Here is a 115,343-nt window from a genome sequence, read left to right as displayed (position 1 = left end):
GATCGAGGCCCAGGCCCTGCTCGCCACCTACGGCCGGGACCGGCCCGCTGACCGGCCGCTGTACCTCGGCGGCGTCAAGTCGAACATCGGGCACGCCCAGGCGGCGGCCGGTGTCGCGGGCGTGATCAAGACGGTCATGGCGCTGCGCGCGGGCGTCCTGCCGCGCACCCTGCACGTGGACGCGCCCTCGTCGCACGTGGACTGGTCGGAGGGGGCGGTCGAGCTGCTGGCCGAGTCCCGGGACTGGCCGGAGACGGGACGGCCGCGCCGGGCGGGGGTCTCGGCGTTCGGGATCAGCGGCACCAACGCCCACGTGGTGCTGGAACAGGCCGAGGAGACGGCCGAGGAGGCGGGGCCGGTGGCGGGGTCGGTGGCGCCGACCGTGCTGCCCTGGGTGCTCGGCGCCCGGACCGGGGAGGCGCTGCGCGCCCAGGCCGCCCGGCTGCTGGACGGCGCGGCCGGGCTGCCCGCCGGGGACCTGGCGTGGTCGTTGGCGACCAGCCGGTCACCGCTCAACCACCGTGCCGTGGTGCTGGGTTCGGACCAGGAGGCGCTGCTGCGCGGGCTCGCGGCGGTCGCCGCGGGCGACGGTGGCGGCGACGGCGGCGCTGCGGCCGGGTTGGTCGAAGGCGCGGTCCGGGGCGGGGGGACGGTGTTCCTGTTCTCCGGGCAGGGGTCGCAACGGCTGGGCATGGGGCGGGAGTTGTACGACCGCTTCCCGGTGTTCGCGGCGGCGTTCGACGCGGTGTGCGAGCAGTTCGAGCTGCCGGTGCGGGAGGTGGTGTGGGGTGACGATCAGGAACTGCTGAACCGGACGGACTACGCCCAGGCGGGGTTGTTCGCCGTCGAGGTGGCGCTGTTCCGGCTGCTCGCATCACTCGGTGTGGAACCGGAGTTCGTGGCGGGGCACTCGATCGGTGAGGTGGCTGCCGCGCATGTGGCGGGGGTGTTCTCGCTGGCGGACGCCTGCACGCTGGTGGCGGCGCGCGGTCGGCTGATGCAGGTGTTGCCCGCCGGTGGGGCGATGCTCGCCGTCCAGGCGAGCGAGGAGGAAGTGCGGCCGCTGCTGGGCGAGTTCGTCGCGCTCGCGGCGGTCAACGGCCCGACGGCGGTGGTCGTGTCGGGCGTCGAGGCGGCCGTGGCGGCGATCGAGGCGTACTTCGCCGACCGGAGGACCAGCCGGCTGCGGGTGTCCCACGCCTTCCACTCACCGCTGATGGACCCGATGCTGGACGCGTTCCGGGAGGTCCTCGACGGCCTGTCGTTCCGGACGCCGTCGATCCCGGTGGTCTCCAACCTGACCGGTGGCCTGGGAGCGGACCTGGCGTCCCCCGGGTACTGGGTGCGCCACGTCCGCGAGGCCGTCCGCTTCGCCGACGGCGTCCGCACGCTGGAGGCAGCCGGGGCCACCCGGTTCCTGGAACTCGGCCCGGACGGCGTCCTCACCGCACTGGCGGCGGGCTCCCTCGACGGTGACGCCGTGGCCGCCGCGCTGCTCCGCAAGGACCAGGGCGAGGAGTCCGCGCTGCTCGCCGCGCTCGCCCGGCTGTACGTCACCGGCGCGCCCGTCGACTGGGCCGCCCTGTTCGGCGGCAGCGCCGTCCGTACGGTGGACCTGCCCACTTACGCCTTCCAGCACCGCCGCTACTGGCCCACCGCCGCCCCGGCCACCACCGGCGACCTCGGCGCCGCCGGCCTCGCCGCCGTCGCCCACCCGCTGCTCGCCACCGCCCTCGAACTCTCCGACGACGGCGGCCTGGTGTTCACCTCCCGGCTCTCCCGGCAGTCCCACCCCTGGCTCGCCGACCACGTCGTCCGGGGCGACGTCCTGCTGCCCGGCACGGCCTTCCTCGAACTGGCCGTCCGGGCGGGCGACGAGGCCGGCTGTGACCGCGTCCAGGAACTGACCCTGGCCGCGCCGCTGGTCCTGCCCGAGCAGGGCGGCGTCCGACTGCAACTGCGGGTCGGCGCGGCCGACGACGACGGCCGGCGCACCTTCGTGGTCGCCTCCCGCCCCGAGGGGGCCGACGGCCCCGCCTGGGACCAGCACGCGACCGGCGTGCTGGCGGTGGGCGACGCCCGTACGGCCTTCGACACCTCGACCTGGCCGCCGATGGGCGCCGAGGCGGTCGACCTGACCGGCCTGTACGAGGGCATGGCGGACGGCGGGTACGCCTACGGCCCGGCGTTCCGGGGCCTGCGGGCCGCCTGGCGGCGCGGCGACGAGGTGTTCGCCGAGGTCGCGCTGCCGGAGGGCGTGGAGGCCGCCGGCTTCGGTCTGCACCCGGCGCTGCTGGACGCGGCCCTGCACGTCACGGCCGTGAACGGCCTGCCGCACGGCCTGGTGCCGTTCGCCTGGGAGGACGTGTCGCTGCACGCCTCCGGCGCCTCGGCGGTGCGGGTACGGGTCACCCGGACCGGCGAGGAGTCCGTCGCGGTGGCACTCGCCGACACCGAGGGCCTGCCGGTGGCCTCGGTCGGAGCGCTGGCGCTGCGCGCGGCGGCCCCGGCCGGTGCGGTGTCGGTTGTCGGCCGGGACGCGTTGTTCCGGGTGGACTGGGTGCCGGTGGGGGCGGTGTCGGCGGAGTTCGTGGAGGTCGGGTCGCTGGCGGAGGTGCCGGTGGTGGTGCCGCCGGTGGTGGTGGTCCGGTCGGCGGCCGGGGACGTGCACGAGCGGTCGGCGTGGGCGCTGGGGCTGGTGCGGGGGTGGTTGGCGGAGGAGCGGTTCGCCGGGTCCCGGCTGGCGTTCGTGACGTCGGGTGTGGTGGACGGGGACGATCTGGCGGGTGCGGCGCTGTGGGGTCTGGTGCGGTCGGCGCAGTCGGAGGAGCCGGGCCGGTTCGGTCTGGTGGACCTCGCCGGGGAGGGCGAGCCGTCCGCCGCCCTGGGCGTGGACGAGCCGCAACTGCTGGTCCGGGACGGTCGGGTGCTGGCCGCCCGGCTGGCGCGTGCCGCCCGAGTGGCGGACGAGCCCGTGGCCTGGGCCGGTGACGGTACCGTCCTGATCACCGGTGGGACGGGTGGTCTGGGTCGGGTCGTGGCCCGGCACCTGGTGGTGGAGCACGGGGTGCGCAGTCTGCTGCTGGTGAGCCGTCGGGGGGCGGCGGCCGAGGGTGTCGGCGACCTGGTCGACGAGCTGGCCGAGTCGGGTGCTTCGGTGGTGGTGAAGGCGTGCGACGTGGCCGAGGAGGCCGCCGTCGCGGAGCTGTTCGCCCGGCACGAGATCCGTGCGGTGGTCCACACGGCGGGTGTGCTGGACGACGGGGTGGTCGGCTCACTGACCCCCGAGCGGCTGTCGGCCGTCCTCCGCCCGAAGGCGGACGCCGCGTGGAACCTCCACCAGGCCACCAGGGATCGGGAGTTGGCGGCCTTCGTGCTGTTCTCCTCGGTCTCCGGCGTGTTCGGCGGCCCGGGCCAGGCGGCGTACGCGGCGGGCAACGCCTACCTGGACGCCCTGGCGGTGCACCGCCGTTCGCTCGGCCTGCCCGCCGTCTCCCAGGCCTGGGGCCCGTGGACCCGCGACGGCGGCATGACCGCCACCCTCGCCGAGGTCGACCTGCACCGGATCGCCCGCTCCGGCCTGCCGGAGCTGACCCCCGCCGAGGGCGCGGCCCTGTTCGACGCCTCGCTCGCGGCCGGCGAGCCCGTGATCCTGCCCGTGCGGCTGGACCTCGCCGTGCTGCGGGACCGGCAGCCGGTCCCCGCGCTGCTGCGCACCCTGGTGCGCGGCCGGGTCCGGCGGGCCGTGGCGGCGGCGCCGGCCGGGTCGGCGGCGCTGGTGCAGCGGCTCGCGGGCCTGGGCGGTGACGGTCGGCGGGCGGCGGTGCTGGAGCTGGTGCGCGAGCAGGTCGCCGTGGTGCTGGGGCACGAGGGCGGTGCGGCGGTGGATCCGTCGCGGGCGTTCCAGGACCTCGGGTTCGACTCGCTGACGGCGGTCGAGCTGCGCAACCGGCTGCGGTCGGCGACCGGCCTGCGGCTGCCGACGACGCTGGTGTTCGACTACCCGACGGCCGGTGCGCTGGCGGGCTTCCTGCTGGAGGGCCTGTTCGGTGCCGAGCGCGCCGTGGAGGCCCCCGGGCTGGTGCCGGTGCTGTCGGACGATCCGATCGTGATCGTCGGCATGGCCTGCCGGTACCCGGGCGGGGTGGCCTCGCCCGAGGAGCTGTGGCGCCTGGTGGCGGACGGGGTGGACGCGGCGTCGGAGTTCCCGACGAACCGCGGCTGGGACCTCGACGCGCTGCACGGCGAGGACCGGTCGGCACCGGGCACCTCGTCCACCCGGATGGGCTCGTTCCTGCACGATGCGGGGGAGTTCGACCACGAGTTCTTCGGGATGAGTCCGCGGGAGGCGCTGGCGACGGACGCGCAGCAGCGGTTGCTGCTGGAGACGTCCTGGGAGGCGTTCGAGCGGGCCGGTATCGACCCGGTGGCGTTGCGCGGCAGTCGGACCGGTGTGTTCGCCGGTGTGATGTACACGGACTACCGCTCGCTGTTGGACGGCGAGGAGTTCGAGGGTTTCCGGGGCAACGGGAGCGCGCCCAGCGTGGCCTCCGGGCGGGTGTCCTACACCTTCGGGTTCGAGGGTCCGGCGGTGACGGTGGACACCGCGTGCTCGTCCTCGCTGGTGGCGATGCACCTGGCGGCGCAAGCCCTGCGGAGCGGTGAGTGCTCGCTGGCGCTGGCCGGCGGGGTGACGGTGATGTCGACACCGGGCACCTTCGTGGAGTTCTCGCGGCAGGGCGGCCTGTCGGCGGACGGGCGGTGCCGGTCGTTCGCGCAGGCGGCGGACGGGGTCGGATGGGGGGAGGGCGTCGGCCTGGTGGTGCTGGAGCGGCTCTCGGACGCCCGGCGGAACGGGCACCGGGTGCTGGCGGTGCTGCGCGGGTCGGCGGTGAACCAGGACGGTGCGTCGAACGGGCTCACTGCGCCGAACGGTCCGTCGCAGCAGCGGGTGATCCGGCAGGCGTTGGCGAGTGCGGGGCTGTCGGCGGTGGATGTGGATGCCGTCGAGGCGCACGGGACGGGGACGACGCTGGGTGACCCGATCGAGGCACAAGCCCTGCTCGCGACGTACGGGCAGGAGCGTGAACGGCCGCTGCTGCTGGGCTCGGTCAAGTCCAACATCGGGCACGCCCAGGCGGCTGCGGGGGTGGCGGGCGTGATCAAGATGGTGCTGGCGATGCAGCACGGAACGCTTCCCCGCACGCTGCACGTGGATGCGCCGTCCGCACACGTGGACTGGACGGCGGGCGCGGTCGAGCTGCTGACCGATGCCACCGCCTGGCCGGCCACCGACCGCCCGCGCCGGGCGGGGGTGTCCTCCTTCGGGATCAGCGGCACCAACGCCCATGTGATCCTGGAGCAGCCCGACCCCGAGGTCGTACCCCACGGTTCGGCCGTTCCGGCGCCGATGCCCTGGGTGGTATCGGCGAAGTCGGCGGAGGCGCTGGACGCACAGCTCGAACGGCTGGCGGAGCCTCGTGAACTCTCCGCCGGTGATGTGGCGTTCACGCTGGCGGGTCGGTCGTCCTTCCCGTGCCGCGCGGTGCTGGTGGATGGCGTGGAGGTGGCGCGGGGAACGGCCGGAGAGGGCCGGACCGCGTTCCTGCTCTCCGGGCAGGGATCACAAAGGCTGGGCATGGGCCGGGAGTTGTACGACCGCTTCCCGGTGTTCGCGGCGGCCTTCGACGCGGTGTGCGAGCAGTTCGAGCTGCCGCTGCGCGAGGTGGTATGGGGCGCGGACGAGGAACTGCTGAATCGGACGGACTACGCCCAGGCGGGGCTGTTCGCGGTCGAGGTGGCGCTGTTCCGGCTGGTGGAATCACTGGGTGTGCGGCCGGAGTTCGTGGCCGGGCATTCGATCGGCGAGATTGCTGCCGCGCACATCGCCGGGGTGTTCTCGCTGGCGGACGCCTGCGCACTGGTCTCGGCCCGTGGGCGGCTGATGGCGGCGCTGCCGGCGGGTGGGGCGATGCTGGCGGTGCAGGCTTCGGAGGAGGAAGTCGAGCCGCTGCTCGGCGAGTTCATATCTGTTGCCGCTGTGAACGGTCCGACCTCCGTGGTCGTCTCCGGTGCGGAGGAGGCGGTGGCGGCGATCGAGGCGCACTTCGCCGACCGGAAGACCACCCGCTTGCGGGTGTCGCACGCCTTCCACTCGCCGCTGATGGACCCGATGCTCGACGACTTCCGGGATGTCCTCAACGGCCTGACCTACCAAGCCCCTTCGCTCCCGGTGATCTCCAACCTCACCGGCACGCTCGGCGCGAACCTCTGCTCGCCCGAGTACTGGGTGCGCCACGTCCGCGAGGCCGTCCGTTTCGCCGACGGCGTCCGCGCACTGGAGGCGGCGGGCGTCACCCGGTTCCTGGAACTCGGCCCGGACGGCGTCCTCACCGCGACGGCCGCCGCCTCGCTCGACGGTGACGCCGTGCTGGCCGCGGCACTCCGCAAGGGCCGGCCCGAGGACACGACCGTGCTGACAGCCCTGGCCCAGCTGTACGTCTCCGGTGCGGACGTCGACTGGTCCGCGCTGTTCACCGGCACCGGCGCCCGGCACGTCGACCTCCCGACGTACGCCTTCCGGCACCGTCCGTACTGGCCGGCGGCGACGCCGGGCCGTGGCGGCGACGTCCGGCTGGCCGGCCTGGTCGCCGCCGGGCACCCGCTGCTCGGGGCCGCCGTCGAGCTGGTCCACACCGACGGCCACCTGTTCACCGGCCGTCTGTCGGTCGGGACGCACGGCTGGCTGGCGGACCATGTGGTGCAGGGGTCGGTGCTGGTGCCGGGCACGGCGCTGGTGGAGCTGGCCGTGCGGGCCGGGGACGAGGTCGGCTGCGACCGGGTGGAGGAACTGACCCTGGCCGCGCCGCTGGTCCTGCCCGAGCGGGGCGGGGCCCGGGTGCAGGTGGGGGTCGGTGAGCCGGACGCGTCCGGGCGGCGCACTGTCACCGTGCACGCCCGCCCGGAGGGCGAGGAGGGCGCCGACTGGACCCTGCACGCGAGCGGTGTGCTGGGGGCGGGTGCGGTGCCGCCGGTGTTCGACGCCTCCGTGTGGCCGCCGGTCGGTGCCGAGGCGGTTGACCTGACGGGTCTGTACGAGGGTCTGGCCGAGGCCGGGTTCGGGTACGGTCCGGCGTTCCGGGGTCTGCGGGCGGCCTGGCGGCGGGGTGACGAGGTGTTCACGGAGGTCGTGCTGCCGGAGGGTGTCGGGGCGGACGGGTTCGGTCTGCACCCGGCGCTGTTCGACGCCTGTCTGCACGGCTTCGCGCTGGCCGGGCCGGGTGGGAGCGGCGGCGGGGGCGTGCCGTTCGCCTGGGAGGACGTGGCGCTCCACGCCTCGGGGGCCACGGCCGTCCGGGTGCGGCTGATGCCGGCGGTGGGTGGTGGGACGGCGGTGGCCGTCGCCGACACCGAGGGACGCCCGGTGGCGTCGGTCGGGTCACTGGTCGTCCGGCCGGTGTCGGCCGGTGCGGTGTCGGTTGTCGGCCGGGACGCGTTGTTCCGGGTGGACTGGGTGCCGGTGGGGGCGGTGTCGGCGGAGTTCGTGGAGGTCGGGTCGCTGGCGGAGGTGCCGGTGGTGGTGCCGCCGGTGGTGGTGGTCCGGTCGGCGGTCGGCGAGGTCCATGAGCGGTCGGCGTGGGCGCTGGGGCTGGTGCGGGGGTGGTTGGCGGAGGAGCGGTTCGCCGGGTCCCGGTTGGTGTTCGTGACGTCCGGCGTGGTGGACGGCGGGGACTTGGCGGGTGCGGCGCTGTGGGGTCTGGTGCGGTCGGCGCAGTCGGAGGAGCCGGGCCGGTTCGGTCTGGTGGACCTCGCCGGGGAGGGGGAGCTGTCCGCCGCCCTGGGTGTGGATGAGCCGCAACTCCTGCTCCGCGAGGACGACTTGTACGCCGCCCGGCTGGTCCGCACGGCGCCGGCAGCGGAACCGGTGGTGTGGCCCGGCGAGGGCACGGTCCTGATCACCGGTGGGACGGGTGGTCTGGGTCGGGTCGTGGCCCGACACCTGGTGGTGGAGCACGGGGTGCGCAGTCTGCTGTTGGTGAGCCGTCGGGGGGCGGCTGCGGAGGGCGTCGGCGAACTGATCGGTGAGCTGGCGGAGTTGGGTGCTTCGGTGGTGGTGGAGGCGTGCGATGTGGCCGAGGAGGCCGCTGTCGTGGAGCTGTTCGCCCGGTACGAGATCCGTGCGGTGGTCCATGCGGCGGGTGTGCTGGACGACGGGGTGGTCGGTTCGCTGACCTCCGAGCGGTTGTCGTCGGTGCTGCGTCCGAAGGCGGACGCGGCGTGGAACCTGCACCGGGCGGCCGGTGACCTGGACGCCTTCGTGCTGTTCTCCTCGATGGCCGGGACGTTCGGCAGTGCGGGTCAGGCGGCCTATGCGGCGGGCAACGCGTACCTGGATGCCCTGGCGGTGCACCGTCGTTCGCTCGGCTTGCCGGCGGTGTCGCTGGCTTGGGGCCCGTGGTCCGGCGTCGCCGGGATGACCGGCACCCTCACCGGCGCCGAGGCCGAACGCATCGCCCGGCTCGGCCTGCCGGCGATCTCCCCGGACCAGGGCGTCGCGCTCCTCGACGCCGCACTCACCACCGGCCACCCGGCCGTGCTGCCCGTCCGCCTCGACCCGGTGGCGATGGCCGCGCACGGCGACGTGCCCGCGCTGCTGCGGGGCCTGGTCCGGGGACGGGTGCGGCGCGCGGCGGTGGCCGGTTCGGCCGTGGCGGCGGGCCTGGCACAGCGGCTCGCGGGCCTGGGCGGCGACGAGCGGCATGCGGCGGTACTGGAGCTGGTGCGTGACCGGATCGCCGCGGTGCTGGGGCACGAGGACGGTGCGGCGGTGGATCCGTCGCGGGCGTTCCAGGACCTCGGGTTCGACTCGCTGACGGCGGTGGAGCTGCGCAACCGGCTGCGGTCGGCGACGGGCCTGCGGCTGCCGGCGACCGTCGTCTTCGACTACCCGACCGCCCACGCGCTCGCGGGCTTCCTGCTGGAGGGCCTGTTCGGCGCCGAGCGCGCCGTCGAGGTCCCCGGGGTGGCGCCCGTGCTGTCGGACGACCCGGTCGTGATCGTCGGGATGGCCTGTCGCTACCCCGGCGGCGTCGCCTCGCCCGAGGAGCTATGGCGGTTGGTGGCGGACGGGGTGGACGCGGTGTCGGAGTTCCCGACCGACCGCGGCTGGGACGTCGAGACGCTGTACGATCCGGACCCGGACCACGCCGGCACCTCGTACACCCGCACCGGCGGATTCCTGCACGATGCGGGGGAGTTCGACCACGAGTTCTTCGGGATGAGTCCGCGGGAGGCGCTGGCGACGGACGCGCAGCAGCGGTTGCTGCTGGAGACGTCCTGGGAGGCGTTCGAGCGGGCCGGTATCGATCCGGTGACGCTGCGCGGCAGCCGGACCGGCGTCTTCGCGGGCGTGATGTACGCGGACTACGCGAGCCTGCTCGGTGGCGGCGAGTTCGAGGGGTACCAGGGCAGCGGCAGCGCCGGGAGTGTGGCCTCGGGCCGGGTGTCGTACACGTTGGGACTGGAGGGTCCGGCGGTGACGGTGGACACCGCGTGCTCGTCCTCGCTGGTGGCGATGCACCTGGCGGCGCAAGCCCTGCGGAGCGGTGAGTGCTCGTTGGCGCTGGCCGGCGGGGTGACGGTGATGTCGACGCCGAACACCTTCGTGGAGTTCTCGCGGCAGGGCGGTCTGTCGGCGGATGGGCGGTGCCGGTCGTTCGCGCAGGCGGCGGACGGGGTGGGCTGGGGCGAGGGCGTCGGGGTGGTGGTGTTGGAGCGGCTCTCGGACGCCCGGCGGAACGGGCACCGGGTGCTGGCGGTGCTGCGCGGGTCGGCGGTGAACCAGGACGGTGCGTCGAACGGGCTGACGGCGCCGAACGGGCCGTCGCAGCAGCGGGTGATCCGGCAGGCGTTGGCGAGTGCGGGGCTGTCGGCGGCGGATGTGGATGCCGTCGAGGCGCACGGGACGGGGACGACGCTGGGTGACCCGATCGAGGCACAAGCCCTGCTCGCGACCTACGGGCAGGAGCGTGAACTGCCGCTGCTGCTGGGCTCGGTCAAGTCCAACATCGGGCACGCCCAGGCGGCGGCCGGTGTGGCGGGCGTAATCAAGATGGTGCTGGCGATGCAGCACGGAACGCTTCCCCGCACGCTGCACGTGGATGCGCCGTCCGCACACGTGGACTGGACGGCGGGCGCGGTCGAGCTGCTGACCGACGCCACCGCCTGGCCGGCCACCGACCACCCGCGCCGGGCCGGGGTGTCCTCCTTCGGGATCAGCGGCACCAACGCCCACGTGATCCTGGAGCAGCCCGACCCCGAACCCGAGGCCGAGGCCGTACCCCACGGTTCGGCCGTTCCGGGGTCGATGCCCTGGGTGGTATCGGCCAAGTCCGGAGCGGCGCTCGACGCCCAGGCCGCACAACTCGTCCAGCTCGAAGGGCTGTCGGCACTCGATGTGGCACTGACGCTCACCGGCCGGTCGCGTTTCGCGCACCGTGCGGTGCTGGTGGACGGCGTGGAGGTGGCGCGGGGAACGGCCGGCGAGGGCCGTACGGCGTTCCTGTTCTCCGGGCAGGGATCGCAACGGCTCGGCATGGGAGGCGAGTTGTATGACCGCTTCCCGGTGTTCGCAGCAGCGTTCGATGCGGTGTGCGAGCAGTTCGAGCTGCCGCTGCGGGAGGTGGTGTGGGGTGCGGACGAGGAGCTGCTGAACCGGACGGACTACGCCCAGGCGGGGTTGTTCGCGGTCGAGGTGGCGCTGTTCCGGCTGGTCGAGTCGCTGGGTGTGCGGCCGGAGTTCGTGGCCGGGCACTCGATCGGCGAGATCGCGGCCGCGCACGTCGCCGGGGTGTTCTCGCTGGCCGACGCCTGCACGCTGGTGGCGGCGCGAGGTCGGCTGATGCAGGCGTTGCCGTCCGGTGGGGCGATGCTCGCCGTCCAGGCGAGCGAGGAGGAAGTCAGGCCGTTGCTCGGCGAGTTCACGGCGCTTGCCGCCGTGAACGGCCCGACCTCCGTGGTCGTCTCCGGCGCCGAGGCCGCAGTCGCCACGGTCGAGGCCCACTTCGCCGACCGCAGGACCACCCGCCTGCGGGTCTCCCACGCCTTCCACTCCCCGCTGATGGACCCGATGCTCGACGACTTCCACGCCGTCCTCAACAGCCTGACTTTCCAGGCCCCTTCGCTCCCCGTCGTCTCCAACCTCACCGGCACGCTCGGCGCGAACCTCTGCTCGCCCGACTACTGGGTGCGGCACGTCCGTGAGACGGTCCGCTTCGCCGACGGCATCCACGCGCTGGCAGCGGCGGGCGTCACCCGGTTCCTGGAACTCGGCCCCGACGCCGTCCTCACCGCCCTCGCCGCGAACGCACTCCCCGAGACCGACGACACCCTCGCGATCCCGGCCCTGCGCCGCAACCGTGCCGAGGAGCGCACCTTCATCGAAGCCCTCGCCGCCCTCCACGTCCACGGCGCGTCGGTCGACTGGGCCGCCCTGTTCGCCGGGACCGGCGCCCGGCACGTCGACCTGCCGACCTACGCCTTCCAGCGTCGCCGCTTCTGGCCGTCCCCGCGTCCCCTGCAGAGCGGCGACGTCCGCTCCGTCGGCCTCGCCGCGACCACCCACCCGCTGCTCGGTGCGGCCGTCGACCTGGCCGACGAGGACGGACTGGTCCTGACCGGCCGCCTGTCGACGGCCGCCTTCCCGTGGCTGGCCGACCACGTGGTGCGGGGCCGGGCGCTGCTGCCCGGTGCCGGGCTGCTCGAACTGGCCCTGCGGGCCGCCGCCGAGGCGGGCTGTGAGCTGGTGGAGGAGCTGACGCTCGCCGCGCCGCTGCTGCTGCCCGAGCAGGGCGCCGTGCAGCTCCAACTCCGGGTGGGCTCACCCGACGCCGCGGGCCGTCGGGAGCTGGGGATCCACTCCCGGCCGGACGGTGATCCGGAGGCGGTCTGGGTGCGGCACGTGACGGGTTCGCTGGCCGAAGGCGCCGTCGGGGCTGCGGAGTTCGATGCTTCGCCCTGGCCGCCGGTGGGTGCGGAGCCGCTGCCGGTGGAGGGTGCGTACGAGCGGATGGCGGAGGCCGGGTTCGGCTACGGTCCCGCCTTCCAGGGGCTCCGGGCGGCCTGGCGGCGTGGGAACGAGCTGTTCGCGGACGTCGCACTCCCCGAGGGCATCTCCTCGGACGGCTACGGCGTGCACCCCGCCCTGCTGGACGCGGCCCTGCACGTCGCCATCGTGGACGCGGCGAGCGACGACACCGTGGTCCCGTTCGCCTGGACGGGGGCGGCGCTCCGCGCCGTCGGTGCCTCGGCGGTGCGGGTGCGGATCGTCCGGCTCGACGACGGCGGGCTGCGGCTGGACCTCGCCGACCCGACGGGCGCTCCCGTGCTGACGGTGGAGGCCGTGCGGGGGCGGGCGGTGTCGGCGGACCAGCTGGGCTCGGCCGACCCGCTCTACGCGGTCGACTGGTCGGAGCTGCCGGCCGTCCCGGACCCGGGTCAAGCGTGGACCGCCTGGGATGACCTGCCCGCCGAGGGACCGGCGCCCGACACCGTCGTCCTGGACTGCTCGACCCTGCCGGCCCCGGCCGATGACGTCCCGGCCGCCGTCCGTGTGGTGCTGCACCGCGTGCTGAGCGCGGTGCAGGACTGGTTGGTGGAGGAGCGGTTCGCGGGGTCGCGGTTGGTGGTGGTGACGCGTGGTGCGGTGGCGGTGCGCGGGGGTGAGTCGGTGGAGGTGGTGCAGGCTCCGGTGTGGGGTCTGCTGCGGTCCGCGGAGGCGGAGAACCCGGGTCGTTTCGCGTTGCTGGACGCGGATGCGGATGGGGAGGTGGTCGTCACCGGTGAGCCGGAGTCGGCTGTTCGTGGCGGGACGGTCCTGGTGCCGCGGCTGGCCCAACTGCCGGTGTCGGAGGGTTCGTTGCCGGTGGGTGCGGGCGACACGGTGCTGATCACGGGTGGCACGGGCGGGTTGGGGGCGGTGGTGGCCCGTCACCTGGTGGCCGACTGCGGTGTGCGGAGCCTGGTGCTGACCAGTCGTCGCGGTCCGGAGGCGCCGGGCGCGGCCGACTTGGTGGCGGAGCTGGAGACGTCGGGTGCGTCCGTCGAGGTCCGGGCCTGCGACCTGTCCGACCGTGACGCCGTCGCGGCGCTGGTGGCGGCGGTTCCGGCGCTGTCGGCCGTCGTACACGCGGCCGGGGTCGGGGACAACGGTCTGGTGGGTGCGTTGACGCCCGAGCGGATGGATGCCGTCCTGGCGCCGAAGGCCGATGGTGCGTGGTTCCTGCACGAGCTGACCCGGGGGCGGGGCCTGACGGCCTTCGTCCTGTTCTCCTCCGTCGGCGGTCTCGTCCTGACCGCAGGTCAGGGCAACTACGCGGCCGCGAACGTCTTCCTCGACGCTCTCGCCGCCCACCGCCACGCGCTCGGTCTGCCCGCCACCTCCCTGGCCTACGGCCTCTGGGACGTCGGCGCCGGACTCGGCCGCGACCTCGCCGAGGTCGACCGTCAGCGGATGGCCCGCCAGGGCGTCCCCGTCCTCGACCACGCGACCGGCCTCACCCTGTTCGCGGCCGCGCTGCGCAGCGGGCGCGCCATCGTCGTCCCGATCCGGGTCGACCGGGCCGCCCTGCGCACCCGCACCGACGACGTCCCCGCCCTGCTGCGCGCCCTCGCCGCCCCGCGCCGGCGCTCCGCGCTCCCCGCGAGCGGCCGCGCCACCGGCACCGGCCTCGCGCAGCGCCTCGCCGGGCTGGGGGAGTCCGAGCGGCGCCGGCTGGTGCTGGAGCTGGTGCGGATGGAGGTCGCCGCCGTGCTCGGCCACGCCTCCGCCGAGGAGATCACGCCCGAACGGGCCTTCCAGGAGCTGGGTTTCGACTCCCTCGCCGCGACCGACCTGCGCAACCGCCTCCACCAGCGCACCGGCCTGCGGCTGCCCGCGACCCTCGCCTTCGACCACCCCAACGCGCGGGCCGTGGCGGCGCACCTCCTCGACCTGGCCGGGTCGGGCGGGGCCGTGGCGCCGGACGGTGCCCGGCCGCCCCGCCCGGACACCGACGGCGAGCCGATCGCCATCGTCGGCATGGCCTGCCGCTACCCCGGCGGCGCGGCCTCGCCCGAGGAGCTGTGGCAGCTGCTGGTGGACGGCGTCGACACGGTGACGGAGTTGCCGACCGACCGCGGCTGGGACCTCGGGAACCTCTACGACCCCGAGCCCGGGAAGGAGGGCCGCAGCTACACCCGGCACGGGAGCTTCCTGCACGACGCCGGCGACTTCGACCCCGGCCTGTTCGGGATCTCCCCGCGCGAGGCGCTCTACATGGACCCGCAGCAGCGACTGCTGCTGGAGACCTCCTGGGAGGCGCTGGAGCGGGCGGGCATCGACCCGCTGTCCCTGCGCGGCAGCCGGACCGGCGTCTACGCCGGCGTGATGTACCACGACTACGCGCTCCACACGAACCCGTCGGGCACCAGCGGCGGCAGCGTGGTCTCGGGCCGGGTGTCCTACACGCTGGGCCTGGAGGGGCCGGCCGTGACGGTGGACACCGCCTGCTCCTCCTCGCTGGTCGCCCTGCACCTGGCCGTCCAGGCGCTGCGCAGCGGCGAGTGCGCGCTGGCCCTCGCGGGCGGCGCCACCGTGATGGCGACGCCGGGCATGTTCATCGAGTTCTCCCGGCAGCGCGGGCTGTCGGCGGACGGCCGGTGCAAGGCGTTCGCGGGCGCGGCGGACGGCGTCGGCTGGTCCGAGGGCGTCGGGGTGCTGCTGGTGGAGCGGCTCTCCGACGCCCGGCGGAACGGGCACCGGGTGCTGGCGGTGATCCGGGGCACGGCCGTGAACCAGGACGGCGCGAGCAACGGCTTCTCGGCGCCGAACGGTCCGTCGCAGCAGCGGGTGATCCGTCAGGCGTTGGCGAGTGCGGGGCTGTCGGCGGCGGACGTCGACGCGGTCGAGGCGCACGGGACGGGGACGACGCTGGGTGACCCGATCGAGGCGCAGGCGCTCCTCGCCACGTACGGGCAGGACCGTGAACTGCCGCTGCTGCTGGGCTCGGTCAAGTCCAACATCGGGCACGCCCAGGCGGCGGCCGGTGTGGCGGGCGTCATCAAGATGGTGCTGGCGATGCAGCACGGCGTCCTGCCGAAGTCCCTGCACATCGACCGGCCCTCGCCGCACGTGGAGTGGTCCGAGGGGGCGGTCGAGCTGCTCGCCGAGGCCCGGGACTGGCCGGAGACCGGCCGTCCCCGGCGGGCGGGGGTGTCCGCCTTCGGGATCAGCGGGACCAACGCCCACGTGATCGTCGAGCAGGGGCCCGAGGCGGTGTCCGAGCAGGGGCCCGAGCCGACGTCCGGGCCCGTCCCCGATGTGACGGCCGACCGACCGGGGTCGGGCACCCTGCCGTGGCTGCTCGCCGCGGCGACCCCGGACGCCCTGCGGGCGCAGGCCGGGCGGCTCGCGGCCTTCCTCGGCGCGCGCCCGGACCTCGACGTCCACGATGTCGCCCACTCCCTGGCGACCACGCGGCCCGCGCTGGAGCACCGCGCGGTGCTGCTCGGTACCGACCGGGAGGAGCTGTTGGCCGGGCTGGACGCGCTGAGCCGTGGTGACCTGCTCCCCGGCACGGCCGTCTCGTCGGCCCGGGCGGGCGGGGCGACGGCGTTCCTGTTCTCCGGGCAGGGCTCGCAACGGCTGGGCATGGGGCGGGAGTTGTACGCCCGCTTCCCGGTGTTCGCTGAGGCCTTCGACGAGGTGTGCGCCGCGCTGGACGGTCCGGTGCGCGAGGTGGTCTGGGGTGCGGACGAGGAGCAGCTGAACCGGACGGAGTTCGCCCAGGCCGGGTTGTTCGCGGTCGAGGTGGCGCTGTTCCGGCTGGTGGAATCGCTGGGTGTGCGGCCGGAGTTCGTGGCCGGGCACTCGATTGGCGAGATCGCTGCCGCCCATGTCGCCGGGGTGTTCTCGCTGGCCGACGCCTGCACGCTGGTGGCGGCGCGCGGCCGTCTGATGCAGGCGTTGCCGTCCGGCGGGGCGATGCTCGCCGTCCAGGCCACGGAGGAGGAAGTCCGTTCGCTGCTGGGCGAGTTCGGATCGGTTGCCGCTGTGAACGGTCCGACCTCCGTGGTCGTCTCCGGTGCGGAGGAGGCGGTGGCGGCGATCGAGGCGCACTTCGCGGATCGTCGGACGACGCGCCTGCGGGTGTCGCACGCCTTCCACTCGCCGCTGATGGACCCGATGCTCGACGACTTCCGGGATGTCCTCAACAGCCTGACCTACCAGGCCCCTTCGCTCCCGCTCGTCTCCAACCTCACCGGCACGCTGGGCGCGGAGTTCACGTCGCCCGAGTACTGGGTGCGCCACGTCCGCGAGACCGTCCGCTTCGCCGACGGCCTTCGCACCCTCCACCACCACGGCGTCCGCCGGTACCTCGAAGTCGGCCCCGACGCCGTCCTCACCCACCTGGCGCAGGGCGTCCTCGACGACCCGACCGCCGCCGGCACCTGCGTCGTCGCCGCCCTGCGCGGCGCGGACCGGGACGAGCCGGCCGGCCTGGTCGGCGCGCTCGGCCGACTGCACATGGCCGGGGCGGAGGTGGACTGGTCGGCCTTCTTCGCGGGCCGCGGTGCCCGGGTGGTCGAGCTGCCCACCTATGCGTTCCGGCACCGCCGTTACTGGCTCGACGCGACGACCCCGCGCGGCGACCTGGGCGCGGCGGGCGTCGGTGCCGTCGCCCACCCGCTGCTCGGCGCGTCCGTCGACCTGTCGCACACGGACGGCTTCCTGCTCACCGGTCGGCTGTCGACGGACTCGCACCCGTGGCTGGCGGACCACCGGGTGCTGGACACCGTCCTCGTACCGGGCGCGGCGCTGGTCGAGCTCGCGCTGCACGCCGCCGCCGAGGCGGGGTGCGAACTGCTGGAGGAACTGACGCTCGCCGCGCCGCTCGTGCTGCCCGAACGGGGAGCCGTCCAGCTCCATGTGAGGGTCGGCGGACCGGATGCCGCGGGCCGCCGTGAGCTGGGGATCCACTCCCGGCCGGACGGCGATCCGGACGCGGCCTGGGTGCGGCACGCGACGGGTTCGCTGGCCGAAGGCGCCGTCGGGGCTGCGGAGTTCGACGCTTCGCCCTGGCCGCCGGTGGGTGCGGAGCCGCTGCCCGTGGAGGGTGCGTACGAGCGGATGGCGGAGGCCGGGTTCGGCTACGGTCCCGCCTTCCAGGGGCTCCGCGCGGTCTGGCGCCGGGGCGACGAACTGTTCGCCGAGGTCGCGCTGCCGGAGGGCGTCGAGGCCGACGGCTTCGGGGTCCACCCGGCGCTGCTCGACGCGGCGATGCACGCGGCGATCCTGGTCGGCGGTGAGCGGGAGACCGTGATCCCGTTCGCCTGGACCGGGGTGTCGCGGTCCGCCGTCGGTGCCTCGGCGGTGCGGGTGCGGATCGTCCGGCTCGACGACGGCGGGCTGCGGCTGGACCTCGCCGACCCGACGGGCGGCCCGGTGCTGACGGTGGCCTCGATGGTGGGCCGGGCGGTGTCGGCGGACCAACTGGGCTCGGCCGACCCGCTGTACGGCGTCGACTGGTCGGAGCTGCCGAACCCGCCTGCCGTGGCCGACTCCTGGGCGCGCTGGGCGGACGTCTCCGGCTCCTCGGAGCCCGTGCCCGCCGTGGTCGTCCTCGACTGCGGCGACCTCCCGGTGCCCGAGGACGTGCCGACCGCCGTCCGTGCGTACGTCCACACCGTGCTGGGGGTCGTCCAGCGCTGGTTGGTGGAGGAGCGGTTCGCGGGGTCGCGGTTGGTGGTGGTGACGCGTGGTGCGGTGGCGGTGCGTGGGGGTGAGTCGGTGGAGGTGGTGCAGGCTCCGGTGTGGGGTCTGCTGCGGTCCGCGGAGGCGGAGAACCCGGGTCGTTTCGCGTTGCTGGACGTGGATGCGGATGGGGAGGTGGTCGTCACCGGTGAGCCGGAGTCGGCTGTTCGTGGCGGGACGGTCCTGGTGCCGCGGCTGGCCCAACTGCCGGTGTCGGATGGTTCGTTGCCGGTGGGTGCGGGCGACACGGTGCTGATCACGGGTGGCACGGGCGGGTTGGGGGCGGTGGTGGCCCGTCACCTGGTGGCCGACTGCGGTGTGCGGAGCCTGGTGCTGACCAGTCGTCGCGGTCCGGAGGCGCCGGGCGCGGCCGACTTGGTGGCGGAGCTGGAGACGTCGGGTGCGTCCGTCGAGGTCCGGGCCTGCGACCTGTCCGACCGTGACGCCGTCGCGGCGCTGGTGGCGGCGGTTCCGGCGCTGTCGGCGGTCGTGCACGCGGCCGGGGTCGGGGACAACGGTCTGGTGGGTGCGTTGACGTCCGAGCGGATGGATGCCGTCCTGGCGCCGAAGGCCGACGGCGCGTGGTTCCTGCATGAGCTGACCCGGGGGCGGGATCTGACGGCCTTCGTCCTGTTCTCCTCTGCCGGTGGTCTGGTCCTGACCGCGGGCCAGGGCAACTACGCGGCCGCGAACGTCTTCCTCGACGCCCTCGCCGCCCACCGCCACGCCCTCGGCCTGCCCGCCACCTCCCTGGCCTACGGCCTCTGGGACGTCGGCGCCGGACTCGGCGAGCACCTGCGGGAGCTCAACCGCCACCGGATGGCCGCCCAGGGCGTCCCGCCGCTCGCCCGCGAAGCCGGCCTGGCCCTGTTCGCGGCCGCGCTGCGCAGCGGGCGTGCCGCCGTCGTCCCGATCCGGGTCGACCGGGCCGCCCTGCGCACCCGCACCGACGACGTCCCCGCCCTGCTGCGCGCCCTCGTCCCGGCCGCCCGCCGCACGGCGGCCCACGCCCCGGTGCCGTCGGCGCCGGTCGGCGGCCCCGCCGCCCGGCTCGCCGGGCTGCCGGAGGCCGAGCGGCGGCGAAGCGTCCTGGAACTCGTCCGGGCCCGGGTGGCGGCCCTGCTCGGGCACGAGTCCGGCGATGCGATCGAACCGGACCGCGCGTTCCAGGAGTTGGGTTTCGACTCGCTCGCCGCGACCGACCTGCGCAACCAGCTCAACACCCTCACCGGCCTGCGGCTGCCCGCGACCCTCGCCTTCGACCACCCCAACGCCGAGGCGGTGACCGACTGCATCCTCGGCGAGCTGGGGGCGGTCACCGGAGCCGCGAACGGCGACGGAACGGGCGCCGAGGCCGCACTGCGCGCCGCATTGCAGTCGATCCCGACCCGCCGGCTGCGCGACGCGGGCCTGGTCGACGCCCTGCTCGACCTCGCCGAGGACCGGCCCCGCCCCGCCGCCGACGCCCTGCCGGCCACGGCGGACGCCGGGGCCCCGACCACCGTCCGCCACGAGCCGGTCGCGATCGTCGGCATGGCCTGCCGCTACCCGGGCGGGGTGACCACGCCGGAGGAACTCTGGCAGCTGGTGACCTCCGGCGCGGACGCGATCTCACCGTTCCCCGCCGACCGCGGCTGGGACCTGTCCGCCGTCGGCGACGCCCTCGCGGGCGGATTCCTGGACGGCGCCGCGGCGTTCGACCCCGACTTCTTCGGGATCTCCCCGCGCGAGGCCCTGGCGATGGACCCGCAGCAACGGCTCACCCTGGAGCTGTCCTGGGAGGCCCTGGAACGGGCGGGCATCGACCCGACCGGCCTGCGCGGCAGCCGCACCGGCGTCTTCGCCGGCGTGATGTACCACGACTACCCGGGCAGCGACGGCAACGGCAGCGTGGTGGCCGGCCGGGTCTCGTACAAGCTCGGTCTGGAGGGCCCGGCCGTCGCGGTGGACACCGCCTGCTCCTCCTCGCTGGTCGCCCTGCACCTGGCCGCCCGGGCGCTGCGGCAGGGCGACTGCTCGCTCGCGATCGCCGGCGGCGTGACCGTGATGGCCACGCCCGGGGTGTTCGCCGAGTTCGGCCGTCAGGGCGCGCTCGCCCCCGACGGGCGCTGCAAGTCCTTCGCCTCCGCCGCCGACGGCACCGGCTTCGCCGAGGGCGCCGGATTCCTGGTCGTCGAACGGCTCTCCGACGCCCTGCGGCTCGGGCACCCGGTGCTGGCGCTGGTGCGCGGGAGCGCCGTCAACCAGGACGGTGCCTCGAACGGGCTGACCGCGCCGAACGGGCCGTCCCAGCAGCGGGTGATCCGGCAGGCGCTGGCCGACGCGCGGCTCGGGGCCGACCAGGTCGACGCGGTGGAGGCGCACGGCACCGGGACGAGGCTGGGCGACCCGATCGAGGCGCAGGCCCTGCTCGCCGCCTACGGCCAGGACCGCGAACGGCCGCTGCTGCTGGGCTCGGTCAAGTCCAACATCGGCCACACCCAGGCCGCGGCCGGGGTGGCCGGCGTGATCAAGACGGTGCTCGCGCTGCGGCACGGCGAACTGCCCGCGACGCTCCACGTCGACGAGCCGAGCGCGCAGGTGGACTGGACGGCCGGCGCCGTCCGGCTGCTGACCGAGCGCCGGGCCTGGGCTCCGGGCGACCGTCCCCGTCGTGCGGGCGTCTCCTCCTTCGGCATCAGCGGCACCAACGCCCATGTGATCATCGAGGAGGCCCCGGCCGTCCTGCCGGCGGCCGACGCCGTCCCGGCGGCCCCGGTCGAGCCCGGGGCCGTCCCGTGGCTGCTGTCGGCCGCGACCCCGGAGGCCCTGTGCGTGCAGGCCGCACGGCTGCTCCCGGCGGTCGGCGACGCCCGTCCGGTGGACGTCGCGTACTCCCTGGCGACGACCCGGGCCGTGCTCGAACACCGGGCGGCGGTGGTGGGCGCGGATGTGGAGGAACTCCGGTCCGGTCTGCGCGCGATCGCGGACGGACGGGTGCCGGCCGGCACCCCGACGGCCGGGCGCACGGCGTTCCTGTTCTCCGGCCAGGGCTCGCAACGGCTCGGCACAGGGCGGGAGTTGTACGACCGCTTCCCGGTGTTCGCGGCGACCTTCGACGCGGTGTGCGAGCGGTTCGAGCTGCCGGTGCGCGACGTGCTGTGGGGCGCGGACGAGGAACTGCTGAACCGGACGGACTGCGCCCAGGCCGCGCTGTTCGCGGTCGAGGTCGCATTGTTCCGGTTGCTGGAGTCGCTGGGTGTGCGGCCGGAGTTCGTGGCGGGGCACTCGATCGGTGAGATCGCTGCGGCGCACGTCGCCGGGGTGTTCTCACTGGCGGACGCCTGCACGCTGGTCGCGGCGCGCGGTCGGCTGATGGGGGCGCTGCCGTCCGGCGGGGCGATGCTCGCCGTCCGGGCCACGGAGGACGAAGTCCGGCCGCTGCTCGGCGACCTGGTCTCGATCGCGGCCGTGAACGGCCCGGCCTCGGTGGTCGTCTCGGGAACGGAGGAGGCCGTCGAAGCGCTGGGCCGGCAGTTCGCCGGGCGGAGGACGACCCGGCTGGCCGTCTCGCACGCCTTCCACTCGCCGCTGATGGACCCGATGCTGGACGACTTCCGCGCCGTCCTCAACGGCCTGACGTATAACGCCCCTTCGCTCCCGGTGGTCTCCAACCTGACCGGCGGACTGGGCGCGGACCTCTGCTCGCCCGAGTACTGGGTGCGGCACGTCCGCGAGACGGTCCGCTTCGCCGACGGCCTGCGCACCCTCCGGGCCGCCGGAGCGACCCGCTACCTGGAACTCGGCCCCGACGCCGTCCTCACCGCGCTCACCGCGAACGCGCTGCCGGACGGCGAGGGCGAGGCGGTCGCGACGCTGCGCCGCGGACACGGCGAGGAACGGACCGTCGTCGAGTCCCTGGCGCGCCTCCACGTGCTCGGCGTACCGGTGGACTGGTCCGCCCTCCACGCCGGGACGGGCGCGCGCCGGATCGAGCTGCCGACGTACGCCTTCCAGCACCGCCGGTACTGGACGGACGCCCCGGCCCTCCCGGGCTCCACGGCCGAGTCCGCCGGGCTCAGGAACGCCGGACACCCGCTGCTCACCGGTTCGCTCGAACTGGCCGACGCCACCGGCCTGGTGTTCACCGGCCGGCTGTCGGCCCGCTCCCAGGGGTGGCTGACGGACCACGCCGTGCTGGGCTCGGTCCTGGTGCCGGGCACGGCGCTGGTGGAGCTGGCCGTGCGGGCCGGGGACGAGGTCGGCTGCGACCGGGTCGAGGAACTCACCCTGGGCGCACCGCTGGTGCTGCCGGCGGACGGACCGGTCCGCCTCCAGGTGCGGGTGGCCGGGCCGGACGCGTCCGGTCGTCGTGCCGTGGGCATCCACTCCACGGCGGACACCGGCCCGGAACCGGTCTGGGCCCTGCACGCGAGCGGTGTGCTGGGGGCGGGTGCGGTGCCGCCGGTGTTCGACGCCTCCGTGTGGCCGCCGGTCGGTGCCGAGGCGGTCGATCTGACGGGTCTGTACGAGGGTCTGGCGGAGGCCGGGTTCGGGTACGGTCCGGCGTTCCGGGGTCTGCGGGCGGCCTGGCGGCGGGGCGAGGAGCTCTACGCCGATGTCGCGCTGCCCGAGAACGTCGAGGCCGACGGGTTCGGTCTGCACCCGGCGCTGTTCGACGCCTGCCTGCACGGCTTCGCGCTGGCCGGGCCGGGTGGGAGCGGGGGCGGGGGCGTGCCGTTCGCCTGGGAGGACGTGGCGCTGCACGCCTCGGGGGCCACGGCCGTCCGGGTGCGGCTGACCCGCTCGGCCACCGGGGCGCTGGCGGTGGCCGTCGCCGACGCCGAGGGACGCCCGGTGGCGTCGGTCGGCGCCCTGACGGTGCGGCCGATCGCCGCCGACCAGCTCGCGGCCGGGCCGCGGGTGGGCCGGGACGACCTGTTCCGGGTGGACTGGGTACCGGTGGATCCGGTGCCCGCGCCATTCGTGGAGGTCGGTTCGCTGGCGGAGGTGCCGGCCGAGGTACCGCCGGTGGTGGTGGTCCGGTCGGCGGTCGGCGAGGTCCATGAGCGGTCGGCGTGGGCGCTGGAGCTGGTGCGGGGCTGGCTGGCCGAGGATCGGTTCGGCGCCTCCCGGTTGGTCTTCGTGACCGACGGCGCGGTGGACGGGCGCGACCTGTCCGGTGCCGCCGTACGGGGGTTGGTGCGGTCGGCGCAGTCCGAGGAGCCGGGCCGGTTCGGCCTGGTGGACCTGCCGGGCGGCGACCTGTCGCCCGCCCTCGGTGTGGACGAGCCGCAGCTGCTCGTCCGCGACGGCGAGGTCCTCGCCGCCCGGCTCACCCGCACCTCGCCGACGCCCGAGCGGCCCGAGCGGCCCGTGTGGCCGGGCGAGGGCACGGTCCTGATCACCGGCGGCACCGGCGGCCTGGGCCGGCTGGTGGCGCGCCACCTCGCGCGTGAGCACGGGGTGCGCAGTCTGCTGCTGGTGAGTCGTCGGGGTGTGGCCGCCGAGGGGGTCGGCGAACTGATCGGTGAGCTGGCGGAGTTGGGTGCTTCGGTGGTGGTGGAGGCGTGTGATGTGGCCGAGGAGGCCGCTGTCGTGGAGCTGTTCGCCCGGCACGAGATCCGTGCGGTGGTCCATGCGGCGGGTGTGCTGGACGACGGGGTGGTCGGTTCGCTGACGCCCGAGCGGTTGTCGGCGGTGCTGCGTCCGAAGGCGGACGCGGCGTGGAACCTGCACCGGGCCGCCGAGGATCTCGACGCGTTCGTGCTGTTCTCCTCGATGGCCGGGACGTTCGGCAGTGCGGGCCAGGCGGCCTATGCGGCGGGCAACGCGTACCTGGACGCTCTGGCGGTGCACCGTCGTTCGCTCGGTCTGCCGGCGGTGTCGCTGGCCTGGGGCCCGTGGTCCGGGGTGGCCGGGATGACCGGCACCCTCGGCGAGGCCGAGCGCGGGCGGCTGACCCGCGCGGGGGTGCCGCCCCTCGAACCGGCCCACGGGCTGGCGCTGTTCGACGCGGCGGTCGGTGCCGCCGAGCCGGTCGTGCTGCCCGTCCGGCTCGACCTGCCCGCCGTCCGGGCGCGGGGCGAGGTTCCCGCGCTGCTGAGCGGCCTGGTCCGGACGCCGGTCCGCCGGGCGGCCTCGGCCCCCGCCGCGGTCGACCTGACCCGGCGGCTCTCCGGTCTGGGCACGGAGCAACGGCACGACGCCGTCCTCGACCTGGTGCGGGACCAGATCGCCCTGGTCCTGGACCACGAGAGCCGCTCGACGGTGGATCCGTCGCGGGCGTTCCAGGACCTCGGGTTCGACTCGCTGACGGCGGTGGAGCTGCGCAACCGGCTGCGGTCGGCGACCGGCCTCCCGCTGCCGGCCACGGTGGTGTTCGACTACCCGACCGCCCATGCGCTCGCGGGCCACCTGCTGGACGGCCTGCTCGGCACCGGGAGCGCGGTCGACGTCCCGGAGCCCCTGCCGTTCCGGTCGGACGACCCGGTCGTGATCGTCGGGATGGCCTGCCGGTACCCGGGCGGGGTGGCCTCGCCCGAGGAGCTGTGGCGGTTGGTGGCGGACGGGGTGGACGCGGTGTCGGAGTTCCCGACCGACCGTGGCTGGGATGTCGAGACGCTGTACGATCCGGACCCGGAGCACGTCGGCACCTCGTACACCCGCACCGGCGGGTTCCTGCGCGAGGCGGCCGCGTTCGACGCGGGCTTCTTCGGGATGAGTCCGCGGGAGGCGCTGGCGACGGACGCGCAGCAGCGGTTGCTGCTGGAGACGTCCTGGGAGGCGTTCGAGCGGGCCGGGATCGATCCGGTGGCGTTGCGCGGCAGCCGGACCGGCGTCTTCGCGGGCGTGATGTACGCGGACTACGCGAGCCTGCTCGGCGGCGGCGAGTTCGAGGGGTACCAGGGCAGCGGCAGCGCCGGGAGCGTGGCTTCGGGCCGGGTGTCGTACACGTTGGGCCTGGAGGGTCCGGCGGTGACGGTGGACACCGCGTGTTCCTCCTCGCTGGTGGCGATGCACCTGGCGGCCCAGGCCCTGCGGAGCGGCGAGTGCTCGCTGGCGCTGGCCGGCGGGGTGACGGTGATGTCCACCCCGGCCACGTTCGTCGAGTTCTCCCGGCAGCGCGGCCTGGCCGCCGACGGCCGCAGCAAGGCCTTCGCGGAGGCGGCGGACGGGGTCGGCTGGGGCGAGGGCGTCGGTCTGGTAGTGCTGGAGCGGCTCTCCGACGCCCGCCGCAACGGGCACGGAGTCCTCGCCGTCCTGCGTGGCAGCGCCGTCAACCAGGACGGTGCGTCGAACGGCCTCACTGCGCCGAACGGGCCCTCGCAACAGCGGGTGATCCGGCAGGCCTTGGCCAGTGCGGGACTGTCGACCGCCGAGGTCGACGCGGTCGAGGCGCACGGGACCGGGACGACGCTGGGTGACCCGATCGAGGCACAAGCCCTGCTCGCGACCTACGGGCAGGACCGTGAACGGCCGCTGCTGCTGGGCTCGGTCAAGTCCAACATCGGGCACGCCCAGGCGGCTGCGGGGGTGGCAGGCGTGATCAAGATGGTGCTGGCGATGCAGCACGGCGTCCTGCCGAAGTCCCTGCACATCGACCGGCCGTCCCCGCACGTGGACTGGACGGCGGGCGCGGTCGAGCTGCTGACCGATGCCACCGCCTGGCCGGCCACCGACCACCCGCGCCGGGCGGGGGTGTCCTCCTTCGGGATCAGCGGCACCAACGCCCATGTGATCCTGGAGCAGGCCGCGCCCGAACCCGAGGCCGTAGCGCACGGCTCGGTTGTTCCGGGTCCGCTGCCCTGGGTGGTGTCCGCCAAGTCCCCGGCGGCGTTGGACCTCCAGCTGATCCGGCTCGCAGCAGCCGTCGAACTCCCCGCCGTCGATGTGGCGTTCACGCTGGCGGGGCGCTCGTCCTTCCCGTGCCGTGCGGTGCTGGTGGACGGCGTGGAGGTGGCGCGGGGAACGGCCGGCGAGGGCCGTACGGCGTTCCTGTTCTCCGGGCAGGGATCGCAAAGGCTCGGCATGGGCCGGGAGTTGTACGACCGCTTCCCGGTGTTCGCCGGAGCCTTCGATGCGGTGTGCGAGCAGTTCGAGCTGCCGCTGCGGGAGGTGGTGTGGGGCGCGGACGAGGAGCTGCTGAACCGGACGGACTACGCCCAGGCGGGGCTGTTCGCCGTCGAGGTGGCGCTCTTCCGGCTGGTCGAGTCGCTGGGTGTGCGACCGGAGTTCGTGGCCGGGCACTCGATCGGCGAGATCGCGGCCGCACACGTCGCCGGAGTGTTCTCGCTGGCCGACGCCTGCACGCTGGTGGCCGCGCGCGGCCGGCTGATGCAGGCATTGCCCGCCGGCGGCGCGATGCTCGCCGTCCAGGCCACGGAGGACGAAGTCAGGATGCTGATCGGCGAGTTCACGGCGCTTGCCGCTGTCAACGGCCCGACCTCCGTGGTCGTCTCCGGCGCCGAGGCCGCAGTCGCCACGATCGAGGCCCACTTCGCCGACCGCAGGACCACCCGCCTGCGGGTCTCCCACGCCTTCCACTCCCCGCTGATGGACCCGATGCTCGACGACTTCCGCGCCGTCCTCAACGGCCTGACCTACCAAGCCCCTTCGCTCCCCGTCGTCTCCAACCTCACCGGCACGCTCGGCGCAGACCTCTGCTCGCCGGACTACTGGGTGCGGCACGTCCGCGAGACGGTCCGCTTCGCCGACGGCCTCCGCGCACTGGCAGCGGCGGGTGTCACCCGCTTCCTGGAACTCGGCCCCGACGCCGTCCTCACCGCCCTCGCCGCGAACGCACTCCCCGAGGCGGCCGACGACACCGTCACCGCCCCCGCACTGCGCCGCAACCGCCCCGAGGAATCCACCCTCGTCGAAGCCCTCGCCGCCCTCCACGTCCACGGCGCCCCGGTCGACTGGCGTGCCCTGCTCGCCGGGCGGGGCCGGCACCTCGCCGCTCTCCCGACCTACGCCTTCGCGCACCGGGAGTACTGGCCGGCCGGCCTGCCCGCCGGCCGGGGCGCCGAGTCGGCGGGTCTTCGGAACGCCGGACATCCGCTGCTCACGGGTTCGCTGGAGCTGGCCGACAGCGACGGCCTCCTGTTCACCGGTCGGCTGTCGACCCGCTCCCACCCCTGGGCAGGGGACCACGTGGTCCTGGGCTCCGTCCTGGTGCCCGGCACGGCCCTGGTCGAGCTGGCCGTCAGGGCGGGCGACGAGGTCGGCTGCGACCTCGTCGAGGAACTGACCCTCGCGGCGCCGCTGGTCCTGCCCGGGACGGGCGCCGTACAGCTCCAACTCGCCGTCGGGGTCCCGGACGACACGGGCCGACGGTCCGTGACCGTGCACTCCCGCCCGGGCTCGGGCGGTTCGCACCCGTGGACCCTGCACGCGAGCGGCGTCCTCGGGACGGGCGCGGCACCGGCGGCGTTCGACACCTCGGTCTGGCCGCCGGCTGAGGCCGAGGCGCTCGACCTGACCGGCCTGTACGAGGGCCTGGCCGAGGCCGGGTTCGGTTACGGCCCGGCCTTCCGGGGACTACGCGCCGCCTGGCGGCACGGCGAGGAGCTGTACGCCGAGGTGGCCCTGCCGGAGGGCGTCGAGGGCGGCGCCTACGGCCTGCACCCGGCGCTGTTCGACGCCTGTCTGCACACCCTCGCCGCCGGTGCCGACCACGGCGGCGGGGCCGCCGGGGTGCCGTTCGCCTGGACGGACGTCGCGCTGCACGCCTCCGGCGCGTCCGCGCTCCGGGTCCGGCTGGCGCCGTCCGGAGCCGGGGGACTGGCGCTGGCCGCGGTGGACACCGACGGGCGGCCGGTAGCCTCGGTGGGCTCACTGGCGGTCCGGCCGGTCACCGCTGACCAGTTGGGCGCGGCCGCCCGACCGACGGGCCACGACGCGCTGTTCCGCGTCGACTGGGTGCCCGTGCGTCCGTCGGACGACGCGGACCCCGTCTTCGCCTCCGTCGAGCCGAACGCGCAGGCGCTCGCCGAACTGGCCCTTCGAGCCGAAGGAGCCGACCTCCCCGCCGTCGTGGTCGCCGAACTGCCCCTCGGTGGTGCCGAGTCGGTGCACGAGCGAACGGCCACCGTCCTGGACATGGTGCAGACCTGGCTCGCCCACGACGCGTTCGGTGCCTCCCGGCTGGTCTTCGTCACCCGGGGCGCGGTGTCCGGCGACGACCTTGCCGGGGCCGCCGCCTGGGGCCTGGTGCGATCGGCGGCCTCGGAGGAGCCGGGCCGGTTCGGCCTGCTGGACCTGGCTCCCGGCGAGCCCGGGTTCCGGCCCGCCGTCCTCGGTGTCGACGAGCCGCAACTCCTGCTCCTTGACGGCGAATTGTTCGCCGCTCGGCTGGTCCGGGAGAAGCTCGCGAGCACGGCCCCGAGCTGGCCCGCCGAGGGCACGGTGCTGGTGACCGGCGGCACCGGCGGCCTCGGCCGGCTGGTCGCCCGGCACCTCGCCGCCGAGCACGGCGTGCGCGGGCTGCTCCTGGTGAGTCGACGCGGCGCCGCCGCCGAGGGCGTGGCCGAGCTGGTCGCCGAGCTGGCCGAACTCGGCGCCGAGGCCGTGGTGGAAGCCTGTGACGTGGCCGAGGAGGCCGCTGTCGGCGGCCTGTTCGCCCGCCACGACATCCGCGCCGTGGTGCACACCGCGGGCGTCCTGGACGACGCGACGATCGGCTCCCTCACCCCGGGACGGATCTCCGGGGTGCTGCGGCCGAAGGCGGACGCGGCGTGGCACCTGCACCGCGCCACCGAGGGACTGGACCTCACCGCCTTCGTCCTGTTCTCCTCGGCGGCCGGGACGCTCGGCAACCCGGGGCAGGCCAACTACGCCGCCGCCAACGCGTTCCTGGACGCGCTCGCCCGGCACCGGCGCTCCCGAGGGCTGCCCGCCGTCTCCCTGGCCTGGGGCCCCTGGACCGGCGCCGCCGGCATGACCGGCACGCCCGGCGGGGCCGAGGCCGAGCGGGCGGCCCGGGCCGGCCTGCCGCCGCTCACCCCGGACCTGGGGCTGGCGCTGTTCGACGCCACCACGGCCGGCCCGGAGCCCGCCGTCCTGCCCCTGCGGCTGGACCCGGTCGTGCTGCGGCAGCGCGGCGAACTCCCGCCCCTGCTGCGCGGACTGGTCCGGCTGCCGGTGCGGCGCGGTGCGGCCGCGGGCGCGGACGGCGTGCCGGGCGGCGGTGCCGGGTTCGTCCGGCAGCTGGCCGCACTGCCCGGCGCCGAACGGGGCGAAGCCCTGCTGACGGCGGTCCGCCGGCAGGTGGCAGCCGTCCTCGGGCACGCCGAACCGTCCGAGGTGGATCCGCGGCGGGCCTTCCAGGACCTCGGTCTGGACTCCCTGACGGCGGTCGAACTGCGCAACCGGCTGGGCGCGTTGGTGGATCTGCGACTGCCTGCGACCCTGGTCTTCGACCACCCGACGGTCGGGGAGCTCGCCGACCACCTCGCCGACCGGCTCGGCCTGGCGCCCGAGCCGACCTCCGGGCCGGCCGCGCTCCTTGCCGAACTCGACAGACTGGAAAGGGTGTTCGGCGCGAGCGAGGCCGCCGGGCCGGACCAGGAGCTGTTCGAGCGGGTCGCCGCCCGCCTGGAGGTGCTGCGCGCGAAGTGGCTCACCGCCGGGAGCGCCGGCACCGACGGGCCCGCCGGCGGGGAGGCGGCCTTCGACTTCGACACCGCCTCGGACGACGAGATGTTCGACCTCCTGGACAACGAACTGGGCCTGTCCGACTGACCGTTCCGCGCCCGCCGGGCCGCGGGCCCGGCGAAAGACGGGCCCGCACCGTCGGCCGGTCCCCGTCGGCCGGCCCCCGTCGGCGCCGTCACGCGAGGACGACGGTGACTCCGTGGTCCCGCAGGGTGCTCACGGTCCGGTCGAAGTAGGAGCCCTGAGGATCGGGAACGCGCGCCAGACCGGCGCGGGTGAGGTCGGCGTGGTGCCAGACGAGGGTGAACGGTGCGAAGACGGAGGGTCCGCCGCCCAGGTGGTCGTGGACCGAGTCCAGGCCCGCGCCGTAGCTGCCGCCGGGGCCGATCAGGGCTTCGCCGAGGGCCAGGAGTATTCCGTACCGGTCGGTGGCGTGCCGTCCGTCGAGGTGGTACGTGCCGCCGGAACGGCCGACGCCCGGCCCGTAGGGGCCTACCGAGGAGAGAGCGAGCCACTCCTTCCGGCCGTTCCCGTCGAACCGGGCCCACTGGTCGGGCCGGGTGGGAACGCCCTCGTACCAGACCTCCCAGACGCTCCGGGCCGCCAGGGCGGGGCGGGCGGCCGTCCAGCCGAGGGCCCGGTCCCCGTCGGGGTCGTGGACGGTGATGTCGACCAGGGCTCCGCCGAGGACGGACGGGCGGACGTCACCGAGCCGGGGATGGAGGTCGTACGAGGTCATCCGGCGGCCGTTGCGGTCCAGCGCCCACAGCGCGAGGAGGTGGTCGTCCGTCAGCCGCGGTGAGCGGAGTTCGGCCAGCAGGGGTCCGGCGGGTTCGCAGCCGACCAGGTGCAGGGGATGGGTCTTCCGCGGTGGCCGCGGGCCGGACAGGCCGTCGATCGAACGGCAACTGCCCACCAGGTCGGTGGCCAGGAGGGATTCGACCGAGAGGTCGATCCGCGAGGCCGGTTCGAGCCGCGGCCCCCAATCGTCCTCGACCCCGGCACCCACGGTGATGTCCACCCGATCGGGATCACCGGACGTGGGCCGGTGGGCGAGCACGGCGACGTTCTCCAGGTCCCAGAAGCGGGGGCATCCGTCCAGGGGCTCCTCGGGGTGGATCATCAGACCCATGTCGCCCAGCAGCCGCACCGGACCGGCCGGCCTCGTGACCGCCCGGGCCAGCACGCTGTCGCGCGGGCAACCGCGCAGCGTCAGGACCTCCCGCGGCAGCGGGGGCGGGTCCATGAACAGACCTTCGACCTCCGCACAGCGCGCCCAGGGCTCCGCCGCCGGCTCGTCGTCATCGTCGTCGTACTCCCGCACCAGGAGGTAACGGACCGGGAAGTCCCGCCCCCACGCCGCGTAGTCCTCGGACCGCACACTTCTCCTCTGCTTGCGGACGATCTTCGCCGGTGCACGATACAAGCCACCACGGCGGCCCTGCCGGGAATATCGCGCGCCCGGCACGACGCCCCGCCCGGGGACGGCATCGGCACCGTGCCCGGACGGGTCGGCGCGGTGATCGTGCTGCCGGCCCCGGGCGACGAGGGGGGCGGGCACCGGACACCCACCCGTCCGGACGCCAGATCTGGCAGCTCACCTAGCCTCCCCGCCCGCACAGTGGGCGGCATGGTGCGGCGGAGGGCGCCGTTCCACTCGACGGGGAGGCGGAGGATGGGACCGACAGTGCTGGGGGACCTGCTGGACGAGGCGGTGCCGGCCCTGCGGGCCGTGGCGCGGGCGCAGGCGCGGCGTGAGGCGGCGGAGCTGGCCGCGCGGGTGCTCGGCGCGGAGCCGGACGGGCTGGATCCGGCGCGGCCGGTGGACGGCCGCCCCGCCCGGCGGCTGCGCGAGCTGGTGCGCCGCCGGGCCGAGGGCGTCCCGCTCGGCCACCTGACCGGGCGGGTCGTCTTCGCGGGTCTCGAACTGACCGTCGGGCCGGGGGTGTTCGTGCCCCGGCCGCACAGCGAACGGGTCGTGGCGGCCGGCCGGAAGGCCGTCGAGGGCGTCGCCGGGCCGACGGTGGTGGACCTGTGCGCCGGCTCGGGCGCGATCGGGCTGGCCCTCGCGCACGCGCGGCCGGACGCCCGGGTGCACGCGGTCGAGTTCGACCCCGTCGCGGTGGACTTCACCCGCCGCAACGCCGCCCGCCGCGCCGCACTGGGGGACAGCGCGGTCACCGTCCACGAGGGCGAGGTGACCCGGGCGGTCGCCCTGACCGGTCTGACGGCCGGGGTGGACCTGGTGCTCGCCAACCCGCCGTTCATGCCGGACGCGGCCGAGGTGCCCGACGAGTTCGGCCGCTACCAGCCCCGCCAGGCGGTGTTCGGCGGCGCCGACGGCCTGCGGGTGGTCCGGCAGGTGGTGGACGCGGCGGCCGCGCTGCTGCGCCCGGGCGGGGTACTGGTGGTCGAGCACGGACACCTGCACGGCGCGACGGTGCCGGCGCTGCTCCGGGAGTCCGGCCGCTTCACCGACGTGTCCGGCCACCCGGACCACGACGGGTGGCCGCTGTTCTCGACCGCCGTCCGGACGGACCCCTGACCCCTGACCCGGGGTCGGGTCACCCCGCGTGGGCGGCGCCGTCCAGGTCGGCCCGGGTCCGCAGGAAGGCCAGGTACCGGGGGTCGTCCTCGTCGAAGAGCTCGGGCCCGCCGCCCATGTGCGCCCTGATCAGCTCGTCGGCCGCCCGGTCGTGGTCGCCCAGCTCGAAGGCGGTCTGGCCGAGCCGGAGGTGGACGTACGGGTTGCCGAGCCCGCCGGGGCACTGCACGGCGTTCTGGAAGCACCTGGACGCCCGGTCGTGGACACCGAGGCGGAAGTGCACGTCCCCGATCGCGACGTAGATCCAGGTCGAGGCCGCCCATCCGCGGGGATCGCCCGGCAGCAGCCGCAGGGCCTCGACGTAGCGCTGCTTGGCTTCGGTGAGGTCCCCCAGTTCGGCGAGGGCGTCGCCCTCCTGGCACAGCTCCGTGATCTCGGCGTGGACCTCGTCCGGCAGTTGCCTGCTCGTTCCCGTCATCCGCGTCATTCCCGTCGTCCTTGCCGTCCCTGTCGCCGCCCGTCGCCCGGTGCCCGGCGGGGCGGGCTCCCGCGCGTCCCGGGAGCCGTCCGGCCCGCTCACAGCCGCCGGAGGCCGGCGGCGGTCGGCCGGAAGCCGCACCGGGCGTAGAAGCCCTCCAGGTGCGGCTCGTAGTCGACGTGCAGCCACTCGGCCCCGCACGCCCGCGCCGCGTCGGCGGCCGCCCGGACCAGGCGCGCCCCGAGCCCCCGGCGGCGCTCGTCCGGGTGGACGGTGGTGTCCAGGATGAAGGCGTGGGCGCCGCCGTCCCCGGCGACGTTGACGAACCCCACCAGGCGGTCGCCCCGTCGCGCCGCGACCCAGGTCGAACTGCGGGCCAGCACCGGGGCGAAGGAGACCGACCGGTGCCCCGGCCACGACGCGCCGAACAGCGCGTCGAGCTCGGCATCCGTCAGCTCGGGACGCACCGTCAACACCACCTCGCCGCCCCGCGACGGCTCACTGCTCACCATGCCGTGCAGCCTGCCACACGCCCAAGGCCACGTTCACCCCGGCGCCGGCCCGGTGCACGCTGCGCGCAGGAAGTCGGCCCGCCCGACTTCCTGCGCACGGCGGCCAGGGTGGCATCCCGGCCGGATAGTTCGAACAGGTTGGCCCCCGAGGCTGGTCGCTGACCTCTCCGCACGATGACGGCCGTTGCGGCGTGCCGGTCGTCCCGGCTCGGGGCACGCCCCACCGCCCGGACGGGAACCGCGGCTGCGCCCCGCCGGGAGGCCGAGCGCGGCCGGGCCGGCCCCGGGCGGCAGGGTGGGCGCGGTGCTACACGCAGGAAGTCGGCCCGCCCGACTTCCTGCGCACGCGCCGTCAGCGGGGGGTGAGGGGCCGTCGGAAGCCGAGGGTGGCGAGCCAGGCGCCGACGGCGGCGACGGTGGCGCCCAGGAGGAGGGCCGGGCCGGCGGAGACGGTACCGGGGAGGCCGAGGGCCAGCGCGCGGGTGGTGTCGATCGCGTAGGTGAGCGGGTTGACGTGGGCGACCGCGGCGAGCCAGCCGGGGAGGTCGGCGGTGGGGACGTAGGCGCTGGAGGCGAACATCAGCGGGAGCACGGCGATGATCGCCAGGTTCTGGATCGGCTCGGCCCGGCGCAGCCAGGCCGCGGCCGCGATGAAGAGCCAGCCGAGCGCCCAGCTCATGAACAGGGTCAGCCCGATCGAGGCGACGACCGCGCCCACCCCGCCGCGCGGGTGGTAGCCGAGCAGCAGGGTGCCCAGCAGCAGGATGATCACGGCCTGCACGGCGGCCCGCACCAGGGTGGTGAGGCTGCGGGCGAGCAGCAGCGAGCCGGGGGCGACGGGCAGGCAGCGCAGCCGGGCGACGATGCCGTTCTGGAGGTCCTCGACCAGCCCGACCCCGGACTGCACCGCGGACTGCACCGCGTTGTCGACCAGGACGGCGGGCAGCACGAAGTCCAGGTACGTGACGCCGGGCGGGAAGTGCGGGGGCAGTCCCATCCGGCTGAACACCTGGGAGAGCACCACGAGGGTGATGACGGGCTGCAGCAGGCCGAACAGCAGCACGGCCGGGTCCGTCACGAGCGCGCGCAGCGACCGCCCGGTGAGGATGCGGACCTGGGTGAGCCGTGAACTGCCGTGCCAGGCCGGAGCGGTGGACCGCGGTGCGGGTGTGCGGGGCGGTCGGTCGCGGTCGAGGGCGGTGGTCGGGACGGTCACCGGGCGGGTCCTTCCGGGCGGTCGGGGGCCTCCGCGTGGTCGGAGTCCGCCGGGTTCTTCGGGCGGGCGGGGCGGTGGGCCAGGGCGAGGTAGACGTCCTCCAGGCCGGGTTCGCCGAAGGTCAGTTCGGCGGCCTCGATCCCCACCCCGTCCAGGGCCCGGACCACCGCCGCGACCTCCCGGGTGGCCTCGATGGGGACGACCAGCGCGGCGCCCTCCCGGCCGGTGACCGGCGCGAAGCCGGCCGCACGCAGGGCGCCGGTGGCGCGGTCCGGATCGTCGGAGGGTTCGAGGACGAGGGTGACGGTGCGCCGCCCGACCCGGGCCTTGAGCTCGGCGGGGGTGCCGTCGGCGACGACGGTGCCGCCGGAGAGCACGGTGATGGAGTGGGCGAGCCGGTCGGCCTCGTCCAGGTACTGGGTGGTCAGCAGGACGGTGGTGCCCTCGGCGACCAGGCCTTCGACGATCTCCCACAGCCCGAGCCGGCTGACCGGGTCCAGGCCGGTGGTGGGCTCGTCGAGGAACACCACCTCGGGCCGCCCGACCAGGCTCGCGGCCAGGTCGAGACGGCGGCGCAGCCCGCCCGAGTAGCCGCGGGCGGGCCGGTCGGCGACCTGCCCGAGATCGAACAGCCCGAGCAGTTCGTCGGCCCGGGCGCGGGCGGCGCGGCGGCCGGCCCCGAGCAGCCCGGCGAGCAGCAGCAGGTTGTCGCGGCCGCTGAGCCGGCCGTCGACGGTGGCGTACTGGCCGGTGAGACCGATCCGGCGGCGGACCTCGGCCGGCCGCTCGCGGACGTCGTACCCGGCGACGCTGGCCCGGCCGGTGGTCGGGGCGAGCGCGGTGGTGAGGACGTTCACCAGGGTGGTCTTGCCCGCGCCGTTGTGGCCGAGCAGCGCCAGCACGCTGCCCCGGGGGACGGCGAGGCTGACCGAGTCGAGGGCGCGGACGTCGCCGAAGGTCATGCCGACGTCGACCGCCTCGATCACGGGGTCGTCGGTGCCGGGGGGCGTGGGGCTCATGGCCGGTTCTCCGTAGCGCGGTGGTGGGTCGGGTCGGGGCGAGGCGGGCGGGTGCCCGGCGGCGGCGCGTCAGTCCAGGGCGTCCATCAGGCGGAACAGTTCCTCGTCGGTGGCGGCGCCGAGGTCGGCACCGGCACCGGCGCTCACTCCCGCGCCGGAGCGGGAGTCGCCGGGCGGGGCGCAGCGGCGGGCGAGGGCGCGCAGCCGGGCGGCGTCGGCCGGGTCGAGGGGCGCGCCGGTGGTGATCAACTCGTCGAGCAGGTCGAGCAGTTCGGCCGCCGTGCGACCTCGTCCGGTGCCCCGGTCGCGGCGGCCGCCGAGGACGCGGACCACGGCGTCCGGGGACGGGTGGTCGAAGACCAGGGTGGCCGGGAGTGCGGTGCCGGTGGCGGCGGCGATCCGCTCGCGCAGTTCGATCGCCTTGACGGAGGTGACGCCGAGGGCGGCGAACGGCCGGGCGGGGTCCAACTCGGCGGGGGCGCGGCCGAGCACCTCCGCGGTCTCGGCCAGGACGAGCCGGCGCAGCGCGGCCTCCCGCTCCGCCGGCTCCGGCGGCGGCACCGGCTCCAATTCCGGTACCGACACCGGAGCGGCGGGCGGTGGCGTGGCGGCCGCGAGCCAGTACGTCTGCCGCTGGAACGGGTACGTCGGCAGGGGCGCCGGCCGGGCGCCGGGCAGCACGGCGTCCCAGTCCACCGGCACGCCGTGCAGGTGGAGGCGTCCGACGGCGGCGAGCAGCGCCCGGGTCTCGTCGGCCTGCGCCGCGGCACCGGCCGTCAGGACGGCGGCGGCCGCGGCCCCCGGGCCCGGGCCCGCACCAGGGGCGGCCAGGCACTCGGTGACCATCGGCGCGAGGGCGGCGGCCGGTCCGAGTTCGAGGTAGGCGTCGACGCGTTCCGCGCGCAGCCGCTGGACGGCGTCCTGGAACCGGACCGGTTCGCGGGCCTGCCGGACCCAGTGGTCGGGGTCGCGGGCCTGGTCGGGGGTCAGCGGGCGGCCGGTGACCCCGGAGACCAGGGGCAGGGCGGGCGCGGCGAGGGCGAGGCCCGCGACCACGTCGCGGAACTCGGCCAGCACCGGTTCCAGCAGCGGGGAGTGGAAGGCGTGCGAGACCCGGAGCCGGGTGGTCCGCCGGTCCGCGAAGTGCGCCTCGACCGCCGCGACGGCGGCCGCGGCGCCCGAGACGACCACGGACGACGGCCCGTTCACCGCCGCGAGTGCCACGAACTCGCCGAGCAGCGGCCGGACTTCGTCCTCGGTGGCGCGGACGGCGAGCATCGCGCCCCCGGCCGGGAGGGACTGCATCAGCCGCCCCCGGGCGGCGACCAGCGCGCAGGCGTCCGGCAGCGTCAGCACCCCGGCCGCGTGCGCGGCGGCGATCTCGCCGACCGAGTGCCCGGCCAGCAGGTCGGGCCGGACGCCCCAGGACTCCAACAGCCGGTACAGGGCGACCTCGTGGGCGAACAGTGCGGGCTGGGCGAACTCCGTCCGGTCGAGCGCCTCCGGACCGTCCCACAGCACCGGCCGCAGCGGCCGGGGGAGCAGCGGGTCGAGCACGGCGCACACCTCGTCCAGCACGGCGGCGAACCGGGGGAAGGCGGCGGAGAGCTCCCGGCCCATGCCGGGCCGCTGGCTGCCCTGCCCGGCGAACAGGAGGGCGAGCCGGCCGCCGCCGTCCCGCCGGCCCGTCGCCGGGATCACCGGGCCGGTCTCCCCGGCGGCGAACCGCCCTAGCGCGTCGACGAGTTCGGCCCGGTCGGCGCCGACCAGCAGGGCCCGGTCCCGGTGGACGGTACGGGTGGTGGCCAGCGCGTGGGCGACGTCCGGCAGGGTGTGCCCGGGGTGCGCGGCGAGGTGGGCGGCCAGCCGCCCGGCCTGCTCCCGCAGGGCCGGCTCGCCCCGGGCGGAGAGCACCAGCGGCACCGGGCCGCCGCCGCCCTGCCCGCCGCTGCTCTGCCCGCCCCTGCTCTGCCCGGCGCCATCCTGCCCGCCGCCGCCCTGCCCGGCGAGGTGCGGTCCGGCGCGGTGCGGCCGGGCGCGGAGCGGTTCGCCGTCCCCGCATTCGGACGGCGCCTCCTCCAGCACGACGTGGGCGTTGGTCCCGCTGATCCCGAACGAGGACACCCCGGCCCGCCGCACCCGGTCGGCCGCCCGGGGCCACGGCCGGTCCCCGGTCAGCAGCCGGACCGCGCCGGAGGACCAGTCCACCCGGGTGGTCGGCTCGGTGACGTGCAGCGTCCTCGGCAGGACGCCGTGCCGTAGCGCCTGCACCGTCTTGATCACCCCGGCCACCCCGGCCGCCGCCTGGGCGTGCCCGAGGTTGGACTTCACGGACCCCAGCCACAGCGGCCGCCCCGCCGGGCGCGCGCCGTCGTGGACGGCGAGCAGCGCCTGGGCCTCGATCGGGTCGCCCAGCGCCGTCCCGGTGCCGTGCGCCTCGACGGCGTCCAGGTCGCCGGGGGCGAGCCCGGCGTCGGCCAGCGCGTGCCGGAGCACCCGCTGCTGGGCGGGGCCGTTGGGCGCGGTGATGCCGTTCGAGGCGCCGTCCTGGTTCACCGCGGAGCCGCGCACCAGGGCGAGCACCGGGTGCCCGTGGCGCCGGGCGTCGCCGAGGCGTTCCAGCACCAGCAGGCCGACGCCCTCCGCCCAGGCGGCGCCGTCGGCGTCGTCCGAGAAGGACTTGCAGCGGCCGTCGGGGGAGAGCCCGCGCAGCCGGGAGAACTCGGTGAACGGGGCCGGGGTGGCCATCACCGCGACGCCGCCGGCCAGCGCGAGCGCGGACTCGCCCGAGCGCAGCGAGCGGCAGGCGAGGTGCAGCGCGACGAGCGAGGAGGAGCACGCGGTGTCGACCGTCAGCGCCGGGCCCTCCAGCCCGAGGGCGTACGAGATCCGCCCGGCCAGCGCGCTGCCCGCGGTGCCGATCCCGAGCAGCCCCTCCAACTCCGCCGGGGCGCCCGTGCCGTAGTCGTGGTACATCGCGCCGGTGAACACCCCGGTCCGGCTGCCGCGCAGCCCGGTCGGGTCGATGCCGGCCCGCTCCAGTGCCTCCCAGGCCGTCTCCAGCAGCAGCCGCTGCTGCGGGTCGGCGGCCAGCGCCTCGCGCGGCGAGAAGCCGAAGAAGGCGGCGTCGAACCGCCCGGCGCCGTCCAGGAAGCCGCCGCGGCGGACGTAGCTCGTGCCGGGGTGGTCCGGGTCGTCGTGGAACAGGGTGTCGAGGTCCCAGCCGCGGTCGCCGGGGAAGGCCGAGTCGGTGTGGGCGCCCCGGGCGAGCAGCGCCCACAGCTCGTCGGGGGAGCCGATGCCGCCGGGCAGCCGGCAGGCCATGCCGACGATCGCCACCGGCTCGTCGGAGGCCGCGCCCGGCGGCTCCGCCGCCCGCTCGGGGGCCGTGCCCGACAGCAGCAGGGCGACGGCGGCGGGGGTGGGGTGGTCGAAGCCCAGGCTGACCGGCAGCAGCCGGCCGGTGGCCTCCACCAGCAGGTTGCGCAGCCGGATGGTGCGCACCGAGTCCAGCCCGTACGCGCGGAACGCGGTGCCGGGGTCGATCGGTTCGTCGGCCGGGCCGCGGCCCGTCACCTCGGCCGCGCAGCTGCGGACGAGGTCGAGCGCCTCGCCGTAGCCCAGCTCCACCGCTGCGCCGGGACCGGTGTCCGGCCGCGCGTCCCCGGCCCCCTTCCGCGGCATCGACGGCGGCACCGGTGTCGCCACCAGCCGCGCCACCGACTCCTCCAACGCCCGCCGGTGGAGCTTCCCGGCCGGGGTGCGCGGCAGCTCGTCGACGGTGACCAGCTCCAGCGGGATCTTGTAGTCGGCGACCCCGCACCCGTGCAGGAAGCCGGTCACCGCCCGCAGGCCGATCCCCGGGGCGGCCCGGCGGGTGAGCACCAGGCACGGGATCTCGCCGAGCCGCTCGTCCGGCAGGGCGACCACGGCCAGCGGCCCGATGCCCGGCAGGGCGGCCAGCAGCTCCTGGACCTCGGTGGCGTCGAACTTCCGCCCGCCCACGTTGATCAGCTCCGCCGACCGGCCGTGGAAGGAGAGCCGTCCGTCCGGGGACAGGCTCGCCCGGTCGCCGGTGCGCAGCCAGCCGTCCGCGGTGACCGCCGCGCGGGTCAGCTCGGGCTCCCGGTGGTAGCCGCGGAACATGCTCGGGCTGCGGTACTGGAGTTCGCCGGTCCGGCCGGCCGGCAGTTCCCGGCCGTCCGGGCCGACGATCCGGACCCGTGCGCCGGGGGTGGGCCGCCCGACGTCGCGCGGCGCGACCGGGTCGGCCGGCCGGGTCCGGGTGCCGGTGCCGAGCTCGGACATGCCCCAGACGATCACCAGGTCACCGCCGAGCGCCGCCCGGACGTCGGCGGCCAGCGCGGCCGGGACCGCCGCCCCGGCGGTGCGCACCTGCTGCGGCCGGAAGCCGGCCGGCCGGCCGCTGCGGGCCAGCGCGGCCAGGACGTCGTGCAGCTGCGCCGGGACGGCGAAGACCGCGCTCGGCGCGGTGCGCCGGGCCAGGGCGAGGAACCGCTCCGGGTCCCAACTGCGCAGCAGGACCTGTCGACAGGCCCGGAACAGCGCGGTGTGCAGCGACTGCAGGCCGAACAGGTGGGTGAGCGGGCAGGCGGTCAGGATCGCCCCGGCGAAGGCCGCCCCGCCCTCCTCGGCGACGGGGGCGGTGTTGGAGAGCAGCCCGTCGTGGCTGTGCAGGCAGATCTTGGGCCGGGCCGAGGTGGTGCCGGAGGAGGGGACCAGGACCAACGGGTGGTCCGGCGTGACCTCGACCGGGTGCGGTTCCCGCCCGGCCTGCTCGGCCATCGCCCGGGCCAGGGAGCGGACGGGCGCCTGTCCCGGTGAGCGGACCGGCGCCCGTTCCGGCGAAAGGTCCCCGGTCGGCGGCAGTTCGTCCGGGTCCCCCGCGATCAGCACGGCCCGCAGCGAGGGCACGGCCGCCGCCAGCGCCGCGGCGGTGTCCGCGGCCTCCGGCGCGAGCAGGACGGCGGACGGGTCCACCCGTTCCAGCAACGCCCGGACGTCGGCGGCCCCGTATCCGGCGTGCACCGGCAGCAGCACCGCGCCGATCACGGCCACGGCCAGGTGCGCGGTCTGGTACTCCCAGCAGTTGGGCAGCTGGACCGCGACCACGTCGCCCGGGCCGGTGCCCAGCTCCTGGAGCGCCCGGGCCAGCGCGGACACCTCGGCCCGCCACTGGCGCCAGGTCAGTTCGCGTTCGCCGTCCACCAGGGCGACGGCGTCCGGCGCGCGGCGCACGGCCGCGGCGAACACCCCGGGCAGGGTGTGCCCGCCCAGCGCCCCGGGAGCCCCGGCGGCCGGATCGATCGCGTAGTCATCGCTGTGGACGGACACCTTCACTCCCGGGGTCGGTGGCGGCTGCGGCTGTCATCCTCGGCCGGACGCCGCCGGGAAAGCCCTAGAGCTGCCGCCGGAACCGGAGTCGGCCCCGGCCGTGGTGGCGGCGGGTCCGGCCTCGGGCGCGGTCCCGGCCCCGGCCGCGACCGCAGAGCCCCCGGAGCCCCCGGAGCCGCGGCGCGCCCGCGGCCGGCCGGACGGCTGCTGCCCGGGGAACGCGACGCCCAGCAGCGCCAGCAGCGGCCGGGCCTTCACCACGGTCTCCTCGAACTCGGCCTCGGCGTCGGACAGGGCGATGATCGCGCCGCCGACCCCGTACCGCAGCCGCCCCCCGCTGAGCACGGCGGTGCGGATCACGATGCTCAGGTCGGCGGCGCCGGTCAGCGAGAAGTAGCCGATCGCACCGGAGTAGATCCCGCGCGGGCCGTTCTCCAGCCGGTCGATGATCCGCATGGTGCGGATCTTGGGCGTGCCCGTCATCGAGCCGCCGGGGAAGGCCGCGCGGACGCCGTCGACCGCGCTGCGCCCGGGCCGCAGCCGGGCCCGGACGGTGCTGACGAGCTGGTGGACGGTGGCGTAGGTCTCGACGTCGAACAGCGGCTCGGCGACCACGGATCCGGTCTCGGCGCAGCTGCCGAGGTCGTGCCGGACGAGGTCGACGACCATCAGGTTCTCGGCGCGGTCCTTCTCGCTGGCCGCCAGGTCGGCGAGCAGCAGGGTGTCCTCGACCGGGGTGGCGCCGCGCGGCCGGGTGCCCTTGATCGGCTTGGACTCCATCAGCCCGTCGGCGCCGATCCGCAGGAAGCGTTCGGGGGAGGAGCTGAGCACGGACAGCCCGTCGAAGTCGAGGAAGGCGGCGAAGGGGGCCGGGCTGATCCGGCGCAGCCTCCGGTAGGCCTGCCAGGGGTCGAGGACGGCGGGGCCGTCGATCATGTTGGTGAGGCAGACCTCGTAGGTCTCGCCCGCGGCGATCTCGTCCTGGCAGGCGTCGATGAGCTTGAGGTAGGACCGGCGGCGGTGGCGCAGCCGCAGCGGGACGGGGTCGCCGGGGCGGACCGGGGCGGGGTCGGCGAGGGCGGGGGCCGGGCCGGCCAGGACGGCGGCGGTCCGGTCCAGCCAGCTGACGGCCGGTTCGCTCCGGCCGTCCTCGGCCAGGGCGAGCAGATGGACGGTGCCGGTGCCGTGGTCGAGGACCACCGCCCGGTCGGCGAACACCATGACCGCGTCCGGGTCGGGCGAGCGGTGGGCGGGCTCGCCGCCGCACTCGGCCTTCAGCTCGTAGCCCAGGCAGCCGACCCAGCCCAGCGCGAAGTCGAAGGGCAGCTCGGGTGTCTCGGTGCGCAGCGTGCGCAGGTCCGCGTCGAGCCAGTCCAGGAAGGCGCCGTGCACCGTCTCGACGGTGTCGCCGGAGCGCACCGTCACGGTGCCCCGGGTGACGTCGGCGGTGGCGACCCGGGCGAGCGGGCCGGAGGCGTCGCCCAGGACGGAGGTCCGGCCGTGCGGTCCGCCGGGGAGGCTGCTGTCCAGCCAGAACGGGTGGTCGCCGGTGCGGAAGAGCCGGTCGAAGACGGCCTCGGCGTCCCACCGGGTGTCGTCGACCGTCCGGCTGAGCACGGTCAGCTGCCGTACGGCGGGTGCGGGCGGAGTGCCGGGACCGCCCGGAGTGCGGGCGGGGCCGGGGGTCCGCCGGGGGCCGGGCCGGGGGCCGGGCCGGTGCGTCCGGTTGAAGTCCTCGGCGAGGTCGCGGAAGTTCGCGAGCAGGTGGTGGCCGGCCTCGGTCCCGATCGACTCGGGGTGGAACTGAACTCCCCACAGGGGGAGTTCATGGTGCTGGAGGGCCATCACCACGCCGTCGTCGGTGGCCCAGGCGACCGGGTCCAGCCCGGGGGCGAGCGCGGTGACGGCCAGCGAGTGGTAGCGGACGACCTCCAGCGGATTGGGCAGCCGGCGGAACAGCCCGGTGCCGGTGTGCCGGACGGCCGAGGTGCGGCCGTGCCGGGGGGCGGGCGCCCGGCCGACGGCGGCGCCGTGGACCAGGGCCAGGCCCTGGTGGCCGAGGCAGACGCCGAGCACGGGCAGGCACCCGTCGCGGGCGATCGCGGCGCAGTGGCCGACGTCGGCGGGGTTGTGCGGGGTGCCGGGCCCGGGGGAGAGGACGACGGCGTCGAAGCCGTCGAGCAGTTCGGGCCGCCAGGACGGGTCGTCGTTGCGGATCACCTCCGGCTCCCGGCCGGTGACTTCGGCGAGGTAGTGGAAGAGGTTGTAGGTGAAGGAGTCGTAGTTGTCGACCAGGAGAGTGCGCATCAGGGGTCCTTGTCCTGCCGGTGCCGCCCGCGGGGGCGCGGTCCGGCGGGCGGTTGGTCAGCGGAGCCCGGCGAGCTCGGTGGTGATCTCCCGCAGGACCGCTGCCTGCTGCTCGGCCAGGAAGAAGTGGCCTCCGGGGAGGACCTCGAGTCGGAAGCCGCCGGTGGTGTGGTCCTGCCAGGCCTCGGCCTCGGCGAGGGTGGTGCGCGGGTCGGCGTCGCCGGTGAGCGCGGTGATCGGGCACCGCAGCACCCGGCCCGGCTCGCAGGTGTAGCGCTCGACGGCGCGGTAGTCGGCGCGGATCGCGGGCATCGCCATCCGCAGGATCTCCTCGTCGGCCAGGGCCCGGGCGTCGCTGCCGTCGAGCAGCCGCAGTTCGGCCAGCACGCCCTCGTCGTCCCGTTGGTGGACGGTCTCGGCGCGGCTGGTGGAGGGCGCCCGGCGGCCGGAGGCGACGATGCCGCGCGGGGCCTGGCCGCTGCCCTTGTGCTCCAGCCGCCAGGCGGTCTCGAAGGCGAGGACGGCCCCCATGCTGTGGCCGAAGTAGAGGGTCGGCCGGTCGTCCAGGGTGAGCAGTTCGTCGGTGATCCGGTCGGCCAGGACGGCGATGGAGTCGACGCAGGGTTCGGTGCGGCGGTCCTGGCGGCCCGGGTACTGCAGCGCGATCACCTCGGTGTCGGCGGCCAGGGCGGCGGAGACCGGGTGGTAGTAGCTGGCGGATCCGCCGGCGTGCGGGAAGCAGACGAGGCGCACCGCCCGGCCGTCCGCCGGATGGAAGCGGCGCAGCCACCGGGTGCTGGAACTGGTCATGGGGTGGGTCCTCTCGCAGGCGGGGTCGGGGGCAGGGTCGGTGACGGTGTCGGGGTCGGTGACGGTGTCGGGGTCGGTGACGGAAGGGGTCGGTGACGGAAGCGGGGGAGCGGTCGGTCCGGACGGTTCAGTCCCGGTGCACGGTGATCGCGGCGGACGGGCAGAGCGTGGCGGCCAGGGCGACGCCCTCCGGGTCGGCCGCGGCGGCGGCCGGGTCGTGGACCAGGACCACGCCGTCGTGGTCCTGGTCGAACACCTCGGGGGCGTTCAGCACGCACTGGCCGGCGCCCACGCAGCGGCCGGTGTCGACGGTGAGGCGCATGGTCGGTTCTCCTGGGGAGGGTTCGTCGGGGGTCGCCGCCGGACGGGTCACCGCGCGGTGGCGGCCGCGGTGGCGGCCGTGGTGGCGGCCGTGGTGGTCACCAGCGGACCGGCAGCGCGTGCAGGCCGCACAGCACGCCGTCGTACTTGTACGGGAGTTCCTCGGCCGGCACCGCCAGCCGCAGGCCGGGGAGGCGTTCGAAGAGCCGGCGGTAGGCGATCTCCATCTCGACCCGGACCAGGTTCTGGCCCAGGCACTGGTGGACGCCGTAGCCGAAGGCCACGTGGTGGCGCTCGGTCCGGGCCGGGTCGAAGGCGTGCGGGCAGGCGAAGGCCCGGTCGTCGTGGTTGGCGGCGGCCACCAGGGCCACGATCCCCTCCCCGGCCCGGACCGGCTGGCCGGCGATCTCGACGTCCTCGACGGCGACCCGCAGCGAGACCAGGTCAGCCACCGAGTGGAAGCGCAGGGTCTCCTCGACCACCCGGTCGTCGCCGATCCACTCGGGGTGGGCGAGCAGGGTCACCACGCCGAGCGCGATGTTGTTGGCGGTGGTCTCGTGGCCGGCGATGAGCAGCAGCATCAGCACCCCGGACAGCTCCCGGGGCTCGATCGCGCCGGTCGCCAGCAGCCGGCTGATCAGGTCGTCGCCCGGCCACTGCTGCTTGATGGCGACCAACCGGTTGATGTAGCGCAGCAGTTCGCGGGAGGCGGTGTCGCGCTGCTGGTCGGTCGAGGAGCGGATGGCGACCAGGGTGCGGGTGCGGGACTCGAAGAAGTCCCGGTCCACCGGCGGGACGCCGAGCAGCGCGGAGATCACCAGGGAGGGGACGGGCAGGGCGAAGTCGGCGACCAGGTCGGCCTCGGGGCCGGCGGCCAGCAGGGCGTCGATGCACCGGTCGACGGTCTGCTCGACCGCCGGGCGCAGCTCCCGGATCCGGCGGACGGTGAACTCGGGGATCAGCGCCTTGCGGAAGCGGTCGTGCTCGGGCGAGTCCAGGCCGACGAACCAGCCGGGGATCTGCTCCTGGCGGGGCACGCCCATGGTCTGGCTGATGGTGGGGAACCCGGGGTGGTCGGGGTTGGAGCTGATCCGGCGGTCGGTCAGCACGGCCCGGACGTCCTCGTGCCGGGTCACCAGCCAGACCCGGTTGCCGTTCGGCAGGTGGCACACCACCAGGCCGGGCCGGGCACGGTAGTCCTGGTAGCGGGGCGGCGGGAAGGCCTCGCCGGGGCGGCGCAGCGGGAAGTCGACCACCGGCGGGCCGGCGTCCGTCCCCTGCGGTCCGGTGCTCGTCATGTCGTCGGGTCTCCCTCGGGGCGGGGGCGGTGCGGGTCCCGGACGTCCCGGTCCGGTGCGGATGCACGGGCGTGCGGCCTCCGGCGTGCGGGCGAGCGGCGTACGGCGTGCGGTTCAGGACGCGCCGTGGAAGGCGCGGACCCGGTCGATCACCCGGTCCTGGTCGGCCGGGGTCAGGTCGGTGTAGGTGGGCAGGTAGAGCCCGTCGGCGGCGAACCGGCTGGCGTTGAGGCCGGGCCAGGCCGGGTCGAGGTAGCCGGGCTGGCGGCTCATCGGCTGGAAGAACAGCCGGGTCTCGATGCCCTCGGCGGCCAGGAACTCGCGCAGCTCGGTGCGGCGTTCGGTCCGCAGGTCGTACATCCAGAGCACGTCCCGGGGCGGCAGCAGGGTGAGTCCGGGGACGTCCTTGAGGCCCTGGTCGTAGCGGCGCTCGATCTCGCGGCGGGCGGCGAGGATCTCGTCCAGCCGCTCGGTCTGGGCGAGTGCGACGGCGGCCTGCATCGCCGTCATCCGGAAGTTGTAGGCGAGCTTCTTGTGCAGGAAGCTGTGGTCGGTGGTGAACGCCATGGCCCGCAGGTGGGCCAGTTGGCCGGCCAGGCGGGGGTCGTCGGTGAGGCAGATGCCGCCCTCCCCGGCGGTGACGATCTTGTTGGCGAACAGCGAGAAGCAGGCGATGTCGCCGACCGGGCGGACGCCGTGGGCCTCGGCCGAGTCCTCGACCACCCGCAGGTTGTACTGGTGGGCGAGGTCCGTGATCGCGGCCATGTCGCAGCGGCGGCCGTAGATGTGCACCGGCATGATCACCTTGGTGCGCGGGGTGATCCGCTCCTCGATCCGGGCGACGTCGATGTTCAGGTCGTCCGCGCAGTCGACGAAGACCGGGGTGGCGCCGGTGTAGGTCACCGCCCAGGCCGAGGCGATCATGGTGAACTCCGGCACGATCACCTCGTCCCCCGGGCCCACGCCGAGCGCGCGCAGCGCCAGGGTGAGCGCGGCGGTGCCCGAGGAGCAGGCGACGCCGTGGGCGGAGCCGTGGTGGTCGGCGAAGGCCTCCTCGAACCGGCGGACGTACGGTCCCTGGGACGAGATCCACCCGGCCTCGACGGTGCGGGTGACGTACTCCAGCTCCCGTCCGTCGAGGCTGGGGCGGGAGACGGGGATGGTGAAGGGCATGGGTCCTCACTCCGGGCGGAGAGGTGCGGCGACGTGGGGGCCTCGGCGCTCCGGCCGTGGCCGTGGTCGCGCCAATGGCAGGGCAGGGCGGGGCGGGTCAGGCCACGGCCGGTCGGGCCAGGGCCGGCAGGCCGAGCAGCAGGTCGGCGGCGGCGGCCCGGCCGCCCGCCGCGCGCTGCGCGGTGCCGATGCGTTCGGCGCGCTCCCGGTAGGAGCGGTCGCCGAGCACCCGGGTGAGCTTGTCCACGACGTCGGCGGGGTCGAGCTCGCGCGGCCGGTCGAGGGTCAGGCTGATCCCGAAGTCCCGCCCGCGCACCGCCTGGTCGTAGCAGTCCACCCACAACGGCCGGACCACCAGCGGCTTCCCGAAGTAGACGCCCTCGTGGAAGCCGTTGCCGCCGCCGTGGGTGAAGAACAGGTCGACGTTGGGGTGCGCCAGCACGTCCAGTTGGGACGGCAGCCAGCTCTCGACCCGCAGGTTGCCGGGCAGTTCTTCGCGCGGCGGCAGCAGGTGCTGCTGCTCGGCCGGCAGCCGCCACAGCACCTGGTGCCGGCCGTCCAGCCGGCGGGCGACCTCCACCAGGTCGCGGACCTGCCACCCGGTCAGCCGGGTGATCGTGCCGAAGCCCATGTAGACCACCGAGGACTGGGCGTCCAGCCAGTCCATCACGCCCGTCCCGTCGTCGGCGGGCGTGGACTCCGGCAGCGGCGGCACCATCGCCCCGACCAGCCGGACCTTGCCCGGCAGCGGGAACGGGTAGTCCAGCTCCGGCACGGAGTTGCAGAGCACCAGCTCCGCACGGTCGATCCGGGTCATCGGGCTGGGCTTCGGCAGGCCGAGCTCCTTGCGAAGCCGGGCGTCCTCGGAGAGCACCCGGCCCATGGCCGGGTTGAGGAAGAGCGCGAGCGTGCGGAGCTTGAAGAGCCGGTTGCGCAGCCGCTGCCCGGCGGACATCGGGTAGGGCAGGCCCGAGTGCGGGACGGGGAAGTCCTTCGGGGTGTACGAGGGCCCGAACGGGCTGTGCGAGGTCAGCACGTTGCTGGGCAGGAACGGCACGCTCAGCACGAAGGGGATCCCCCGGGCGAGCGCCAGGTCGACGGCGAAGGCGCTGACGCAGTCGATCACCATCAGGGCCGGGTCGCACTTGTCCACCACGGCGGCGAGCCGGCGGAACTTCTCGGCCTGGAGGTCGGGCCGGTAGGACTGCCGGATCACCGCGCGGTGCGCCTTGAAGCGGGACTCCTGGGTCACCTGCCGGTACACGTCGTCGCTCCAGGTGACCGCCGACAGCTCGGAGAAGACGTCGCCGAGGGAGGCGAACTCCACCGCCGACCGGTCGGCGAGCGCTGCCACCTCGGCGCGCCGCGGCTCGTCGGTGGCGAACCAGAGGTCGGGCACGCCCCGCCGGGCCAGCTCGCCCGCCAGCACCAGCAGGGGGTTCAGCAGGCCGCTCTCCGGGAGGCTGACAAACAGGATCGGCCGTCGCGGGCTGCTCGGCCGGGGCGGGGCGTTCATCGGACTCCCTCGGGGCGGGGTGGTGGCTGGGACTGCACCCCACCTTGGTCCCACGCCCGGTTCCGGGAATTCCTTAGTCCTGACCGGTCCTGACCGGGAGCCGCGCCCGATCATCCGCTTGTGTCCCGTTTTGGACGGCGGATGACGGGCAAAGAGACTCCAGCGCTTTCGCCAAGCAATTCCCCCTTCGGCCCCGGGGGTTCGAACGCCGATCCGACGATTGATCGAGTCGAACCCGTTCTGGATCGGGATGGTTCGGATACTTGCCTGCTTCTTGACGGGTCCCATATATTCTTGCTCGAACCTGCCCGGGTACGCTGATTCCCGGTCAGCCGCTTTTGCGGTCCGATCTCCCGGGCCGCGCCGGGATTTCCGATCCGTTCCGCACCCCGGAGGTACAGGAGGTCGTGTCGTCAGCAGCGGGAACGCCGGCACCGGCCGCCGACCGGGGATCCGGAGTGCGGCGGAGAGATCCCGGTAGACGCGCACCGGGCAGGCCGGGCGGTGGCGGTCCTTCGCCGCTGAACCGGCCCCCCGGGCCTGACGACACCCTTCCCGGCCGCCGCTGAGCTGCGGAGGAGCCGACCGCACCGTCCTCGTCGACCAGTTCACCGAGAGCCGGGATTCCTCCCGGTCCTCCCCGTCACCCGTTCAGGAATTCGACCGGCAGTGCTCCGGTCCCGGCCGACACCGGAATACCGGCCGATTCCTGGATATTCGTACACAGTTCCATGTGCGGATGCGGTCGCCCGTGCGGCGGCCCGGATATTTCGAACGTCCATCCATCCGCACTTCCGCCCCGAAGGGAACCGACTTCCGTGGTGATTTCCCATTCTGCCCAGCCGATTTCCGCCCGGACCGTCGCACCCGAGCGGGACCACGTCGGCGGCGCGGCGGCGCGGCACCAGCGGTCGAGCGGTCAGGACGGTCTGACCATGGCCCAACTCGACCGGGCCCTCACCATCCGCCAGGCCAACGAGGCCTTCTTCTGGCAGTTCGGCCGCTCCTCGGCCGACCTCTGCGGCCGGACCTTCAGCGAACTCGTCCACCCGAGCGTCCAGCAGCCCCTGCTGCGCCAGTTCTCCGGGCTGATCGAGGGGCGGCGCGACCGCTTCGCCACCGACGTCATCGCGGTCGGGCCGGGCGACGAGACCTTCACCGTGCCGCTCACCGCCGTGATGGTGCGCGGCGGGCTGCCCGACGAGTCCTCGATCCTGGTCATGATGCCGGACGGCCGTCCGGGGCAGGGCGGGTCGGAGGTGGTGGCGGGCCGGCACAAGCTGCTCAGCGAGATCGACGCCAGGATCCTCGAGGGCATAGCGGCCGGGGTCTCCACGGTGCCGCTCGCCGCCCGGCTCTACCTGAGCCGCCAGGGCGTCGAGTACCACGTCACCTGCCTGCTGCGGAAGTTGCGGGTCCCGAACCGCGCCGCGCTGGTCTCCCGGGCCTACTCCATGGGCGTGCTCAAGGTCGGGGTCTGGCCGCCCAAGGTGGTCGAGAGCTTCGTCAAGTAGCCGCACCGGGGCTCCCGGTGGGCCCGCCGGTTCGCGCCGGCGGCCCGGAGCGCCGCCGTTGCCCGGGGCGGGTTCCGCCCCGGGCGGGGCGTCACTGGTCGGTGTAGCTGAGGTCGCCCACCGTCCAACTGCTGATGTCGGCGATGGCGATGCGGTACATGCCTCCGGTGTGCGGCAGGGCGTAGCTGCCCTGCAGGATGCGGGCGACGTGCAGGTGCAGATGGGTGGGCCGGGCGGCGCGCGGGGCGTCGCCTCCGGTGGCGTGGGCGACGTGGGCGGTGGGCGACGAGAACAGCGCGGCGAAGGGCTTCAGGTGGTCGGAGGCGGTGAGGACTTCGGCGACCCGCTCGTGCCACAGGCTCTCCGGGGCCAGACGTCCGGTGATGACCGCGCCCGGTACGACGACTGTCAGGGGCATCTGGTTGCTGTGCTCGGACTCCACCATCGCGGCGATCTCGACGAGCAGCGCATCAGGGTTCGACATGCCCCCAGAGGATAGTTCGGGCCGTGGCCGTCGCGCACGTCAGTCCTCGAACGGACCGCGTCGGGTCCTGCGGTCGGCCAGGACCCGGCGCGGCGGTGATCAGAGCTTGTACATCGCGGCGTAGGGCTGGGTGACGCGTTCCTGGCGCGTGCCGAAGTCGACGAGGGCGGCGATGGCACCCTCGCCCTCGACGTCGATGACCCGGCCGAGGCCGAACCGGTCGTGGGTGACCCGGTCGCCGACGGCGAAGTGCTTGTGTGGTGCTGCCTGCGTTCGACTCTTGAAGGGGCTGGTCGGCAGGGGGCGGCGAGGTGCTGCGAAATTTGTCATTGCCGCCAGTGTGCGCCGGGGAACGCGAAATGGACACCCCCGCGCCGAACGGGAATGTCGGGTCGCACGGGTCTCCCGGCTTTCCGGATGTCTCGGACGCCCGTTCTGCGCCGTGCCCGGCACCGTGAGCGGCGTGCGGTCGAGCTGCCGCGGGTTCGGGCCCGGGTGGGACCGGGCGGGAAGGAGCCCGCCGTTCGGGGCCCCGGCCTGCTAGAGTCGAGCTAGTTGCAGTAGTGGTTCCCATGGACTTTCTGTGTGCCCTGTCTGATCATACGGGCACATTTTTGTTCCCCCGGCTCTTCCCCGGGCGGGTTCTCCATGCGGCGCACCCGGAGTCCGCGATCACGCGCTTCGGACAGCCCCTTGAAGGAGATTTTTTATGGCTAATGGCACCGTGAAGTGGTTCAACTCGGAAAAGGGCTTCGGCTTCATCGAGCAGGAGGGTGGCGGCCCGGACGTCTTCGCCCACTACTCGAACATCAACGCCAACGGCTTCCGTGAGCTGCTCGAGGGCCAGAAGGTCGAGTTCGACGTCACGCAGGGCCAGAAGGGCCCGCAGGCCGAGAACATTCGCCCGCTGTAGTACCGCCCGGCACCCGCCCGGCAGCGAGGGGCCCGTACTGCTTGCACGGCAGTGCGGGCCCCTCGGCATCGCATCACGCCGCAACCCGGCCCCACGGCCCCACCGCAGCCCCCGTGAGACGCACGACGCGGCGCCCGGATCGGCGCTCCGACCGCGGTGCACGGCGCGCGGCCCGTGGTCCTCCGCTCCCGCTCCGCGCGGTGGGCTCCAGCCGGTGGTCGACGTGCCGCACGGTTCCACCGTCCACGCCCCGCCCACCGCATCTCCCGGCCCGTTCCCCTGCGGTCTACGTCGGCACCCAGCGCCGGCCGAGTCCTCCTCGTGACGCGCCGCGCCGAGGAAAGGCATCCCGTATGCACCGCTCCAGCCGCTCCCCGCACCGGACGGGCCACTGCTGCTCCGACGGCGCCCACGACGTCCGCCCCGTCGGCGCTCCCGTCCGCGCCGACCGCCCCTCCGCCGGCCGGAACACCGCTCAACCACCCTCCGGGAAGGGCGAGTTCGTGGTGCCCGCGAGCGCCACTCCGACGCTGCCGGCCGTCACGTCCTTCGAGGAGCTGGGCCTGCCCGAGGCGCTGCTGCCCGTCCTGGCCGGCCAGGGCGTCACGGCGCCGTTCCCGATCCAGGCGGTGACGCTGCCGAACGCGCTCGTGGGCCGTGACGTGCTCGGGCGCGGCCGGACGGGCTCGGGCAAGACCCTCGCGTTCGGGCTCGCCGTGCTGGCCCGCACCGCCGGACGGCGGGCCGAGCCGCGCCGCCCGCTGGCGCTGGTGCTGGTGCCGACCCGCGAGCTGGCGCAGCAGGTCTCCGAGGCGCTCAGGCCGTTCGCCCAAGCCGTGCGGCTGCGGATGGTGACCGTGGTGGGCGGGACGTCGATGAGCCGTCAGGCCTGGATGCTGAACCGCGGGGCGGAGGTCGTGGTGGCCACCCCGGGGCGGTTGACCGACCTGATCCGGCGCGGCGACTGCCAACTGGACCGGGTCGGCGTCACGGTGCTGGACGAGGCCGACCAGATGGCCGACATGGGCTTCCTCCCCCAGGTCACCGAGCTGCTCCTGCAGGTCGGAGCGGACGGCCAGACGCTGCTGTTCTCCGCCACCCTGGACCGCAACGTGGACCGTCTGGTGCGACGGTTCCTGCACGACCCGGTCACCCACTCGGTGGACCCGGCGACCGCGACGGTCAGCACGATGGAGCACCACGTCCTGCAGGTGCAGTCCTTCGACAAGGACGCCACCATCGCCCACATCGCCTCCCGCGAGGGCGGGGTGATCATGTTCACCGGGACCAAGCACGGCGCGGACCGTCTGGTGGACGTCCTGCTCGCGAACGGGGTGAAGGCCGCGGCCCTGCACGGGGGCAAGGCCCAGCCCCAGCGCACCCGCACCCTGGAGCAGTTCCGCAGCGGCGAGGTGACCGCGCTGGTCGCGACCAACGTCGCCGCCCGCGGCATCCACGTCGACGGGCTGGACCTCGTCGTCAACCTCGAGCCGCCCGGCGACTACAAGGACTACCTCCACCGGGGCGGGCGAACCGCCCGTGCCGGCGAGTCCGGCACCGTCGTCACCCTGGTGCTGCCCGCCCAGCGCCGCGAGATGACCCGCCTGATGGCCAAGGCGGCGATCACCCCCGTCACCACCAAGGTCCGCTCCGGCGACGAGGACCTGGCCCGCATCACCGGCGCCCGCACCCCCACCGGCATCCCCACCACGGTCGCCGACCCGGTCGTCGAACGGCCGCGGCGCAACTCCGCCACCGGCCGGGGCCGCTACGGCCGGCCCGACCGCACCGCCGACAGGGGCCGCGACCACCGGAGCTCCGCGGACCGCCGCGGCAGGGGCGGTGCGGGAACGCCGGGAGCGCCGGTCGGGCCCTGACAGCGGCGGTCGGGCGGCTGAGACTCTCCGCACCCGATGTGTTCCAGGCCGTGAGGTGGCTCGCTGGAGAGCGACCGCCGGCCCGGGTCGGCGGAGTTCGAGCACTCCGCGAAGGACGGGCTGACGCCCGCTGCCACCGCCCCGGCCGACGACCGGCCGGGCGGTCCCGGGCACCGGGACGGGCGCTCCTCACGTCCGGCGCCCCGGCGCGGGACCTCCGGCAGGCCGGCACGGCCGCGGCCCCTGGACGGTCCGGGCCTGAGCCGGGCCCGCGCGCGGACCGCCCGGGCCGGGACGGCCGGGCGAAGCCGCCGCGGTCATCGCCTCGCTCAGCCGCTGCAGCACGGCCGCGTCGGCGACCGCCTCCAGCACCGTCAGCAGCGCCTCCACCAGGAGGCCGTCGCCGGCCGCCACCGCACGGCAGATCAGGTCCACCAGATCGGCGGGCCCGTCCTGCCCTGCGCGGGCGGCAGTCATCGAAGGCCACCGATCCGGCCGGCAGCCCGTGGGCCGCCGGGCAGGTGCACAGGACGGGAGTCCGGGCCCTCGGGTCCGAGGACGGCGTCACCCCGCAGCAGGCCGTCGAGCACGGCCGTGACCCAGGCGGCCAGGTCCGCACCGGGCGGCAGCGCCGGCGCGGTGCCGAAGACGGAGCGTTGGGCAAATCCGGTGTCCAGATGCGGCAGCCGCGCGTCCAGAACACCGACCCGATCACGACGGCGCTCGGCCCGGACGGAGTCGAGCCAGGCCGCCAGGGCCGCCTTGGAGGCCCGGTAGGCGGCCGTCCTCGGAAAGTCGCGGTCGACGATGACGCCGGTCAGGGCGCCGATCGCGCCGCCGGGCCCGACGACGGCCAGTGCACCTTCGAGCACGGCCACCGGCGCCGACGCGTTCACCGTCATCAGATGCTCCTGGACCGCGAGCGGCACCTCCCCGGCACGGCCGAAGGCGACCGCACCGGAGGCCACGAGCACCGCATCCAGGGCGCCGCCGGTCCGATCGGCCGCCCGCGCCGCGAGAGCGCGGCAGGATTCCAGGTCGTACGCGTCGAAGGCCTCACCCCGGCCCGCCCCCACGCGCGCTGCCACGCGGGCCAGCCGGACGGGATTCCGCCCGGCCACCGCCACCCGGGCCCCGCGCGCGGCCGCGGCGGCCGCCACCTCACCGCCGATCACTCCGGTGGCCCCCACCACCAGGAGTCTCAGCCCTTCGATCTCCACGATTCCTCCCGAGCGGCGGTCCGCACACGGCGGCCGACCGCGCCCGGGTCGGCAGCTCCGTGGTTCGACCTGTTGTCGGTCACGACCCCTCCAGCACCACGGGCAGTCGGCGTTCCACCGCGTCCGCGAGCCACTCGAACTCGGCCCGCAGGAACGGCGAAGCGAGGCGCGCGAGGCCGTTGAACCGCAGGGACGCGCGGTAGACCAGCAGCGTGCGCCCGCCGGAGGCCCGGATCGTGATCTCGTCCGTGGCCGTGACGGTGCGGTTGCTCCCGGTGAACACCAGCCGGTCGGGCCGGTACTGCACCAGGAGGTAGTCGAGTTCGGTGCGGCGGCCCCTGAAACGCGAGGTGTTGCGCCAGCGCGCTCCTTCCACCACGGGGCCCGGATCCAGACGCGTGCAGGTCTCGGTGCCCGGATCCCACTCGGGCGTGTTCCCGAAGTCCGCCAGATAGCGGAGGACCTCCTCGGCGGGGCGGTCGACGACCATGGTGCGTTCGACGCTGATCATCACTTCTCCTTGTCCGTTGCGGCCTGCCACGCGCGGGTGCTCCGGTCCCTTCTTCGTCACCGATGCGTGTTCGGATGGCCGGAGGCGGGCCCGCCTCCGGCCGAACGACGGAGGACGGCTGTCGGACGCGGGCCCCGCGCGGTGGACCCACTGCCCCTGCCGTAGCTGGTCGGCCGGTCACCCGGCCTTGTCGCCCGGCAGGCGCTGCTCCGGGCGCGGCCGACGCTTCAGGAGCGCGGGGGCATGCACCGCAGCAGACCGGTCGCGGCTCGTGCGGGGCCGTGCGGGCGCAGGGAGGCGCTGAGGGCCGCCGTGCCGTGGGCCCGTCCGGCGAGGAGCGCGGCGACGGCGCGGCCGGCGGTTTCGGAGGTGAGGGTGTTGGGGGCCAGGCACCGGCCTGCCGCGGCGCGTTCGGCGTCGTGGGCGATGGCGAACTGGTCGCTGGAGAACGGCAGCACCAGCGCGGGAACGCCGGCGTGCAGGCATTCGGTGAAGGAGTTGTTGCCGCCGTGGTGGACCATGGCGGCCGTGTGCGGGAGCAGTTCCTGTTGCGGGATCGCCGGGGCGACGTGGAACCGTCCCGGGTCGGCGTCGCGCAGCAGGGGGTGCGCCGTGACGGCCGCAACGCGTTCGCCGGCGGCCACGATCACCGAGGCCGGGGTGTGCCGGAGGACCCCGGCCGCGGCAGTGGCCAGGACGTCGTGGCGGGCGGACAGGAAGGTGCCCAGGGCGACGAGCACCAGCGGACGGCCGCCGGCGCTCAGGCGGGCCACGACGGCTTGCCAGCGTTCGTCCAGCGGCTTGGGTCCGGAGTGTGGCAGCAGATGGCCCGCGTAGAGGGCCTGGGGGCCGGTCGGTGCGGGCGGGAGCCAGGTCAGCCGCGGGTAGTTGAAGACGACGGCGTGCGGTGAGCACAGGGCGAAGGCCCGTCCGGGGGCGGGCCGGTCCGGGGCGTGGCGCCGGACGACGGCTTCGAACGCGGCGGTGAACGCGGCGTCGTCGGCCGCCGCCGCGCTGCGCAGCCGGTCGACGTCGGCGGAGGCCGGGCGCAGGGTGTCCGGCCAGGCGTAGGGGAGGCCGAAGTAGGCGTCGGGTGCGGTCGGCAGGTAGCTGGGGTGGCCGGGGCAGAAGGTCGCGTAGGGCAGGTCGAGGCAGTGCAGGGCGAGGGTGGCGGAGTAGGAGAGCTGGTCGACGAGGTACCAGTCGGGACGCAGCCGCTCGTCAAGGCCGGCGAGGTCGTGCAGGACGCGATCGGGGTCGGCGAGCATGTCGTCGGCGGGGTGGCGGGCCTGGGTGAGGAGCGTTGCGGTCGGTCCGTGGTGGGTGGCGTCGAGGAACTCGCGCAGGCGGTCCGCTTCGGCCCGGTCCTGGTGCGTGGTCTCGGCGATGCCGTGGTTGGCGTTGCGGGTGACGGCCAACTCGGTGAACCCGAGGCCGCTGCTGGTGCGCCGGCACGGCCCGTGTGCCGGATCCAATCCGTTCCGGCGCCCGCCTCCGAAGACCCGTGCGACCGTCCGGCGGCATGGGAGGAACCGCGATGACCCGATGCGAAGGGCCGCCCTGTGGCCCGCCCTGCCCAACCGGCAGGTCCGGCTGCTGGAAAGGGCGTTGGCGCACGGGCGGCCGGGGAGGGTGATGTACGTGTGCCCCAGCGCGAAGGAGGAGTTCGGCCTGGCCGTGCTCGAGGCCATGGAAGCGGGCCTCCCGGTGGCCGCACCGCAGCGCGGCGGCGCCTCCCACTACCTGCGCGACGGCGTCAACGGGCGGCTGCTGGCCACCCGTACGGTCGGGCGGCTGGCCGAGGGCCTGCTGTCCCTCGTTTCCACGCCCGCGCCGCACCTGGCGGCGATGGCGCAGGTCGGCGCGGTGACGGTACGCGAGCGGTTCGGCATCGACGCCATGGCGGCGTCCCTGGCCGACGCCTACCGGGCCACCTGCCGGAACGACCGGGACGCGGACAAGCCGCGCCACAGGCAGCAGGAAGGCGGTGCGCCCGATGTCACCGGACGCGGTTGAGGTGGTCGTCGTAGGAGCCGGACCGGCGGGCCTCGCCTGCGCGCTGGACCTGACGGCGGCCGGACGGGACGTCGTGATCGTGGAGGCCGAAGACCGGGCCGGCGGCCGGATGCGCACCGACGTGGTCGAGGGCTTCCGCCTCGACCGCGGCTTCCAGGTGTTCAACACCTCCTACCCCCAGGTCAGACGGCGCCTCGACCTGCGGGCGCTGCGGCTGCGCCCGTTCACGCCCGGCTTCCTGGTGGCCGGTGGCCGCGGACCGCTCCGTGTGGTGGACCCGACCCGCCGCCCCGGCCAGGCCACTGCTCTGCTGCGCGGGTCGCTTCCGCTGCGCGACGTGGCGGCCCTGGGACTGATGACCGTACGCGACGCGGTGCTGCCCGCCGCCTTCCTCAAGCGGGCACCGGAGGTGAGCACCGGACACGCACTGCGACGTGCGGGTCTGTCGCGGCACACGGTGGAGGGCGTCCTGAAGCCGTTCCTGGCCGGGGTGTTCCTGGAGGACCGGCTGGAGACCTCCAGCCGGATGTTCCACCTGGTGTGGCGCAGCATGGTGCGCGGCACGCTGTGCCTGCCGCAGGAGGGAATCGGCGCGGTTCCGGCACAGTTGGCCGCCGGGCTGCCGGTGGGCCGGCTGCTGCTCGGCACCCGGGTGGAGCGGGTGACGGAGAACGGAGTGGTCCTTGCGGACGGCGCCGCGCTGCGGGCGCGGGCGGTCGTGGTGGCCACGGGGATGGGGCAGGCGGCCCGTCTGCTGCCGGGCCTGGAGGTCCCGGCGGCACGGGCGGTCACGACCTTCTACCACGTGGCCGAGGCCAGCCCGCTGGGCGAGCCGACGCTCGTGGTGGACGCGCAGCGCAAGGTGCTGAACACGGTGGTGCTGTCGGAGGTCGTGCCCGGCTGCTCGCCGGACGGGCGTGCGGTGGTGTCGACCTCGGTGCTGGGGAGCGACGCCGACGAGCAGCAGGCTCGGCGGCGGGCCGGCGAGCTGTACGGCGTTGACAGTGCCGGGTGGGAGCCGCTGGCCGTCTACCGGATCGCCGAGGCGCTTCCGGCCGGGCCCGCCCCGCTCGCACTCAGCCGCAGCACCCGGTTCTCCCCGGGCCGCTACGTGTGCGGCGACCACCGGGCCACGGCATCGGTGCAGGGAGCACTCGCCTCGGGCGCGCGGGCGGCCCGGGAGGTGGCCGCGGACCTGGCCGGTCCGCGGCCGTGATCCAGGGCTCCGGTCGTGCGGGTGCCGTGTCCGGCGTGCGGGCCCGAGCCCCAGCCGTAACGGAGGGGCCGTGGCACGGACGGATTCCTCCAGTACCGCCAGGAGCGGCTCTGCCGCCCCGGCCGGGCAGCCGTCCTCTCGACGGCGGCCCGGAGTTCGGCGGCCCGGAGTTCGGCGGCCCGGGCGTCCCGGGCCGCGCTGATCCGTACGGCGGATGACCTCGGCAGCCGTCGGTCAGGGCGGTGCTTGGCCGCGGGCGCGTTCGGCGGCCAGGACCTCGGGCAGGCCGGTCAGCCGGTCCAGGCCGGCGGCGGCCCGGGCGGTGCGGTGGTTGGCGGCGAGCAGGTCGTGGTGGCGGTGGACGAAGGCCCAGTAGCCGGTGGTGAAGGGGCAGGCCCGGTCGCCGAGCCGTTCGGTGGGCCGGTAGCGGCAGGGGCCGCAGTGGTCGCTCATCCGGTTCAGGTACGCGCCGCCGGCCGCGTAGGGCTTGGTGGTGACGAGGCCTCCGTCGGCGAACTGGGACATGCCGACGACGTTGGCGGTCATCACCCAGTCGTAGCCGTCGACGAAGCAGCGGTGGAACCAGTCGGTGACCTCGCGGGGGTCCCAGCCGTGCTGGAGGGCCCAGTTGCCGAGCACCATGAGCCGGGGAATGTGGTGGACCCAGCCGTGGTCGCGGACCTCGGCGAGGACGCGGGACAGGCAGCGGGCGCCTACGGCGTCGGCGTCGAGGTCACGGAACCAGGCGGGGAGCGGTTCGTGGTGGCCCAGGCGGTTGGTGTCGCGGTAGCCCTCCCCGAGGTGCCAGTAGAGCTGCCAGACGTACTCGCGCCAGCCGGCGACCTGCCGCACGAAGCCCTCGGCGCTGTTGAGCGGTACCCGACCGGTCCGGTGGGCGGCCTCGGCGGCGCGCACGCACTCGCCCGGGTCGAGAAGGCCGAGGTTGAGCGGGACGGACAGGGCGCTGTGGGCCATCCACGGATCGGCGTGGAGCATGGCGTCCTCGTACCGGCCGAAGTCGGGGAGGCGGTGGGCGACGAAGTGCGCGAGGGCCCGTTCGGCCTCGCGACGGGTCGCTGCGAAGCGGCGCGGCCCGTCGCGGCCGACGAAGGCGACCTCCCCGGAGCGTTCCCAGCGGTCCAGGTCGGCCCGGACGGCCTCGTCGATGCCGTCCTCCTCGGGCTCGAACGGGGGCGGCAGCGGCAGGGAGGCGGCTCCCTTCGGCGGCGGTTCGCGGTTCTCCCGGTCCAGGTTCCAGCGGCCGCCCACCGGGCTGCCGTCCGGTTCCAGCAGCAGGTGCTCGGCGCGGCGCACCCGGTGGTAGAAGTCCTCCATGAGCAGGCGCCGTTCGCCGGGCGGACCGGCCCAGCGGCGGAAGTCGGCGAAGGGGACGAGGAAACCGCGCGGTGGTAGCACCGTCACCTGGGGGAGGCCGTCCACCAGGCCGAGGGCCGCGCGCGAGGTCGGGTGGCAGACGGTGACCCGGCGGCGGCCCACCGCCCGGGCCAGGCCCTCCCGGTAGGTGTCGGCCTGGACGTAGCGCACCCGCTCGCCCAGGGCGTCGGCGGTGTGGCGCATCGCCGAGAGGACCAGGTGGGCTTTGGCCCGGTGGAACCGCCGACGGCGCAGCACGGAGCGGGCCTCGATCATGACGACCGGCGCGTCCGGGTCCGGACCGCCCTCGCCGGGGGTGAGGAAGTGCGGCCCGAGCTGGTCGCCGAACAGCCAGTGCGGGCGCGGCCCGCTCACCCCGCTCACCCCGCACGCCCGGCAAGGTCGGCGGGCCGCTGGCCGCGGAGGGGAACTGGAGAGCCGTCGTGGCCGGCGGGCCGCGGGTCGCGGCGGCCCCAGCAGGGTTCGTGGGGCGACAGTTCGCCGCTCAACCGGCCGTCCCTGCCGAACGTGGCGATGACGAGCCCCGTGACGAAGCCGAAGGGCACCTTCCGGCCGTCGAAGGCCGGGATGTCGGCCGGCGGGTCCGGCGCCGCGAGGGTGCAGGAGAAGGACAGCCCGTCCGACCGGCCGTGACCGTGGAAGGCCGGCAGAGCCGCGCCGCAGAGCCCGGCTCCGGCACGGTGGAGCCGGGAGAGGCGCTGGTCGACCGGCGATTCGTCACGCAGCTTCATCGTCCGCTCCGGTCGTCGCAGATCGTGGTGGGCCGCGCGGGGTACGCGGCCTCCCTCAAAGCTTCGGCCCGGGCCGTCGGCGGGAACAGTCGCAGCGCTGCCGCATCGTTTGACGGCCCGCACTCCGTCCCGCCCGCACGAGACCTCCGCAAAACGCTGCACAAACGGTTCGACTGGGCCGCCGGGGTGAAGCGCCGCACTTTGGACGCGTGACGTCGCGAACGAGGACCGACAGCGGTAGGAACCTCGCCGCCGGCCCGATGCCGGTGGCCGATTCCCTGCCACCCCTGGTGCAGCGAGTGGCCCGGGGCGACGAAGCCGCGTTCGAGGTGCTGTACCGGGCGGTCGCCGGGCCGGTGTACGGAGTCGCCTTGCGGACGCTGCGCAGCCCGGTGCACGCCGAGGAGGTCGCCCAGGAGGTCTTCCTGGAGGTCTGGCGCACCGCCGATGCCTACCGGCCCGAGCGCGGGCCGGTGATGACGTGGGTGCTGACCATCGCGCACCACCGTGCGGTGGACCGCGTGCGGTCCGCTCGGGCGTCCGCCGAGCGCGACCACCGGGCCGGCTTCCGGGAGCCGACGCAGGACGATCCACCGGAGGAGCAGGCGGTCCGCTCGCTCGACCGCCAGCGGATCCGGTCCGCCCTCACGCACCTGAGCCCGGTCCAGCGCGAGGCACTGGTGCTGGCCTACTACGGCGGCTACACGCAGCGGGAGATCGCGAACCGGGTCGGCGTGCCGCTGGGCACCGTCAAGACCCGTATCCGCGACGGCCTCATCCGGCTCCGCACGGCAATCGCGCCCGACGACGATCGCCCCCGGCCGCCCGAGCTGACCGCAGGGCCGTTCGCTGGACCGGGGCGCGCGGTGGGGGCGTGGCGATGACGGTCGCGAGTGGGGAAAGCGCCTACGAGAAGCGGGAGTTCGGGCGCTGCTCCCTGCTGTTGCCGACTCCCGCGCAGATCCGACCCATGGACGACCGGGGCCATGCGGCCCGCACCACGCGGAACCTGTTGCCGCTCGGCGATCGACCGGCCCGGCGGTCCTTCGTCGCTTCGCTGCGAGAGCGCTGCGATTGTGCGGGAGGCCCCGGCAGGACGACCATGGCCCTGTAGATCACTTCGCACGCAGGTCGGTCAGGAAGGACCGCTTCCCCACCTGGCGGCGCGTGGGCCCGACCGCCCGCGCAAGGAATCACAGACGGCAACTCCAGGACAACCCCTCGAACTCCCCGGCCGCGGGAGGACACCATGACAGTCGACCAGCAGAGCCGCAAGCGCGAGCACCCTGTTTCCGCGAGCCCTCCCACCGAGACGCCCGAAGGTGAGGCGTCGACGTGCTCGGGCATCTCGACCCCGGAGTCCGTCGAACTGCACACCGCCTGGCCCGGCTGGATCCCCCTGCTGGTGATCGCCGTCATGGTGGTGTGCTGCGTCGGGTTCGCCGTAGGGAGGATCGCGGGATGGTGACCCCGCCTGCCGAGCACACTGCCGGACTGCGGGGCGGCGGCTCGTCCGTCGGCTCCGGCGCCTCGGAGGACGTGGGTCTGCCGACCGGGGGCGTGGCCCAGCGGCTCGGTGTGTCGCCCACGACGGTCCGCTCCTGGGAGCGCCGGTACGGCATCGGTCCCGCTCACCGGGAGGCCGGACACCACCGCCGCTGGAGCCGGCAGGACATCGCCGTGCTGGAGGCCATGTGCCGCCTCACCGCGCGCGGGGTGCCGCCGGGCGAGGCCGCCCGTGCCGCCCTGGCCGAGCGGGGCGGTGCCGATCACGGCGACACCCCGCGCCCCGCGTCCGGTCGGCCGGGCGTGGACTCCCGGGACGTGGGCCGGCCCGGGCCCGGGCCGGGTGGAAGCCGGGCCTTGCAGGTCGGGACGGTGCTCCCCGAGTGCCGCGGCCTGGCCCGGGCCGCGGTCCGCCTCGATACGCCGGAGGTCGCCAGGATCCTGCGCGAAGCGGTCGAGGAACTCGGGGTGATCGACGCGTGGACGGAGGTGATGATGCCCGCCCTGCGGGCCGCGGGCCGCAAATGGGCGGCGGACGGCGAGCAGTACGTCGAGGTCGAGCACCTGCTGTCCTGGCACGTCTCCACCGCCCTGCGGGGTGCGGCGGTGGCAACGGCCGCCACCCGGCCTGTACCGCCCGTCCTGCTGGCCGCGACGCCCGCCGAACTCCACACCCTGCCGCTGGAGGCCACGGCCGCGGCGCTGACCGAACGCGGACTTCCGTTCCGGATGCTGGGTGCGGCCGTCCCGCCCCGGGCTCTGCTCGACGCCGTGCACCGGCTCGGCCCGGGGGCCGTGATGATCTGGTCCCAGGACCAGCGCAGCGCGGACGGCGAACTGGTGGGGCGTGTAGGTGCCAGCATGTGGGGTCCGCGGGGATGCCGCGGCGGGGCGGTCGTCGTCGCCGCCGGCCCCGGCTGGGCGCGTGGCAGGGCCCCCGCCGGTACCGCGGGTCCCCGTACCCTCGCGGACGCCGTCGACCTCCTTGAGCGGGCGGTCACGCACTGAGGCCCGGCCGCTCCGCGTCCGCGGGCGGCTCTCATGTGCGCGCCCGCCTGCGGCGAACCCGTTCGGGCCTCCGAGGGCGTTCCCCGCGCTGCGATCCACATCGCCGCGAAAGCCGGCCGACCCGGGCGAGGGGGTGGGGAGGGCGGCCAGTCGCCGCGTCGGGGCCGTCGCAGTCGGACGCCGGCGGATCACGACGAGGGTGCCGATGCCGGAGGAGTCGCAGGACGTCAGGTCGGTGCAGTCGGCCACCACCGTCAGGCCTGGAGGAGCGGCCACCACCCGTCAGGCGTGGAGGAGTCGGTCCACGAGGAGCTCGGGGTAGCCGTCGGCCGGCGGGTCGATGCCGAAGACCGCCCGGATGTAGAACGGTGCGATGAGCTGGTCGAGGATCTGCTCCAGGGGCGGTGGGTCTTCGCCTCGCGCCGTGGCGCGTTCGCGGATCTTCTCGATGGAGCGCATCCGGCGCTCGAATTGCTGCCGACGCTCGGCCTGGGCCCGGGTGTTGTTCGGCATCGACAGGATGACGGCCCGGACGAGGGCGCGCCCTTCGGGTGTGCGGATGCTCGCGACGCTGGCTTCGGCCCAGGCGAGGAGGTCGCCGCGCAGGCTGCCGGTGTCCTTCAGGGGTGAGTCGCGTTCGAGGCGGGTGGTGACCATGTCGGCCAGGAGCGCGTCGAGGGTGCCCCAGCGCCGGTAGACGCTGGTGTGGTTGACGCCCGCGCGTGCGGCGATCGCGGGGATGTTGAGTTCCTCGCCGTCGGGGTCGCAGAGCAGCTCGACGGCCGCCTGGTGGACGGCCGCGCGGACCTGTTCGGGGCTGCGGCGGAGGCGTGCGGACGCTTGCTGCTGGGTCATGCCCCCATCGTAAGCACAGATATTTGCCTCCGAGGGCCCGGGGGTCTACAGTCCTCACCACAAGCACAGATCTGTGCTTGTGGAGCGAAGGAGAGTGCGCGCGATGAAGCAGCTGCTGTTCCCGAACAACATCCAGTTCTGGTACGAGACCCTGCGCTCGATGAGCCACATCGCCTACGGCGGCGCGGACTTCGGCGAGGTGCTGTGCACCGCCGAGCGCATCGTCGAGGGCGACTACGACAGCTGGTACGTCGAATGGACGGCCACCGCCGACCGGGTGGCGGGGGAAGCCGGGAAGGCGCTGGCGGGCGGCCACAGGATCAGTGCCCGGGACGGGTTCCTGCGGGCGTCGAACTACTACCGGTCCGCGGAGTTCTTCCTGCACGGCAGTACCTGCGACCCGCGTCACGACCACGCCTACGACCGCTCGGTGGAGTGCTTCAGGGCCGCTGCGGCCCTCTTCACCACGCCGCACATCGAACCGGTCGAGATCCCCTACGAGGGGACCAGCCTGCCCGGCTACCTCTACCGGGCGGACGACTCCGGGACGCCGCGACCGACGCTGGTCATGCACAACGGCTTCGACGGCACGGCCGAGGAGATGCACTTCTTCGGGGCGCTGGCCGCCGTCGAACGCGGCTACACCGTCCTGGTCTTCGACGGCCCCGGCATGCCCGGACCGCGCCACCACCAGGGCATGGCCTTCCGCCCGGACTGGGAGAACGTGGTCACCCCGGTGATCGACTTCGCCGAGACCCTCCCCGGGGTCGACGCCGGCCGCATAGCGCTCCTGGGCCTCAGCATGGGCGGCGTCCTCGCCCCCAGGGCAGCGGCGTTCGAGCACCGCCTGGCCGCGGTGATCGCCGTCGACGGTCTCTACGACCTCGGTGAGACCTTCATCCGCAACATCCCCGGCACCCGCGAGGAGGCCGAACGAGTCCTGCGGGCGCAGAGCGCTCCGGAGCTCGACGCCGCCCTGGAGCAGCTGATGGCCCAGGACCCGATCTCCCGCTGGGCGTTCAACCACGGCATGTACGTCATGGACGTCGACACACCCCGCTCCTTCAACGCCGCGTGCCTCGACTACACCCTCGGCGGCGGCGTCGCCGAGCGGATCCAGTGCCCCACCCTGGTCTGCGACGCCGAGGACGACATGTTCTTCAAGGGCCAGCCCGAACAGCTCTACGACCGTCTCACCTGCCCCAAGACCCTGATGCTGTTCACCGCCGAGGAAGGCGCCGGCGCCCACTGCCACACCGGCGCCGTGCGCCTGTCCGTCGCCCGCATCCTCGACTGGCTCGACGACACCCTCGGCTCCGCCTCCTAGCCCGCTGCTCCTGGATCGGCCGGCCGTCGGTCCGGTGGTGCGCCCCGCTGAACTGCTCGACCACGACGAGTCGTTCCAGCAGGAGCAGGTCCGCTTCGGTGTCGCCCGACCCCGAGCGGACCTGCTCGGTCGTCCAGCCGTCGAGGACGACGAAGACGGGTGGCCGTGCGCCTGGCCTGCGGGTCGGCGCACGGCCGGGCGGCCGCGGTGCCTTTTCTTGAGCGAACGATCCAGATAGGTTACGGTGGCGCCATGGCAAGGACCCGGGAGTTCGACACCGAGGCGGCGGTGGGCCGCGCGATGGAGCTGTTCTGGACGCGTGGCTACGAGGCCACCTCGGTGCGTGACCTGACCAAGCACCTGGGGATCGGGCAGGGGTCCTTGTATGCCGCGTTCGGCGGCAAGGACGGCCTGTACCGGGCCGCCCTGGAGCACTACCGGACCACCCTCGCGGCGGACGCCCTGCGCAGCCTGGAGGAGGGGGCGGACGCCCGCTCGGCGATCCGGGCCATGCTGGTCGAGCGGGTCCGGATCGCCGTGGAAGACGGCGGCCGGGGCTGCCTGGTGGTCAACGCCGCCTGCGAGCGCCTGCCGGAGGATGCGGCGACCCGGCGCACCGTGCGCGACATGCAGGACGCCGGCCGGGACGCGCTCGCCGAAGTGCTGCGGGTCGCGGCGGACCGGGGTGAGATCGCGACGCGGCACGACCCGCGCACCCTCGCCGCTTTCCTCGTCACCTTCCTCAACGGACTGCTGGTCTCCGCGAAGATCACGTCGGACGTCCGCGCCCTCGAGCCCCTCGTGGAGGTCGCGCTGGCGGCCCTCGACTGACTTTTTCCTGCCCAAAATCTGTATCGATCGATCCAGAAAAGTCGCCGACAAGCCCACCGGCACCCACCTCGCGAAGTAGACCAGGAGTTCGGAGAACATGATGTTCGACCATGACGGGACGCCCGTCCGCACGGGCCGGACCGCCGTCAACGGAACGAGTCTGCACCACCGCACCGCCGGGTCCGGCCCCGCCGTGGTGCTCCTGCACGGCGTGCCCAAGACCGGCTACCACTGGCGCCACCTCGTCCCGAAGCTGACGCCCCACTACACCGTCGTCGTCCCGGACCTGCGAGGTCTCGGCGACTCCGCCCGCCCGTCGGACGGCTACGACTCCGCGACGATGAGCGACGACATCGCGGAGCTGATGAACCGCCTCGGACACGAGACGTACGCCGTGGTGGGCGAGGACTGGGGGGCGGTGATCGGCTACCAGCTCGCCGCCCGACACCGCGACCGCGTCACGGCTCTCGTGTTCGCCGAGGCCCTGTTCCCCGGGTTCGGCTTCGAGGACCACACGGCCCTCACCCCCGAGAACGTCTCCAGCGGCATGCACCTGTGGCATCTGGGGTTCTACTTCCAGCCGGACGTGCCCGAGATGCTGATCGCCGGTCACGAGCGCGAGCTGATCACCTACATGATCAAGTTCGAGCGCAGCCGGCCCGACAGCGCCACCCCCGACGCGATCGACGAATACGTGCGCTGCTACTCCATGCCCGGCGGCATCCGCGCGATGCTCTCGGTCTACCGGGCGATGCTCGTGGACGCCGAACAGAACCGGCAGGCCGCGCAGCAGAAGCTGGACATCCCGGTCCTGGCGCTCGGTGGCTCCGCGTTCATCGGCGACCGCAACGCGGCCCAGATGCGGCTCATGGCCCACGACGTCACCGGGCACGTGTTCGACGCCGGGCACGACCTCGCAGAAGAAGTGCCCGACGAGATGGCCGACGTCCTCCTGCCGTTCCTGGCCACGCACCGGTAACCGCACCCGGAGTGCGGGTCGGGCCTTGACGGCGCCGGTCGGGGGTCGAGGAGGCGCTGCCGGCGGGCGCCCGGTGCGTCCGCCGCGGCCGGGCCGTGCGGCGGCTCGCGACCGGCTTCCGACCGGGGCCCGCCCGCCCTTCCGCCGGGGCAACGGGCCCCGGCGGAAAACCCGTTGCCCCACCGCGCCCGCTCGTCTACGGTCGTGCGGTCCGGCCCTCGAAGGCCGCCACCGTCGCGGGTCCTCGCCAGTCGTCGAAGACCCGTACCAGTCCTGAGGAGGACCCGTCATGAGGTGCACCACTCTCCACCCCGCACCCCTGACACTCCTCCTGAACAGGACGAAACCCCGTCTTGAATGACGACGACAATTCCACCGCACCATCCCCGAACCGCCTCCGCCGCCTGCTGCCGGACGTCTCCGTGCTGCGCACGGCGCGGGACTTCCGGCTGCTCTGGCTGGCCGGGCTGATCAGCATCCTCGGCTCCGCGTTCACCCTGCTGGTGGCCGTACCGCTGCAGGTCCAGGAGCAGACCGGCTCGCCGTTGGCGGTCGGCCTGCTCGGACTGGCCGAGCTGGCCGCGATGCTGCTCTGCGCGCTCTACGGCGGTGCGCTGGCCGACCGGACGGACCGGCGCCGGATGGTGCTGCTCACCGAGGCCGGTCTGACGCTGCTGACCGCCGTCCTGCTGGCCAACGCGCTGCTCGGCCGACCGCAGGTCTGGCTGCTGTACCCGGTCGCCGCGGCGGCGGCCGCCCTCCAGGGGCTGCAGTGGCCCGCCCTGGGCGCCCTGGTGCCCCGGCTGGTGCCGGACGGGCAACTGCCGGCCGCGGCCGCACTGCAGTCGCTGCGCGGCAACACGGCCGTCCTGCTCGGCCCCTCGCTGGGCGGGCTGCTGGCGGCCACCGCCGGGCTGGCCACGGCCTACGCGCTCGACCTGGCGAGCTTCGCCGTCTCCCTCCTGCTGCTCGCCCGGCTGAGCCCGGTGCGGGTGCACGAGCCGGAGGAGGGCGGCCTGCTCCGCTCGGTGGGCACCGGGCTGCGCTACCTGGCGGGGCAACCCGTGCTGCTCGGCACGGCGTTGCTCGACCTGGTCGCCACCGCCCTCGCCCTGCCCACCACCCTGCTGCCGTTCCTGGCGGAGGGCTGGCACACCCGGTGGGCGCTCGGCCTGCTCTACGCCGCGCCGGCCGCCGGCGCGCTGCTGGCGGGTGCCACCAGCGGCTGGCTCGGGCGGAGCCGACGGCTCGGCCGGGTCGCCGTGGCGGGCAGTGCCCTGTGGGCCGGCGCGCTCGCGCTGGCCGGCTGGGCCGACCGGCTGGAGCCGGCCCTGCTGCTGCTCGCCGCGGCCGGTGCGGGCAACATGCTGGCCGACTCGGCCCGTGAGGTGATCTGGAACCGGACCGTGCCCGATGCGGTCCGGGGCCGCCTGGCCGGCGTCGAACTCCTCGCGGGCGAGGCCGGGGCCACCCTCGGCCAACTGCGCGCGGGAGCGGTCGCCGCCCGCTTCGGCGCCCGCGCCACGCTGCTCGCGGGCGGTCTCGCCGCCCTCGGCGGTACCGCGGTGCTCGCCGCCGCACCCGCCGCACTCTGGCGGTACGGGGCGCAGGCCCCCTCCGGGGCAGCCGCCGACGCCTGACCCCGTGCCCGGGCCCGGTCCGCACGGACCGGGCCCGGGCACGGGTGCGCGGCCGCTCGGGCGGCGTGCCGCCGCCCCTGCGGTGGTCGACGGTCTTCTTGATCAGGCTCCCGTCTTCGGGCGGTGCGCCGCCTCCGCGGTGGGCCCGCCCGAAGGATCACGACCTGACGCGTTCCGTGAGCAACTCCGCCAGGCGGTCGGCGAATTCGGTGAGCCGGTCCAACCGGGACCCGCTGCGGGCCACCCGGAACCCGTGGCGGCGGCCCCAGAAGGCGGCCTGGACCGCATGGAACTGCGCCCATCGGCGGACGCGTTCGCGATCGAGTTCCGCGGCCTCCGCGAAGACGTCCAGAGCGCGGTGGACGGCCCGGCGCAGGTCGTCCGCCTCCAGGAGCGTCAGCGCACGGGACTTGAGCAGCGTGCCGCCGTCGTAGGCCGGGTCTCCCGCGCACCCCTTGGGGTCGACGGCCAGCCACGGCTCGCGGTCCGCCCGCAGGATGTTCCTGGCGTGGAGGTCCCCGTGGACGAGGAGGTCCGGCTGGACGCGGCCCAGGTCACCGACCGTCGCCACGGCGGCGTCCACCGCGCCGCGGGCCATCGTGTGCGTCAACTCCGAAGCATCCCTGCGTAGTTGCCCCTCCCAGGCGTCGGCCCGGTCCCGCAGCCGGGGCAGGCCGGGCGGCGCGGGGACGGCCAGGCGGCGATTGAGCCGCCCGGCGACCGCCACCACCTCGTCGCCGTCGTCGACCTCCGCCAGCGTCGACGCCCCGGCCCGCTCCAGCAGCATCGCGAACCGCTCGTCGGCACGCTCCAGCAGCAGGACGGCCCCGTGCCCGGCCCACGCCGCGAAGGCGTCCGGCTCGTGGACGTTGCCGGGATGCGGGAAGGACACCTTCAGCACGGCGGGCCCACCACCGGCCCGCCGCCGCACCGGGACGATGACCCCGACACCCCCGTGCATCACCGCGCCGTCCGGCACGCAGCCCCAGCGCTCCAGCAACTCGGCCACGATCCCGGGCAGTTCGGCGATCCACGCCGCTCCCGACGCTCCCTCGCGCTCGATGGTGCTCCGCGCGAACGCCTCTGGCATCTGCATCATCCGGGCACCCTACGGCGGGCCCGCCGCCGCTATCGCCCGACCCGCCTGCCCCGGGGGCGGGTGCGGTGCGTGGTACCCGCCCGGGGAACCGCCGAAAACCGCTTTGCCGGGCGGCGGGGCCCGGGTCCGATGGCGTCATGACGGCCGCGACAGGCCACGTCCGGTGCCGTCCGGTGCCCTCCGACGTCATGCCGGGCGTCGGCGCCGGACGGCCCGTCGGATCGCGACCGGAAGGAACCCGATGCCGATGCTGACCGCGGCCGCCGCGACGGCCAGCAGGGTCGGTCGCCAGGGCCAGGCCGGCCCGGTGAGCACCAGATGGGAGGCGGGGTACTCCGAGAACTTCGCCGTGACCCGGGCCGTGGAGCGGTCGCCGTGGCGGGCGAGGTCGCGCAGGACCGGATCGAAGCCGAACTCGCCGACCCGTCGTCCCCCGTCGGGCAGTTCGACGGCCAGTCCGTTGCGCTCCGCCCAGGTGCGCAGCGTCGGGTCGACGGCCGACACGTCCGCGGTGCCGGGGGCGACGAAGCGGTCCACCGCGGGGGTGCCGGGGCCGGTCGGCCGGGTGATCAGGGTGAGGCCGTGACGGGTGGTGACGGTGTCACGGCTGCCGAGCACGACCGTCCGTGCGCTGAAGGACACCCCGCCGTACGCCTCGAAGGCGGCCGCGGCGTCGATCTCGTCGACGCCGTCGGTCAGGCCGATCCCCACGGTGGGGCGCAGCCAGGGAAAGGCGGCGTTCAGGGCGTACGGGAGGTCGCCGGGGGCGAGGCGGTTGACCGGGATCGCGGTCGGGCCGTCCGCGGTCCAGCCCGGGTAGGACAGGTCGGCGCCGATCCGGCTGGCTTCGTCCCTGCCCGCCAGTTCCTCCACGACGCGCAGGGCCCCGACCGTGCCGGAGGTGATGCCGGCGGTGGTGGTGACCCGGCCGTCCTCCACGTACCGCAGGCCGCGCTTCCAGTGGACCCTGGGGTGGTTCCGCTCCAGGGAGTCGATGGTGGACCAGAAGGAGGTCGCGTCCCGGCCGTCGAGCAGGCCGGAGGCCGCCAGCAGTTCCGAGCCGGCGCAGATGCCCAGCACACGGGTGCCCTTGCGGTGGCGTTCCACGATCCAGTCGCGCAGCGGTGCCTCCTTGGCGGCGGTCGGGTCGGTCACCGCGGGGACGACCACCACGTCGGGTTCGGGGAGGGCTCCCGTGGCGACCTCGGCCAGGGTGTGGTCGGGGAGGAGGTGGGCGCCGCCGGACAGCGGTGAGGCCTTGCGTTCGGCTGCCACGGTGTAGGCGAAGAACTTCGCCGAGCCGGCGAACACCCGGTACGGCGCCAGCACGTCGGTGGCCACGGACCCCTCGGTGCCGACCACCACGGCCACCGTGATGCGGTCGGCCGGCACGGTGCGGGCGAGGGTCGGGGCGGGTGCGTCCGGCTCGGTGGGTGCGGGGGTGAAACTGTCCGCCATCGACGTGCTCACGCCCGCGAGGGCGATCCCGGCGAACGACCCGACCGACAGCACGGTGCCGGTGAGCACCCAGCCCGCCCGGCGGAGTGCTCGGCGTCCCTTGTTTGATATATGCATGACATGTCTCCAAGGATTGAAGGCCGGACGGGCGCAACCGCCGTGGTGGGGAAGGGGGAGAGGGAGAGTCGGGGACGGCGTCGGGGCCGCCCCCACGGAGCGACTCAGCCGGCCGGGCGCGACCGCGCGCGGAGCCGGGACGGCGGAACGCCGAAGTTCTCGGCGACCAGGCGGCGCAGCTGCCGTGCGTCCCGGAAGCCGCAACGGGCCGCGACCGTCTCCACGGTCAGGCCGGTGTCCGTCAGCAGGGTGCGGGCCCGTTCCAGGCGCAACTGGCGCTGGTAGGCGAGCGGGGTGATCCCGGTGGCCGTGGTGAACGCCCGGGTCAGGCCGCGTGGCGACAGACGGGCGACGGCGGCGAGCTGGTCGAGGGAGTGCGGGGCGTCCAGGTGCTGGGCCAGGTGGTCCTGGACCCGGTGCACGGCGGGCTGCACATGGTCGCGGTAGCGCAGGAACGGGCTGATCTGGGCGGAGTCGCCGTCCCGCCGCAGGTAGAGGACCAGCTCACGGGCGACGGCGGCGGCCAGTTCCGGGCCGTGGTCGCGTTCGACCAGGGACAGGGCGAGGTCGATCCCGGAGGCGATGCCCGCACTGGTGCTGATCCGCCCGTCGTGGACGTACAGGGCCGCCTCGCGGACCCGGGCCGCCGGATACCGCTCGCGCATCGCCCCGGTCAGCGACCAGTGCGTGGTGCAGGCCCGGCCGTCCAGCAGCCCGGCCTCGCCCAGGGCCGCCGCGCCGCTGCACACGGAGGCCACCCGGGCCCCCGTGGCGTAGGCGTCCCGCAGCCAGCCCACCGCGGCGTCCGACACCGGCCGGTCGGATCCGGTCAGCCGTGGCCCCGGCACCAGCACCAGGTCGCCCGGCCCCGTCCGCGTCGCCGCAAGGGCCTGGAGGCCCGCGAGCTCCAGCCCCTGCGCCGAGCGCACCGTGCCGGCCCCGGCGGTGTACTCGAGCCGGTAGCGGCCTCCCAGGTGGGTGGCCGCGTCGAAGACCTGCACCGGGCCGCCGAGATCCAACAGGTTCACCTCGGGCAGCACCAGCACGACGACCCGTCCGCTGCTCCCGCTCGTCATGTCGTTCACAGGGAGACGATAGGCAGGCACCGCGGGCGCCCACGAGGGCTGCCGGCGTCGGACACCGGACGGATCAGGCACTGCCCGCGGCACGGAGGCCCGGGCAACCCACGGCGCCCCGGGGCCGGTTAGGGCGGTCGGGGCCTCCCGGGAGGGGTCATGCGTCGCTGCCGGAGCGGCCGTCGCGGACCGCGCGGGGGGAGGCGCCGAGTTCGCGGCGGCAGGCCTTGTTGAAGGCGTGCAGGTCGGGGATGCCGACCGAGGCGGCGATCGCGGGGATGGAGAGCGTGGTGGCACGCAGGAAGTGCCGGGCGCGTGCCATCCGGCGGGCGCGGACGTAGCCGACCACGGTCTCGCCGGTGGCGGCGCGGAACAACCGGGTGAGGTGGTTGTGCGAGACGCCGACGGCGCGGGCGATCCCGGGGACGGTGAGGGGCTCGGCGAGTCGGGTCTCGATCAGGGTGGTGGCGGCGGTGACCGCGGGGTGGACGGTCGGGGTGCCGTGCTCGCCGGGCGGGGTGAGCACGGCGATCCGCCACAGCGCGGACCAGATCTCGGCGGCGGCCCGAGCGGGGGTGTGCGGCCAGGCGGCCAGCGCCTGCCGGAACCGGGCGGTGAGCGGTTCGAGCGCGGTGCCGGCCGGCTGGACGACGGGGATGCGGTGCGGTGGGCCGGCGGTGCCGAGGTGCAGGTGGACGTAGAGGTGCTCGGAACGGCCCCGGTAGCGGTAGCGGACCTCGGTGCCGGGCGGTACCAGGCTGATCAGGCCGGGGCGGATGCCGTGCGGGGTGCCGTCCACCGTCAAGTCGGCGTGGTAGCCGTAGAGATGGAGCTGCCAGAGGTCCGGCAGCGAGAACACGTCCTCGTGGCCGGCCGGTCCGTGCACCCCGGTGCCGACGGCGGCGAGGCTCGGTGGTTCGTCGAGACGGGCGAGGACGGTCCGCATGGCCACGATTTCTACCACGTGCGGAGGAGGGTGAGAACGGACCACCGGAGGGTGAACCCGGCCCACCCGCCGACGGGTCGGCCGGGCCTAGCGTGGCGGCCATGGAGACAACGGAAGTACTGCTCTCGTCGGTGCAGATGGCGCGCTTCGTGGCGCGGGGCTCGCTGCGGCTGGACGCCGTGGTCCCGGCGGCGATGAACGCCGAGGCGTTGGCCGTCCTGGCGGCGGGCGTGCCGGACGTGCCGTACGGAACCCCGGTGGCCGAGGCCTACCCCGGGGGCTCGTTCGCCCGCCGCCTGCTGGAACTCCCCCAGGTCGCGGGGGCGTTGCGCAGCCTGGTGGGCCCGGAGCCGTGGGTGGACCACCACGCGGTGCACGTCCGCGAGCCGCACGGGGGCGAGGCGCAGCCGCTGCACGGGGACGCGATCATCGACGTCCGGCCGGACGCGTTCGACGTGCAGCTGATGTACTACCCGCAGGACGTGACGCTGGAGATGGGCGGGACGCTCAGCGTGCCCGGCAGCCATCTGCGGCGGACCAACGAGTCCGACACCGGCCGCTACCAGAACCTGCGCGGCCAGGACCGCCTGGTCTGTCCCGCCGGGACGGTGGTGTTTCTGCACCACGGCCTGTGGCACGGAGGCCGGCGCAACGACAGCGACACCGTCCGCTACATGTTCAAGATCCGTTTCAACCCGAGGGTCCGCCAACGCCTGCTGTGGGACGCCTCCGACCTCCACGACCCGCAGGTGGACGCCGAGTTGGACGCGACCTTCCCGTGGTACGAGTGGGCGACGGGCCGACTGGAGCGGTACAACCGCGTCCTGCTGTGGCGGGAGCTCACCGGCGACTCCGGCTACGACCTCGACCACTGGGTGACCAGGGTCTCCAACCGCCCGAAGGAGACGGTGGCATGACGACCGGGACGACCCCCGCCGCACGGACCGCGGCGGCCGCGGTGCTGCGCCAGCAGGTGCTCGTGCTCTACCTGGCCGACTCCCGGCTGGACGCGCACGTGGTCGGCTGGACGCGCTACGACGGCACCGGCCGCACCTCGCCCACCACCGGCGACAGCGACGAACCGCCGTACGGGAGCGGGGTGGAGGCGCTGCAGGACGGCTGGCGGCTGTTCCAGGCCGCGCAGTTGATCCCGCCGTACCCGGGCCACGAGTACGACGTCTCCTTCCTCAAGCACGAGTACTTCTTCGAGCGGATCGTCGACCTCGGCGCGCCGGACGCCCGGTAGTCGGGGCACGTTCGCCGGCCGCCCCGCACCCGGTCGGTGCGGGGCGGCCGGCGTCGTTCAGGGGCCGATCGGCAGGACGGAGGTGGGCTCGGTGATCACGAGGGGCTCGCCGGCGGGGGTCAGCCGCCCGGAGGCCGGGTCGCGGTGGAAGGCGGTCAGGGTGTCGGAGCGCTGGTTGGCGCAGAACAGCAGCCGCCCGTCGGAGCTGAGGGCGATGTCGCGGGGCCAGGAGCCTCCGCAGGCGGTGACGTCGATCAGCTCGACGGTCGCCCCGCCCGCGCGGAGGGCGTGCACGGCGATCGCGTCGTCGCCGCGGTTGGTCGTGTAGAGGAAGCGGCCGTCGGGGGAGACCCGGACGGCGCCGGCCTGGTTGGCGGTCGGCGAGTCCGGGTCCCGGCGGGTCGCGAGTTCTGCGGTGGGTTCGAGGTGGCCCGTGGACGCGTCCCAGGTGCCGACGGTGAGGGTGGAGGAGAGCTCGTTGAGGACGTAGACGTGCCCGGCCGACGGGTGGAACACCAGGTGCCGGGGGCCGCAGCCGTCCGGCAACCGGACGGTCTGGTGGGCGCTCAGGCGGCCGGCGGCCGGATCGAAGGCGTAGACGTGGACCCGGTCGGTGCCGAGGTCGGGGCAGAGGAGGAACCGGCCGTCCGGCGAGGGCGCGGCCATGTGGGCGTGCGGGGTGGTGTGCAGCCCGCCGGAGGCCTCCCGGCCGGGGTGGCTCATGGTCTGCACCGGCTCGGCGGCGAGCGCCGCGTCGGGGCCGACGGGGATCACCGAGAGCACGCCGTCGCCGTAGTGGGCCGCGAACAGGTGCGAACCGCCGGGGTGGACCGCGAGGTGGCACGGGCCGTCGCCGCCGCTCGTGACGGTGGTGGGCAGACCGAGGCTCCCGGTGCGGGGGTCGAACCGCAGGGACGCGATCTGCCCGGCCCGCTCCTCGACGACGGCGTGCAGCACCGGGCGGGTCGGGTCGACCGCCGCGTAGGAGGGGCGGTCGACCGGCTGGGTCCGGAGGAGGCTCATGGCGCCCGTGGCGTCGTGGCGCACGGTGGACAGCCCGGCTCCGGGGGTGTCGGCCGGGGCGCCGCTGCCGATGACCAGCAGCCCGCCGGAGGCGGTGGACGCGGTGGCCGTGGTGCTCGGGGGGTGGCTCAAGGATGCCTGCTCTCTGTCCGCCCTCCGGCGAACGCTCCGTCAGGGGGGCGTGGCACGGGCGGCGGTGCGCGGCCTCGGCAGCGGCATCCTACGGACGGCGGACCGGTCGAGTCGAACGTCAGGCCGAGAACCGGGCGACCCGGGCGGGTGTCGGCCGGGTCGGTCGGACCAGTGCTCAGGCCGTCGCGTACCCAGGTCGTCGCGTGCTCAGGTCGTCGCGTGCTCAGGCCGTCGCGTCGAGGTCGGCGGCGAGCAGCTCGCCGAGCGCCCCGAGCGCGTCCTCGGCCCCTTCGCCCTCGGCGGTGAGCTCCAGGGTCTCGCCGTGCCGGGCGGCCAGGGCGAGGACGGAGAGCAGGCTGCGGGCGTCGACCGGGCGCTGGCCCGGGCGGCCGACGGTGACCTTGACCGGCTGCCGGGCGGCGGCCTTGACGAACGCGGACGCCGGGCGGGCGTGCAGGCCGCTCGCGGAGCCGACGGTGACCAGGATCGAGTGCATCGGGGTTCCTCGGGGGAGACGATCGCCGACCCGGGTGGGAGCCGGGTCGGCGAGGGGTGGGCACGGGGGGAACCGTGCGAGGAGAGCGCGCGGGCCGCCGTGTTCGGGCCGGGTCTCGCGCTACGGGGGCGGTGCGGAGACCGGGCAGATCTGTGGTTTCACGCCCGTTGGCGTGTTGTTCTGATTGGTTCTACGCCCGAGTGATGCGGATGTCAACACATTCGGACATCCGTTCCCGGCTTGAACGGAGGCGGAACAGGCGCTTGCTTTTTCGGTCCGAGCGCGTATCGTCGGGCCTTGCCAGGCATGAACGGACATGAACGGACTCGAACCCACATGTATGCACCGGAGCGGCAGCAGCAGATCCTCCGCCTCGCCCAGCAACAGGGCAGGGTGGACGTGCCGACCCTCGCCAAGGACTTCGGCGTCACCCAGGAGACCATCCGACGTGACCTGAGCGCCCTGGACCAGGCCGGCCTGCTGCACCGGGTGCACGGCGGCGCGCTGCCCGCCGGAGCACTGCAACTGGAGCCGGGCCTCGCCGAACGGGACTCGACCGCCGCGGCCGAGAAGGAGCGCATCGCCAGGGCGGCGCTGGCCCTGCTGCCCGGCGAGGGCAGCGTCATCCTGGATGCGGGGACGACCGTCTCCCGGCTAGCCGGCCTGCTGCCGACCGACTGCGCCCTGACCGTCGTCACCAACGCCCTCCCGGTCGCGGCCCGGCTGGCCGACCACCCGAGGCTCTCGCTCCACCTGGTCGGCGGCCGGTTGCGGCACCGCACCCAGGCCGCCGTCGACGCCTGGGCACTGCGCGACCTGGCCGACGTCCACGCGGACGTCGCGGTGGTCGCGACCAACGGCTTCTGCCCGGAGGGCGGGCTGTCCACGCCGGACCTCGCCGAGGCGGCCGTCAAACGCGCCATGCTCACCGGCGCCCGCCGGGTGGTGCTGGTCGCCGACTCCGCCAAGTACGGGGTCCGCCACTTCGCCAGGTTCGGCTCGCTGGACCAGGTCGACGTCCTGGTCACGGACACCGGACTCACCGACGAGCAGACCGCAGAGATCGAGAACCACGGACCGGAAGTCATCCGCGCATGATCGTCACCATCACCCCGAACCCCAGCCTCGACCGCACCTACGAGCTGGCAACGCTCGCCCTCGGCGAGGTCAACCGCGCCGCCCACGACCGGCTCGACCCCGGTGGCAAGGGCGTCAACGTCTCCCGCGCGCTCACGGCGGCCGGCCACCGCACCACGGCCGTCCTGCCGCTCGGCGGCCTCTCCGGACAGCTGCTCTCCGATCTGCTGCGCCGCCAGGGCATCGACGTCGCCGCGGTCGCGATCGCGGGCGACACCCGGATCAACGTCTCGATCGTCGAGGACGGCGGCAGCCTCACGAAGATCAACGCGGTCGGACCGGAGCTCAGCGCCGCCGAGTCGGCCGCGCTGCTGGCACTCGTCCGCGACTCCCGGACGATCGGACGGGGCACCGGGAACGCCGTCGACTGGCTGGCCTGCTGCGGCAGCCTGCCGCGCGGACTGGCGCCGCAGTGGTACGCCGAGCTGGTCGCCCAGGTGCACTCGGGCGGCGCCCGGATCGCCCTGGACACCTCCGGTCCCGCGCTGCTCGTCGCGCTCCCGGCCCGTCCCGACGTGGTCAAGCCCAACCGGGAGGAACTCGCGGAGGCCGTGGGCCGCCCGGTCGTGACCGTCGGCGACGCGGTGGACGCGGCGGGGGAGCTGCGCGAGCGCGGCGCCCAGCAGGTCCTCGCCAGCCTCGGCGCGGACGGGATGCTGCTGGTCGCCGAGGAGGGCAGCTGGTACGGCAGCGCACCGGTCGCCGCCGTCCGCAGCGACGTGGGAGCCGGCGACGCCTCCCTCGCAGGCTTCCTCGGGGCCGGTGGGACCGGCCCCGAGGCACTCGCGGCGGCGCTCGCGCACGGCGCCGCGGCCGTACAACTGCCGGGGAGCGCCATGCCGACCCCGGCCGATCTGGACCCGGCCGCGGTGGTCGTGACGGCGGACATCCCGCTCGACCGACCGCTCCGCGGCTGAGCACGCGGCTGAGCGCGCGGCCGAGGCCGCAGGCGAGACCGCAGTCGAGCCGCGGGCCGGTCCGCGGCCGAGAACGGCCTCCGGTCGGAGGCAACCCCGCCCGGCCGTGTGGGACGGCAGGGCGGGTGATCCCGGGGGCAAGGGAACACCGTCAGGCACCAGTCGAAGGACCGACACGATGACCGACCCGATGAGCGACACCAGCGGACTGATCTCACCCGCACTCGTCGACCTCCACCTCGCCCCCGAGGACAAGAGCGAAGCGCTCCGCGCCCTCGCCCAGCGGCTGGTCGCCGAGGGCCGGGTCACCGACCTCGACGGCTTCCTCGCCGACATCGCCGCCCGCGAGGCCCAGGCCCCGACCGGGATGGGCGACGGGATCGGCATCCCGCACTGCCGATCGGCCCATGTCACCCGGCCCAGCCTGGCCTTCGGCCGCAGCGTCCGGGGGGTGGACTTCGACGCCCCGGACGGACGGCCCGCCGACCTGGTCTTCATGATCGCGGCACCGGCCGGGGCGGACGACACCCACCTGCAGATCCTGGCCGCGCTGGCCCGTCGGCTGATGGACCCGGCGTTCACCGGCGCCCTGCGCGAGGCCGAGAGCCCGCGCGCGGTCGCGGCCCTGGTCAACGGCGAGGAGGCGCCCGCCGCGGTGCCGGCTTCGGCGGCCGCGGCGCCGGCCGGTTCGGAGTCGGCTGTTTCGGAGTCGGCCGCCGCCGGTGGGCTGCGGCTGGTCGCGGTGACCTCCTGCCCGACCGGGATCGCCCACACCTACATGGCCGCCAAGGCCCTGGAACTGGCCGCCGCCCGGGCGGGGGCGCGGATCGACGTCGAGACCCAGGGGTCCGCCGGGACGACGCCGCTGCCGCCCGAGGCGATCGCCGCCGCCGACGCGGTGATCCTGGCCCACGACGTCGAGGTCCGCGACCGCGCCCGCTTCGCCGGCAAGCCGACCGTGGACGTCGGCGTGAAGGCCGCCGTCAACCGCCCCGACGAGCTGATCGCCGAGGCCACCAGGCTGGTCGCCGAGACCGGCAGCGGTGCGCGCGCCGCCGCCCCGGCGGCCGCGACCGGCGGGCGAACGGGCGAGCACTGGGCCCAGCGGCTGCGCAAGTACCTGATGACGGGCGTCAGTTACATGATCCCGTTCGTGGCGGCGGGCGGTCTGCTGATCGCCCTCGCGTTCGCGATCGGCGGCTACCAGATCGCCTCCGCCCCCTCCGTGCTGGGCCATTTCGACTGGACCTCCTCGCACAGCTGGGCGGCGATGCTGTTCCAGACCGGCAAGACCTCCTTCGGGTTCCTGGTCCCGGTCCTCTCCGGATACATCGCCTGGGCGATCGCGGACCGCGCGGCGCTGGCCGCCGGCATCGCCGGCGGTGCCGTGTCGGTGGCGGTCGGCGCGGGCTTCCTCGGGGGCATCGTGTCGGGCCTGGCCGCGGGCTTCCTGGTGCTGTGGATGGTCCGGTGGAACGTGCCGAAGGCGGTCAGGGGCATCATGCCGGTGGTGGTGATCCCGCTGCTGTCGGTGGCGGCGGTCGGCTTCCTGATGTTCGTGCTGGTCGGCTCGCCGATCGCCTCGGCGATGAACGGCCTGACCGACTGGCTGAACGGCCTCTCCGGCTCCAACGCGATCCTGCTGGGCGTACTGCTCGGCGCGATGATGGCCTTCGACATGGGCGGCCCGCTCAACAAGGTCGCCTACACCTTCGCGGCCGGTGCGCTCACCACCGCGGGCAGCGCGCCGGACGCCGGCAGCCTCAAGGTGATGGCCGCCGTGATGGCGGCCGGCATGACCCCGCCGCTGGGCATGGCCCTGGCGACCGTCGTCCGGCGCCGGCTGTTCACCGCCGAGGAGCGGGAGAACGGCAAGGCGGCCTGGGTGCTCGGCGCGTCGTTCATCACCGAGGGCGCCATCCCGTTCGCGGCGGCCGACCCGCTGCGGGTCATCCCGGCGAACATCCTCGGCAGCATGACCGCGGGCGGCCTGGTGATGGCCTTCGGCTCCACCCTGCGGGCCCCGCACGGCGGCATCTGGGTGCTCCCGCTGATCGGCAGCCCGTTCCTGTACCTGGTCGCCGTCGTGGCGGGCACGGTCGTCACCACGGCGGCGGTCGTCCTGCTCAAGGGCATGCGCAAGCCCGCCGGCCCGGAGGCTCCGGACTCCGTCGCCACCGGGGCGGAGCTGGTCGGCGCCTGACGCCCAGGTGGGCCCGGGGGAGCCGGGATCCGGGAGCCGGTAGGGGCGCCCGCTCGATCGAGCGGGCGCCCCTGTCGTGTCCGCGGGGCGCGGGCGCGCGGCCTTCGGAGCGGTGCGGCGGTGCGGCGGTCGCCGGGACCGGCCCGACCGGGCGGGGTTTCCGGAGCGGAAGGCCCGACGCCGGTCGGGGCAACAGGATGTTAACGAGATCGGCACAACTTACGCCCGGAACGCGTATTTACTCGTCCCATAGCCGTGCTTTACTCGCCCTTGACGCGCCATCAGGTCGCCGGAACGGCACCGACGACGGCGCGGCCCAGTGGTGTGCTGCGGCCGTCGTGCCGACGCACCCTTCCGCCCGGAGCGCACGGCTCCGCGCACCGCCACGTCCCCCGTCCCTCGCCCCTCCGGCCGAAGCCGTAGGGGCCACGAAGGAGGCCCCGACCCCCATGGAACCGCTCATCGACCGGGCCCGGACCTTTCCGCAGCGCGCCGACGGCACCGGCCGGAAGCTCACCGGTCTCGCCGCCGGCCAGACGCCCCAGGCACTCTTCATCACCTGCTCGGACTCGCGGGTGGTGCCGGCCCTGATCACCGGCGCCGACCCCGGCGACCTCTTCGAACTCCGCACCGCCGGCAACATCGTCCCCGACTACCGGGCCGACCGCGCCTCGGGCGAGACCGCCACCGTCGAGTACGCCGTCGAGGTGCTCGGCGTCCGCGACATCGTGGTCTGCGGCCACTCGCACTGCGGCGCGGTCGGCGCCGTGGTCCGCGGCGAGGACCTCAGCGTCGTGCCCGCCGTCCGCGACTGGCTGCGCCAGGCCGACCCGGCCGAGCTCGGCGCGGACGGGACGGATGTGTTCGACCCCACGGTCGCCGGCCCGGTGCAGCGCCACGTCCTCACCCAACTGGACCGGCTGCGCGGCTATCCGGCCGTCGCCCGACGGCTGGGCGAGGGCGGGATCCGGCTGCACGGCTGGTTCTACGAGATCCACACCGGCCTGGTGCTCGCCCACCAGCCCGAAGCCGACCTCTTCCTGCCGCTGTGAAGCGGCTGTCCACCGGTCCGACCCGCCAATGAACCACGGCACCCCGCCCGGCCCCGCACACCGCGGCGCCACCACCACCCTCCGGACCGACACCGTCCGCACCGATACTCTCCCGAGGACCCGATGACCCGTCGTCCCGCCCTTCGGCTGAGCACTCTGCGCTCTGACCTCCCCGCTTCCGTCGTCGTCTTCCTGGTCGCGCTCCCGCTCTGCGTGGGCGTCGCCGTCGCCTCCGGCGTGCCGGCCGAACTCGGCCTGATCACCGGCATCGTGGGCGGCCTGGTGACCGGGCTGATGCCCGGCAGCAGCCTCCAGGTGTCCGGCCCCGCGGCCGGCCTGACCGTGCTCGTCCTCGCCGCCGTCCAGGAACACGGCCTCGCCACGCTCGGCGTCATCACCGCCGCGGCCGGCCTGCTCCAACTCGCCATGGGGGCGGCCCGACTCGGCCGCCTGTTCCGGGCGATATCCGTCTCCGTCGTCCAGGGCATGCTCGCCGGGATCGGCCTCGTCCTGATCGCCGGTCAGCTCTACGCCCTCGCCGACGCCAAGGGGCCGGCCGACGGCCTCGGCAAACTGGCGGGCCTGCCGGGCCTCGCCGTCGACGTCGCCGGGAGCCCGCACGCCCTCGCCGCCGCCGCGATCGGCGCCGGGACGGTGGCGGTCCTGGTGCTCTGGCCCCGGCTGCCCGCCAAGGTCCGGCTGGTGCCCGCGCCGCTCGCCGCCGTCGCCGCCGCGACGGCCGTCACCGCCCTCGCCGACCTGCCCGTCGCCCGGGTCCGGGTGGCCGGCCTCGCCGGGGTGATCCACCTGCCCGGAGCCGCCGAACTCGCGGCGCTCGGCACGGTCGGAGTCCTCGGCACGGCGCTCGCGTTCGCGCTGATCGCCTCGGCCGAGAGCCTGTTCAGCGCGGCGGCCGTCGACCGCCTGCACGACGGCCCGCGCACCGACTACGACCGTGAACTGCTCGCCCAGGGCGTCGGCAACACCGTCTGCGGGTTCCTCGGGGCCCTCCCGATGACCGCCGTGATCGTCCGCAGCGCCGCCAACGTGCAGGCCGGCGCCCGCACCAAGGCCTCCCGGGTGCTGCACGGACTGTGGCTGCTGCTCTTCGCCGCCCTCGTCCCCGCCGCGCTCACGGTCATCCCGGTCGCCGCCCTGGCGGGCGTGCTGGTGCACGCCGGCGCCAAGCTGGTCCCGCTCCGCGCGCTGCGCCCGCTCTGGCGGGCCGACCGCGGCGAGGCGGTGATCCTGACGGTGACCGCCCTGGCCATCGTGGCGACCAACCTGCTCGAAGGCGTACTGCTCGGGCTGCTCCTCGCGGTGCTCAAGAGCGCCTGGGACACCTCGCACCTGCAGATCGCGGTCGTCACCGATCCGGCCGACGAACCCGTCCGGGTGACCCTGAGCGGCAACGCCACCTTCCTCCGGCTGCCCCGCCTGCTGGAGACCCTGGAATCGCTGGCCGAACTGCCCGCGGACCGCCCCGTGCGGCTCGACCTCTCGGGCCTGCGCCACCTCGACCACGCCTGCCGCAGCGCCCTGGAGCAGTGGCAGGAACGCCACAACCGCAGCGGCCGCGCCGAGTTGGTCGGACTCCCGGTGGCGGCGGCCTGACCCTGCCACCCGGCTCCGGGGCGCCGGGAGGGTTCCACCCGCCCTCCCGCACGTCCTGGCCCTGGTCCTGGCCCGGGGCCTGGAGATGTTCCTCCGGGTCACCTCGCCGGTCCCGGGCCTCCCCACCCGGACGGTGGACGGGCCGTGGGCCGGCCGTACAATTTTTGGATCCGAACGATTGGGGTGTGGCGGGTGTCTTCGCAGCGTTCTCTGACCGAGGCCGAGAAGCTGGCCGAGAGCAGGCTCGGCGGGATCCCGCTGCGCCGCGAGCAGATGGCCGTGGTGGCGAACATCCACCGGGCCGCCGCGGCCGTCCGGCAGCACCTGGAGAACACCGTGCTGCGCGGGGCCGATCTGACCTGGACGGCCTTCGTGGTGCTCTGGGTGATCTGGATCTGGGGCGAGTCGGAGACCCGGCAGGTCGCCGAGGAGGCGGGCATCTCCAAGGGGACGCTCACCGGGGTGGCCCGGACCCTGGAGTCGCGGGGGCTCGTCGCGCGGGCGGACCACCCCAGTGACGGGCGGCTGGTGCTGCTGGACCTGACCCCGGAGGGCCGGGAGCTGATGGAGCGGGTCTTCCCGGACTTCAACGCCGAGGAGGCGTTCGTCGCCGGCCGCCTCAGCGACGAGGAGTGCCGGCGCACGGCGGACGCGCTGCGCCAGGTGGTGCTGCAGGTGCAGGAGCAGGGCGAGGAGCGGCGGCTCGCGCTGCTGGACGGGCGGGAGCCCGCTCCGCGGCGGAGCGGGCGCCGGCCCAAGCGGGGCTGAGTGGCATCAGCCGCGCGCCTTCACGGCGGCGCGCACGAAGGCGTCGAACAGGCGCTGCTGGGCCGGGTCCTGGGCGGCGGTGTCCTCGGGGTGCCACTGGACTCCGAGGAACCAGCCCGCGCCGGAGGGCAGTTCGAGGGCCTCGACGGTCCCGTCGGCAGCGGTGGCGGTCACCGCGAGTCCACGGCCCAGCCGGTCGACGCGCTGGTGGTGGAAGCAGGAGGCGTCCAGTTCCCCGGTGCCCGCAGCGCCGCACAGGGCCGAGCCGGGGGCCACGGTCACGGGGTGGACGAGGTGGCGGTGCTCCCGCTCCGGGCCGCCCATGTCCTGGTGGAGCGTCCCGCCCAGCGCGGTGTTGACCGCCTGGAGGCCGCGGCAGATCGCCAGCAGCGGCATCCCCGTCCCGACGGCGTGCCGGGCGGCGGCGAGGTCGAAGCCGTCCTGCTCGTCGTCGACGTCGTAGACGCTCGCGTGGGTGTCGGGGTGGCCGTAGCGGTGGGGGGCGATGTCGCCGCCGCCGGGGAGCAGGAGGGCGTCGAACGCGCCGAGCCGGGCGGCGACTTCGGACGGCGGGCAGGTGCCGCCGGGAGCGTGCGGGTGGAGGCCGACCGGTTCGCCCCCCGCGCGCCAGACGGACTCGACCAGGGCGCGGGCACTGACCTCGGCGGCGTGGCGCAGCGCGGAGGTGGAGGCGGCGAACCGGGCGGGGATCGCGATCAGGGGACGCCGTCGGTCGGAGCGGCCCGGGTGGCTCACAGCTGGATCCAGGTGGTCTTGAGCTCGGTGTACTTCTCCAGCGCGTGGGCGGACTTGTCGCGTCCGTTGCCGGACTGCTTCCTGCCGCCGAAGGGCACGGTGAGGTCGCCCTCCTCGTAGCAGTTGACCCAGACCGTGCCGGCGCGCAGGGCCCGGGAGACGCGGTGGGCGGTCGACAGGTCGCCGGTCCAGAGGCCGGCCGCGAGGCCGTAGTCGGTGGCGTTGGCCAGTTCCACCGCCTCGGCGACGTCGTCGAAGACGAGGACGGAGAGCACCGGTCCGAAGATCTCCTCGCGGGCGAGCCTCATGGACGGGTCCACCCGGTCGAAGACGGTCGGCTGGAGGTAACTGCCCGTCCCGGTGGTGAGCCGGGCACCGCCGGTGCGCAGTCGGGCGCCCTGGTCGACCCCGGTCGTGACGTGGTCCAGGACGCGCCCCAGATGGGCTTCGCTGACCAGCGCGCCCATCTCGGTGGCGGGGTCGAGGGGGTCGCCCACCCGCAGTTCCCGGGCGCGGCGGATCACGGCCTCGGTGACCTGCTCGGCCACGGAGCGGTGGACGAGCAGGCGGGAGGGCGCGGTGCACATCTCGCCCTGGTTGAAGAAGATGCCCCAGGCCGCGGTGGCGGCGGCCCGGTCCAGATCGGGGGCGTCGGGCAGGATGATGTTGGGGGACTTGCCGCCCAGCTCCAGCCAGACGCGCTTGAGGTTGGAGTCGGCCGCGTAGTGCAGGAACCGGCGGCCCACCGGGGTGGAGCCGGTGAAGGCGAGGACGTCCACCCCGGGGTGCAGGCCGAGCGCCCGCCCCGCGGTGGGGCCGTCGCCCGCGACGACGTTGAGCACGCCTGCGGGGAGCCCGGCGTCGGCGGCGATCCGGGCCAGTCGCAGCGCGGAGAGCGGGGAGCACTCGGAGGGCTTGAGGACGACGGTGCAACCGGCCGCCAGTGCCGGGGCGATCTTCCAACTGGCCAGCGTCAGGGGGAAGTTCCAGGGGACGACGGCGCCGACGACCCCGGCGGGCTCGCGGGTGACGAGGGCCAGCGCGTCCGGGGCGACGTGCGGGGCCCCGTCGGTCACCTTGTCGGCGAGCTGCCCGTACCAGCGGAACGTCGCGATCGCGGCGCGCAGTTCGATCGCGTAGGCGTCGCTGACCGGCTTGCCCATCTCCAGGCTGACGGTGAGGGCGAGTTCCGCGCGGTGCTCCTCGATCAGGTCCGCGATCCGGAGCAGGACGCGGCCGCGCTCGGCGGGTGCCAGCCGGGGCCAGGGGCCGGCGTCGAAGGCCCGGCGGGCGGCGGCGACGGCGGCGTCGACCTCGGCGGTGCCCGCGTCGGCGACCTCGGCGAGGACCCGGCCGTCGCGGGGGGAGACGACGGTGAAGGTGGCGCCGCCGCCCGGCTCGTCGGCGCCGTCGATGAGGTGGGTGTCCGGCGGCCGGAGTCGGTGGGCGCGCCGCACCCACTCCTGGTGCGTGGTGGCGTCGGACATCGGGGTGTCCTCCGTTCTTTGGGGTCAAACGTCAAGGTGGCGGGGGTGCGCGGTGGTCCGCGCCGAGGGGGCGGTGCGCCGGGCCGCCCCCTCGGGAGCGGGGCCGGGCCTAGCCGGACGCGGAGTCGGTGCCGGCGGCGGATCCGTCAGCGCCGTGGTCGGCGCCGTTGCCGTCGTCGGCGGCGGACCGCCGGCGCCGGCCGCGGGTCAGCCGGGAGGCCGTCACGCCCGCGGTCAGGACCGCCGGGACGGAGAGGACCAGCCAGGTGGCGGTGGTCGTGCTGCCGCCGATCAGGGTGGTGAAGTTGCTGAGGACCAGCCAGAGGGCGCCGGCCAGGCCCAGGGCGCCCAGCGTCGGGGCGATCACGGTGTTCCAGGGCCGGGTGTCGAGCCGCTCGCGGCGGAAGAACACGATCACCGAGCAGGAGGTGAGCAGGTACAGCAGCATGCAGGCGAGGACACCGAGGCCGCTGAACCACGAGAACAGGGACAGCACCGGGTCCTTGCCGAGCAGGGCGAAGGGGAGCACCAGCAGCACGGCGACCGCCGACTGGACGCAGCCCGCGGCCCAGGGCGAGTGGCGGCGGTTGAGGGTGCGCAGGCCGCGCGGCAGCAGTCCGTCGCGGCTGAGCGAGAACAGGTAGCGGTTGGCGGAGTTGTGGAAGGCCAGGATGCCCGCGAAGAGCGAGGTGGCCAGCAGGATCGGCAGCACGGTGTTCACCCAGCCGCCGAACCGGTCGGCGATCGGCGCGAACACGAACTCGGTGCTGCTGCCGCCGGTGACGGCGCTGGTCGCGGCGTCGAGCACGTGGGAGGCGCCGTAGCTGGAGACCAGCATCCAGGAGACGAAGGCGAAGAAGGTCGTGATGACGGCGACCGACAGGTAGGTGGCACGCGGGACGGTGCGGTGCGGCTCGCGGGCCTCCTCGCCGTAGATGGCGGTGGCCTCGAAACCGAACATGGAGGCGACCGCGAACATCAGGGCGACACCGGGGGCGCCCTTGAGGGCGGCGTCGGGCGAGAAGCTGTGGCCGAAGTCGAGGCCCTGCGGGCCGCCGCCCCTGAGGAGGGTGACCAGGGCGAAGGCGAGCAGGATGCTCGACTCGGCGAGGACGAAGACGGTCAGCACCTTGGCGCCCATCTCGATGCCGGTCGCGCCGAGCACCTGGACGAGTGCCACGGTGGCCAGCGAGAAGACCCACCAGGGCACGTCCGCGCCGGTGTAGTGGATGACCAGGCCGTTGACGGTGGCGCCGTAGAGCCCGTACATCGCCGCCTGGACGGAACAGTAGGCGAAGAACGCGACCGCTGCGCTGCCCGTACCGGTGGCGTGGCCCAGGCCCCTGCCGATGTAGGTGTAGAAGGCTCCGGCGTCGACGACGTGGCGGCCCATGGCGACGAAGCCGACGGAGAAGAGCAGGATCACGGCGCCGACCGCGGCATAGGCGGCGGGAGCGCCGGCGCCGTTGCCGAAGGCTATGGCGACGGGGACCGCGCCGGCGATGCCGGTGAGCGGCGCCTGTGCGGAGAGGACGAAGAAGAGGATGCCCAGGACGCCCAGTGCGTTGGGCTTGAGCCGGCCGGAGGCCGGGGCGGTTTCCCGCCGGGAGTGGTCGGGAGCGACCGTGTGACTGTCCACTCGGATCACCTGCTGAGGAGAGAGGCTACTGTTTAGAGCCAAACGAGTTGCCTCATCCTGGGCTCAAACTATCCACCTGACAAGGGGTTCGCGGCGGCGAAATCCCTTGGGGCGGTCAAGAGTTGATTACGGCCCCGCGATGGTCGGGGCGGAGGTGCCGTCGCCGTCGCCGTCGCCGTCGGCGCCGAGCAGTCGCAGCAGGGAGCGCAGCCGCGCCAGCGCGGCCTCGGTGGCCGCGGGCTCGTCGAGGACGAGCTGGTGCAGCACCAGGCCGTCCAGGGCGGCGAAGACGAGCCTGGTCAGCCCGTCGTCCGCGTCCTCGGGGAGCATCCGGGACAGCTCGCGCCGGGTGGCGTCGAAGTACTCGTCGTACAACGTCCTCACCTGCGGCAGCAGTTCGGGTCGGCGCCGGGCCTCCAGGAGGAGGTCGTACTGGAAGGCCTGGGTGTCCGGGTCGGAGTTGACCATGTCCGCGAGGCCTGCGGAGAAGTCCGTGCTGCGGCCGGTGCCGGCCCCCAGTGTGCTGGTGTTCAGACTGGTCCGGACGGTGTGGGCGAGCGCCTCCTCGATCAGGGCGTCGCGCGAGCCGAAGTGGTGGGCGACCAGGCCGTGGGTGACCCCGGCCTCCTCCGCCACCGCCCGGTAGGTGAGCCTGCGCAGCCCGCCCCGGGCCACCACCCGCACGGCGGCGCTCAGCAGCGCCTCGCGCCCCGCACCGTAGTGGACCGCCTTGCGCGGTTTGCGCGGCTTTCCCGCCGCGCCGGGGCGGCCCGCCTCGTCAGTCTCCGTCATGGCGGTGACCCTACAAGGCAGGCCGCCCGCGGCCGGGCCCGTGATCAGCGCTTCGGGGGCCGGACGCCCCGGAACTCCCAGTCGCCGCCCAGCGCCGTGGAGAGCACCTCCTCGGACTCCGTCGGCTGGGCGCCGATGTCGGAGCGCACCGGGGTCGGACCGGAGACGATGCGGTTGGCGAGCCGTCCGAGCCCTTCGACCTCGACCTCGACCAGGTCGCCCGGTTGGACGGGGCGGGAGTTGGCCGGGGTGCCGGACAGCAGCACGTCGCCGGGGTAGAGGGTGATCGTGCGGGCGATGTCGGCGACCAGGTAGTGCATGTCCCACTCCATCTCGTCGGTCGAACCGTCCTGCACCACCTCGCCGTTGACGTAGGTGCGCAGGTACTTCCCGGGGAAGTCCCAGTCGGTGACCAGCCCGGGGCCGAGCGGGCAGAGCGTGTCGGAGCCCTTCACCCGCAGCATCGAGCCGGCGTCGGTGTCGCGGAAGTCGTGCAGGCCGTAGTCGTTGGCCACGGTGTAGCCGGCGATGTGGTCGGCCGCCTCGGCCGGGGAGATGTTGCGTGCGGTGCGGCCGATGACGATGGCGACCTCGCCCTCGTAGTTCAGCCACTTGCAGCCCTCCGGGCGCACCACCGCGCCGCCGTGGGAGTTGAGCGAGGAGGTGGGCTTGTGGAAGTAGGTCGGGGCCGGGCCGAGCCCGATCCGGAACTCCGCCACCCGGCTGAGGTGGTTGAGGTGAACGGCGATGATCTTGCTGGGCACGACCGGCGGCAGGTGCTGCGCCGCTGCGGCCTTCACCCGGCGGCCGTCCCCGGCGACGAGCTCCTCGCCGTCGCGGACGACCTGGACGGCGGCGCCGTCCAGCAGGATGCGGCGGTACTCGGGCATCAGGATCCCTCCCCGTGGGGGTCGACGTGGTGGTGGGGGTCGTGGCGCCGGCCGGGGCCGCGCGGAGCGGTCCGGTCGGCCGTGGTCCGCCCGGCCCCGGTCCGCTCGACCCCGGTCCGCCCGGTCGCGGTCCAGCCGTCGGCGGGCCGGTCGAACCAGAGGTGCACCTGGCCGGTGCCGATCGAGTTCTCGTACTCGCCGTACTGGCGGCCGGGTGCCGTGCAGGCCTGCGCGCCCAGCGCGCCGGCCATCATCAGGTAGTGGGAGAACCCGGCCTCCGGCCTGAACCGCCGGAACTCGTCCATGGTGTCGAGCACGAGGTCGTGGCGGCCCTGCCGGAACCACCCGATCCGCTGGAGGTCGGCCGCGCGCGCCTCGGGGGTGAAGACGTGCCGGGGGTCGCTGGACTCGTGGTCGCGCAGCTCGCGCAGCGGCCAGAAGGTGTGCGAGAGCGCGCCGGAGGCGATCAGCAGCACGCGTCGGCCCGGTGTGGCCGCGACGCCGTCGGCGAGGGCCCGGCCGAGGCGCAGGTGGTCCTCCGCGTCCCCGGTCTGGCAGACCCCGACGGTCACCCAGCGCTTGTCGGGCAGGCCCTCGCCCAGGTACTTCCACAGGTTGATCGTGGCGTAGTAGACGGGCAGGAAGGGGTCGTCGATCGGGGTGATCCAGGTGCCGTGCCGCTCGGCGAACCCGGCGACGTTGCGGGCGAGTTCGGGGTCGCCGGGGTAGTCGTAGGGCATTCGCGACATGCCGCGCGGCAGTTCCTCGGAGGTGAACAGCCCGGCCCGTCGGGCGTGGGCGGTGACGACGAACTCGACGGTGGTCGCCCAGTGCGAGTCCAGCACCACGACGGTGTCGTAGTCGTCCCGCTCGAAGACCTCGCGGCGCAACTGCCGCAGGCCGGTGACCAGGGTGATCTCCCGGCCCTCGTTCAGCTCCCGGCGGGTCTCCTTCGGCAGCACGATGGTGGGGACGTGGGCCAGCAGGCCCGCCCCGACGATCTCACCCACGGGACCCCCAACCCCCGGGCGCCGTCACGGTGTTCTTGACGTCGCAGTAGAAGTCGAAGCTCCAGTCGCCGCCCTCCCGGCCGACGCCCGAGTGGCGCGCGCCGCCGAACGGGGCCCGGAGGTCGCGGACGAAGAAGCAGTTGACCCAGACCGTGCCCGCGACCAGCCGCGCGGTGACCCGCTCGGCGCGCTCGTGCGAGCCGGTCGCGACGGTGGCGGCGAGGCCGAAGCGGGTGTCGTTGGCGAGCGACACGGCCTCGTCCTCGCCGGTGAAGGTCTGCAGGGTGAGCACCGGTCCGAAGACCTCCTCCTGCACGATCTCGCTGTCCTGGGCCACGTCCGTCAGCAGCGTCGGGGCGTAGAACAGGCCGTCCCCGCGGTGCCCGCCGAGGACCACCCGCGCCCCGGCCCCGACCGCCCGCCGCACGAAGCCGTCGATCCGCTCCACCTGCCGCGGGTGGATGGTGGGGCCGATGTCGGTGGCCGCGTCGCGCGGATCGCCCTGGACCAGCCGGGCCGCCCGGGCGGTGAACCGCCGGGTGAACTCCTCCGCCACCGACTCCTCGACGAGCAGGCGGGTGGCGGCGAGGCAGACCTGGCCGGCGTTGTCGTACTGCTCGACGGCCAGCTCGACGGCCAGGTCCAGGTCCGCGTCGGCGAAGACCAGCAGCGGGGACTTGCCGCCCAGCTCCAGGCTGAGCGGGGTCAGCCGGGCGGCGGCCGAGGCGGCGATCCGCTGCGCGGTCGGGACGGATCCGGTGAAGCTGATCCGGCGGACGTCCGGGTGCGAGGTGAGCGCGTCCCCGACCTCGCTCCCGAGGCCCTGGACGACGTTGAGCACCCCGGCGGGCAGGCCCGCCCCGGCCGCGATGTCGGCCAGCAGCGAGGCGGTCAGCGGCGACCACTCGGCGGGCTTGAGCACCACGGTGTCGCCGGCCGCCAGCGCGGGCGCGACCTTCCAGGTCGCCAGCATCAGCGGCGCGTTCCACGGGGTGATCAGCACGCAGGGCCCGGCCGGGTCCCAGCTGACGTGGTTGGTGTGCCCCCGCGTCTCGAAGTCCTCGTGGCCGAGCGCGAGCAGGTGGTCGGCGAAGAAGCGGAAGTTGTGGGCGACCCGGGGCATCACGCCGCGCCGGTGGGAGCGCAGCAGCGCGCCGTTGTCGTGGGTCTCGACCTGCGCCAGCTCCTCCAGGCGCTTCTCCACGCCGTCGGCGATCGCGTGCAGGATCCTGGCCCGCTCGGCGCGGGGCGTGGCCGCCCAGCCGGGGAAGGCGGCCTTCGCGGCGGCGACGGCCGCCTGCGCCTCGGCGGCGCCGCCGCGGGCGATCCCGCCGAGCAGGCCGCCGTCGACGGGGGAGTGGTCGGGGAAGGTCCCGGCGGAGGCGACGCGCTCGCCGCCGATCCAGTGCCGGGTGTCGATCTCGACGCCGGCCACCGTGATGGTGTGACGGTTCGTCATGCCTTGTCCTCCTCCAGGACGGTGGTGGTGTGGGAGGCGAGCAGTCGCCCGCCGTCCCAGGTGACGCCGACCTGGCGGTAGTAGGCGCCGATCGGCTCCCGGACCTCCAGTCGGGCCAGCTCCTCGGTCGGGGCCTCGAAGAGTTCCAACTCGGCGTCCGCGGCCCACGGTTGGCCGCCCTCGAAGGCCGCCGCGCCGGACTCCACCAGCTCGTCCAGCGCCAGGCCCCCGCCCTTCTCGATGGAGGGCAGCCAGCGGTGGTGCGCCATGGGGTGGCCGTTGACGAAGCCGTTGCTCCCGGCCGGTCCGCGCAGCGTCACGACCGCCTGGGCGAGCCGCCGGTCGGCGGCCGCCAGGGTCGCGCCGAAGCGGGCGCCCGCCTCGATGCGGGGCGCCGGGCCGTACGGGTGGGGGCGGGTCAGGTGGATCGAGCCGAGCTTCTTCGGGTAGCCCTGGTGCAGTCCGCGGGCGATGGCGAAGTCCTTGTCGACCCAGATCCAGACGCAGCGCGAGTAGGTGCGGCCCCGGTAGGAGCAGCGGACGACGGCGAACGCCTCCTTGTACTGGGCGCGCACCGGATCCAGCAGCTCCTCGTGGCCGGTCGAGCAGGACTGCCAGTCGGCCCAGATCAGCGCGACGGCGCCCGGGTCCTCCGCGGCGAGCTCCAGCGGCTCGGGCAGGAGCTCGCGCACCCGCGCGGGGTCGGTGCGGTACTCGACGGTGAGGAGGTCCCCGGAGTAGTGCCACGGCGGTGCGGGGATCAGCGAGGAGCGGCCGGAGGCGCTCTTGGGGTGGAACCAGCCGTGCGGGGCGGTCATCGGTGTCTCCTTCAGGGGTGGTTTCAGGGGGCGGCGAGGGTGGGCTGCGCCAGCAGCTCGGCGCGGTGGCGCGCGGCGGCCGCGGCGACGTTGCGGCCGCCCAGGGCGAGGACGCCGACGAGCCGGCCGTCGCGGTGGTAGCCCACCAGGACGTCGCCGTTCGGGCCGCGGTCGAGCACCCGGACGTCGCCGGTGCCCAGGGCGGGGGCGCCGAACGACTGGAGCCGGACGTCGTGCTGGTCGCTCCAGAAGCCGGGCAGCGGGGCGAAGGGCTCCGGCGGGGCGGCCGCGCCGTGCAGGTGGGCGACCAGGGTGCGGGCCGCATGGCGGGCGGTGTCGGTCGGGATGCACCAGTGCTCGACCCGGCGCGGCACCCCGTCGTAGCGGGCGTTGGGGAACCGGGCCACATCGCCGACCGCGACCACGTGGGGCAGTCCGCCGACCCGCAGGTGCTCGTCGGTGAGCACACCGTCGGTGAGGTCGAGGGCGTTGCCCGCCAGCCATTCGGTGTTGGCGACGGAGCCGACGGACTCCACGACGACGTCGGCGGGCAGTTCGGTGCCGTCGGCCAGGACGACGCCGGTGACGCGTCCCCGGCCGGTGACGGGCTCCCCGCCGGCGACGGGCTCCCCGCCGGTGAAGGCGGAGACGCGGGTGCCGAGGGCGAAGCGGACGCCGCGCTCCCGGTGGCGCCGGAGCAGTTCCCGGGCGGGCAGTTCGCCGAGCGCGCGCAGCATCGGCAGCGGTTCGGGGTCGACCACGGTCACCTCGGCCACGCCGAGCCCGACGGCGGTCGCGGCCACTTCGCAGCCGATGAACCCGGCGCCGACGACGACCAGCCGGACGCCGGGGCGCAGCAGTTCGGCCCGCAGGCCCTCCGCGTCGGCCAGGGTGCGGACGGTGTGCCGGCCGGCGGTCGGTCCGGGGCAGTGCAGTCGGCGCGGCCGCACGCCGGTCGCGACGACGAGGCCGTCGAAGTCCAGCCGTCCGCCGCCGTCCAGCACCACCCGGCGCCCGGCGAGGTCGGCGGCGGCGACCCGGGTGCCGAGGCGCCACTCGACGTCGGCGACGGACGCGCGCAGGGTGAAGGCGAGGGACGTGGACGGAGCCTTTCCGGCCAGTACCTCCTTCGACAACGGCGGTCGGTTGTACGGGAGATGGGGCTCCTCGCCGACGACGGTGACGGCACCGCGCCAGCCGGCCGCCCGCAGTTGCTCGGCCGCGCGCAGGCCGCCCAGGGAGGCGCCGGCGACCACGATGCGGGGGGTCAACTCAGCCCTCGATCCGGATGGCCTGGAGCGGGCAGACGTCCGCGGCCTCCTCGACCTCGTCGCGCAGCGCGTCGTCCGGGTCGCTCACGTGGGCGAGGCGGCCGGTGTCGTCGAAGCGGAAGACGTCCGGGGCGGCGAAGACGCACTGGCCGTGGTCCTGGCACTTGGTCATGTCGACGACGACCTTCATGGCCGGTCCTCCTGGGGGTGGGAGAGCGTCGCGGAGGGGGAAGGGAGGGGGAGTCCCGGCAGCGGGCAGTCTGGGCGGCCGGCTGCCGGGACGGTGCCAACGGGGCGGGCAGCGCCCCGAACTCGTTTGGCTTCAAATAACGTAGGGCGGCCCTCGGGTGCGGTCAATAGCTATCCGGATGGATAAATTCTTTCCGCCATCCCTTGCGGGCCGGGTCGGGCCGCCTTAGCGTTTGACGCCAAATGACACGGGTGTCCCCACCCTCCGCGGCCCCCGACGGACCGTCCGAGCGGTCCGGGCCCGCCGTCACCCCCCGTCCCGGGCCCCACGACCCACCCCACCGCCCACGCCCGCCCCAGGAGGCACCGGTGAGCGCATCCCCGTCCCCGTCCGCACCCCCGCCCGCGTCCCCGTCCGGGTCCGAAGAACTCGACGACCGGCTCCGGCGACTGGCCGCCGACGGCATCGACGTGGTCCGGGTGACCTACCCCGACCTCATCGGCACCGACCGCGCCCGTGACGTCCTGCTCGGCCACCTCCCCGCGGCCTGCGAGCACGGTCTCGCCTTCTGTCGGGCCGTCTACCACACCAGCCCGCAGGGGCACGTCGTCCCGGTGCCCGGCGGGCTCGACGCAGGCCTCCCCGACGTCACCGTGCGCCCCGACCTGGACACCCTGCTGAAGCTCCCCTGGGAGCCGGGCGTCGCCACCTGCCTCGGCGAGGTCACCGACCCGCGCACCGGCGCCCCCGCCGCCGAGTCGCCGCGCGACCTGCTGCGCACCGTCCTCGCCCGCTGCGCCGAGCACGGCCTGCGCCCGGTCGTCGGCCCGGAACTGGAGTACTTCCTCTGCTCGCCCACCCCGGAGGGCGGTTGGCGGCGGTACTCCGAGGCCGAGGGCGTCGTCTACACCGCGGGCCTGCGCGCGGACCCGGAGAACCACCTGCTGCGCACCCTGCGGCAGCTCCGTGAGCTCGGCATCGGCGTCCTCGCCGGCAACCACGAGTTCGACGGCGGCCAGTTCGAGATCAACCTCGCCCACTCGGAGGCCCTCGACGCGGCCGACCGGGCCTTCCGCTTCAAGGGCGCGGTCAAGGAACTCGCCCGACGGGAGGGGAAGTTGGCCACCTTCATGGCCAAGCCCTTCAACGGCTCGGGCGGCTCGGGCTTCCACCTCCACCTGTCCTGTACCGACGCCGGGGGCGGGAACCTCTTCGACGACCCGGCCGCACCCCACGGGCTCTCCGCCGCCGCCCGGCACGCCGTCGCCGGCGTCCTGGCGCACGCCCCGGCGCTCGCGGCCCTGCTCAACCCCACCGTCAACTCCTACAAGCGGTTCGGCCGGGACACCCTGGCTCCCTGGCTGGTCGACTGGGGGCTGGACAACCGCAGCGCCATGGTCCGCATCCCGCCGGAGCGCGGCTCCGGCGCCCGCTTCGAACTGCGCCTCGGCGACGCGAGCGCCAACCCGTACCTGCTGATCGCCGCCACCGTCGCCGCCGCCCTGCTCGGCGTCCTGGCCGGCGAGGAGCCCCCGGAGCCGCTGGACGGCTACGGCTACGACCCCGCCCGGTCCGCGCTCCTGCCGACCAGCCTGCCCGCCGCGCTCGACGCCCTGGAGGCGGACACCGCCCTGACCGAACTGCTCGGCGAGGACTTCGTCGCCTCCTTCCTGGCCTACAAGCGCCACGAGGTGGAACGCTTCCAACGGCACGTCACCGACTGGGAGTTCGACGAGTACGCGTACCACCTCTGAGCCTCCGAACCGCCGTCTGGAGAACCATGACCAGTGCCACCACCCCCACCACCGCGGCCGAACTGCGGGCGCGACTCGACGAACCGCTCCCGCTGGACCAGGTCGACCTCACCGACCTCGACCGCTTCGGCGACGGCGTCACCCCGTGGCGGATGTTCCGCACGCTGCGCCGTGCGGACCCCGTCCACTGGCAGCCCGAAGCCGCGCCCAACTCCGGCTTCTGGGCGGTGACCCGCCACGCGGACATCGCCCGGGTCGACCGCGACGCCGAGACCTTCACCTCCACCCGGTTCGTCAACCTGGAGGAGGTCGACGACGACCAGATCGGGAAGCGCGCCTCCCTCCTGGAGCTGGACGGCGTCCGCCACCGAGCCCTGCGCAGCCTGCTGCAACGGCAGTTCGGCCGGAGCACCGTGGACCGCTACGCCGACTTCCTGCGCGGACTGACCGCGAGGACCCTGGACGCCGCGCTGGCCAAGGGCAGTTTCGACTTCGTCGCCGAGGTCTCCGCCGACTTCCCGATCAACGTGCTGGCCCGGCTGCTGGACGTGCCGCCGGAGGACAACCGGAAGCTGATCGACTGGGGCAACCGGATCATCGGCAACACCGACCCCGACTACGCCGACGTGCTGCTCCACAGCGCGGAGAGCGAGAAGTACCGCGACCTGCCGTTCCGCTCCCCGGCCTCGCTCGAAGTCTTCGCGTACGGGCGGGAACTGGCTCGTCAACGGCGCGGCGGCGACGGAACGGACCTGGTCTCCCGGCTGGTCAACGGGACCCCGCGGGACGGTGTCCCGCTGTCGGCGCGGGACTTCGACAACTACTTCCTGCTGCTGGTCGTCGCCGGCAACGAGACCACCCGGCACACCATCAGCCACGCGATGCTGGCCCTCGTCCAGCACCCCGAGCAACTGGCCCGGCTCCAGCAGGACCCGGCGCTGATCCCCGCCGCGGTCGAGGAGTTCCTGCGCTGGGCCTCCCCGGTCTACCACTTCCGGCGCACCGCCACCCGCGACGTGGAACTCGGCGGCAGGCGGATCCGCGAAGGCGACAAGGTCGTGATGTGGTACGCCTCCGGCAACCGGGACGAGGAGGTCTTCGGCGACCCCGACCGGTTCGACGTGACCCGGGCGCACAACGACCACCTCGCCTTCGGCAAGGGCAGCCCGCACCTGTGCCTGGGCAACCTGCTGGCGCGGACCGAGATCCGCATCATGTTCGAGGAGCTGATCCCGCGGCTGTCCTCGATCCGGCTGACCGGCGAGGTGCCCCGGGTCCGGTCCAACTTCGTCAACGGCATCAAGCGGCTGCCGGTGGAGGTCACTCCGGCCTGACACTCCGAACGGCCGGCGCCGACCGTGCTCCTGATGTTACGTCAAACTGCTCCGGACACACGGTTGTTGCCGACCGGTCGCATGGCCGAAACCTCCCCGGGAGCCGACCCGGCCGCGCCGCAAGTGCCAGGACATGTGAAGCGTGTCACATAGTTCCGGGGTCCGGCGGCTGCCCGGATTCCGGACGGACGGGTTCGCTGCCGCGTCCGGGCAGGTCCCGGCCGCGTCACCCGGGCGCGGGACGCCGGCGGGGCCGGACCCGGACTGCTGTCGTCCGTATGGGATCCATTGATAGTCGGCAGAACTCGTGCGATGTTGGGTCCACTGCTCGAAGGGCCGGAGGCGGGACCACGCTCCCGTCGCCCTGCCGCAGGGCCGGCCGGAGTTGTCCGCCCTGCGCGACCTTCGCTCCTCCCTCTCCTCCGATGACGCCTGACCACGGTGAACCGTGGTCCGTCCGCCGTGCCGCGGAACCCCGCCGGCCGGCGCTGTCCGCTCACCAGTTGAGGAACCACGCCGTGAACCCAGCAGCACAGTCACCCGAACCCATGCGTTGGACGATCCGGACCCAACTCCCCGTCGCCTACGAGATCATCGAGACGCCCGGCCTGTTGGACCCCGCCAATCCCGAGCTGCTGAGACTGCCCGGGGGAGCCACCGGCCGGCAGAGCCGCCTGGTGGTGCTGGACCACTCGATCGACGACCTGTACGGCGGGCGGATCCGCGAGTACTTCGACGCGAACGACGCCCCGGTCACGTACCTCTCGATGCCCGGGGACGAGGAGAGCAAGTCGATCGGCAACGTGCTCGACGTGGTGACGAAGCTCAACGAGGTCGGCACCAACCGCCTGAGCAGCCCGCCGATCGTGATCGGCGGCGGGGTGCTCGCCGACGTGGTGGGCCTGGCCGCGAGCCTGTACCGCCGGGGCATCCCGTACATCCGGGTGCCCACCACCCTGCTCGGCCAGGTGGACGTCAGCGTGGCCGCCAAGACCGGGGTCAACTTCGGCGGGTACCGCAACCGGTTGGGCAGTTACAGCCCGCCGCCCCGCACGCTCATCGACCGCGAGTTCCTGGCCACCGTGCCGCACCGCCAGATCCGCAACGGCATGGGCGAGATCTTCAAGATGGCCCTGATCAAGGACCTCCGGCTGTTCGAACTGCTGGAGGAGTACGGCGCCGAGCTCGTCGAGGCGCGGTTCCAGGAGACGGCGGTGGTCCGACCGCCGACCGGGATCGCGGACGAGGTGATCGGCCGCGCCATCGCCGGCATGGCGGAGGAGCTCCAGCCCAACCTGTGGGAGAAGGACCTGCGGCGCAGCGTCGACTACGGCCACTCCTTCTCACCACTGGTCGAGATGCGCGCCCTGCCCGAGCTGCTGCACGGCGAGGCCGTGGCGATGGACTGCGTCTTCTCCGCCGTCCTGGCGGCACAGCGCGGGCTGATCGGCGCCGGCGACCTGGAGCGGATCACCGCCGCGGCGCTGCGGCTCGGCCTCGCCCCGTCGCACCCGCTGTTCTGCGACACCGAGTTGCTCACCGAGGCGCTGGCCGACACCGTCCGGCACCGGGACGGCAAGCAGAACCTCCCGGTCCTGACCCGGATCGGCGCGGTGACCTTCCTCAACGACCTCACCGGGGCCGAGATCACGGCGGCCGCCGGGTACATGGGCAGGCTGCTGGATCCCTCCTCCCGGCCCGCGGCCGCCGCGGTGACCGGATGACGGAGGCGGGCGGCGCGGGGGGCGGCGGCCCCCACGGCCTCGCCGGGCGGGTGGTGGTCGTCACCGGCGGCAGCACCGGCATCGGGCGGGCTGCGGGGGCGGCGTTCGCCCGGGCCGGGATGCGCGTGGTGCTGGCGTCCCGGCGCGTCGCGCAGGGCGAGGCGGCGGCCGCCGAGATCACGGCGGCGGGCGGCGAGGCGCGCTTCGTCCCCTGCGACATCACCGACCCGGCCGGTGTCCGGGAGCTGTTCGCCGCGGTGCGCGAGCGGTACGGCACCGTCCACCACGCCTTCAACAACGCGGGAGTCCCGGGCGACGGGCGGTTGGTGGACCTGACGCCGGAGCAGTTCGACGCCACCTTCGCGGTCAACACCCGCGGCCTGTGGCTCTGCCTGCGCGAGGAGCTCCGGCTGATGGCGGACCAGGGGTTCGGCGGCATCGTCAACACCAGCTCGGTGCACGGGGCCCGGACCGTCTTCCCGGGGATCGGCGCCTACGTCACCAGCAAGCACGCGGCGAACGCGCTCACCCGGGTCGCCGCCCTGGAGCACGCCCGGGACGGGGTGCGGGTGAACGCCGTCGCGCCCGGTCCGATCGAGACCGAGATGCTGGCCGCCTCCGAAGCGGCGGTCGGCGGGGCCACGACCTGGCGGGGCCTGATCCCGTCCGGGGCGATCGGCACTCCCGAACAGGTCGCCGACGTGGTGCTGTGGCTGTTCTCCGACGCCTCGTCCTACGTCAACGGCCAGGTGATCGCCGTGGACGGCGGGTTCCTGGCGGTCTGATCGCCCTGATGTCGAGCCGAGATGAGGGACGTTCATGCAGAATCCGGTCCGGACGTACGACTACGTGGTGGTGGGCGCGGGCGCGGCGGGGTGCGTCCTCGCCGCCCGGCTGAGTGCCCGGCCCGAGCGGAGCGTGCTGCTGCTGGAGGCCGGTCCCACCGACCACGATCCGCGCATCGCCCGGCCGGCTGCCTGGCCGGGCCTGCTCGGCGGCGACCTCGACTGGGGCTACCGCACGGCGCCGCAGGCCGCCCTGCACGGCCGCAGACTCGCCTGGCCCCGCGGGCGCGTGCTGGGCGGATCCGGCGCGATCAACGCCATGGTGCACATCCGCGGAGCCGCCTCCGACTACGACGCCTGGAGCCGGTGGGGCGGCGACACCTGGACCGCGGCCGCCTTCCTGCCCTACCTGGAACGGCTGGAGACGACCACCGGTGCGCCGCTCCCCGGGGCGATCCCGATCGCGGAGAACACCGAGCCCCATCCGTTCGCCGCCGCCTTCGTCGAAGCCGCCCGGAAGGCGGGGCTGCCGGCCAACCCGGACTTCAACGCGGGCCCCCAGGAGGGCGTCGGCCTCTACCGCACGACCGTCACCGCCGAGGCCGGGGGCGCGCCCGCCCGGCGGGCCAACACCGCCTTCACCCACCTGCGCCCGGTGCTCGGGCGCCCGAACCTGACGGTGCTGACGGACGCCGAGGTGCTGCGGGTCGAGGTCCTGGGCGGCCGGGCCCGGGGCGTCCTGGCCCGCGCGGGCGGGCAGCTCCGGAGCTTCGGCGCGACCACCGAAGTGGTGCTCTGCGCGGGCACGGTGGCCACCCCGCGGCTGCTGCTGCTCAGCGGCGTCGGCCCGGCCGACGCCCTCGCCCGGCTGGGCATCGGCAGCACGGCCGACCTGCCGGGGGTCGGCGAGAACCTGCACGACCACGTCCAGGTCTCGCTGGCCTACGACACCGTCGAGGGCTTCCCGGTCGCCGACCGGTCCAACCTGGGCGAGGCCGGCGGCTTCGTCACCGTCCTGCCGGACTCTCCCGCCCCGGACATCCAGCTCTCCTTCGCGCCGATGAAGGACCTCAACAACGCCTCCAGGCTCGGCTGGGGCTTCACCATCGGCCCGGCGCTCACCCGCCCGCTCAGCCGCGGCCGGCTCACCCTCGACCCCGCCGATCCGTACGGCCACCCGCTGATCGACCCCGGCTACCTCACCGAACCCGCCGATCTCCACACCCTGACCCTGGGCGTCCGGCTGGCCCGGGAGATCGCCGACACCGACCCGCTCGGCCTGCTGCGGGCCGGCCCGCCGCCCGAACCGCTCGGCACCCGGGCCGCGCTGGAGGAGTTCGTACGGGCCGCCGCGCAGACCCAGTTCCACCCGGTCGGCAGCTGCCGGTTCGGCCCGCACGACGACGAACTCGCCGTCGTCGACCCGCGGTTGCGGGTGCGCGGGGTGGACGGGCTGCGCATCGCCGACGCCTCCGTCATCCCGAGCATGATCACCGGGAACATCCACGCCGCCGTGGCGGCGATCGCCGAACGCGCCGCCGAGTTCATCGAGGAGTCCGCCGCATGAGCCCGTCCGACACGACGCTGCGCTGGGGCGTCCTCGGTGCGACCGCCTACATCAGCGGCCACCTGCTGCCGGCGATCGCCGCCACCCCCGGCTGCCGGGTCGCCGCGGTCGCCAGCCGTCCGGAGCGGCACGCGCGGGCGGGCGAGGTCGCGCTCCGGTACGGCGCGACGGCGCACCGGGACTACGCCGCGCTGGTCGCCGATCCCGGGATCGACGCGGTGTACGTCGCGCTGCCCAACACCGACCACGTCGAGTGGACCGTCCGGGCGCTGGAGGCGGGCAAGCACGTCCTGGTCGAGAAGCCGATGGCGATGAGCGAGGCCGGGGTGCGCCGGATCGAGCGGGCCGCCGGGGCCGCCTCGCGGATCGCGATGGAGGCCTTCATGTACCGCTTCCATCCGCAGCAGCGGCTCGCCGCCGACCTGCTGGACTCCGGTGCGGTCGGCGAACTCCGGTTGGTCCGGGCCGCGTTCGCCTTCGAGATTGCCGACGGCAGCGGCAACATCCGGCTGGACGCCGCGCTCGGCGGCGGCGCCACCTGGGACGTCGGCTGCTACGCGATCGACGTGCCGCAGCTCTTCTTCGGGCGGGCGCCGGAGCGGGTCAGCGCCCGGTTCGGCCGGCGCACCGGGCTGGCGGTGGAGACCAGCGCCACCGGGTGGATGGACTTCGGCGACGGCCGGGCCGCGGTGATCGACTACAGCATCGACTACGGTCCGCGCGCCTGGTACGAGCTGCAGGGCACCCGGGGCACGATCACCGTCCGGAACGCCTGGGCGATGGCCGGCGAGGACGGCGTGGTCACGGTGCGGACCGCCGACGGCGCGCGCACCGAGACCGTCCCGGCCGGGAACCACTACCAGCACCAGGTCGCCGCCTTCGCGCGGGCGGTGGTCGAGGGGCGCCCGGCGCCGGTGCCGACGGCGGCCTCGCGCCGGGCCGCCCGGGTGGGGGAGGCACTGGCCCGCTCGGCCGCCGCGGCGGGCCGCGCGGTGGCGACGGCGGACGACCCCGCAGAGGCCCCGGCGGCTGGTCCGGCCGGGCCCGGGGCCGGCACCCCGGTGGGGGTGGTGACCGCGTGACGGGCGCGCGCGGTCCGGTACTGCCGGTGCTGGTCCCGGCCACCGGCGGGCTGCTCTTCGGCTACGGGACCGCCGCGATCGCCGGGGTGCTGCCGCTGGTCGCCGAGCGGTACGGGCTGTCCGCCTGGCTCCAGGGCGTGGTGGTGTCGGCGGCGCTGCTCGGCGCCGCCCTGACCGCACCGACCAGCGGGCGGCTCGCCGACCGCTTCGGCCGCCGCCCGGTGATCATGGCGGCGGCCGCGGCGTTCGCCGCCGGTACGGCGGTGTCGGCGGTGGCGGACGGCCCGGCCGTGCTGGTGCTCGGCCGCTTCCTGGTGGGTCTCGCGCTCGGGGCGGTCTCCTTCGCGGTGCCGCTGTACCTCGCCGAGATCTCCCCGCCGGAGCGCCGGGGCTCCGTGGTGACGATCAACCAGGTGATGATCACCGTGGGCATGCTGGCCGCCTACCTGGTGCCGTACGCGCTGCAGTCCGGCGGCGCCTGGCGGTGGGTGCTGGCGGTGGGGATCGTCCCGGCGGTCGTGCTCCTGGCCGGTATGGCGGCCGTGCCGGAGTCGCCGTCCTGGCTGGCCGGCGTCGGCCGGGTGGGCCCGGCCCGGGCGGCGGCGGCCGCCCTCGGCCTGCCGCCGGTCCCGGCCGAGGGGGCGGCAGCCGCTCCGGAGCCCGGCGGCGCGACCGGGTTCCGCGCGGCGCTCGCCGCCGCCGGGCGCCGACGGGTGGCGCTGGGCCTGGGCATCGCCGTGCTCGTCCACCTCACCGGCCTCAACACCGCGATCTACTACGCCCCGACGATCCTGGCCGCCAGTGGTTTCACCCACGCCGGTTCCGTCCTCGGGTCCGTCCTGGTCGGGGTCTGCAACCTCGTCGCCGGCCTGGTGTCGATGGCGCTGCTGGACCGCGGCGGCCGTCGGCCCCTGATGGTCGGTGGGCTCGCCGTGATGGCCGCCACCGCCGCGGCGGTCGCGGCCGCCCAGCTCGTCGGTGCGGGCGGCGGCGCCACCGTGCTGCTGCTCTGCGTGTTCATCCTGGCCGGGGCGGTCGGCCCCGCGCCGGTCTTCTGGGTCTTCGCCGCCGAGATCTACCCGCGGCGCGCCCGGGGCGCCCTGATGAGCCTGGCGACGGCGGCCCACTGGGCGGCCGACTTCGTCGTCGCCTCGACCTTCCTGCCGCTGGTGCGCGCCCTGTCGCTCGGCGGGGCGTTCGTCGTGTACGCCGCCGTGACGCTGACCGCGGCGCTGCTGCTGGCCCGCTGGATGCCCGAGACGAAGGGCATCAGTCTGGACGACAGCAACACGCCGACGCCGGTGGCCCGGGTGTGACAGCCTCGGAACCGCCCGCCGTGCGACCTCCAGGAAGGCCACCCTCATGCTCGCCGAACTCCACCCGGGCCCGGCCCGGGCCCTGCTCTTCGACTGGGACGGCACGCTGGTCGACAGCCAGGACGCGAACTTCCGGGCGATGGGCGCGGCCCTGGCGCCGCACGGGCTCGGCCTCGACCAGGACTGGTTCGACGCCAGGACCGGCCTCTCCTCCGCCGACATGATCCAGGCCCTGGCGGCCGAGACCGGCGCCCGGCTGACCGCCCCGGTCGAGGACCTCGTGGCGGCCCGCGACCGGCACTTCCTGGCGAACGCGGACCGGATCCGGGTGCACCCGCAGGTGGCCGAGGTGGCGATGGCCTACCACGGCACGCTCCCGCTGGCGGTGGCCTCGGGCGGTGCCCGCCGGATCATCGAGACGACCATGCGGCACCTCTCGCTCGAGTGGCTGTTCACCGCCCTGGTCACCCGCGACGAGGTCGACCGCGGCAAGCCGGCCCCGGACATCTTCCTCCGGGCCGCCGAAGCCCTGCGGACGGCACCGGCCGACTGCCTGGTGTACGAGGACAGCGACGAGGGGATCGAGGCGGCCCGCACGGCGGGGATGGCCGTGATCGACGTGCGGCCGGTCACCCGGCCGCGGGGCTGAGCGAGCGGTCGTCCGCGCCGTCCGTCCAGCGGAGCCGACCGCACCGGTCGCCGCCCAACCGGCAGCCGTACGGCCCTGCGGGTCGGCCCGGGGGCCTCATCCTCCGACGACCTGCAAGGACCCCCACAGCGCCAGGACGGCCGTCACCAGGGCGGCGGGCACGACGAGCAGTCCGAGCCGGGTGAACTCGCCGAGGCCGATCGCGGTGTCGTGGGCCCGGACGATCCGCCGCCACAGCAGGGTGGCCAGCGAGCCGGCGTAGGTGAGGTTGGGGCCGATGTTCACCCCGAGCAGCACCGCGAGCACCGCGCCCGCCCCGGACGGCACGGCCAGCGGGAGCAGCACGAGGGTCGCCGGGAGGTTGTTGATGACGTTCGCCAGCACGGCCGCCAGCGCGGCGAGGCCGAGCAGGGCGGGCAGCGAGGTGCCGTGCGGGACGAGGTGTCCGAGCGCGGCGGCCAGCCCGTTGTCGACCACGGCCCGGACCACGACGCCGAGCGCCAGCACGAAGGCGAGGAACGGCACGGCCGCGGAGCGGACGATCGCGGCCGGGGTGGTGCGGCGCCGGGCCAGTGCCCGGACGGCCAGCACGAGGGCGCCGGCCAGCGCCGCCCACGCGGGATCGATCCCGAGCGCGGAGGTGAGGACGAAGCCGGCCAGCGTGCCGGCCACGGTGAGCAGCGCGAACAGCGGCATGGCGGGCGGCTCGGCCGCCACCGGCCCCCGGGCGCCGGCGTCCAGGTCGGCGGCGAAGAACCGGCGCAGCACCGCGTACTCGACGGCGATGGCGGCCAGCCAGGGCAGCGCCATCAGGGCGGCGAACCGGGTGAAGCTGAGCCCGCTGGCGGCGAAGGCCAGCAGATTGGTCAGGTTGGAGACCGGCAGCAGCAGCGAGGCGGTGTTCGACAGGTGGGTGCAGGCGTACAGGTGCGGTTTGGGGCGCGCGCCGAGGCGGGCCGCGGTGGCGAACACCACCGGGGTGAGCAGCACCACCGTGGCGTCCAGGCTGAGCACGGCGGTGATCACCGAGGCGACCGCGAACACCTGGACCAGGAGCCGGCGCGGCCGCCCGGCGGCGGTGCGGGCCATCCAGGCCCCGCAGGCGTGGAACAGGCCCTCGTCGTCGCAGAGTTGCGCGAGCACGAGCACGGCGGCCAGGAAGCCGACCACCGGTCCGAGCCGCTCGACCTCGGCCAGGGCGGCCGACGGCGGGAGCGCGCCGACGCCGATCAGCAGCCCGGCCGCCGGTACCGCGACCACGGCCTCCGGCCAGCCCCACGGCCGGACGACCGCGCAGACCAGCACCAGCGCCAGCAGGACGATCGACAGGGCTTCCGCGAACGGGGTACTCAGGATCTGCTCCTTGCCGAGGGGGCGACGTCGCACCGGGAACGCACCGGAATCGCACCGGAGGGCCGGAAACGCATGGTCACGGCCCGCCGGTGCGGCCCCACAGTACGCGCTGCGGGCGCGGGCGACGCAGGCCGCTCCGGGGAGCGGGGGAGCGCGGAGCCAGGGGCCCTCCACGCCCGCCGTCCCGGACTCCGGGGCCGTCCTCCGCCCGGCGGCCACCGGCCGCTCGCGTCAGCGGTGGTGGGGCGGCGGGGGCGGGAAGGTGTCGGCGCCCGGCGCCGGCTCCGGCCAGACCAGCAGCACCGGGCAGGGGGCGTGGTCGACGACGAACCGGGCGGCCGGGCCCAGACTGTGCGGCCCGCGGCGGGTGCGGTCGCCGTCGCGGGCGAGGACGAGCAACTCGGCCCCGTCGGCCGCGGCGACCACCTCGTGCTCGGCGCGCCCGGTGCGTTCCAGCCGGGTGCAGGGTCGGCCGAGGCGTTCGGCGGCGGTGTCCAGGAGGTGTCCGGCCGAGTCGGCGGCCAGGGCCTCCACCAGGCCGCCGGGGTCGCGCTCGGGGCGGCCGCGTCCGAGCAGGCCGGCGAAGGCGCCGTGCGCGAGGCCGGGGACGTCCTGGCCGCTGATGTGCAGCAGGACGACCTCCGCGTCCTGCGCCGCGTGGGCGCGGGCGGCGTCGACACAGGCCGGCCAGGTGCCTTCGGTGATCCAGACGAGGACGGTCACAGCGGTTCAACCTCCGATGGCGTACGGGGACTTCCACTCTGTCCTAACGGTCGACGTCGGGAACCGGGCACGACGGACCGTCGCCGCCGGGTGGACCCGGCCGCGGCGACCCCCGCGACGCCCGTCGGATCGCTCGGAGGCGGCAGCGAGGGGCCCGGTCGTGCGTCCCCCGGGGGAGCCCGGAGGACGCACGACCGGGTGTGGTCAGGCCTGGCCGACCAGGTCCAGGTAGGTGTCGTGCCAGAGGTCCTCGTCGCCCTCCGGCAGCAGCAGGACGCGGTCCGGCCGCAGCGCCTCGATGGCGCCCGGGTCGTGGGTGACCATCACGATCGCGCCCGGGTAGGTGCCGACCGCGGCCAGCACCTCGGCGCGGGACGCCGGGTCGAGGTTGTTGGTCGGCTCGTCCAGCAGCAGCACGTTGGCGCCCGAGTGGACCAGGGCGGCCAGGGCGAGCCGGGTCTTCTCGCCACCGGACAGCACCCCGGCCGGCTTGTCCGCGTCGTCGCCCCGGAACAGGAACGCGCCGAGGACGGTGCGCAGTTCGCCGTCGGCCAGCCCGGGCGCGGCCGCCGCGAGGTTGTCGCGGACGCTGAGCGCCGGGTCCAGGGTGTCGTGCTCCTGGGCGAAGTAGCCGAGCCGCAGGCCGGTGCCGGGGACGACCCGGCCGGAGTCCGGGCGCTCGTGGCCGGCCAGGATCCGCAGCAGGGTGGTCTTGCCCGCCCCGTTGAGGCCGAGCACGACCAGGCGGGCGCCCCGGTCGACGGCGAGGTCCAGGCCGCCGAGCACGGTCCGGCCGCCGTAGGCCTTGGCGAGGGAGACCGCGCCGAGCGGCATCCGGCCGCAGGGCGCCGGCTCGGGCAGCCGGATCCGCGCGGTGCGCTCGGCCCGCTGGACGGGCTCCAGTTCGGCGAGCATCCGGTCGGCCCGCTTGGCCATGCTGCGGGCCGTGGTCGCGGTGGCGACGTTGGACCGCATCCGGTCGGCCTGCGCGTGCAGGGCGGCGGCCTTGCGCTCGGCGTTGGCGCGCTCCCGGGTGCGGCGCCGCTCGTCGGCGGCGCGCTGGGCCAGGTAGGCCCGCCAGCCGGTGTTGTGGACGTCGACGGCGGCGCGCTGCGGGTCCAGGTGGAAGACCCGGTTGACGGTCTCCGCCAGCAGGTCGAGGTCGTGGCTGATCAGTACCAGCCCGCCCTGGTGGGCGGCGAGGAAGCCGCGCAGCCAGGCGACCGAGTCGGCGTCCAGGTGGTTGGTGGGCTCGTCCAGCAGCAGGGTGCCGTGGTCGGCGAACAGGATGCGGGCCAGCTCGACCCGGCGCCGCTGGCCGCCGGAGAGGGTGCCGACGGGGGTGTCCATCACCCGGGTGGGCAGGCCGAGCCCGGCCGCGACCCGGGCGGCCTCGGCCTCGGCCGCGTAGCCGCCGCGGGACTGGAACCGGTCGTCGGCGCGCGCGTAGGCGTCCATCGCCCGGCGCTCCTCGGCGCGGGAGCCGGCCCCCGCCATCGCCTGCTCGGCGGCGCGCAGCGCGCGCACGGCGGTGTCCAGGCCGCGGGCGGACAGGATGCGGTCGGTGACGGTGGCGGCCGGGTCGGCGGCACGGGAGTCCTGCGGGAGGTAGCCGACCGGGCCGGTGCGGGTGACGGTGCCGGCGGCGGGCGGCAGTTGCCCGGCCAGGGTGGCGAGCAGGGTGGTCTTGCCGGCGCCGTTGCGGCCGACCAGGCCGATCCGGTCGCCGGGGGCGATGTGCAGGGTGACGTCGGACAGGAGGAGGCGGGCGCCGACGCGCAGGTCGACACCACGGGTGGTGATCATGGGATAACGCTCCGAAACAGCTGGCGGACACACGGGTGGCGTGGAAGCGGGTCCGTCAGCTAGGAGATTCGGGGCGTAGACATGTCGACCAGGGTAGCGGCCGGACGATCCGGGTGCATCCGAATTGACGGATGCGCCCGGACCGGTGCCGGGCCCGGCACCGGACGGCCGCGGGCCGGCGGCCGCCGGGAGCCGTCGGCGGCCGTCAGCCGCGCAGCACGGCGGCCAGCACGGTCGGGTGGAACAGCCGGCTCGGCGGCTCCACCAGGGAGAGCACCTCGTGGAACGCGGCCGTCACCACCGGGTCACGGGTGGTGCCCGCCAGGACCTTGTCGAGGTAGCGCTGCTGGAGCCTGGTCATGGCGCCGGAGGGGCCGCCCGTGGTGGCGGGGAAGCGGACGTCCTCGGCGCCGGACATCATCCAGGCGACCTTGGAGGCCGCCGCGACGCCCCGCCGGGCCTCGCGGGCGGTGGCGTGCCCGATGTCGCCGTGGCGGGTCGCGGTGCGGCGCAGCGCCTGGGCGCAGAACATCGCCACGGTGACGCCCTGCCCGTACACCGGGTTGAAGGTGCTCGCGGCGTCGCCGACCACCACCAGACCGTCGGGGCAGCCGCGTTCGTAGTGCCGGCGCACCCCCGGGCCGGGCTGGAAGCCGCGCACCTCGCCGGCCGGTTCGGCCTCCCGCAGCGCCTCCTGCAGCAGCGGGTCGCGCAGCCGGGCCAGATGGTCGTCGAAGCCCTTCTCGCCGGGCCCGGGTTCGGCGCCGCGCATCCCGGCCAGGCTGACGATCCAGCGGTCGCCCTCGACCGGCAGCAGGACCCCCATCCGCGGCGCGTCCGGGGCCTTGGTCTGCAGGTAGACCGCCTGGCAGCCGAGGTCGACCCCGGACGGGCGGTGGAACAGCCGGGAGGCGTAGGCGACGCCCGCGTCCACCCGCTCCTCGGGTGCCGGGCGGCCGCCCAGTTCGGCCAGCCACTTCGGCACGGAGGTCGAGCGGCCGGCCGCGTCGATCACCAACTCGGCCGGGAGCTCGCGCACTTCGGCCCGGTCCGGGCCGCGCTCGCGGACCTTCACCCCGGTCACCGCCCGCGCGGAGCCGAGCAGGCCGACCACGTCGGTGCCCTCCAGGAACTCGATCGAGGGCTCGGTGCGGACCCGGTCCAGCACCACCTTGTCCAGCACCGGGCGGGTGCAGGAGAGGAAGGCCATCCGCGCCGGGTACTCGATCAGCCAGCCCGCCGCGCCGAGCCACTTGAGATCACCCGACACGGAGACCCGGTGCGCGCCCGCGGCCGCCAACTCCTGCCTGCTGCCGGGCATCAGCTCCTCCAGCGCGCGGTGGCCCGCCTCCAGCACCAGGTGGGCGTGCCGCCCCTGCGGCACCCCGGCGCGGAACACCGGCTCCTCCGGGTAGCGGTCCCGCTCCACCACGACGATCCGCTCGGCGAAGCCCCGCAGCGCCCAGGCCGCCGTCACGCCGGCCAGACCGCCGCCGATCACCACTGCCGTGCCCCGCCCGGGGGCCGTGTCCGAAGAAGTCATGCGCCGTAGCGTAGTGGTGCGGGCTTCGTCCGTGATCGCTGTCGTCCGGTGAAAGGGCCAGCTGAGCGCCTCTGTTGACGCCGCGTCGGGACGGTCGGCAGCGGGTGAGCGCGGTCCGCTCCCGGGCCGGCGGGTGCCCCGGTGGCACGGTTCGGTCGTGCGGGTACTAAAATCGGCCCGGTTGGTCGGCGCCCGGGCGTCCGGAATCGAGGAGGTGAGAGCCGTGGAGTGCAGTAGTACGGGTCGAAGTCGGCCCCGCCCCCGGTTGTCCCGCAGGATTCGCGGCCCCCGGCACTCCTCCTCCCGTACGGCTCCCGCGCAGGTCTGACCCCGCCCCCGGCGGGGCGCCGCCGGTGCGCCGTGCGCGTGGCGGCCGGCCGGGCGCCTCCGGCCCGCCGTGCCGAGACGCGGCGCGGGCCGGACCCCACCGTGGAGGTTCCCCGTCATGTCCGACTGGCACGTGCGCGCCGTGCGCGCGAGCAAGCGCCCGTTCTCCCGTCCGACGGCCGAGCGGCGGCCCGTCGACCCCCGGTCGGCGCCCGAGCACTCGATGGACCCGCGGCCGGAGCACCCCGTCGAACCGGTCACGCTGGAACGTTCCGTCGTCGACGCGGCGGTCTACCGGGACGGCCGCCGCACGGACGCCCCGGCCGACCTCGCCGACCTCTACCGCGAACTGCCCGACCGGCCCGGCACGATGGCCTGGATCGGGCTGTACCGCCCGGCCGAGGCGCAGCTGCTGGAGGCCGCGGACCGCTTCGACCTGCACGAACTGGCCGTCGAGGACGCCATCGTGGCCCACCAGCGGCCCAAGCTGGAGCGCTACGGCGACACCCTGTTCGTGGTGCTGCGCGCCGCCCGCTACCTCGACGAGGCGGAGGAGGTGGACTTCGGCGAGATCCACCTGTTCGTGGGCCCCGACTTCGTGCTCACCGTCCGGCACTCCCAGGCCCCGGACCTCTCCGCGGTGCGCCGCCGCCTGGAGGCCGACCCGGAGCTGCTGGCGCTCGGCCCGGAGGCCGTGCTGTACGCGGTGCTGGACGCCGTGGTGGACGGCTACGCGCCGGTCATCGCCGGACTGCAGCACGACATCGACGAGATCGAGACCGAGGTGTTCGGCGGGGACCCGCAGGTCTCCCGCCGGATCTACGAACTGTCCCGCGAGGTGATCGAGCTCCAGCGGGCCACCCGGCCGCTGCTGGAGATCATGCGCAGCCTGGAGGCGGGCTTCGGCAAGTACGGCACCGACGACGAGCTCCAGCGCTACCTGCGGGACGTCGCCGACCACGCCACCTACGCGGCCGAGCGGGTGGACGGCTTCCGGCAGATGCTGCAGAACATCCTGACGGTGAACGCCACGCTGGTCTCGCAGCGGCAGAACGAGGAGATGAAGCAGCTCGCCGAGGCCGGGCACGTGCAGAACGACGAGATCAAGAAGATCTCCTCCTGGGCGGCGATCCTGTTCGCGCCGACCCTGATCGGCACGGTCTACGGGATGAACTTCGAGATCATGCCGGAGCTGAAGTGGGCCTTCGGCTATCCGTTCGCGATCGGACTGATGGCGCTGGTCTGCACCGGGCTCTACCTGGTCTTCAAGCGCCGCAACTGGCTCTGACCCCCGCGGTGGCGGGACCGGGCGGCGCTCCCCGCCGTGGCCTTGCCGCGGCCCCGCCGTGACCCCCTCGTGACCGGGCGCCAAGGAAGCGTCAAGAACCCCGCCCGGCGGCGTCAAGGAGCCGTCAGGAAGCGCCCCGCCGCAGGTGGCGCGGCACTAGCGTCGCGCGGCGGAGAGAAACGGTTCTGTGTTCGGTTCCCACCGGGAGGTTCCCACCGGGGACCCCGGCAGGCCGGGCAAACGGGGGAAGGGGCGTGCGGTCATGAGCACCTCGACAGCGGGCGGGACGGTCACCTCACCGGAGGGGGCCGCCGGAGCGGACGAGGGCCCCGGGCCGGCCGGAGCGGGCGCCCCGCCCGGTGCCCCGGCCCGGTTCGTCCGGGGCCTGCGGCGGGTCGCCGGCCGGGCCTACTGGACCACCCCGCGCCTGGTCCGGGGCCTCACCGCGCTGAGCCTGGCCGCCCTGATCGGCCTCGGTGCCACCGCCACCGCCGTCCTCGGCGGCGCGCGCGACGGCACCGACACCATCGGCCACCGGGCGGCCCCGCAGGCCGTCCGCGCCGCCGACCTCTACTTCGCGCTCAGCGACATGGACGCCCAGGCCGCCAACCTGCTGCTGGTCGGCAGCGACCAGGACTACGCCGCGCTGCGCAAGCAGACCCTGGACACCTACGAGCAGCGCCGCAACCAGGCCGACGACGACCTCCAGCAGGCCGCCCAGGCCGCCGCCGACGACCCGGCCGGACAGCACGCCGTCCAGCTGGTGCTCGGCCGGCTGGGCAGTTACGAGGCCCTGGTGGCCCGCGCCCAGTTGCTGGAGGAACAGGCCGCGGCCCCGGCCGGCCAGCCCGCGCCCGCCGCGCTGGACGCCTACCGGCAGGCCTCCGACCTGCTGCGCAGCCAGCTGCTGCCGGCCGCCGACCAGGTCACGGCGGCCAACGAGGCCACCGTCGACCGGGTCTACGCCCAGCAGCGCGACGCCCTGGGCGCCGGCTGGTGGTGGCTGTTCGTCGTCGGACTGCTCGCCCTGGTGGTGCTGTTCGGGCTCCAGCGGGCGCTGGCCGTGCGCTACCGCCGGGTGCTCAACCCCGCGCTGGCGGCCGTCACCGTGCTGACCGGGGTGGTGCTGGCGGTCGGGCTGAACCTGGTGGCCCGCACCGACGACCACCTGGTGACCGCCAAGCACGACGCCTACGACTCGGTGATCGCGCTCAGCCGGGCCCGCGCCGTCGCCTACGACATGAACGCCGACGAGAGCCGCTACCTGATCGACCCGGGCCGCGCCGCCGTCTGGGAGCAGGCCTACCTGGACCAGAGCCAGGCGATCGTCCGGCTCGACGGCGCGACCCTGGCGACCTACGGCAGCCGGCTGCAGGACGCCGTCGACCGGCACCGGGCGGACCGCTCCGTCGTCCCCTTCGGCGGCTTCCTGGGCAGCGAGCTGCACAACATCACCTTCCCCGGCGAACAGGACGCCGCCGAGCGGGTCCTGAGCGCCTTCCAGGAGTACCAGGCGATCGACGGCAGGATGCGCGACCTGCGCGCCGAGGGGAAGCTCAAGGACGCGATCACGCTCAACACCGGGCTCGCCAAGGGCCAGTCCAACTACCAGTTCGGGCAGTTGAGCACGGCCATGGACGACACCGTGGCGGTCAACCAGAAGGCGATGGACGGGGCCCTCGCGGCGACCGACGCCGACCTCGACGCCAGCACGGCGGCCCTCGGCGGGGCGGTGCTGGCGGCGGCGCTGGTGCTGATCGCGCTGGGGGTGCGGCCCCGGCTGCGCGAGTACCGGTAGCGGGGCGGCGACCGCGCCAGGAGTGGACGGCGGGAATCCGGGAAGCCGAGGAGCGGGGTCCGGTGGCGATCGGCGGAGCGCCACCGGGCCCCGCCGTCGGTCCGGGCGCCGGAGCGCCGCCGGAAGGCCGCCGGAACGCGACCGGGCGGCCGGTGGGCCGTTCACGGTGTGCCGGTTTGACAACCGCCCTTGCCGTCCCGGCGAATAGCAGGCATGGCCGACGAAGAGTTCGAGAACGTCCTCACCACGGTGGGTCCCCGGCTGCGGGCCCTGCGCCGGGAGCGCGGCACCACGCTCGCCAAACTGGCCGCCGCCACCGGCATCTCGCTCAGCACGCTGTCCCGGCTGGAGTCCGGGCAGCGCAAGCCGACGCTGGAACTGCTGCTGCCGCTGGCCCGGGAGTACCGGGTGCCGCTGGACGAACTGGTCGGTGCCCCGGCCACCGGCGACCCGCGGATCCACCCGCGCCCGGTCACCCGGAACGGCCAGACCGTCGTCCCGCTCACCCGCCACCTCGGCGGTCTGCACGCGTACAAGCACATCGTGCCGCCCGGCCGGAACAGCGGTCCCGAGCTGGAACTGAAGGTCCACGAGGGCTACGAGTGGCTCTACGTGCTGTCCGGGCGGCTGCGGCTGGTGCTCGGCCCGCACGACCTGGAGCTGACGGCCGGTGAGGCCGCCGAGTTCGACACCCGGACGCCGCACGCCTTCGGCAACGCCGGTCCGCAGCCGGTGGAGTTCCTCAGCCTGTTCGGTCCGCAGGGCGAACGGATCCACATCAGGGCGCGTCCGGGAACCTCTGTTCGGTAGGTTCGTTCCCTGACGGGGAGCATCCGCTTCGGGCTCCCCGACAGGCCGTCGGGAGGGGCCGATCACATGAGTGTGCAGCAGAGCACGGAGTCCGGCGAGAGCGGTGGACCCGAGGGGCGGCCGACGGCCGCGCCGGGAGGCGCGGAGGAGGGGCGGGACGGGCCGACGACCGGGCCGGAGCAGACCGCCGGGAGCGCCGCCGGGGCCGCCGCCGGGAGTGCCGGGGCCGCCGCCGGGAAGCCCGGGCGGAAGAAGCGCCCGTTCTGGCAGGAACTGCCGATCCTGCTGGTGATCGCCCTGCTGCTCTCGCTCGGCATCAAGACCTTCTTCGTGCAGGCCTTCTCGATCCCCTCCGGTTCGATGGAGAACACCCTGCAGATCGGCGACCGGGTGCTGGTCGACAAGTTCACCCCGTGGTTCGGCGCCGAGCCGGAGCGCGGCGAGGTGGTGGTCTTCCGCGACCCGGGCGGCTGGCTGGAGGACACCCCGACGACGGGTTCCAGCGGCCTCATGGGCACCGTCCAGAAGGCGTTGAGCACCGTCGGCCTGATGCCCTCGGCGGACGAGAAGGACCTCATCAAGCGGGTGATCGCGGTCGGCGGGGACACCGTCGAGTGCAACGCGGGCAGCCCGGTGAAGGTCAACGGCACGGCGCTGGACGAGCCGTACATCTTCCCCGGGTCGACGCCCTGCGACAACGACCCGGTCGGCACCGTCACCGTGCCCAAGGGCAAGCTCTGGGTGATGGGCGACCACCGCAACAACTCCCGGGACTCCCGCCCGCACCACAACCTCACCGGGGACGGCTTCGTGCCGGTGGACAACGTGGTCGGCCGGGCCTTCGTGGTCGCGTGGCCGCTCTCCGACTGGTCCACCCTGCCCGTCCCGGACACCTTCGACAAGGTGCCCTCCCGGGCCGCGGGCAGCCCCGTGGAGGCGCCGGCCGCACCGGCGGCGCTCGCCGTGGCGGGTGTCGTGCCGATCGCCCTGTGGCGCCGTCGGCGGGCCCGGAACACGAAGGGCTGAGCGGCGCGGCGTTCGTCCCCGGTTGTGAAGACAGTGTCAGAAGTTCTTGGCGGAACCGTTCGGGGCGCCCTATCGTCCCTGGGAGCGAACGCCGACGAGGCCACTTTTCAGCAACCGGGGACGACGTGAGTTCCGAGATCAATTTCAGCAACAACTACCGCGACCTGTGCGAACAGCACGGCACCGGCGCGGGGTTCCAGTTCGAGTTCTACTGCCACCGCTGCTCCGACACCTGGCGCTCGCCCTTCGAGCGGTTCACCACAGGGCAGGTGGCGGGCTGGATAGGCAAGGGCGTCAGCGCGGCCTGGAACCTGATCGGCGGCAACGCCAACACCATCAGCAACGCCGCGGACGGCCTGGCCGGCCAGACCTGGGGCACCTCCCGGGACGCGGCCTTCCAGCGCGCGATCGCCGAGGCCCAGGGGCACTTCAACCGCTGCGCCCGGTGCACCCACTACGTCTGCGGCCGCTGCTTCAACGCCGACCAGGGCCTGTGCTTCAACTGCGCCCCGGACACCGCGGCCGAGGCGGCGGCGGCCCAGCGGCGCGGCCTCAACGACATGGTGACGGACCGGGCCTACCAGACCGGCCAGCAGTCCGGCGCGGAGTACGACGTCCGCACCCCGCGCCAACTGGTCTGCCCGCAGTGCCGGACCGAGACCCACGGCACGCCGTTCTGCCCGGGCTGCGGGTTCAAGCTGGCGCAGCCCGTCCAGTGCACGCAGTGCCGTCAGGACGTGCCGGAGGGCTCCGCGTTCTGCCCGTCCTGCGGGACCAGGCGGTAGCAGGGACGGAACGGGGCGCCCGCGGACCTCCGGCGCCGGGCTGGCCGAGGAACGGGATGCCGACATGCGCGCCGAG

76 protein-coding genes (1 of these 76 running past the window's edge) are annotated in these 115,343 nt (G+C 74.8%); 35 read left to right on the top strand and 41 right to left on the bottom strand.

Annotation, left to right across the window (positions count from 1 at the left end):
• Window positions 1–29,515, top strand: partial view of an SDR family NAD(P)-dependent oxidoreductase gene (locus AB0O91_RS07035; protein ID WP_363428737.1) — the 3' portion only. 1,052 nt of this gene lie to the left of the window's left edge; 29,515 of the gene's 30,567 nt are visible here — the last part of the coding sequence; its start codon lies beyond the left edge, outside the window; the stop codon is at window positions 29,513–29,515.
• A gap of 88 nt (window positions 29,516–29,603) precedes the next feature.
• On the opposite strand, the gene AB0O91_RS07030 is transcribed toward AB0O91_RS07035, so the two are convergent.
• Complete coding sequence (locus AB0O91_RS07030) at window positions 29,604–30,809, bottom strand: hypothetical protein (protein ID WP_363428735.1); 1,206 nt, start codon at window positions 30,807–30,809, stop codon at window positions 29,604–29,606.
• Window positions 30,810–31,103: 294 nt separating this feature from the next.
• Here AB0O91_RS07030 and AB0O91_RS07025 point away from each other — a divergent pair, with 294 nt between their 5' ends.
• Window positions 31,104–31,973, top strand: a complete 870-nt coding sequence (locus tag AB0O91_RS07025; protein ID WP_363428733.1) for a HemK/PrmC family methyltransferase — start codon at window positions 31,104–31,106, stop codon at window positions 31,971–31,973.
• 19 nt (window positions 31,974–31,992) lie between these two features.
• Here AB0O91_RS07025 and AB0O91_RS07020 read toward each other — a convergent pair whose 3' ends face one another.
• The 11 genes from AB0O91_RS07020 to AB0O91_RS06970 all read right to left on the bottom strand — a co-directional run bounded on the left by AB0O91_RS07020 (window position 31,993) and on the right by AB0O91_RS06970 (window position 47,978).
• Complete coding sequence (locus AB0O91_RS07020) at window positions 31,993–32,460, bottom strand: tetratricopeptide repeat protein (RefSeq protein WP_363428730.1); 468 nt, start codon at window positions 32,458–32,460, stop codon at window positions 31,993–31,995.
• Between the two features lie 89 nt (window positions 32,461–32,549).
• Window positions 32,550–32,963, bottom strand: coding sequence for a GNAT family N-acetyltransferase (locus AB0O91_RS07015; protein WP_363428728.1), 414 nt, complete (start codon window positions 32,961–32,963; stop codon window positions 32,550–32,552).
• Window positions 32,964–33,315: 352 nt separating this feature from the next.
• The gene (locus tag AB0O91_RS07010; protein ID WP_363428726.1) at window positions 33,316–34,179 is read right to left on the bottom strand and encodes an ABC transporter permease; all 864 of its coding nucleotides are present in this window, start codon (window positions 34,177–34,179) and stop codon (window positions 33,316–33,318) included.
• Entirely contained in the window at window positions 34,176–35,198 is a 1,023-nt protein-coding gene (locus tag AB0O91_RS07005; protein WP_363428724.1) for an ATP-binding cassette domain-containing protein, read from the bottom strand. The genes AB0O91_RS07010 and AB0O91_RS07005 overlap by 4 nt, the downstream gene beginning before the upstream one ends.
• Window positions 35,199–35,267: 69 nt before the next feature.
• The gene (locus AB0O91_RS07000) at window positions 35,268–40,553 is read right to left on the bottom strand and encodes a beta-ketoacyl synthase N-terminal-like domain-containing protein (protein ID WP_363428722.1); all 5,286 of its coding nucleotides are present in this window, start codon (window positions 40,551–40,553) and stop codon (window positions 35,268–35,270) included.
• A gap of 33 nt (window positions 40,554–40,586) precedes the next feature.
• Window positions 40,587–42,860, bottom strand: a complete 2,274-nt coding sequence (pabB, locus tag AB0O91_RS06995) for an aminodeoxychorismate synthase component I (RefSeq protein ID WP_363428720.1) — start codon at window positions 42,858–42,860, stop codon at window positions 40,587–40,589.
• Window positions 42,861–42,917: 57 nt separating this feature from the next.
• Complete coding sequence (locus tag AB0O91_RS06990) at window positions 42,918–43,670, bottom strand: alpha/beta fold hydrolase (protein WP_363428718.1); 753 nt, start codon at window positions 43,668–43,670, stop codon at window positions 42,918–42,920.
• Window positions 43,671–43,797: 127 nt separating this feature from the next.
• Window positions 43,798–43,992: a ferredoxin gene (locus AB0O91_RS06985; protein WP_363428716.1), complete on the bottom strand. Its 195-nt coding sequence runs from the start codon at window positions 43,990–43,992 to the stop codon at window positions 43,798–43,800.
• Window positions 43,993–44,089: 97 nt separating this feature from the next.
• A complete protein-coding gene (locus AB0O91_RS06980) occupies window positions 44,090–45,289 on the bottom strand; it encodes a cytochrome P450 (protein WP_363428714.1) in 1,200 nt (399 codons plus the stop codon).
• A 114-nt stretch (window positions 45,290–45,403) separates the two neighbouring features.
• On the bottom strand, window positions 45,404–46,462 hold the full coding sequence (locus AB0O91_RS06975; protein WP_363428712.1) for a DegT/DnrJ/EryC1/StrS family aminotransferase: 1,059 nt from the start codon (window positions 46,460–46,462) through the stop codon (window positions 45,404–45,406).
• A 97-nt stretch (window positions 46,463–46,559) separates the two neighbouring features.
• A complete protein-coding gene (locus tag AB0O91_RS06970) occupies window positions 46,560–47,978 on the bottom strand; it encodes a glycosyltransferase (RefSeq protein ID WP_363428710.1) in 1,419 nt (472 codons plus the stop codon).
• Between the two features lie 935 nt (window positions 47,979–48,913).
• Here AB0O91_RS06970 and AB0O91_RS06965 point away from each other — a divergent pair.
• Complete coding sequence (locus AB0O91_RS06965) at window positions 48,914–49,492, top strand: LuxR C-terminal-related transcriptional regulator (protein ID WP_363428708.1); 579 nt, start codon at window positions 48,914–48,916, stop codon at window positions 49,490–49,492.
• Between the two features lie 91 nt (window positions 49,493–49,583).
• Here AB0O91_RS06965 and AB0O91_RS06960 read toward each other — a convergent pair whose 3' ends face one another.
• Both AB0O91_RS06960 and AB0O91_RS06955 read right to left on the bottom strand, forming a co-directional pair.
• Complete coding sequence (locus tag AB0O91_RS06960; protein ID WP_363428706.1) at window positions 49,584–49,976, bottom strand: hypothetical protein; 393 nt, start codon at window positions 49,974–49,976, stop codon at window positions 49,584–49,586.
• A gap of 99 nt (window positions 49,977–50,075) precedes the next feature.
• Complete coding sequence (locus AB0O91_RS06955; RefSeq protein WP_363428704.1) at window positions 50,076–50,306, bottom strand: hypothetical protein; 231 nt, start codon at window positions 50,304–50,306, stop codon at window positions 50,076–50,078.
• A gap of 379 nt (window positions 50,307–50,685) precedes the next feature.
• Here AB0O91_RS06955 and AB0O91_RS06950 point away from each other — a divergent pair, with 379 nt between their 5' ends.
• On the top strand, window positions 50,686–50,889 hold the full coding sequence (locus AB0O91_RS06950) for a cold-shock protein (RefSeq protein WP_045694210.1): 204 nt from the start codon (window positions 50,686–50,688) through the stop codon (window positions 50,887–50,889).
• 353 nt (window positions 50,890–51,242) lie between these two features.
• Complete coding sequence (locus AB0O91_RS06945) at window positions 51,243–52,766, top strand: DEAD/DEAH box helicase (RefSeq protein ID WP_363428702.1); 1,524 nt, start codon at window positions 51,243–51,245, stop codon at window positions 52,764–52,766.
• A gap of 189 nt (window positions 52,767–52,955) precedes the next feature.
• Here AB0O91_RS06945 and AB0O91_RS06940 read toward each other — a convergent pair whose 3' ends face one another.
• The 4 genes from AB0O91_RS06940 to AB0O91_RS06925 all read right to left on the bottom strand — a co-directional run bounded on the left by AB0O91_RS06940 (window position 52,956) and on the right by AB0O91_RS06925 (window position 55,972).
• Window positions 52,956–53,243 (bottom strand): hypothetical protein, encoded by a 288-nt coding sequence (locus AB0O91_RS06940; protein ID WP_363428700.1) that lies wholly within the window; start codon window positions 53,241–53,243, stop codon window positions 52,956–52,958.
• Window positions 53,240–53,956: an SDR family NAD(P)-dependent oxidoreductase gene (locus tag AB0O91_RS06935; RefSeq protein ID WP_363428836.1), complete on the bottom strand. Its 717-nt coding sequence runs from the start codon at window positions 53,954–53,956 to the stop codon at window positions 53,240–53,242. Before AB0O91_RS06935 ends, AB0O91_RS06940 begins: the two co-directional genes overlap by 4 nt.
• Window positions 53,957–54,065: 109 nt before the next feature.
• Entirely contained in the window at window positions 54,066–54,497 is a 432-nt protein-coding gene (locus tag AB0O91_RS06930; protein ID WP_363428698.1) for an SRPBCC family protein, read from the bottom strand.
• Window positions 54,498–54,724: 227 nt separating this feature from the next.
• On the bottom strand, window positions 54,725–55,972 hold the full coding sequence (locus tag AB0O91_RS06925; protein ID WP_363428696.1) for a glycosyltransferase: 1,248 nt from the start codon (window positions 55,970–55,972) through the stop codon (window positions 54,725–54,727).
• A gap of 70 nt (window positions 55,973–56,042) precedes the next feature.
• Between AB0O91_RS06925 and AB0O91_RS06920 the strand changes: the two genes are divergently transcribed.
• Both AB0O91_RS06920 and AB0O91_RS06915 read left to right on the top strand, forming a co-directional pair.
• Window positions 56,043–56,513, top strand: a complete 471-nt coding sequence (locus AB0O91_RS06920; RefSeq protein ID WP_363428694.1) for a glycosyltransferase — start codon at window positions 56,043–56,045, stop codon at window positions 56,511–56,513.
• Window positions 56,494–57,729 carry an NAD(P)/FAD-dependent oxidoreductase gene (locus AB0O91_RS06915; RefSeq protein WP_363428692.1) on the top strand — a complete coding sequence of 412 codons (1,236 nt, stop codon included), beginning with the start codon at window positions 56,494–56,496 and terminating at the stop codon, window positions 57,727–57,729. Before AB0O91_RS06920 ends, AB0O91_RS06915 begins: the two co-directional genes overlap by 20 nt.
• Before the next feature lie 234 nt (window positions 57,730–57,963).
• On the opposite strand, the gene AB0O91_RS06910 is transcribed toward AB0O91_RS06915, so the two are convergent.
• Window positions 57,964–59,478: a cryptochrome/photolyase family protein gene (locus tag AB0O91_RS06910; RefSeq protein ID WP_363428690.1), complete on the bottom strand. Its 1,515-nt coding sequence runs from the start codon at window positions 59,476–59,478 to the stop codon at window positions 57,964–57,966.
• A 5-nt stretch (window positions 59,479–59,483) separates the two neighbouring features.
• Window positions 59,484–59,855 carry a hypothetical protein gene (locus AB0O91_RS06905; protein ID WP_363428688.1) on the bottom strand — a complete coding sequence of 124 codons (372 nt, stop codon included), beginning with the start codon at window positions 59,853–59,855 and terminating at the stop codon, window positions 59,484–59,486.
• A 260-nt stretch (window positions 59,856–60,115) separates the two neighbouring features.
• On the opposite strand from AB0O91_RS06905, the gene AB0O91_RS06900 reads away from it, so the two are divergent.
• The 3 genes from AB0O91_RS06900 to AB0O91_RS06890 all read left to right on the top strand — a co-directional run bounded on the left by AB0O91_RS06900 (window position 60,116) and on the right by AB0O91_RS06890 (window position 62,369).
• Window positions 60,116–60,739, top strand: a complete 624-nt coding sequence (locus AB0O91_RS06900) for a sigma-70 family RNA polymerase sigma factor (protein ID WP_363428834.1) — start codon at window positions 60,116–60,118, stop codon at window positions 60,737–60,739.
• A 365-nt stretch (window positions 60,740–61,104) separates the two neighbouring features.
• Complete coding sequence (locus AB0O91_RS06895; RefSeq protein WP_363428686.1) at window positions 61,105–61,323, top strand: DUF6480 family protein; 219 nt, start codon at window positions 61,105–61,107, stop codon at window positions 61,321–61,323.
• Window positions 61,317–62,369: a MerR family transcriptional regulator gene (locus AB0O91_RS06890; protein WP_363428684.1), complete on the top strand. Its 1,053-nt coding sequence runs from the start codon at window positions 61,317–61,319 to the stop codon at window positions 62,367–62,369. Before AB0O91_RS06895 ends, AB0O91_RS06890 begins: the two co-directional genes overlap by 7 nt.
• 282 nt (window positions 62,370–62,651) lie before the next feature.
• Here AB0O91_RS06890 and AB0O91_RS06885 read toward each other — a convergent pair whose 3' ends face one another.
• Complete coding sequence (locus AB0O91_RS06885; protein WP_363428682.1) at window positions 62,652–63,224, bottom strand: TetR/AcrR family transcriptional regulator C-terminal ligand-binding domain-containing protein; 573 nt, start codon at window positions 63,222–63,224, stop codon at window positions 62,652–62,654.
• Window positions 63,225–63,327: 103 nt separating this feature from the next.
• Between AB0O91_RS06885 and AB0O91_RS06880 the strand changes: the two genes are divergently transcribed.
• From AB0O91_RS06880 to AB0O91_RS06865, 4 genes are all read left to right on the top strand, one after another.
• Entirely contained in the window at window positions 63,328–64,551 is a 1,224-nt protein-coding gene (locus AB0O91_RS06880) for an alpha/beta fold hydrolase (protein WP_363428680.1), read from the top strand.
• A 252-nt stretch (window positions 64,552–64,803) separates the two neighbouring features.
• Window positions 64,804–65,382 carry a TetR family transcriptional regulator gene (locus AB0O91_RS06875; protein WP_363428678.1) on the top strand — a complete coding sequence of 193 codons (579 nt, stop codon included), beginning with the start codon at window positions 64,804–64,806 and terminating at the stop codon, window positions 65,380–65,382.
• A 97-nt stretch (window positions 65,383–65,479) separates the two neighbouring features.
• On the top strand, window positions 65,480–66,361 hold the full coding sequence (locus AB0O91_RS06870; RefSeq protein ID WP_363428676.1) for an alpha/beta hydrolase: 882 nt from the start codon (window positions 65,480–65,482) through the stop codon (window positions 66,359–66,361).
• Between the two features lie 353 nt (window positions 66,362–66,714).
• Entirely contained in the window at window positions 66,715–68,001 is a 1,287-nt protein-coding gene (locus AB0O91_RS06865; RefSeq protein ID WP_363428674.1) for an MFS transporter, read from the top strand.
• A gap of 157 nt (window positions 68,002–68,158) precedes the next feature.
• Here the strand turns inward: AB0O91_RS06865 and AB0O91_RS06860 are convergent, their stop codons facing one another.
• The 4 genes from AB0O91_RS06860 to AB0O91_RS06845 all read right to left on the bottom strand — a co-directional run bounded on the left by AB0O91_RS06860 (window position 68,159) and on the right by AB0O91_RS06845 (window position 72,697).
• Complete coding sequence (locus tag AB0O91_RS06860) at window positions 68,159–69,100, bottom strand: aminoglycoside phosphotransferase family protein (RefSeq protein ID WP_363428672.1); 942 nt, start codon at window positions 69,098–69,100, stop codon at window positions 68,159–68,161.
• 186 nt (window positions 69,101–69,286) lie between these two features.
• Complete coding sequence (locus AB0O91_RS06855; RefSeq protein WP_363428670.1) at window positions 69,287–70,675, bottom strand: DJ-1/PfpI family protein; 1,389 nt, start codon at window positions 70,673–70,675, stop codon at window positions 69,287–69,289.
• 104 nt (window positions 70,676–70,779) lie between these two features.
• Window positions 70,780–71,751, bottom strand: a complete 972-nt coding sequence (locus tag AB0O91_RS06850; RefSeq protein ID WP_363428832.1) for a helix-turn-helix domain-containing protein — start codon at window positions 71,749–71,751, stop codon at window positions 70,780–70,782.
• 157 nt (window positions 71,752–71,908) lie between these two features.
• Window positions 71,909–72,697 carry a helix-turn-helix transcriptional regulator gene (locus tag AB0O91_RS06845; protein WP_363428668.1) on the bottom strand — a complete coding sequence of 263 codons (789 nt, stop codon included), beginning with the start codon at window positions 72,695–72,697 and terminating at the stop codon, window positions 71,909–71,911.
• A gap of 101 nt (window positions 72,698–72,798) precedes the next feature.
• Here AB0O91_RS06845 and AB0O91_RS06840 point away from each other — a divergent pair, with 101 nt between their 5' ends.
• Both AB0O91_RS06840 and AB0O91_RS06835 read left to right on the top strand, forming a co-directional pair.
• The gene (locus tag AB0O91_RS06840) at window positions 72,799–73,614 is read left to right on the top strand and encodes a phytanoyl-CoA dioxygenase family protein (protein ID WP_363428666.1); all 816 of its coding nucleotides are present in this window, start codon (window positions 72,799–72,801) and stop codon (window positions 73,612–73,614) included.
• Complete coding sequence (locus AB0O91_RS06835) at window positions 73,611–73,943, top strand: hypothetical protein (protein WP_363428664.1); 333 nt, start codon at window positions 73,611–73,613, stop codon at window positions 73,941–73,943. Before AB0O91_RS06840 ends, AB0O91_RS06835 begins: the two co-directional genes overlap by 4 nt.
• Window positions 73,944–74,000: 57 nt before the next feature.
• On the opposite strand, the gene AB0O91_RS06830 is transcribed toward AB0O91_RS06835, so the two are convergent.
• Both AB0O91_RS06830 and AB0O91_RS06825 read right to left on the bottom strand, forming a co-directional pair.
• On the bottom strand, window positions 74,001–75,098 hold the full coding sequence (locus AB0O91_RS06830) for a lactonase family protein (protein WP_363428662.1): 1,098 nt from the start codon (window positions 75,096–75,098) through the stop codon (window positions 74,001–74,003).
• 223 nt (window positions 75,099–75,321) lie between these two features.
• Entirely contained in the window at window positions 75,322–75,594 is a 273-nt protein-coding gene (locus AB0O91_RS06825) for an HPr family phosphocarrier protein (protein WP_363428660.1), read from the bottom strand.
• A 336-nt stretch (window positions 75,595–75,930) separates the two neighbouring features.
• Here AB0O91_RS06825 and AB0O91_RS06820 point away from each other — a divergent pair, with 336 nt between their 5' ends.
• The 6 genes from AB0O91_RS06820 to AB0O91_RS06795 all read left to right on the top strand — a co-directional run bounded on the left by AB0O91_RS06820 (window position 75,931) and on the right by AB0O91_RS06795 (window position 83,285).
• The gene (locus AB0O91_RS06820; protein ID WP_363428658.1) at window positions 75,931–76,692 is read left to right on the top strand and encodes a DeoR/GlpR family DNA-binding transcription regulator; all 762 of its coding nucleotides are present in this window, start codon (window positions 75,931–75,933) and stop codon (window positions 76,690–76,692) included.
• Window positions 76,689–77,648, top strand: coding sequence for a 1-phosphofructokinase (gene pfkB / locus AB0O91_RS06815; protein WP_363428656.1), 960 nt, complete (start codon window positions 76,689–76,691; stop codon window positions 77,646–77,648). Before AB0O91_RS06820 ends, pfkB begins: the two co-directional genes overlap by 4 nt.
• Before the next feature lie 178 nt (window positions 77,649–77,826).
• Window positions 77,827–79,851 carry a fructose-specific PTS transporter subunit EIIC gene (locus AB0O91_RS06810; RefSeq protein WP_363428654.1) on the top strand — a complete coding sequence of 675 codons (2,025 nt, stop codon included), beginning with the start codon at window positions 77,827–77,829 and terminating at the stop codon, window positions 79,849–79,851.
• A gap of 449 nt (window positions 79,852–80,300) precedes the next feature.
• The gene (locus AB0O91_RS06805) at window positions 80,301–80,903 is read left to right on the top strand and encodes a carbonic anhydrase (protein WP_363428652.1); all 603 of its coding nucleotides are present in this window, start codon (window positions 80,301–80,303) and stop codon (window positions 80,901–80,903) included.
• 123 nt (window positions 80,904–81,026) lie between these two features.
• Complete coding sequence (locus AB0O91_RS06800) at window positions 81,027–82,517, top strand: SulP family inorganic anion transporter (protein ID WP_363428650.1); 1,491 nt, start codon at window positions 81,027–81,029, stop codon at window positions 82,515–82,517.
• 192 nt (window positions 82,518–82,709) lie between these two features.
• Window positions 82,710–83,285 (top strand): MarR family transcriptional regulator, encoded by a 576-nt coding sequence (locus AB0O91_RS06795; protein WP_363428648.1) that lies wholly within the window; start codon window positions 82,710–82,712, stop codon window positions 83,283–83,285.
• Window positions 83,286–83,291: 6 nt separating this feature from the next.
• Here the strand turns inward: AB0O91_RS06795 and AB0O91_RS06790 are convergent, their stop codons facing one another.
• From AB0O91_RS06790 to AB0O91_RS06745, 10 genes are all read right to left on the bottom strand, one after another.
• A complete protein-coding gene (locus tag AB0O91_RS06790; protein WP_363428646.1) occupies window positions 83,292–84,041 on the bottom strand; it encodes a gamma-glutamyl-gamma-aminobutyrate hydrolase family protein in 750 nt (249 codons plus the stop codon).
• Window positions 84,038–85,528: an aldehyde dehydrogenase gene (locus AB0O91_RS06785; protein WP_363428644.1), complete on the bottom strand. Its 1,491-nt coding sequence runs from the start codon at window positions 85,526–85,528 to the stop codon at window positions 84,038–84,040. The genes AB0O91_RS06790 and AB0O91_RS06785 overlap by 4 nt, the downstream gene beginning before the upstream one ends.
• Before the next feature lie 109 nt (window positions 85,529–85,637).
• Entirely contained in the window at window positions 85,638–87,167 is a 1,530-nt protein-coding gene (locus AB0O91_RS06780; protein WP_363428642.1) for an APC family permease, read from the bottom strand.
• A 126-nt stretch (window positions 87,168–87,293) separates the two neighbouring features.
• Window positions 87,294–87,959, bottom strand: coding sequence for a TetR family transcriptional regulator (locus AB0O91_RS06775; protein ID WP_363428640.1), 666 nt, complete (start codon window positions 87,957–87,959; stop codon window positions 87,294–87,296).
• Between the two features lie 44 nt (window positions 87,960–88,003).
• The gene (locus AB0O91_RS06770; protein ID WP_363428638.1) at window positions 88,004–88,849 is read right to left on the bottom strand and encodes a fumarylacetoacetate hydrolase family protein; all 846 of its coding nucleotides are present in this window, start codon (window positions 88,847–88,849) and stop codon (window positions 88,004–88,006) included.
• On the bottom strand, window positions 88,849–89,859 hold the full coding sequence (locus AB0O91_RS06765) for a 3,4-dihydroxyphenylacetate 2,3-dioxygenase (protein ID WP_363428636.1): 1,011 nt from the start codon (window positions 89,857–89,859) through the stop codon (window positions 88,849–88,851). The genes AB0O91_RS06770 and AB0O91_RS06765 overlap by 1 nt, the downstream gene beginning before the upstream one ends.
• Window positions 89,852–91,318, bottom strand: a complete 1,467-nt coding sequence (locus AB0O91_RS06760; protein WP_363428634.1) for an aldehyde dehydrogenase — start codon at window positions 91,316–91,318, stop codon at window positions 89,852–89,854. The genes AB0O91_RS06765 and AB0O91_RS06760 overlap by 8 nt, the downstream gene beginning before the upstream one ends.
• A complete protein-coding gene (locus AB0O91_RS06755; protein ID WP_363428632.1) occupies window positions 91,315–92,136 on the bottom strand; it encodes an acetoacetate decarboxylase family protein in 822 nt (273 codons plus the stop codon). The genes AB0O91_RS06760 and AB0O91_RS06755 overlap by 4 nt, the downstream gene beginning before the upstream one ends.
• Before the next feature lie 23 nt (window positions 92,137–92,159).
• A complete protein-coding gene (locus AB0O91_RS06750; RefSeq protein ID WP_363428630.1) occupies window positions 92,160–93,407 on the bottom strand; it encodes an FAD-dependent oxidoreductase in 1,248 nt (415 codons plus the stop codon).
• A gap of 1 nt (window position 93,408) precedes the next feature.
• Window positions 93,409–93,597: a ferredoxin gene (locus tag AB0O91_RS06745; RefSeq protein ID WP_363428628.1), complete on the bottom strand. Its 189-nt coding sequence runs from the start codon at window positions 93,595–93,597 to the stop codon at window positions 93,409–93,411.
• Window positions 93,598–94,076: 479 nt separating this feature from the next.
• On the opposite strand from AB0O91_RS06745, the gene AB0O91_RS06740 reads away from it, so the two are divergent.
• The 8 genes from AB0O91_RS06740 to AB0O91_RS06705 all read left to right on the top strand — a co-directional run bounded on the left by AB0O91_RS06740 (window position 94,077) and on the right by AB0O91_RS06705 (window position 103,808).
• Window positions 94,077–95,351, top strand: a complete 1,275-nt coding sequence (locus AB0O91_RS06740; RefSeq protein ID WP_363428830.1) for a glutamine synthetase family protein — start codon at window positions 94,077–94,079, stop codon at window positions 95,349–95,351.
• A 26-nt stretch (window positions 95,352–95,377) separates the two neighbouring features.
• Window positions 95,378–96,685: a cytochrome P450 gene (locus tag AB0O91_RS06735; protein WP_363428626.1), complete on the top strand. Its 1,308-nt coding sequence runs from the start codon at window positions 95,378–95,380 to the stop codon at window positions 96,683–96,685.
• Between the two features lie 548 nt (window positions 96,686–97,233).
• Window positions 97,234–98,409: a sedoheptulose 7-phosphate cyclase gene (locus AB0O91_RS06730; protein WP_363428624.1), complete on the top strand. Its 1,176-nt coding sequence runs from the start codon at window positions 97,234–97,236 to the stop codon at window positions 98,407–98,409.
• Window positions 98,406–99,194, top strand: coding sequence for an SDR family oxidoreductase (locus AB0O91_RS06725; protein ID WP_363428622.1), 789 nt, complete (start codon window positions 98,406–98,408; stop codon window positions 99,192–99,194). The genes AB0O91_RS06730 and AB0O91_RS06725 overlap by 4 nt, the downstream gene beginning before the upstream one ends.
• Window positions 99,195–99,228: 34 nt before the next feature.
• Window positions 99,229–100,761 (top strand): GMC family oxidoreductase N-terminal domain-containing protein, encoded by a 1,533-nt coding sequence (locus AB0O91_RS06720; RefSeq protein WP_363428620.1) that lies wholly within the window; start codon window positions 99,229–99,231, stop codon window positions 100,759–100,761.
• Window positions 100,758–101,843, top strand: coding sequence for a Gfo/Idh/MocA family oxidoreductase (locus tag AB0O91_RS06715; protein WP_363428618.1), 1,086 nt, complete (start codon window positions 100,758–100,760; stop codon window positions 101,841–101,843). The genes AB0O91_RS06720 and AB0O91_RS06715 overlap by 4 nt, the downstream gene beginning before the upstream one ends.
• Window positions 101,840–103,159, top strand: a complete 1,320-nt coding sequence (locus AB0O91_RS06710) for a sugar porter family MFS transporter (RefSeq protein WP_363428616.1) — start codon at window positions 101,840–101,842, stop codon at window positions 103,157–103,159. The genes AB0O91_RS06715 and AB0O91_RS06710 overlap by 4 nt, the downstream gene beginning before the upstream one ends.
• A gap of 46 nt (window positions 103,160–103,205) precedes the next feature.
• Window positions 103,206–103,808, top strand: a complete 603-nt coding sequence (locus AB0O91_RS06705) for an HAD family phosphatase (RefSeq protein WP_363428614.1) — start codon at window positions 103,206–103,208, stop codon at window positions 103,806–103,808.
• Window positions 103,809–103,904: 96 nt separating this feature from the next.
• Here AB0O91_RS06705 and AB0O91_RS06700 read toward each other — a convergent pair whose 3' ends face one another.
• The 4 genes from AB0O91_RS06700 to AB0O91_RS06685 all read right to left on the bottom strand — a co-directional run bounded on the left by AB0O91_RS06700 (window position 103,905) and on the right by AB0O91_RS06685 (window position 109,233).
• Window positions 103,905–105,161: an arsenic transporter gene (locus AB0O91_RS06700; protein ID WP_363428828.1), complete on the bottom strand. Its 1,257-nt coding sequence runs from the start codon at window positions 105,159–105,161 to the stop codon at window positions 103,905–103,907.
• Between the two features lie 231 nt (window positions 105,162–105,392).
• Window positions 105,393–105,884 carry a universal stress protein gene (locus AB0O91_RS06695; protein ID WP_363428612.1) on the bottom strand — a complete coding sequence of 164 codons (492 nt, stop codon included), beginning with the start codon at window positions 105,882–105,884 and terminating at the stop codon, window positions 105,393–105,395.
• Window positions 105,885–106,088: 204 nt separating this feature from the next.
• Window positions 106,089–107,690, bottom strand: a complete 1,602-nt coding sequence (locus AB0O91_RS06690) for an ABC-F family ATP-binding cassette domain-containing protein (RefSeq protein WP_363428610.1) — start codon at window positions 107,688–107,690, stop codon at window positions 106,089–106,091.
• A gap of 205 nt (window positions 107,691–107,895) precedes the next feature.
• The gene (locus AB0O91_RS06685) at window positions 107,896–109,233 is read right to left on the bottom strand and encodes an FAD-dependent monooxygenase (RefSeq protein WP_363428608.1); all 1,338 of its coding nucleotides are present in this window, start codon (window positions 109,231–109,233) and stop codon (window positions 107,896–107,898) included.
• Between the two features lie 445 nt (window positions 109,234–109,678).
• Between AB0O91_RS06685 and AB0O91_RS06680 the strand changes: the two genes are divergently transcribed.
• The 5 genes from AB0O91_RS06680 (at window position 109,679) to AB0O91_RS06660 (ending at window position 115,267) form a co-directional block, all read left to right on the top strand.
• Window positions 109,679–110,848 (top strand): magnesium and cobalt transport protein CorA, encoded by a 1,170-nt coding sequence (locus AB0O91_RS06680; protein WP_363428606.1) that lies wholly within the window; start codon window positions 109,679–109,681, stop codon window positions 110,846–110,848.
• Between the two features lie 262 nt (window positions 110,849–111,110).
• Window positions 111,111–112,646 (top strand): hypothetical protein, encoded by a 1,536-nt coding sequence (locus AB0O91_RS06675; RefSeq protein WP_363428604.1) that lies wholly within the window; start codon window positions 111,111–111,113, stop codon window positions 112,644–112,646.
• Window positions 112,647–112,859: 213 nt separating this feature from the next.
• Window positions 112,860–113,456 (top strand): helix-turn-helix transcriptional regulator, encoded by a 597-nt coding sequence (locus AB0O91_RS06670; protein ID WP_363428602.1) that lies wholly within the window; start codon window positions 112,860–112,862, stop codon window positions 113,454–113,456.
• 66 nt (window positions 113,457–113,522) lie between these two features.
• Window positions 113,523–114,482 carry a signal peptidase I gene (gene lepB, locus AB0O91_RS06665; protein WP_363428600.1) on the top strand — a complete coding sequence of 320 codons (960 nt, stop codon included), beginning with the start codon at window positions 113,523–113,525 and terminating at the stop codon, window positions 114,480–114,482.
• 125 nt (window positions 114,483–114,607) lie between these two features.
• Window positions 114,608–115,267 carry a zinc ribbon domain-containing protein gene (locus AB0O91_RS06660; RefSeq protein ID WP_363428598.1) on the top strand — a complete coding sequence of 220 codons (660 nt, stop codon included), beginning with the start codon at window positions 114,608–114,610 and terminating at the stop codon, window positions 115,265–115,267.
• The last annotated feature ends 76 nt before the right edge of the window (window positions 115,268–115,343 follow it).

The organism is Kitasatospora sp. NPDC089797 (assembly GCF_040684795.1).
Taxonomy (GTDB): Bacteria; Actinomycetota; Actinomycetes; order Streptomycetales; family Streptomycetaceae; genus Kitasatospora.
This window is presented reverse-complemented; position numbering and strand designations above follow the sequence as displayed.

Coding starts and splice junctions, on each gene's coding strand:
- AB0O91_RS07025 (WP_363428733.1), top strand. CDS start 31,104: ATGGGACCGACAGTGCTGGGGGACCTGCTGGACGAGGCGGTGCCGGCC.
- AB0O91_RS07020 (WP_363428730.1), bottom strand. CDS start 32,460: ATGACGCGGATGACGGGAACGAGCAGGCAACTGCCGGACGAGGTCCAC.
- AB0O91_RS07015 (WP_363428728.1), bottom strand. CDS start 32,963: ATGGTGAGCAGTGAGCCGTCGCGGGGCGGCGAGGTGGTGTTGACGGTG.
- AB0O91_RS07005 (WP_363428724.1), bottom strand. CDS start 35,198: ATGAGCCCCACGCCCCCCGGCACCGACGACCCCGTGATCGAGGCGGTC.
- pabB (WP_363428720.1), bottom strand. CDS start 42,860: ATGCGCACTCTCCTGGTCGACAACTACGACTCCTTCACCTACAACCTC.
- AB0O91_RS06990 (WP_363428718.1), bottom strand. CDS start 43,670: ATGACCAGTTCCAGCACCCGGTGGCTGCGCCGCTTCCATCCGGCGGAC.
- AB0O91_RS06985 (WP_363428716.1), bottom strand. CDS start 43,992: ATGCGCCTCACCGTCGACACCGGCCGCTGCGTGGGCGCCGGCCAGTGC.
- AB0O91_RS06980 (WP_363428714.1), bottom strand. CDS start 45,289: ATGACGAGCACCGGACCGCAGGGGACGGACGCCGGCCCGCCGGTGGTC.
- AB0O91_RS06975 (WP_363428712.1), bottom strand. CDS start 46,462: ATGCCCTTCACCATCCCCGTCTCCCGCCCCAGCCTCGACGGACGGGAG.
- AB0O91_RS06970 (WP_363428710.1), bottom strand. CDS start 47,978: ATGAACGCCCCGCCCCGGCCGAGCAGCCCGCGACGGCCGATCCTGTTT.
- AB0O91_RS06965 (WP_363428708.1), top strand. CDS start 48,914: ATGGCCCAACTCGACCGGGCCCTCACCATCCGCCAGGCCAACGAGGCC.
- AB0O91_RS06960 (WP_363428706.1), bottom strand. CDS start 49,976: ATGTCGAACCCTGATGCGCTGCTCGTCGAGATCGCCGCGATGGTGGAG.
- AB0O91_RS06955 (WP_363428704.1), bottom strand. CDS start 50,306: ATGACAAATTTCGCAGCACCTCGCCGCCCCCTGCCGACCAGCCCCTTC.
- AB0O91_RS06950 (WP_045694210.1), top strand. CDS start 50,686: ATGGCTAATGGCACCGTGAAGTGGTTCAACTCGGAAAAGGGCTTCGGC.
- AB0O91_RS06945 (WP_363428702.1), top strand. CDS start 51,243: ATGCACCGCTCCAGCCGCTCCCCGCACCGGACGGGCCACTGCTGCTCC.
- AB0O91_RS06940 (WP_363428700.1), bottom strand. CDS start 53,243: ATGACTGCCGCCCGCGCAGGGCAGGACGGGCCCGCCGATCTGGTGGAC.
- AB0O91_RS06930 (WP_363428698.1), bottom strand. CDS start 54,497: ATGATCAGCGTCGAACGCACCATGGTCGTCGACCGCCCCGCCGAGGAG.
- AB0O91_RS06920 (WP_363428694.1), top strand. CDS start 56,043: ATGCGAAGGGCCGCCCTGTGGCCCGCCCTGCCCAACCGGCAGGTCCGG.
- AB0O91_RS06915 (WP_363428692.1), top strand. CDS start 56,494: ATGTCACCGGACGCGGTTGAGGTGGTCGTCGTAGGAGCCGGACCGGCG.
- AB0O91_RS06905 (WP_363428688.1), bottom strand. CDS start 59,855: ATGAAGCTGCGTGACGAATCGCCGGTCGACCAGCGCCTCTCCCGGCTC.
- AB0O91_RS06900 (WP_363428834.1), top strand. CDS start 60,116: ATGCCGGTGGCCGATTCCCTGCCACCCCTGGTGCAGCGAGTGGCCCGG.
- AB0O91_RS06895 (WP_363428686.1), top strand. CDS start 61,105: ATGACAGTCGACCAGCAGAGCCGCAAGCGCGAGCACCCTGTTTCCGCG.
- AB0O91_RS06890 (WP_363428684.1), top strand. CDS start 61,317: ATGGTGACCCCGCCTGCCGAGCACACTGCCGGACTGCGGGGCGGCGGC.
- AB0O91_RS06885 (WP_363428682.1), bottom strand. CDS start 63,224: ATGACCCAGCAGCAAGCGTCCGCACGCCTCCGCCGCAGCCCCGAACAG.
- AB0O91_RS06880 (WP_363428680.1), top strand. CDS start 63,328: ATGAAGCAGCTGCTGTTCCCGAACAACATCCAGTTCTGGTACGAGACC.
- AB0O91_RS06875 (WP_363428678.1), top strand. CDS start 64,804: ATGGCAAGGACCCGGGAGTTCGACACCGAGGCGGCGGTGGGCCGCGCG.
- AB0O91_RS06870 (WP_363428676.1), top strand. CDS start 65,480: ATGATGTTCGACCATGACGGGACGCCCGTCCGCACGGGCCGGACCGCC.
- AB0O91_RS06860 (WP_363428672.1), bottom strand. CDS start 69,100: ATGATGCAGATGCCAGAGGCGTTCGCGCGGAGCACCATCGAGCGCGAG.
- AB0O91_RS06855 (WP_363428670.1), bottom strand. CDS start 70,675: ATGCATATATCAAACAAGGGACGCCGAGCACTCCGCCGGGCGGGCTGG.
- AB0O91_RS06850 (WP_363428832.1), bottom strand. CDS start 71,751: ATGACGAGCGGGAGCAGCGGACGGGTCGTCGTGCTGGTGCTGCCCGAG.
- AB0O91_RS06845 (WP_363428668.1), bottom strand. CDS start 72,697: ATGCGGACCGTCCTCGCCCGTCTCGACGAACCACCGAGCCTCGCCGCC.
- AB0O91_RS06840 (WP_363428666.1), top strand. CDS start 72,799: ATGGAGACAACGGAAGTACTGCTCTCGTCGGTGCAGATGGCGCGCTTC.
- AB0O91_RS06835 (WP_363428664.1), top strand. CDS start 73,611: ATGACGACCGGGACGACCCCCGCCGCACGGACCGCGGCGGCCGCGGTG.
- AB0O91_RS06825 (WP_363428660.1), bottom strand. CDS start 75,594: ATGCACTCGATCCTGGTCACCGTCGGCTCCGCGAGCGGCCTGCACGCC.
- AB0O91_RS06820 (WP_363428658.1), top strand. CDS start 75,931: ATGTATGCACCGGAGCGGCAGCAGCAGATCCTCCGCCTCGCCCAGCAA.
- pfkB (WP_363428656.1), top strand. CDS start 76,689: ATGATCGTCACCATCACCCCGAACCCCAGCCTCGACCGCACCTACGAG.
- AB0O91_RS06810 (WP_363428654.1), top strand. CDS start 77,827: ATGACCGACCCGATGAGCGACACCAGCGGACTGATCTCACCCGCACTC.
- AB0O91_RS06805 (WP_363428652.1), top strand. CDS start 80,301: ATGGAACCGCTCATCGACCGGGCCCGGACCTTTCCGCAGCGCGCCGAC.
- AB0O91_RS06800 (WP_363428650.1), top strand. CDS start 81,027: ATGACCCGTCGTCCCGCCCTTCGGCTGAGCACTCTGCGCTCTGACCTC.
- AB0O91_RS06785 (WP_363428644.1), bottom strand. CDS start 85,528: ATGTCCGACGCCACCACGCACCAGGAGTGGGTGCGGCGCGCCCACCGA.
- AB0O91_RS06775 (WP_363428640.1), bottom strand. CDS start 87,959: ATGACGGAGACTGACGAGGCGGGCCGCCCCGGCGCGGCGGGAAAGCCG.
- AB0O91_RS06770 (WP_363428638.1), bottom strand. CDS start 88,849: ATGCCCGAGTACCGCCGCATCCTGCTGGACGGCGCCGCCGTCCAGGTC.
- AB0O91_RS06760 (WP_363428634.1), bottom strand. CDS start 91,318: ATGACGAACCGTCACACCATCACGGTGGCCGGCGTCGAGATCGACACC.
- AB0O91_RS06755 (WP_363428632.1), bottom strand. CDS start 92,136: ATGACCGCCCCGCACGGCTGGTTCCACCCCAAGAGCGCCTCCGGCCGC.
- AB0O91_RS06745 (WP_363428628.1), bottom strand. CDS start 93,597: ATGAAGGTCGTCGTCGACATGACCAAGTGCCAGGACCACGGCCAGTGC.
- AB0O91_RS06735 (WP_363428626.1), top strand. CDS start 95,378: ATGACCAGTGCCACCACCCCCACCACCGCGGCCGAACTGCGGGCGCGA.
- AB0O91_RS06730 (WP_363428624.1), top strand. CDS start 97,234: ATGCGTTGGACGATCCGGACCCAACTCCCCGTCGCCTACGAGATCATC.
- AB0O91_RS06725 (WP_363428622.1), top strand. CDS start 98,406: ATGACGGAGGCGGGCGGCGCGGGGGGCGGCGGCCCCCACGGCCTCGCC.
- AB0O91_RS06720 (WP_363428620.1), top strand. CDS start 99,229: ATGCAGAATCCGGTCCGGACGTACGACTACGTGGTGGTGGGCGCGGGC.
- AB0O91_RS06715 (WP_363428618.1), top strand. CDS start 100,758: ATGAGCCCGTCCGACACGACGCTGCGCTGGGGCGTCCTCGGTGCGACC.
- AB0O91_RS06705 (WP_363428614.1), top strand. CDS start 103,206: ATGCTCGCCGAACTCCACCCGGGCCCGGCCCGGGCCCTGCTCTTCGAC.
- AB0O91_RS06690 (WP_363428610.1), bottom strand. CDS start 107,690: ATGATCACCACCCGTGGTGTCGACCTGCGCGTCGGCGCCCGCCTCCTC.
- AB0O91_RS06685 (WP_363428608.1), bottom strand. CDS start 109,233: ATGACTTCTTCGGACACGGCCCCCGGGCGGGGCACGGCAGTGGTGATC.
- AB0O91_RS06680 (WP_363428606.1), top strand. CDS start 109,679: ATGTCCGACTGGCACGTGCGCGCCGTGCGCGCGAGCAAGCGCCCGTTC.
- AB0O91_RS06675 (WP_363428604.1), top strand. CDS start 111,111: ATGAGCACCTCGACAGCGGGCGGGACGGTCACCTCACCGGAGGGGGCC.
- AB0O91_RS06670 (WP_363428602.1), top strand. CDS start 112,860: ATGGCCGACGAAGAGTTCGAGAACGTCCTCACCACGGTGGGTCCCCGG.
- lepB (WP_363428600.1), top strand. CDS start 113,523: ATGAGTGTGCAGCAGAGCACGGAGTCCGGCGAGAGCGGTGGACCCGAG.